This window comes from Fontimonas sp. FW305-C-3 (genome assembly GCF_058783185.1).
This window is the reverse complement of sequence record NZ_JBYSYK010000004.1, coordinates 516,375-627,759: the sequence shown is the minus strand read 5'-3', so window position 1 is coordinate 627,759 and position 111,385 is coordinate 516,375. Positions and strand designations below refer to the sequence as shown.

104 protein-coding genes, 2 tRNA genes, 3 rRNA genes and 1 riboswitch (1 of these 110 running past the window's edge) are annotated in these 111,385 nt (G+C 64.6%); of the genes, 34 read left to right on the top strand and 75 right to left on the bottom strand.

Going from position 1 to position 111,385, the window contains the following annotated elements:
- Positions 1-394, bottom strand: the 5' portion of a protein-coding gene (locus tag AC3WUF_RS18235; protein ID WP_492428234.1) for a hydrolase. It extends 599 nt beyond the left edge of the window; the window shows 394 of its 993 coding nt (coding positions 1-394); it begins with the start codon at positions 392-394; its stop codon lies beyond the left edge, outside the window.
- A gap of 83 nt (positions 395-477) precedes the next feature.
- Here AC3WUF_RS18235 and AC3WUF_RS18230 point away from each other — a divergent pair, with 83 nt between their 5' ends.
- On the top strand, positions 478-1,041 hold the full coding sequence (locus tag AC3WUF_RS18230; protein WP_492428232.1) for a glutathione peroxidase: 564 nt from the start codon (positions 478-480) through the stop codon (positions 1,039-1,041).
- Between the two features lie 75 nt (positions 1,042-1,116).
- On the opposite strand, the gene AC3WUF_RS18225 is transcribed toward AC3WUF_RS18230, so the two are convergent.
- Genes AC3WUF_RS18225 through AC3WUF_RS18210 form a run of 4 tightly spaced genes read right to left on the bottom strand, consistent with a single transcriptional unit; the run spans position 1,117 to position 5,430 of the window.
- On the bottom strand, positions 1,117-1,593 hold the full coding sequence (locus AC3WUF_RS18225; RefSeq protein ID WP_492428230.1) for an OsmC family protein: 477 nt from the start codon (positions 1,591-1,593) through the stop codon (positions 1,117-1,119).
- On the bottom strand, positions 1,590-2,570 hold the full coding sequence (gene dusB / locus AC3WUF_RS18220; protein ID WP_492428228.1) for a tRNA dihydrouridine synthase DusB: 981 nt from the start codon (positions 2,568-2,570) through the stop codon (positions 1,590-1,592). Before dusB ends, AC3WUF_RS18225 begins: the two co-directional genes overlap by 4 nt.
- A 55-nt stretch (positions 2,571-2,625) precedes the next feature.
- Positions 2,626-3,591 (bottom strand): MBL fold metallo-hydrolase, encoded by a 966-nt coding sequence (locus AC3WUF_RS18215; protein WP_492428226.1) that lies wholly within the window; start codon positions 3,589-3,591, stop codon positions 2,626-2,628.
- Between the two features lie 33 nt (positions 3,592-3,624).
- Complete coding sequence (locus AC3WUF_RS18210; RefSeq protein WP_492428224.1) at positions 3,625-5,430, bottom strand: acyl-CoA dehydrogenase; 1,806 nt, start codon at positions 5,428-5,430, stop codon at positions 3,625-3,627.
- 105 nt (positions 5,431-5,535) lie between these two features.
- Between AC3WUF_RS18210 and AC3WUF_RS18205 the strand changes: the two genes are divergently transcribed.
- Entirely contained in the window at positions 5,536-6,249 is a 714-nt protein-coding gene (locus tag AC3WUF_RS18205) for an alpha/beta hydrolase (RefSeq protein WP_492428222.1), read from the top strand.
- An 84-nt stretch (positions 6,250-6,333) separates the two neighbouring features.
- Here AC3WUF_RS18205 and rpoZ read toward each other — a convergent pair whose 3' ends face one another.
- From rpoZ to AC3WUF_RS18190, 3 genes are read right to left on the bottom strand one after another with little or no spacing between them, the layout of a single operon-like run.
- On the bottom strand, positions 6,334-6,597 hold the full coding sequence (rpoZ, locus tag AC3WUF_RS18200) for a DNA-directed RNA polymerase subunit omega (RefSeq protein ID WP_492428220.1): 264 nt from the start codon (positions 6,595-6,597) through the stop codon (positions 6,334-6,336).
- A 53-nt stretch (positions 6,598-6,650) separates the two neighbouring features.
- Positions 6,651-7,283 carry a guanylate kinase gene (gene gmk, locus AC3WUF_RS18195; RefSeq protein ID WP_492428218.1) on the bottom strand — a complete coding sequence of 211 codons (633 nt, stop codon included), beginning with the start codon at positions 7,281-7,283 and terminating at the stop codon, positions 6,651-6,653.
- A gap of 46 nt (positions 7,284-7,329) precedes the next feature.
- On the bottom strand, positions 7,330-8,229 hold the full coding sequence (locus tag AC3WUF_RS18190) for a LysR family transcriptional regulator (RefSeq protein ID WP_492428216.1): 900 nt from the start codon (positions 8,227-8,229) through the stop codon (positions 7,330-7,332).
- A gap of 93 nt (positions 8,230-8,322) precedes the next feature.
- On the opposite strand from AC3WUF_RS18190, the gene metE reads away from it, so the two are divergent.
- From metE to glyA, 3 genes are read left to right on the top strand one after another with little or no spacing between them, the layout of a single operon-like run.
- On the top strand, positions 8,323-10,587 hold the full coding sequence (gene metE / locus AC3WUF_RS18185; RefSeq protein ID WP_492428214.1) for a 5-methyltetrahydropteroyltriglutamate--homocysteine S-methyltransferase: 2,265 nt from the start codon (positions 8,323-8,325) through the stop codon (positions 10,585-10,587).
- A 1-nt stretch (position 10,588) separates the two neighbouring features.
- On the top strand, positions 10,589-10,768 hold the full coding sequence (locus tag AC3WUF_RS18180; protein ID WP_492428212.1) for a hypothetical protein: 180 nt from the start codon (positions 10,589-10,591) through the stop codon (positions 10,766-10,768).
- A 3-nt stretch (positions 10,769-10,771) separates the two neighbouring features.
- Positions 10,772-12,046 carry a serine hydroxymethyltransferase gene (gene glyA, locus AC3WUF_RS18175; RefSeq protein ID WP_492428210.1) on the top strand — a complete coding sequence of 425 codons (1,275 nt, stop codon included), beginning with the start codon at positions 10,772-10,774 and terminating at the stop codon, positions 12,044-12,046.
- Positions 12,047-12,064: 18 nt separating this feature from the next.
- On the opposite strand, the gene bfr (AC3WUF_RS18170) is transcribed toward glyA, so the two are convergent.
- The 10 genes from bfr (AC3WUF_RS18170) to AC3WUF_RS18125 form a co-directional block, all read right to left on the bottom strand.
- Complete coding sequence (bfr, locus tag AC3WUF_RS18170; protein ID WP_492428208.1) at positions 12,065-12,532, bottom strand: bacterioferritin; 468 nt, start codon at positions 12,530-12,532, stop codon at positions 12,065-12,067.
- 118 nt (positions 12,533-12,650) lie between these two features.
- Positions 12,651-13,676 (bottom strand): DUF72 domain-containing protein, encoded by a 1,026-nt coding sequence (locus tag AC3WUF_RS18165; RefSeq protein WP_492428206.1) that lies wholly within the window; start codon positions 13,674-13,676, stop codon positions 12,651-12,653.
- Positions 13,673-14,023: an SH3 domain-containing protein gene (locus tag AC3WUF_RS18160; RefSeq protein ID WP_492428204.1), complete on the bottom strand. Its 351-nt coding sequence runs from the start codon at positions 14,021-14,023 to the stop codon at positions 13,673-13,675. The genes AC3WUF_RS18165 and AC3WUF_RS18160 overlap by 4 nt, the downstream gene beginning before the upstream one ends.
- Before the next feature lie 2 nt (positions 14,024-14,025).
- On the bottom strand, positions 14,026-14,433 hold the full coding sequence (locus tag AC3WUF_RS18155; protein WP_492428202.1) for a GFA family protein: 408 nt from the start codon (positions 14,431-14,433) through the stop codon (positions 14,026-14,028).
- A gap of 1 nt (position 14,434) precedes the next feature.
- On the bottom strand, positions 14,435-16,081 hold the full coding sequence (locus AC3WUF_RS18150) for an MFS transporter (protein ID WP_492428200.1): 1,647 nt from the start codon (positions 16,079-16,081) through the stop codon (positions 14,435-14,437).
- 3 nt (positions 16,082-16,084) lie between these two features.
- On the bottom strand, positions 16,085-16,972 hold the full coding sequence (gene mmsB / locus AC3WUF_RS18145; protein ID WP_492428198.1) for a 3-hydroxyisobutyrate dehydrogenase: 888 nt from the start codon (positions 16,970-16,972) through the stop codon (positions 16,085-16,087).
- Between the two features lie 43 nt (positions 16,973-17,015).
- Positions 17,016-18,146, bottom strand: coding sequence for an enoyl-CoA hydratase/isomerase family protein (locus tag AC3WUF_RS18140; RefSeq protein WP_492428196.1), 1,131 nt, complete (start codon positions 18,144-18,146; stop codon positions 17,016-17,018).
- Positions 18,139-18,912, bottom strand: a complete 774-nt coding sequence (locus AC3WUF_RS18135) for an enoyl-CoA hydratase (protein ID WP_492428194.1) — start codon at positions 18,910-18,912, stop codon at positions 18,139-18,141. The genes AC3WUF_RS18140 and AC3WUF_RS18135 overlap by 8 nt, the downstream gene beginning before the upstream one ends.
- Positions 18,909-20,069, bottom strand: coding sequence for an acyl-CoA dehydrogenase family protein (locus tag AC3WUF_RS18130; RefSeq protein ID WP_492428192.1), 1,161 nt, complete (start codon positions 20,067-20,069; stop codon positions 18,909-18,911). The genes AC3WUF_RS18135 and AC3WUF_RS18130 overlap by 4 nt, the downstream gene beginning before the upstream one ends.
- Before the next feature lie 14 nt (positions 20,070-20,083).
- Entirely contained in the window at positions 20,084-21,604 is a 1,521-nt protein-coding gene (locus AC3WUF_RS18125; protein WP_492428190.1) for a CoA-acylating methylmalonate-semialdehyde dehydrogenase, read from the bottom strand.
- 232 nt (positions 21,605-21,836) lie between these two features.
- Between AC3WUF_RS18125 and AC3WUF_RS18120 the strand changes: the two genes are divergently transcribed.
- The gene (locus AC3WUF_RS18120; protein ID WP_492428188.1) at positions 21,837-23,201 is read left to right on the top strand and encodes a short-chain fatty acyl-CoA regulator family protein; all 1,365 of its coding nucleotides are present in this window, start codon (positions 21,837-21,839) and stop codon (positions 23,199-23,201) included.
- Between the two features lie 6 nt (positions 23,202-23,207).
- Here AC3WUF_RS18120 and AC3WUF_RS18115 read toward each other — a convergent pair whose 3' ends face one another.
- Together AC3WUF_RS18115 and AC3WUF_RS18110 are read right to left on the bottom strand one after the other, a co-directional pair.
- A complete protein-coding gene (locus tag AC3WUF_RS18115) occupies positions 23,208-24,074 on the bottom strand; it encodes a YicC/YloC family endoribonuclease (protein ID WP_492428186.1) in 867 nt (288 codons plus the stop codon).
- Positions 24,075-24,297: 223 nt separating this feature from the next.
- On the bottom strand, positions 24,298-24,480 hold the full coding sequence (locus tag AC3WUF_RS18110) for a hypothetical protein (protein ID WP_492428184.1): 183 nt from the start codon (positions 24,478-24,480) through the stop codon (positions 24,298-24,300).
- 152 nt (positions 24,481-24,632) lie between these two features.
- On the opposite strand from AC3WUF_RS18110, the gene AC3WUF_RS18105 reads away from it, so the two are divergent.
- A complete protein-coding gene (locus AC3WUF_RS18105; RefSeq protein ID WP_492428182.1) occupies positions 24,633-25,445 on the top strand; it encodes a glutaminyl-peptide cyclotransferase in 813 nt (270 codons plus the stop codon).
- A gap of 127 nt (positions 25,446-25,572) precedes the next feature.
- Positions 25,573-26,763, top strand: coding sequence for an acyl-CoA dehydrogenase family protein (locus AC3WUF_RS18100; RefSeq protein WP_492428180.1), 1,191 nt, complete (start codon positions 25,573-25,575; stop codon positions 26,761-26,763).
- A gap of 63 nt (positions 26,764-26,826) precedes the next feature.
- Here AC3WUF_RS18100 and AC3WUF_RS18095 read toward each other — a convergent pair whose 3' ends face one another.
- The 7 genes from AC3WUF_RS18095 to tyrS form a co-directional block, all read right to left on the bottom strand.
- A complete protein-coding gene (locus AC3WUF_RS18095; RefSeq protein ID WP_492428178.1) occupies positions 26,827-27,708 on the bottom strand; it encodes a DUF4382 domain-containing protein in 882 nt (293 codons plus the stop codon).
- 169 nt (positions 27,709-27,877) lie between these two features.
- Positions 27,878-27,992 (bottom strand): 5S ribosomal RNA (gene rrf / locus AC3WUF_RS18090).
- Positions 27,993-28,144: 152 nt separating this feature from the next.
- Positions 28,145-31,003, bottom strand: a 23S ribosomal RNA gene (locus AC3WUF_RS18085).
- 231 nt (positions 31,004-31,234) lie between these two features.
- Positions 31,235-31,310, bottom strand: a tRNA-Ala gene (locus AC3WUF_RS18080).
- Between the two features lie 34 nt (positions 31,311-31,344).
- Positions 31,345-31,421, bottom strand: a tRNA-Ile gene (locus AC3WUF_RS18075).
- Positions 31,422-31,539: 118 nt separating this feature from the next.
- Positions 31,540-33,069: ribosomal RNA gene (locus AC3WUF_RS18070) — 16S ribosomal RNA — on the bottom strand.
- Together the 16S, 23S and 5S rRNA genes with 2 tRNA genes alongside form the textbook arrangement of a ribosomal RNA operon.
- Positions 33,070-33,514: 445 nt before the next feature.
- On the bottom strand, positions 33,515-34,738 hold the full coding sequence (gene tyrS, locus AC3WUF_RS18065) for a tyrosine--tRNA ligase (protein ID WP_492428176.1): 1,224 nt from the start codon (positions 34,736-34,738) through the stop codon (positions 33,515-33,517).
- A gap of 414 nt (positions 34,739-35,152) precedes the next feature.
- On the opposite strand from tyrS, the gene AC3WUF_RS18060 reads away from it, so the two are divergent.
- On the top strand, positions 35,153-36,391 hold the full coding sequence (locus AC3WUF_RS18060; protein ID WP_492428174.1) for an OapA family protein: 1,239 nt from the start codon (positions 35,153-35,155) through the stop codon (positions 36,389-36,391).
- Positions 36,392-36,424: 33 nt separating this feature from the next.
- Positions 36,425-37,531 carry an anhydro-N-acetylmuramic acid kinase gene (locus AC3WUF_RS18055; RefSeq protein ID WP_492428172.1) on the top strand — a complete coding sequence of 369 codons (1,107 nt, stop codon included), beginning with the start codon at positions 36,425-36,427 and terminating at the stop codon, positions 37,529-37,531.
- An 18-nt stretch (positions 37,532-37,549) separates the two neighbouring features.
- Here AC3WUF_RS18055 and erpA read toward each other — a convergent pair whose 3' ends face one another.
- The 4 genes from erpA to argC are packed head-to-tail and all read right to left on the bottom strand — an operon-like array spanning position 37,550 to position 40,203.
- On the bottom strand, positions 37,550-37,897 hold the full coding sequence (gene erpA, locus AC3WUF_RS18050) for an iron-sulfur cluster insertion protein ErpA (protein ID WP_492428440.1): 348 nt from the start codon (positions 37,895-37,897) through the stop codon (positions 37,550-37,552).
- A 17-nt stretch (positions 37,898-37,914) separates the two neighbouring features.
- Positions 37,915-38,391 (bottom strand): bactofilin family protein, encoded by a 477-nt coding sequence (locus AC3WUF_RS18045; protein WP_492428170.1) that lies wholly within the window; start codon positions 38,389-38,391, stop codon positions 37,915-37,917.
- Positions 38,392-38,393: 2 nt separating this feature from the next.
- Entirely contained in the window at positions 38,394-39,149 is a 756-nt protein-coding gene (locus AC3WUF_RS18040; protein WP_492428168.1) for a DUF6776 family protein, read from the bottom strand.
- A 13-nt stretch (positions 39,150-39,162) separates the two neighbouring features.
- Positions 39,163-40,203, bottom strand: coding sequence for an N-acetyl-gamma-glutamyl-phosphate reductase (gene argC, locus AC3WUF_RS18035; RefSeq protein WP_492428166.1), 1,041 nt, complete (start codon positions 40,201-40,203; stop codon positions 39,163-39,165).
- A gap of 104 nt (positions 40,204-40,307) precedes the next feature.
- Between argC and hemJ the strand changes: the two genes are divergently transcribed.
- Positions 40,308-40,724 carry a protoporphyrinogen oxidase HemJ gene (gene hemJ, locus AC3WUF_RS18030; protein WP_492428164.1) on the top strand — a complete coding sequence of 139 codons (417 nt, stop codon included), beginning with the start codon at positions 40,308-40,310 and terminating at the stop codon, positions 40,722-40,724.
- A 73-nt stretch (positions 40,725-40,797) separates the two neighbouring features.
- On the opposite strand, the gene bfr (AC3WUF_RS18025) is transcribed toward hemJ, so the two are convergent.
- The 3 genes from bfr (AC3WUF_RS18025) to AC3WUF_RS18015 all read right to left on the bottom strand — a co-directional run bounded on the left by bfr (AC3WUF_RS18025) (position 40,798) and on the right by AC3WUF_RS18015 (position 42,269).
- Positions 40,798-41,280: a bacterioferritin gene (gene bfr / locus AC3WUF_RS18025; RefSeq protein ID WP_492428162.1), complete on the bottom strand. Its 483-nt coding sequence runs from the start codon at positions 41,278-41,280 to the stop codon at positions 40,798-40,800.
- A 149-nt stretch (positions 41,281-41,429) separates the two neighbouring features.
- Positions 41,430-41,660: a (2Fe-2S)-binding protein gene (locus AC3WUF_RS18020; RefSeq protein WP_492428160.1), complete on the bottom strand. Its 231-nt coding sequence runs from the start codon at positions 41,658-41,660 to the stop codon at positions 41,430-41,432.
- A 96-nt stretch (positions 41,661-41,756) separates the two neighbouring features.
- The gene (locus AC3WUF_RS18015; protein WP_492428158.1) at positions 41,757-42,269 is read right to left on the bottom strand and encodes an RNA pyrophosphohydrolase; all 513 of its coding nucleotides are present in this window, start codon (positions 42,267-42,269) and stop codon (positions 41,757-41,759) included.
- Positions 42,270-42,407: 138 nt separating this feature from the next.
- Here AC3WUF_RS18015 and AC3WUF_RS18010 point away from each other — a divergent pair, with 138 nt between their 5' ends.
- Positions 42,408-43,061, top strand: a complete 654-nt coding sequence (locus AC3WUF_RS18010; protein WP_492428156.1) for a histidinol-phosphatase — start codon at positions 42,408-42,410, stop codon at positions 43,059-43,061.
- On the opposite strand, the gene AC3WUF_RS18005 is transcribed toward AC3WUF_RS18010, so the two are convergent.
- On the bottom strand, positions 43,058-43,861 hold the full coding sequence (locus AC3WUF_RS18005; RefSeq protein ID WP_492428154.1) for an inositol monophosphatase family protein: 804 nt from the start codon (positions 43,859-43,861) through the stop codon (positions 43,058-43,060). The two genes, AC3WUF_RS18010 and AC3WUF_RS18005, sit on opposite strands and share 4 nt — an antisense overlap.
- A 124-nt stretch (positions 43,862-43,985) precedes the next feature.
- A riboswitch (cobalamin riboswitch) is annotated at positions 43,986-44,180 on the top strand.
- Positions 44,181-44,261: 81 nt separating this feature from the next.
- Between AC3WUF_RS18005 and AC3WUF_RS18000 the strand changes: the two genes are divergently transcribed.
- From AC3WUF_RS18000 to AC3WUF_RS17990, 3 genes are all read left to right on the top strand, one after another.
- On the top strand, positions 44,262-46,193 hold the full coding sequence (locus AC3WUF_RS18000) for a TonB-dependent receptor plug domain-containing protein (RefSeq protein ID WP_492428152.1): 1,932 nt from the start codon (positions 44,262-44,264) through the stop codon (positions 46,191-46,193).
- The gene (locus AC3WUF_RS17995) at positions 46,190-47,353 is read left to right on the top strand and encodes an SMP-30/gluconolactonase/LRE family protein (protein ID WP_492428150.1); all 1,164 of its coding nucleotides are present in this window, start codon (positions 46,190-46,192) and stop codon (positions 47,351-47,353) included. Before AC3WUF_RS18000 ends, AC3WUF_RS17995 begins: the two co-directional genes overlap by 4 nt.
- An 85-nt stretch (positions 47,354-47,438) precedes the next feature.
- Positions 47,439-47,990, top strand: a complete 552-nt coding sequence (locus tag AC3WUF_RS17990) for a cob(I)yrinic acid a,c-diamide adenosyltransferase (protein ID WP_492428148.1) — start codon at positions 47,439-47,441, stop codon at positions 47,988-47,990.
- On the opposite strand, the gene AC3WUF_RS17985 is transcribed toward AC3WUF_RS17990, so the two are convergent.
- The 3 genes from AC3WUF_RS17985 to ampD are packed head-to-tail and all read right to left on the bottom strand — an operon-like array spanning position 47,971 to position 50,325.
- Positions 47,971-48,816, bottom strand: coding sequence for a helical backbone metal receptor (locus AC3WUF_RS17985; RefSeq protein ID WP_492428146.1), 846 nt, complete (start codon positions 48,814-48,816; stop codon positions 47,971-47,973). The genes AC3WUF_RS17990 and AC3WUF_RS17985 overlap by 20 nt on opposite strands.
- A gap of 2 nt (positions 48,817-48,818) precedes the next feature.
- Positions 48,819-49,685 carry a regulatory signaling modulator protein AmpE gene (ampE, locus tag AC3WUF_RS17980; protein WP_492428144.1) on the bottom strand — a complete coding sequence of 289 codons (867 nt, stop codon included), beginning with the start codon at positions 49,683-49,685 and terminating at the stop codon, positions 48,819-48,821.
- 40 nt (positions 49,686-49,725) lie between these two features.
- Positions 49,726-50,325 carry a 1,6-anhydro-N-acetylmuramyl-L-alanine amidase AmpD gene (gene ampD, locus AC3WUF_RS17975; RefSeq protein WP_492428438.1) on the bottom strand — a complete coding sequence of 200 codons (600 nt, stop codon included), beginning with the start codon at positions 50,323-50,325 and terminating at the stop codon, positions 49,726-49,728.
- Positions 50,326-50,410: 85 nt separating this feature from the next.
- On the opposite strand from ampD, the gene AC3WUF_RS17970 reads away from it, so the two are divergent.
- Positions 50,411-53,173, top strand: coding sequence for a M16 family metallopeptidase (locus tag AC3WUF_RS17970; protein ID WP_492428142.1), 2,763 nt, complete (start codon positions 50,411-50,413; stop codon positions 53,171-53,173).
- 96 nt (positions 53,174-53,269) lie between these two features.
- Here the strand turns inward: AC3WUF_RS17970 and AC3WUF_RS17965 are convergent, their stop codons facing one another.
- Positions 53,270-53,560: a hypothetical protein gene (locus AC3WUF_RS17965; RefSeq protein WP_492428140.1), complete on the bottom strand. Its 291-nt coding sequence runs from the start codon at positions 53,558-53,560 to the stop codon at positions 53,270-53,272.
- A 91-nt stretch (positions 53,561-53,651) separates the two neighbouring features.
- On the opposite strand from AC3WUF_RS17965, the gene AC3WUF_RS17960 reads away from it, so the two are divergent.
- The 4 genes from AC3WUF_RS17960 to AC3WUF_RS17945 all read left to right on the top strand — a co-directional run bounded on the left by AC3WUF_RS17960 (position 53,652) and on the right by AC3WUF_RS17945 (position 56,645).
- Positions 53,652-53,954, top strand: coding sequence for a putative signal transducing protein (locus AC3WUF_RS17960; protein WP_492428138.1), 303 nt, complete (start codon positions 53,652-53,654; stop codon positions 53,952-53,954).
- Positions 53,955-53,963: 9 nt separating this feature from the next.
- On the top strand, positions 53,964-54,437 hold the full coding sequence (locus AC3WUF_RS17955) for a tRNA (cytidine(34)-2'-O)-methyltransferase (protein ID WP_492428136.1): 474 nt from the start codon (positions 53,964-53,966) through the stop codon (positions 54,435-54,437).
- Positions 54,438-54,520: 83 nt separating this feature from the next.
- On the top strand, positions 54,521-55,417 hold the full coding sequence (locus AC3WUF_RS17950; protein ID WP_492428134.1) for a hypothetical protein: 897 nt from the start codon (positions 54,521-54,523) through the stop codon (positions 55,415-55,417).
- 229 nt (positions 55,418-55,646) lie between these two features.
- Complete coding sequence (locus AC3WUF_RS17945; protein ID WP_492428132.1) at positions 55,647-56,645, top strand: hypothetical protein; 999 nt, start codon at positions 55,647-55,649, stop codon at positions 56,643-56,645.
- Between the two features lie 21 nt (positions 56,646-56,666).
- Here AC3WUF_RS17945 and AC3WUF_RS17940 read toward each other — a convergent pair whose 3' ends face one another.
- The 4 genes from AC3WUF_RS17940 to AC3WUF_RS17925 are packed head-to-tail and all read right to left on the bottom strand — an operon-like array spanning position 56,667 to position 58,899.
- Positions 56,667-57,668 (bottom strand): NAD(P)H-dependent glycerol-3-phosphate dehydrogenase, encoded by a 1,002-nt coding sequence (locus tag AC3WUF_RS17940; protein ID WP_492428130.1) that lies wholly within the window; start codon positions 57,666-57,668, stop codon positions 56,667-56,669.
- Between the two features lie 36 nt (positions 57,669-57,704).
- Entirely contained in the window at positions 57,705-58,205 is a 501-nt protein-coding gene (gene secB / locus AC3WUF_RS17935; RefSeq protein WP_492428128.1) for a protein-export chaperone SecB, read from the bottom strand.
- On the bottom strand, positions 58,202-58,477 hold the full coding sequence (grxC, locus tag AC3WUF_RS17930) for a glutaredoxin 3 (protein ID WP_492428126.1): 276 nt from the start codon (positions 58,475-58,477) through the stop codon (positions 58,202-58,204). The genes secB and grxC overlap by 4 nt, the downstream gene beginning before the upstream one ends.
- Positions 58,474-58,899 carry a rhodanese-like domain-containing protein gene (locus AC3WUF_RS17925; RefSeq protein WP_492428124.1) on the bottom strand — a complete coding sequence of 142 codons (426 nt, stop codon included), beginning with the start codon at positions 58,897-58,899 and terminating at the stop codon, positions 58,474-58,476. Before AC3WUF_RS17925 ends, grxC begins: the two co-directional genes overlap by 4 nt.
- Positions 58,900-58,977: 78 nt before the next feature.
- On the opposite strand from AC3WUF_RS17925, the gene AC3WUF_RS17920 reads away from it, so the two are divergent.
- The 3 genes from AC3WUF_RS17920 (at position 58,978) to AC3WUF_RS17910 (ending at position 62,535) form a co-directional block, all read left to right on the top strand.
- Positions 58,978-60,129: a murein hydrolase activator EnvC family protein gene (locus AC3WUF_RS17920; protein WP_492428122.1), complete on the top strand. Its 1,152-nt coding sequence runs from the start codon at positions 58,978-58,980 to the stop codon at positions 60,127-60,129.
- A 154-nt stretch (positions 60,130-60,283) separates the two neighbouring features.
- A complete protein-coding gene (locus AC3WUF_RS17915) occupies positions 60,284-61,639 on the top strand; it encodes a S41 family peptidase (RefSeq protein ID WP_492428120.1) in 1,356 nt (451 codons plus the stop codon).
- Between the two features lie 38 nt (positions 61,640-61,677).
- Positions 61,678-62,535, top strand: a complete 858-nt coding sequence (locus tag AC3WUF_RS17910) for a divergent polysaccharide deacetylase family protein (protein WP_492428119.1) — start codon at positions 61,678-61,680, stop codon at positions 62,533-62,535.
- On the opposite strand, the gene ubiB is transcribed toward AC3WUF_RS17910, so the two are convergent.
- The 10 genes from ubiB to dapF all read right to left on the bottom strand — a co-directional run bounded on the left by ubiB (position 62,513) and on the right by dapF (position 71,065).
- Positions 62,513-64,144 (bottom strand): ubiquinone biosynthesis regulatory protein kinase UbiB, encoded by a 1,632-nt coding sequence (ubiB, locus tag AC3WUF_RS17905; protein ID WP_492428117.1) that lies wholly within the window; start codon positions 64,142-64,144, stop codon positions 62,513-62,515. The genes AC3WUF_RS17910 and ubiB overlap by 23 nt on opposite strands.
- Positions 64,141-64,761: a ubiquinone biosynthesis accessory factor UbiJ gene (locus tag AC3WUF_RS17900; protein WP_492428115.1), complete on the bottom strand. Its 621-nt coding sequence runs from the start codon at positions 64,759-64,761 to the stop codon at positions 64,141-64,143. Before AC3WUF_RS17900 ends, ubiB begins: the two co-directional genes overlap by 4 nt.
- A complete protein-coding gene (gene ubiE, locus AC3WUF_RS17895; RefSeq protein ID WP_492428113.1) occupies positions 64,758-65,519 on the bottom strand; it encodes a bifunctional demethylmenaquinone methyltransferase/2-methoxy-6-polyprenyl-1,4-benzoquinol methylase UbiE in 762 nt (253 codons plus the stop codon). Before ubiE ends, AC3WUF_RS17900 begins: the two co-directional genes overlap by 4 nt.
- A 110-nt stretch (positions 65,520-65,629) precedes the next feature.
- Positions 65,630-66,049, bottom strand: a complete 420-nt coding sequence (locus AC3WUF_RS17890; protein ID WP_492428111.1) for a gamma-butyrobetaine hydroxylase family protein — start codon at positions 66,047-66,049, stop codon at positions 65,630-65,632.
- Positions 66,050-66,051: 2 nt separating this feature from the next.
- Positions 66,052-67,377, bottom strand: a complete 1,326-nt coding sequence (hslU, locus tag AC3WUF_RS17885; protein ID WP_492428436.1) for an ATP-dependent protease ATPase subunit HslU — start codon at positions 67,375-67,377, stop codon at positions 66,052-66,054.
- A 47-nt stretch (positions 67,378-67,424) separates the two neighbouring features.
- Positions 67,425-67,967 (bottom strand): ATP-dependent protease subunit HslV, encoded by a 543-nt coding sequence (gene hslV / locus AC3WUF_RS17880; RefSeq protein ID WP_492428109.1) that lies wholly within the window; start codon positions 67,965-67,967, stop codon positions 67,425-67,427.
- A gap of 147 nt (positions 67,968-68,114) precedes the next feature.
- The gene (locus tag AC3WUF_RS17875; RefSeq protein ID WP_492428107.1) at positions 68,115-68,444 is read right to left on the bottom strand and encodes a hypothetical protein; all 330 of its coding nucleotides are present in this window, start codon (positions 68,442-68,444) and stop codon (positions 68,115-68,117) included.
- Between the two features lie 124 nt (positions 68,445-68,568).
- Positions 68,569-69,516 carry a tyrosine recombinase XerC gene (locus tag AC3WUF_RS17870; protein WP_492428105.1) on the bottom strand — a complete coding sequence of 316 codons (948 nt, stop codon included), beginning with the start codon at positions 69,514-69,516 and terminating at the stop codon, positions 68,569-68,571.
- Positions 69,516-70,232, bottom strand: coding sequence for a DUF484 family protein (locus AC3WUF_RS17865; protein ID WP_492428103.1), 717 nt, complete (start codon positions 70,230-70,232; stop codon positions 69,516-69,518). The genes AC3WUF_RS17870 and AC3WUF_RS17865 overlap by 1 nt, the downstream gene beginning before the upstream one ends.
- Positions 70,220-71,065 carry a diaminopimelate epimerase gene (dapF, locus tag AC3WUF_RS17860; protein WP_492428101.1) on the bottom strand — a complete coding sequence of 282 codons (846 nt, stop codon included), beginning with the start codon at positions 71,063-71,065 and terminating at the stop codon, positions 70,220-70,222. Before dapF ends, AC3WUF_RS17865 begins: the two co-directional genes overlap by 13 nt.
- 101 nt (positions 71,066-71,166) lie before the next feature.
- Here dapF and AC3WUF_RS17855 point away from each other — a divergent pair, with 101 nt between their 5' ends.
- The 4 genes from AC3WUF_RS17855 to AC3WUF_RS17840 all read left to right on the top strand — a co-directional run bounded on the left by AC3WUF_RS17855 (position 71,167) and on the right by AC3WUF_RS17840 (position 73,591).
- Complete coding sequence (locus AC3WUF_RS17855) at positions 71,167-71,577, top strand: GFA family protein (RefSeq protein ID WP_492428099.1); 411 nt, start codon at positions 71,167-71,169, stop codon at positions 71,575-71,577.
- On the top strand, positions 71,574-71,984 hold the full coding sequence (locus AC3WUF_RS17850) for a VOC family protein (RefSeq protein WP_492428097.1): 411 nt from the start codon (positions 71,574-71,576) through the stop codon (positions 71,982-71,984). The genes AC3WUF_RS17855 and AC3WUF_RS17850 overlap by 4 nt, the downstream gene beginning before the upstream one ends.
- Positions 71,985-72,087: 103 nt before the next feature.
- On the top strand, positions 72,088-73,101 hold the full coding sequence (locus AC3WUF_RS17845; protein WP_492428095.1) for a ParM/StbA family protein: 1,014 nt from the start codon (positions 72,088-72,090) through the stop codon (positions 73,099-73,101).
- 73 nt (positions 73,102-73,174) lie between these two features.
- Complete coding sequence (locus AC3WUF_RS17840) at positions 73,175-73,591, top strand: VOC family protein (protein WP_492428093.1); 417 nt, start codon at positions 73,175-73,177, stop codon at positions 73,589-73,591.
- Positions 73,592-73,669: 78 nt separating this feature from the next.
- On the opposite strand, the gene AC3WUF_RS17835 is transcribed toward AC3WUF_RS17840, so the two are convergent.
- A complete protein-coding gene (locus tag AC3WUF_RS17835; protein ID WP_492428091.1) occupies positions 73,670-75,136 on the bottom strand; it encodes a WS/DGAT/MGAT family O-acyltransferase in 1,467 nt (488 codons plus the stop codon).
- Between the two features lie 199 nt (positions 75,137-75,335).
- Between AC3WUF_RS17835 and AC3WUF_RS17830 the strand changes: the two genes are divergently transcribed.
- Complete coding sequence (locus AC3WUF_RS17830) at positions 75,336-76,790, top strand: aldehyde dehydrogenase family protein (protein ID WP_492428089.1); 1,455 nt, start codon at positions 75,336-75,338, stop codon at positions 76,788-76,790.
- Positions 76,791-76,859: 69 nt separating this feature from the next.
- On the opposite strand, the gene AC3WUF_RS17825 is transcribed toward AC3WUF_RS17830, so the two are convergent.
- The 9 genes from AC3WUF_RS17825 to AC3WUF_RS17785 form a co-directional block, all read right to left on the bottom strand.
- Positions 76,860-77,510 carry an outer membrane beta-barrel protein gene (locus AC3WUF_RS17825; RefSeq protein ID WP_492428087.1) on the bottom strand — a complete coding sequence of 217 codons (651 nt, stop codon included), beginning with the start codon at positions 77,508-77,510 and terminating at the stop codon, positions 76,860-76,862.
- Positions 77,511-77,678: 168 nt separating this feature from the next.
- Positions 77,679-79,178 carry an aldehyde dehydrogenase family protein gene (locus tag AC3WUF_RS17820; RefSeq protein ID WP_492428085.1) on the bottom strand — a complete coding sequence of 500 codons (1,500 nt, stop codon included), beginning with the start codon at positions 79,176-79,178 and terminating at the stop codon, positions 77,679-77,681.
- A 9-nt stretch (positions 79,179-79,187) separates the two neighbouring features.
- Positions 79,188-80,051, bottom strand: a complete 864-nt coding sequence (locus AC3WUF_RS17815; protein WP_492428083.1) for an SDR family NAD(P)-dependent oxidoreductase — start codon at positions 80,049-80,051, stop codon at positions 79,188-79,190.
- Positions 80,052-80,117: 66 nt separating this feature from the next.
- Positions 80,118-81,488: a DUF1329 domain-containing protein gene (locus tag AC3WUF_RS17810; protein WP_492428081.1), complete on the bottom strand. Its 1,371-nt coding sequence runs from the start codon at positions 81,486-81,488 to the stop codon at positions 80,118-80,120.
- 184 nt (positions 81,489-81,672) lie between these two features.
- A complete protein-coding gene (locus AC3WUF_RS17805; protein ID WP_492428079.1) occupies positions 81,673-81,837 on the bottom strand; it encodes a rubredoxin in 165 nt (54 codons plus the stop codon).
- Positions 81,838-81,914: 77 nt separating this feature from the next.
- Positions 81,915-83,183, bottom strand: coding sequence for a cytochrome P450 (locus tag AC3WUF_RS17800; RefSeq protein ID WP_492428077.1), 1,269 nt, complete (start codon positions 83,181-83,183; stop codon positions 81,915-81,917).
- A gap of 145 nt (positions 83,184-83,328) precedes the next feature.
- Positions 83,329-84,057, bottom strand: coding sequence for a TetR/AcrR family transcriptional regulator (locus AC3WUF_RS17795; protein ID WP_492428075.1), 729 nt, complete (start codon positions 84,055-84,057; stop codon positions 83,329-83,331).
- A 33-nt stretch (positions 84,058-84,090) separates the two neighbouring features.
- On the bottom strand, positions 84,091-84,414 hold the full coding sequence (locus AC3WUF_RS17790; RefSeq protein ID WP_492428073.1) for a 2Fe-2S iron-sulfur cluster-binding protein: 324 nt from the start codon (positions 84,412-84,414) through the stop codon (positions 84,091-84,093).
- 63 nt (positions 84,415-84,477) lie between these two features.
- Complete coding sequence (locus tag AC3WUF_RS17785) at positions 84,478-85,488, bottom strand: aromatic ring-hydroxylating oxygenase subunit alpha (protein ID WP_492428071.1); 1,011 nt, start codon at positions 85,486-85,488, stop codon at positions 84,478-84,480.
- Between the two features lie 204 nt (positions 85,489-85,692).
- Between AC3WUF_RS17785 and AC3WUF_RS17780 the strand changes: the two genes are divergently transcribed.
- Positions 85,693-86,259: an NnrU family protein gene (locus AC3WUF_RS17780; protein ID WP_492428069.1), complete on the top strand. Its 567-nt coding sequence runs from the start codon at positions 85,693-85,695 to the stop codon at positions 86,257-86,259.
- 19 nt (positions 86,260-86,278) lie between these two features.
- Positions 86,279-87,160: a glycosyltransferase gene (locus AC3WUF_RS17775; RefSeq protein ID WP_492428067.1), complete on the top strand. Its 882-nt coding sequence runs from the start codon at positions 86,279-86,281 to the stop codon at positions 87,158-87,160.
- Here the strand turns inward: AC3WUF_RS17775 and AC3WUF_RS17770 are convergent.
- Genes AC3WUF_RS17770 through AC3WUF_RS17760 form a run of 3 tightly spaced genes read right to left on the bottom strand, consistent with a single transcriptional unit; the run spans position 87,142 to position 90,333 of the window.
- The gene (locus AC3WUF_RS17770; protein ID WP_492428065.1) at positions 87,142-88,542 is read right to left on the bottom strand and encodes an amidohydrolase family protein; all 1,401 of its coding nucleotides are present in this window, start codon (positions 88,540-88,542) and stop codon (positions 87,142-87,144) included. The genes AC3WUF_RS17775 and AC3WUF_RS17770 overlap by 19 nt on opposite strands.
- Positions 88,536-89,876: a CoA transferase gene (locus AC3WUF_RS17765; protein WP_492428063.1), complete on the bottom strand. Its 1,341-nt coding sequence runs from the start codon at positions 89,874-89,876 to the stop codon at positions 88,536-88,538. Before AC3WUF_RS17765 ends, AC3WUF_RS17770 begins: the two co-directional genes overlap by 7 nt.
- Before the next feature lie 4 nt (positions 89,877-89,880).
- Complete coding sequence (locus AC3WUF_RS17760) at positions 89,881-90,333, bottom strand: SRPBCC domain-containing protein (protein WP_492428061.1); 453 nt, start codon at positions 90,331-90,333, stop codon at positions 89,881-89,883.
- 66 nt (positions 90,334-90,399) lie between these two features.
- Between AC3WUF_RS17760 and AC3WUF_RS17755 the strand changes: the two genes are divergently transcribed.
- On the top strand, positions 90,400-91,389 hold the full coding sequence (locus tag AC3WUF_RS17755; RefSeq protein ID WP_492428059.1) for a quinone oxidoreductase family protein: 990 nt from the start codon (positions 90,400-90,402) through the stop codon (positions 91,387-91,389).
- A gap of 138 nt (positions 91,390-91,527) precedes the next feature.
- On the opposite strand, the gene AC3WUF_RS17750 is transcribed toward AC3WUF_RS17755, so the two are convergent.
- Genes AC3WUF_RS17750 through AC3WUF_RS17740 form a run of 3 tightly spaced genes read right to left on the bottom strand, consistent with a single transcriptional unit; the run spans position 91,528 to position 94,804 of the window.
- A complete protein-coding gene (locus AC3WUF_RS17750; protein WP_492428057.1) occupies positions 91,528-92,970 on the bottom strand; it encodes an alpha/beta hydrolase domain-containing protein in 1,443 nt (480 codons plus the stop codon).
- Positions 92,971-94,461 carry a class I adenylate-forming enzyme family protein gene (locus AC3WUF_RS17745; protein WP_492428055.1) on the bottom strand — a complete coding sequence of 497 codons (1,491 nt, stop codon included), beginning with the start codon at positions 94,459-94,461 and terminating at the stop codon, positions 92,971-92,973.
- Between the two features lie 28 nt (positions 94,462-94,489).
- Complete coding sequence (locus AC3WUF_RS17740; protein ID WP_492428053.1) at positions 94,490-94,804, bottom strand: hypothetical protein; 315 nt, start codon at positions 94,802-94,804, stop codon at positions 94,490-94,492.
- Between the two features lie 230 nt (positions 94,805-95,034).
- On the opposite strand from AC3WUF_RS17740, the gene AC3WUF_RS17735 reads away from it, so the two are divergent.
- The 3 genes from AC3WUF_RS17735 (at position 95,035) to AC3WUF_RS17725 (ending at position 100,923) form a co-directional block, all read left to right on the top strand.
- Positions 95,035-97,251, top strand: a complete 2,217-nt coding sequence (locus AC3WUF_RS17735) for a peptidase M19 (protein ID WP_492428051.1) — start codon at positions 95,035-95,037, stop codon at positions 97,249-97,251.
- Positions 97,252-97,361: 110 nt separating this feature from the next.
- Positions 97,362-98,816, top strand: coding sequence for a hypothetical protein (locus tag AC3WUF_RS17730; protein WP_492428049.1), 1,455 nt, complete (start codon positions 97,362-97,364; stop codon positions 98,814-98,816).
- Positions 98,817-98,874: 58 nt separating this feature from the next.
- Positions 98,875-100,923 (top strand): M13 family metallopeptidase, encoded by a 2,049-nt coding sequence (locus AC3WUF_RS17725; protein ID WP_492428047.1) that lies wholly within the window; start codon positions 98,875-98,877, stop codon positions 100,921-100,923.
- Positions 100,924-101,069: 146 nt separating this feature from the next.
- Here AC3WUF_RS17725 and AC3WUF_RS17720 read toward each other — a convergent pair whose 3' ends face one another.
- The 6 genes from AC3WUF_RS17720 to AC3WUF_RS17695 all read right to left on the bottom strand — a co-directional run bounded on the left by AC3WUF_RS17720 (position 101,070) and on the right by AC3WUF_RS17695 (position 111,144).
- The gene (locus tag AC3WUF_RS17720; protein ID WP_492428045.1) at positions 101,070-102,053 is read right to left on the bottom strand and encodes an alpha/beta hydrolase; all 984 of its coding nucleotides are present in this window, start codon (positions 102,051-102,053) and stop codon (positions 101,070-101,072) included.
- Positions 102,054-102,174: 121 nt separating this feature from the next.
- Positions 102,175-103,344, bottom strand: a complete 1,170-nt coding sequence (locus tag AC3WUF_RS17715) for a thiolase C-terminal domain-containing protein (protein ID WP_492428043.1) — start codon at positions 103,342-103,344, stop codon at positions 102,175-102,177.
- Position 103,345: 1 nt separating this feature from the next.
- Positions 103,346-103,786, bottom strand: a complete 441-nt coding sequence (locus AC3WUF_RS17710; RefSeq protein WP_492428041.1) for a Zn-ribbon domain-containing OB-fold protein — start codon at positions 103,784-103,786, stop codon at positions 103,346-103,348.
- Positions 103,787-103,901: 115 nt separating this feature from the next.
- Positions 103,902-106,031, bottom strand: a complete 2,130-nt coding sequence (locus AC3WUF_RS17705) for a TonB-dependent receptor family protein (protein WP_492428039.1) — start codon at positions 106,029-106,031, stop codon at positions 103,902-103,904.
- A gap of 96 nt (positions 106,032-106,127) precedes the next feature.
- Positions 106,128-108,263, bottom strand: a complete 2,136-nt coding sequence (locus tag AC3WUF_RS17700) for a PQQ-dependent dehydrogenase, methanol/ethanol family (protein WP_492428037.1) — start codon at positions 108,261-108,263, stop codon at positions 106,128-106,130.
- A gap of 112 nt (positions 108,264-108,375) precedes the next feature.
- Entirely contained in the window at positions 108,376-111,144 is a 2,769-nt protein-coding gene (locus tag AC3WUF_RS17695; protein WP_492428035.1) for a TonB-dependent receptor plug domain-containing protein, read from the bottom strand.
- Between the last annotated feature and the right edge of the window lie 241 nt (positions 111,145-111,385).

Sequence of the window (111,385 nt, the reverse complement as noted above, 5' to 3'; positions counted from 1 at the left end):
GCAGCTCATGCATCAGGTAGCGCAGGTCCGCGGTGTCGCCATGGTGATAGATGCGCGGCAGGCGGTTCGGCTCCGCGCCGCCGCCGCGCAGCTGCAGCATCACACAGCGCCAGCCGCGCACGCCCAGCTGCAAGGCGGTGCCGCGCAAATACTTCGACTCGAAGCCGCCGGTCAGGCCGTGCACCAGCACGGCGATGCGCTTGCCGGAGGTGGCCCCGCACCAGCCGAGGTCGACGAAATCGCCATCCGGCAGCTCGAGGCGCTCGATGCGGATGTCGAGCGGCGGCAGGGGGCGCAGCAGTGTCGGGACCACCGTCTGCGCATGCGGCCCGCGCAGCAGCGGATGCGGCACGAAACGCGAGGCGACGACGCGGCCATGGGCGGGGGAAGACATGCGCCGGATCATAACAATCGGCGCATCCGCCGAGCGCCGGCCGGCGTAAGCTACCTACCCCGGCCCCGGTACCGAGTACGACCATGAAATCTGCCCTTGCCCTGCTGCTCCTCGCTTTCGCCGGCAGTGCCGGCGCCAACTGCGCCAGCCCGCTGCTCGACACCAGTGCCAAGCGGCTTATCGGCCCCGAGGAGTCGCTGTGCCAGTACAGCGGCAAGGTCGTGCTGGTCGTCAACACCGCGAGCAAATGCGGCTTCACGCCGCAGTACGAAGGCCTCGAACAGCTGTGGAAGACCTACAAGGACAAGGGTCTTGTCGTGCTGGGCTTCCCGTCCGACCAGTTCATGAATCAGGAACCCGGCAGCGACGAGGAGATCGCCAAGTTCTGCAAGGTGAACTACGGCGTCAGCTTCCCGATGTACACGAAGTCGCAGGTCCGCGGCGACGATGCGATCCCGCTGTTCCGCAAGCTCATCGACCTCACCGATGAAAGCCCGATGTGGAACTTCCACAAGTACCTGATCATGCGCGACGGCAAGACCGCCGAAGCCTTCGGCACGCGCATGAAGCCGGAGAGCAAGGAGTTCCGCGACGCGATCGAGAAGGCGCTCGCCGCGCCGGCGCCGGATCAGAGCGCCAAGCTGTAGTACGGAAAGACCTCGTCATACATCAAGCCCAGCGCCTCGTGAAGGCGCTGGGCTTTTTTCGATCGGCGCCAGTCCCTACGCTGCCTGCGCGACCGTCACCGGACAGCGCACCGAGTTCGCGAGGAAGCAGTCGTGGTGCGAACGCTCATGCAGCGCGGCGATCTGCTGCGCATCCGGTGCGCGCTCGCCGCCCCAGCGGATCTGCGGGTCCAGCACGACCTTGAGCATGACGATCTGGCCGTGTTCGTTCGGCCCCATCGTGCCGATCGCCTTGTCGATGTACTGCTCGACGACGAAGCCCTGCTGCGCGGCGTACGACAGGAAGAACAGCATGTGGCAGGACGATAGCGAGGCGATAAAGGCCTCTTCGGGATCAACTGCTGCACTCACGGAATACGGCAGCGGCACGACCAGCGGCGAACTCGAGGCCGGAACCTCGACGCCACCGTCGAACTGCCAGCGATGGCCGCGCGAGTAGCGCTGATCGGTGAACTTCTCCGTCGCGCCGCGCTGCCAGCGGATTTCGGCGCTGTACTGGTGCTCGCCCTTCATGCGGCCTGCTCCGCGGCGATGCTGCTGAAATAGGCGTCGACGGCAGCGCGCTGAGCACTCACGTCCGTGACGCGGTTGATCGACTGCCAGAACGCGTCGGCGCCGTCGTTGCCCTGGCAATACCACTGGATGTGCTTGCGCGCGACGCGCACGCCGCGGCCTTCGCCGTAGAACGCATACAGCGCGTCGAGATGTTCGAGCAGCCAGCGGCGGATCTCGAAACGCGTCGGCGCTGGCAGCAGTTCGCCGGTCGCGAGGAAGTGGGTGATGTCGCGCAGCAACCACGGCTTGCCCTGCGCGGCGCGGCCGATCATCACCGCGTCGGCACCGGTGGCGCGCAGCACGGCCAGTGCCTTGTGCGGGCTGTCGATGTCGCCATTGGCGATGACCGGAATGCGAATGGACTGCTTGATCCGCGCGATCGTCTCGTACTCGGCGGCGCCGCCGTATTGCTCTTCACGCGTACGCCCATGCACCGCCAGCGCCTGGATGCCGCTGTCCTCGGCGATGTGCGCGATGCGTACGCCGTTGCGCTGCGCACGCGAGTAGCCGGTGCGAATCTTCAGCGTGACCGGAACATCGACGGCGCCAACGACCGCGGCGCAGATGCGCGCGACCAGCGCCTCGTCGCGCAGCAACGCCGAACCGGCATCGACACGGCAGACCTTCTTCGCCGGGCAGCCCATGTTGATGTCGATGATCTGCGCGCCGTGCTCGACGTTGAAGCGCGCTGCATTCGCCATCTGTTCGGGGTCGTAACCGGCAATCTGCACCGACACCGGCCCCAGCTCACCGGCATGGTCGCGCCGCAGCCGCGATTTCTCCGTGGCCCACAGCGTGGCGTCCGAGGTCGTCATCTCCGACACAGCGAGACCCGCGCCCATGCGCCGGCACAGCTGCCGGAACGGCCGGTCCGTCACGCCCGCCATGGGCGCGAGGATCACCGAGGGTTCGATGTTGTAGGGGCCGACCTGCATGACGCTATTGTCGCCGAGCGGCGGCTTGCCGGGAAATCCGGCAGGCCCGGCAGCTTCAGCCCGGCGCTGGGGGACTGAAGACCTGCTGCCCGACACCGAATTCCGGCAGCAGATTCATGACGCGACGATCGTGCGCCGGCAGGATCATCAGGTCCGGCATGGCTTTCTGCAGCAGGTGCAGGCGCACCAGCACGTCGCGCAGGCCGGCGGTGTCGGTATCGACCATGCGCCGCAGCAGCCAGGGGCGCTCCGCCGGCAGATCGATCCCTTCGTGCTGCCAGGCCAGATCGCCGATCAGGGCGTAGTGCTTGCCGTCCGGCGTGTGCACGAACGCGATCGTCGAGCCCGGCGTGTGACCGCCACCCGGCACGAGAACCACCGAGCCGTCGCCGTAGACATCGTGGCTGGCGGGGAAACCCCAATAGGCCGGGCCGTTGAACTCGTACTTCTGCACATTCAACGGCTGCGCGGCATCGAGCTCCGCCGCGAGCTGCGCGCCGACGTGGCCGCTGTGGATGAAGTCGAGTTCGGCCTGATTGATCCAGACCGGAATGTCGCGCAGGTCGGCGAGACCGGAGACATGATCCCAATGCGCGTGCGTCAGGATGATGCCCTTGATCGCGGCGTGGGAGATGCCGGCGGCGGCGAGCTGATCGGCCACCGGCTTCTCGCTGGTGATCTTCGATACGGACCGCATCAGCGCCGGGACGACGTGCAATTGCGATTCAACATCACGCGCGAAACCAGCATCGAACAGCAGCGTACCCCGCGGATGCTCGACGATGACGACGTCCATGCCGAACTCGCGCTTCTCCATCGGCCCGCCGCGGTAGGCAAACAGACCGTTCGACTCCATGCGCCCGGCGTGCATGACACTGAGCTTCATGCCGCTCGGCGGCTGCGGTTGCGGCGCGACGAAGGTTTCGTTGGCGGTGAGCGTTGCCGGCAAGGGCTGCGGCATGAATGTCCAGATCAATGCAGCGAGGCCGGCTAGCAGCAGGATCAGCAGCAGACGTTTCATTGTTGTCTCCCTGTTGTTATCAGAATGTCGTTATCAGAACGCGGCGGCCGGCATCGTCAGACAGGTGTCGTCCATGCGCTCGAGCAGTTCGGCGCAACGCTGCACGCGCGGCAGCTCATAGCGATTGAAGTATTGCGCCGCGCGCAGCTTGCCTGCGTAGAAGTCCGCGTCTGCGGCTGTCGCGTGGATCGATGCCGCCTGAGCACGCTGCGCCTGACGCAGCCACTGCCAGGCAACGACGGCGTGACCGAGCATTTCCAGGTAGGCATGCGCATTGGCGAGGAACAGGTCGATCTTGCCGCCGGCGGCAACCATGCCCAGCGCCTGCGTGGTCTGCATGATGCGATCGAGTGCGGCGCGCAGATCGCGCGCGAGTTCCTGCAGGCCGGTGTCCGCATTCGCGGCGGCGGTGTCGACGTCTGCCAGGATCCGCTTGAGCAGCAGGCGGAACGCCGCGCCGTTCTTCATCGTCACCTTGCGGCCGAGCAGATCCAGCGCCTGGATGCCGGCGGTACCTTCGTGAATCGGATTGAGCCGGTTGTCGCGATAGAAGCGCTCCAGCGGATAGTCGCGCGTGTAGCCGTAGCCGCCGAGCACCTGGATCGCCAGCTTGTTGGCTTCGAGGCAGAACTCCGACGGCCAGGACTTGGCGATCGGCGTCAGGATGTCGAGCAGCAGGCCCAGCTCCTCGCGCTCCCCGGCATCGCTCGCCATGCTCTGCGCATCGACCAGCTGCGCGCAGTACAGCCCCAGCGCCAGCGCGCCTTCGACGTAGGACTTCTGCTGCAGCAGCATGCGCCGCACATCGGTGTGTTCGATGATCATGACCTGCGGCGTGTCGGGCGACTTCGCCGAAGGCGGACGGCCCTGCGGACGGCCGCGCGCATAGTCGAGCGAGTACAGGTAACCGGTATAGCCGAGCATCGTCGCGCCGAGACCGACGCCGATGCGCGCCTCATTCATCATGTGAAACATGCAGGCCAGGCCGTTGTTCGCGGTGCCGACCAGCTCGCCGATGCATTCCTCGCCATCGCCGAAGGCCAGCGCGGTGTTGACCGTGCCGCGATAGCCCATCTTGTGGTTGAGGCCCATCAGGCGCACGCCGTTCTTCGCGCCGCGCCGGCCATCCGCCTCGACGGAAAAGCGCGGCACGATGAACAGGGAGATGCCCTTGGTGCCCGACGGCGCGCCTTCGATGCGCGCGAGCACGAGATGGACGATGTTGTCCGACAGCTCGTGCTCGCCGCCGGAGATCCACATCTTGCGGCCGCTGATCGCGTAACGGCCGTCGGCGCGCGGGACTGCCTTGGTCTTGATGTCGCCGAGCGACGAACCGGCATGCGGCTCGGACAGGCACATCGTGCCGAAGTAGCGGCCGGCCAGCATCGGCTGCATGTAGCGCGCCTGCTGCTCCGGCGTGCCGTGCACGCTGAGCAGGTTGGCCGCCGCCGCAGTCAGGAACGGATAACCGCTGGTGCCGACATTGGCGGCGGTGAAGATCGCCTGCACGGCCGCGGTGACGCTGTACGGCAACTGCATGCCGCCGTTGTCGATCGAGAAGGCGGCCGACAGGAAGCCGCCTTCGATGTAGGCATCCAGCGCCTGTTTCACTTCCGGCATCAGGTGCACGCGCTCGCCATCGAACGTGGGCTCGTTGGCGTCGAGGGCGGCGGCGTGCGGCTGGAACTGTTCTTCGGCCAGCGTCTGCGCCGCATCGATCACCGCGTCGAAGGTCGCGCGGTCGTGATGAGCGAAGCGCTCGTGCGCGGTCAGGCTCGTGACGTCGAGCAGCTCATAGAGCATGAAGTCGAGATCGCGGCGGTTGATCAGATGCGGCATGAACGGACTCGGGAATGCTGTTTTCGTGCGGCACCGTAGCCGCCGCCTGCACTCCCCGCAAGTCGCGCCATAATGGTCGCGGTTCCGTCCACCGGCAGGCCACCCATGAGCACCGAGTCCTCTGCAAGCATCACTGCCCCTCCCCTGCGTCTGCTCGCGCTGGAGCTGCGCGCCTGGGCAGAGCTGGGCGCCTCGCCATTGCGCCTGCCGCGCCTGCGCGCCGAACTGCCGCCGGGCGACGGACATGCCGTCCTCGTCGTTCCCGGCTTCGGTGCCGGCGACCTCGCGACCCAGCCATTGCGCGGATTGCTGCGCGACCTCGGCTATTCCGTCTACGGCTGGAATCTGGGTATCAACCTCGGCATGCGGGCGAACATCAAGCAGGCCCTCAACGAGCGTCTGGTCAAGTTGCATGCGCGGCATGACGGCCCGGTCAGCCTGATCGGCTGGAGCCTGGGTGGCGTCTTCGTCCGCGAGATGGCGCGCCACAAACCGGACCTCGTACGCCGGGTGTTCACGCTCGGCAGTCCGATCAACGAACGGCCGGATGCCAACAACATGATGGTCATGTTCCGCCTGATGAATGCCGGCAAGCCGGTCAATCTGGATCTCGACGGCTTCCGCCGCCGCATCACGCCGCCGCCTGTCCCCTGCACCGCCATCTACACGCGCAGTGACGGCATCGTCGCCTGGCCCTGCTGCCTGGAGCCGGAAACCGACCGTACCGACAACGTCGAAGTCAGCGGCAGCCACATGGGCATGCCGTTCAACCCGCAGGTGGCCCGCGCCATCGCCGAACGGCTCGCGCTGCCGGTCTGATTTCCGCGACCGTCGCCCAATAAAAAACCCGCCGGTCAGGCGGGTTTTTTATTGCAAGCCGGCAGGCCGGCTGGCTCATCAAACTCAGGCGTCGAAGGACGGATCCAGTGCTTCGAGCTCCATCTTCGGCTGCTGCACGGCCGGCAGATCGACTTCCTCAAGCACGGTACGACCAATGTGGCCTTCGGCGATTTCACGCAGCGAAAGCACGGTGGACTTGTGGTTGCCCCAAGGCAGATGCGCATCGGCACCGCGAGCCAGCTGGCGTGCACGCTTGGCGGCAACCAGGGTCAGATCGAACTGGTTCGGAATGCGGACGAGGCAGTCTTCTACGGTTACGCGGGCCATGGCTACACCACACAGAGCATCAAAATGGGCCGCGGAGTTTAGCGGCTTGAGGCTTATTTCGCCAGCAAAGCGTCGATCAGCGCCTGCTGTCGGGCTTTTTGCGCGGGTTTGCGGGCCCGGGCTGCACAAAAAATAGCCACCAGCTCGGCCAGCGCCTGGTCGAAGTGCTCGTTGACGACCAGATACTCGTACTCGTCGTAATGCGACATCTCGCTCTGCGCCTCGCGCATGCGGGCCTGGATCGTCGCATCATCGTCCTGGCTGCGGTCGCGCAGGCGCCGCTCCAGCTCGGTCAGCGACGGCGGCAGGATGAAGATCGACTCGGCCTGCGGCAGCTGCGCGCGGACCTGGCGCGCACCCTGCCAGTCGATGTCGAGAATGACGTCGATGCCGGCGGCCAGCAGCGTTTCGGTGCGCTCGCGGCCGGTGCCGTAACGGCGGCCGAAGACATGCGCGTGTTCGAGGAAGGCGCCGGCGCCGATCATCGCGACGAAGCGTGCCTCGTCGACAAAGTGATAGTGCGTGCCGTCCTGCTCACCGCTGCGCGGTGCGCGCGTCGTGTAGGACACCGAGATCGTGGCCGCGACGCCGCGCGACTGCAGCACCGGCAGCAGGGCCCGCGTCAGGCTGGTCTTGCCGCCGCCGCTGGGCGCCGAAACGATGAAGAGATTGCCGCTGGCGGTCACTGCGCTGGAGTCCTGATGCTGGCGATGCGCGGAAGTTTAGCCCGACTCAAGCTTTGTATTCGCGGATCTTGGCGACGAAATCCTGCATGTACGGCCGCTGCGCGAGGCTTTCGGGCATCGCCGCATACAGATCGCAGCGCAGGCCGCGCTTGCCGAGCGGCTTGGCGACGACATAGCCGCGCTTCAGGTATTCCGACACGCTCCAGGCCGGCAGCGCGGCGATGCCGCGGCCGCTGGCGACGAGCTGCAGGATCGCGACGGTCAGCTCGGCGTTGCGGCGGCGCGGCTTGATGCCGGCCGGCGCCAGGAAGTGGCGGACCACATCGAGCATGTCGTCGGCGACCGGATAGCTGATCAGCGTCTCGTCGATGAAATCCTTCGGCGTCAGCCAGGGCTTCGTGGCGAGCGGGTGGCTCGGCGCGAGGATCGCGACGTTCTCGTAATCGAACAGCGCTTCCAACGCGACACCGGCGCGCGCTAGTGGCCGATCGTGCAGTACGACGAAATCGGCGACGTCGTGATCGATCAGCCCCATCGGCTCGGTCTGGAAGCCGCCGACCAGATCCAGCTCGACATCCGGCCAGTGTTCGCGGAACGCGTCCATCGCCGGCATCAGCCAGTCGAAACAGGTGTGGCATTCGACGGCGACGCGCAGCTGCCCGCCGCCGCCGGACACCCAGTGCGCAACATCGCGCTCGGCCTGCGCGGCCGCTTCGCGCACCTGCCGCGCCAGCGCGAGCAGGCGCTGCCCCGGCTGGGTGAAGCGCAGCGGCTTGGTGCCGCGCTCGAACAGCGGCGCGCCGTAATGGTTCTCCAGCAGCTTGAGCTGGTGCGACAGCGCGGATTGGGTAACGAACACCCGCTCCGCGGCACGCGACACCGAGCCGGTCTCGGCCAGCGCGACGAGGGTGTGCAGATGGCGCATGTCCAGCGGCGATTGGGCCATGAATGAGATTCATCGATTTCGTGAATTAATCGAGATTGAATCATATCCAGACAGGTCCGACCATGGCCGCGTTCCCGTCATCCAAGAGCTGCCATGCCCACCACACACATCCTCGGCGTCCCGCGCATCGGCGCGCGCCGCGAACTCAAGACTGCCGTCGAAGCCCACTGGCAGAACCGGCTCACCGCCGCCGAGCTGCAACTGGTCGGCCGCGAGCTGCGCAAGCGTCACTGGCAGCAGCAGCGCGACGCCGGCCTCGATGTCGTCACCGTCGGCGACTTCGCGTTCTACGATCATCTGCACAATGCGACGGCGCTGTTCTCCGCGCAGCCGCCGCGGTTTGAACTGGGCGAGCGCTGCGACCTCGGCGGCTACTTCGCGATGGCGCGCGGCACCGCCGCGCAGCCGGCGCTGGCGATGAAGAAGTGGTTCGACACCAACTATCACTACCTCGTACCGGAAGTCTCCGCGCAGACGCGCTTCGCGTTAAATCGCGACTGGCTGTTTCCGGAGATCAGCGAAGCGCAGGCGCTCGACTATGCGGTCAAGGTCGTGCTGCCGGGACCGCTGACCTGGCTGTGGCTGGCCAGCGCGGCGGAGGGCTTCGACAAGCTCAGCCTGCTATCGCCATTGCTCAACGCCTATTACGCCGCGGTCGCTGAGCTGAAGCAGCGCGGCGTACGCTGGCTGCAGCTCGACGAGCCGATTCTCGCGCTCGACTTGCCGGACGACTGGGTCGCCGCCTACGCGACGGTCTATCGCGAGCTGGCGCCCGCCGCGCCGCCGATCCTGCTGACGACCTACTTCGGCAGCGTCGCGACGCACGCCCATTGGCTCAAGGCGCTGCCGGTCGCCGGCCTGCATCTGGACCTCGTGCGCGCACCGGAGCAGCTGCAGACCTTCCTCACTGATTGGCCAGAGGATAAGACGCTGTCGCTCGGCATCATCGACGGCCGCAACCTGTGGCGCAGCGATCTGACGCGCGTGCTCGAAACCCTGCATCCGGTCCATGCGGCCCTCGGCACGCGTCTATGGATTTCCGCCTCGTGCTCGCTGCTGCATGTGCCGACCGATCTCGCGTTCGAGGATGCGCTCGATCCGCAGATCAAGTCGTGGATGGCGTTCGCCGTGCAGAAGCTCGCGGAGCTGTCGCTGCTGCGCCGCGCGCTCGAACAGGGCGAGCAGGCGGTCTGGCGCGAGCTGCATGCCGCCGCGCAGGCGATCACACAGCGGCGCGGCGCGGCGAGCACCTGCCGACCGGAAGTGCGCGCGCGCGTTGCCGCGCTCAAGCCGGCCGACGGCGACCGCAAGGCGCCATTTGACCAGCGCATCCAGGCGCAGCAGGCGGCGCTGCAATTGCCGAAGCTGCCAACGACGACGATCGGCTCCTTCCCGCAGACCGCGGAGATTCGCGCGGCACGCGCGGCCTTCAAGGCCGGCAAGCTTGAAGAGACCGATTACATCGCCGCGATGAAGGCCGAGATCCGGCTCGCGGTCGACAAGCAGGAGGAACTCGGCATCGACGTGCTGGTTCACGGCGAGCCGGAACGCAACGACATGGTCGAGTACTTCGGCGAGCAGCTCAGCGGCTATGCCTTCACGCGCAACGGCTGGGTGCAGAGCTACGGCTCGCGCTGCGTGAAGCCGCCGATCATCTACGGCGATGTCTCGCGTCCGCAACCGATGACCGTCGAATGGTCGACGTACGCGCAGAGCCTGACGAGCAAGCCGATGAAGGGCATGCTCAGCGGCCCGCTGACGATGCTGTTCTGGAGCTTCGTGCGCGACGACCTGCCGAAGCGCGATGTCGCGCTGCAGCTCGCGCTGGCGCTGCGCGACGAAGTCGTCGATCTCGAAGCGGCTGGCATCAAGGTGATCCAGATCGACGAGCCGACGATCCGCGAAGGTCTGCCGCTGAAGAAAGCCGACTGGCCGGCGTATCTGGGCTGGGCGGTGCGTGCGTTCCGCATTACCGCCTCGGGCGTGCGCGACGAGACGCAGATTCATACGCACATGTGCTATTCCGAGTTCAACGACATCCTACCGGCGATTGCGGCGATGGACGCCGACGTCATCACGATCGAAACCTCGCGGGCACGCATGAAGCTGCTCGATGCCTTCGGCGACTTCAAGTATCCGAACGACATCGGCCCCGGCCTCTACGACATCCACTCGCCACGCGTGCCACCGCGCGAGGAGATGAACGACATGCTGGCTCGTGCGCTCAAGGTCGTGCCGGCCGAACGCCTGTGGGTCAATCCGGATTGCGGCCTCAAGACCCGCGCCTGGCCGGAAACCGAATCGGCCTTGCGGATCATGGTCGCCACCGCGCGTGAAGCGCGGGCGGCGTTGAGCTGACATGGGATTCGGCTTCGCCCGTCGGCGCCGCGACGAACTCGGCCCGGACTCCCACAGCAACTCAGCGCTGCCGGATGCCGATCCGCTCGCGCGCTTCGTCTATGCGCCCGCCGAAGCCGACGACACCGACGACTCGCACCAGCACGACGAATCCTGCACCTGCACCCTGCGCGGAGAATGAACCATGTACAGCCACGCCCCGAGACTTGCTGATTTCGATTCCGAACTCCAGAAGGCGATCAGCGCCGAGGAGCATCGCCAGGAAGCGCACATCGAGCTGATCGCGTCGGAGAACTACTGCAGCCCGGCGGTGATGGAAGCGCAGGGCTCGCAGCTGACCAACAAGTACGCCGAAGGCTATCCGGGCAAGCGTTACTACGGCGGCTGCGAGTACGTGGACATCGCCGAGCAACTGGCGATCGACCGCATCAAGCAGGTCTTCGACTGCGACTACGCCAACGTCCAGCCGCACTCCGGCGCGCAGGCCAATGCCGCGATCTTCCTCGCGCTGGTCAGCCCTGGCGACACCGTCATGGGCATGAACCTCGCCCAGGGCGGACACCTGACGCACGGCAATCCGGCGAACTTCTCCGGCAAGCAATACAAGATCGTGCCGTACGGCCTCGATACCGACACCGGCCTGATCAACTACGACGAGATGGAGCGGATTGCGCTCGAAACCAAGCCGAAGATGATCATCGGCGGCTTCTCGGCCTACAGCCGGGTCAAGGACTGGAAGCGCATGCGCGAGATCGCCGACAAGGTCGGTGCCTGGTTCTGGGTCGACATGGCGCACATCGCCGGCCTTGTCGCTGCCGGCGAGTACCCGAGCCCGCTGCCGCACGCCCAAGTCGTCACCTCCACGACGCACAAGACCCTGCGCGGACCGCGCGGCGGCATCATCCTGACCAAGGGCCAGCCGGAGGACTTCAACAAGAAGTTCCAGTCGGCGGTGTTCCCAGGCATCCAGGGCGGTCCGCTGATGCACGTCATCGCCGCCAAGGCGGTCGCCTTTAAGGAAGCGCTCGATCCGAGCTTCAAGGTCTACCAGAAGCAGGTCATCGCCAACGCACGAGCCATGGCCAAGGTCTTCCTCGACCGCGGCTACAAGGTTGTCTCGAACGGCACCGACAACCACCTGTTCCTGCTGGATCTGGTTGCCAAGAACGTCACCGGCAAGGATGCCGAAGCGGCGCTGGGCAAGGCGCACATCACGACCAACAAGAACTCGGTGCCGAACGATCCGAAGTCGCCGTTCGTGACCTCCGGCCTGCGCCTGGGCTCGCCGGCCAGCACAACCCGCGGCTTCAAGGAAGCGGAGATGGCGAAGATCGCCGGCTGGATCGCCGACATTGTCGATGCGATGAGCAGCGGCTCAGACGTCGACGCGGTCATCGCCAAGGTGCGCAGTGACGTCGAGAAGCTCTGTGCCGGCTTCCCGGTCTATGCCGCCGCGTGATGAACGCGGCGGCCTGGCTCAGGCCGCGCGCAGCTGCTGGTAGTTCTGCAGGCCCATCATCTTGATCAGGCTGAGCTGCTGCTCCAGCCAGTACGTGTGGTCGCTCTCGGTGTCGACCAGCTGCGCCAACAGCATGTCGCGGGTGACGTAATCGCGCTCGCGTTCGCAGAGTTCGATGCCGCCCTGCAGATTGCCGCGCACTTTGTACTCGGTGTCCAGATCCTTACGCAGCATCGACTCGACGTCGTCACCCGGCGTGAAGGCATCTGGACGCATGTCCGGTTCGCCGCCGAGGAACAGGATGCGCCGCAGCAGCGCGTCCGCATGCTGTGTCTCTTCCTGCATCTCGTGATCGAGGCGGGTGAACAGCGCTTTGAGGCCGATATCGTCGTAGCGGCGCGAGTGGATAAAATACTGATCGCGCGCAGCCAGCTCGCCGCGCAGCAACATCTTGAGGTAATCGATGACTGCTGCCTTGCCCTGCATGTTCCGTGTCCCGCTTTGAATGTGAGCGGCATTATGACGCCCGCCTTCGCAGCATGACGGAGTGCAAAAGCGAACGGTTCGCAGCCCCACTACGCAGGCATCGCACCCGGCATTTTCTCTACGGCCCGGCGAGGACCTCGGCCAGCGCAACGACCGACAACGGCGCCGAGCCTTCAGCCTTGTTGCCGAGCATGACGTAGGCCGGATAGCCGGCCCCGGTCGTGCCGGCTATCACGCGGGCCAACGTCGCGCGCGTCTGCGGATCGGGATCGACCAGCGCATTGAATTCGCCGTAGAGCCGTTTCGCATCCTCGTAACCATACGCGCCGTGCTTGCGATGCAGATTCCAGCGGCACACCAGCGGCCCCGGCCATAGCGCACGCAGGATCGGCAGCTGGTCTTCGATCGGCGGCATCTTCGCGTGCAGACCGAGGCAGTAGGTGGCGCCGGCGCTGTGCAAGGTGGCGGTGAATGCCGGCATCAGCCATTGCGGATCCCGCACCTCGACGGCCACGACGGCATCCGGCGCGAGCGGACGCAGCGCCGGCAAGGCCTGCAGCATCGCGCCGAGGCGTTGCATCAGCGCGGGCAGATCGCGCAGCAGGAGATCGGGCAGCGGGCTGAGCTGGAACACCAGCGCGCCGAGCTTGTGCCGCAAGCCGTCGAGCGCCGGCGTGGCGAAGGCCTGCACGGCGAGGCCGGGATCGAGGAAGTGCGGATTCATGTCGAGTCCGCGGCCGGACTCGTCGCGCAGCAGCGCATCGGCAACCAGGCCCGGCGCCTTGACGATGAAGCGGAAATCCTCGGGCACCTGCGCCGCGTAGGTCGCGTACTGATCGCTCGCGAGCGGCTGATAGAACGCGCGATCGAGACTCACGGCACGCAGCAGCGGATGCTGCGCATACGCGCGCAGCCCCTGTTTGGCGAGCTTCTGCGCGGAATATTCGCGCGCCCAGACGCTGCCGATCCAACCGGGATAGCTCCATGACGAGGTGCCGAGCCGCAGTGTCGGCGGCAACGCGGCGCGCAGATCGATCAGCCGCTGGTTCGCTGGTGCGGCGGCGTCGACGCCGCTGCTGCGGCCACGTGCCTTCACTGGAGGCGGCGCTTCGTCGCCGAACAGTGATCCGTTCGGCGGCGTCATCTCACGCTGATCACGGCCTTGACGTGGGATTCGGGCAGCCAGCCTTCGGCGCCTTCGGCCAGCCTGACCCGCAGCCAGCCATCGAGACGCTCCAGCACTTCGGCGCGGGTGCCGGCGGCAAGCGTCAGTTCAAGCGCCGAATAGTCCCGCAGCGCTGTCACGGCGCCCTGCGTCGCGGACAGGAAGCTCTGATGCACCCAGCCCTGCTTGCCGCGCGGACTGCAGCACCAGTACCAGCCGCGGAACTCCGGATCTTCCCTGCCGACCTCAATCGGCTCGCCAACGCGGAACTCGATCGGGTCGTCATATTGACCGCGATAGTCCTGCGTGACTTCGATGCGCGACATCGTCAGCCCGGAAACGTATCGAACCTCGGTGCCTGCGCCAAACCGTCTTCCCAGCCGGCCTTGCTGGCGACGAAGATGTGCGCCGTCGGCTTGATCGTCACCTCGCTCGTCAAGCTGCCGGCCGGCACCACGAGGCCACCGCTGGCGGCGCGCTGATACGGCAGCGCCGAACCGCAATTGACGCAGAAGGCCTTGCAGTGGCGGGTCGACGGCAGGTTGTAGAGGCGCGCCTTGTCCTCGCCCGACAACCAGATCAGCGTGGCGCTCGACGAAAACAGATTCGCCGCATGCGCCGAGCCGGTGCCCTTGCGGCAACGTTCGCAGTGGCACAGAAAGAACCCCTCGAAGTCACCGTCGACTTCGAACAGAACATCGCCACACAAACAGCCGCCGGTGCTTTTTGTACCCATATCAGGCTTCCTCGTCGATCTTCGTGTCGCGCGTTTCCGGCAGGAACAGCGTGCCGATCACGACGGTGGCGACCGAGAACGCCAGCGGATACCACAGGCCGGCGTAGCTGCTGCCGCTCGCGGCGACGAGCGCGAAGGCGGTCGGCGGCAACAGGCCGCCGATCCAGCCGTTGCCGGCGTGATAGGGAATCGACATCGCGGTGTAGCGGATGCGCGCCGGGAACAGCTCGACGAGCAGCGCGGCGACCGGCGCGTAGGTCATGACCGCGAGCACGCCGAGCACGATCAGCAGCAGCACGATCATCGGCTTGTTGATGCGCGCCGGATCGGCCTTGGCCGGGTAGCCGGCGGCGTCCAGAGCGGCCTGCACCTTGGCGTTGAACGCGGCGATCTGCGTCACCCGCTCCTTGGCATCGAGCGCCGAGCCGTCGAAGCTGTCGACCTGCACGTCGCCGATGCGTACGAAAGCACCGCTGCCGGGCGCGGCCTCGACGTTGCTGTAGTTGATGCTGTTGCGCGCGAGTGCGGCCTTGGCGATGTCGCAGGCGCTGGTGAACGAAGCCGCACCGACCGGATTGAACTGGAACGAACAGGTCGCCGGATCGGCGCTGACCAGCGCCGGGGCTTTCTCTCCAGCTTCGACCAGCGCCGGATTGGCGTAGTGCGCGACCGCCTTGAAGATCGGGAAGTACGCAAAGCAGGCGATCAGGCACCCGACGATGACCAGCGGCTTGCGGCCGATGCGGTCCGACAGGCGGCCGAACACGACATACAGCGGCGCGCAGATCGCCACCGCAATGCCGACCAACAGGTTTGCGGTCAGCGCGTCGACCTTCATCGCCTTGGTCAGGAAGAACAGCATGTAGAAGTTGGCGGTGTACCAGACCGTCGCCTGGCCGCCGATCACGCCGAACAGCGCGACGAGTCCGCGCTTCAGATGCCGCCATTCGCCATACGCCTCGCGCAGCGGCGCCTTCGACAGGCGGCCCTCGTTCTTCATGCGCTGGAACACCGGCGACTCATTGAGCGACAGGCGCACATAGATCGAGATCAGCAGCAGACCGGCGGACAGCAGGAACGGAATGCGCCAGCCCCACTCGGCGAATGCCGTCTCGCCCATCAGCCAGCGCGTCACCGCGATGACGACCAGCGACAACAGCAGGCCGAGCGCGGCCATGGTCTGAATCCAGCTCGTGTAGAAGCCGCGCTGGCCTTCCGGCGCGTGCTCGGCAACATAGATCGCGGCGCCGCCGTATTCGCCGCCGAGCGCCAGACCCTGCAGCAGGCGCAGCACGACGAGCAGGATCGGTGCAGCAATGCCGATACTCGCGTACGACGGCAGGCAGCCGACCAGCACGGTCGACAGACCCATGACGACGATCGTGATCAGGAAGGTGTACTTGCGGCCGCTGCGGTCGCCGAGGCGGCCGAACACCAGCGCGCCGAACGGCCGCGCCGCGAAGCCGACCGAGAAGGTCAGCAGCGCGAAGATGAACGCGGCGGTTTCATTGACGGCGGAGAAGAAGTGCTGGCTGGTGATTGCCGCCAGCGCGCCGTACAGGAAGAAGTCGTACCACTCGAACAGCGTTCCCAGCGATGACGCGACAATGATCTTTCGTTCTTCGCGCGTCATCGGCTGGTTCGCCATGCGTCATTCCTTCTTTCTGTAAAGATTCACGATGCTGGAGAAGTCCAGCGCCCCCGAGGCGCTACTGTGCATCGCGTAAAGATTCCGCGCCAGTTCCCCGAGCGGGATCGGGCTGCCGCTCGCCATCGACGCTTCGGCGGCAAGGCCGAGGTCCTTGAGCATCAGCGCGCTGCCGAAGCCGCCGCTGTAGCCGCGAGACGCCGGCACGTTGTCCATCACGCCCGGCCAGGGGTTGTACAGCTCCAGCGACCAGTTGCGACCCGAGCTCTTGGCCATCACGTCGGACAGCACCTTCGGATCGAGACCGTTCGCGACACCGAGTGCAAGCGCTTCGGCCGTACCCGCCATGTGGATCGCGAGCAGCATGTTGTTGGCGATCTTCACGACCTGGCCGGCGCCGACGTCGCCGCAGTGGAACAGGTTCTTGCCCATTTTTTCGAGGTAGGGCTTGGCGCGCTCGAAGTTCGCGGCGCTGCCGCCGACCATGAAGCTCAGCGTGCCGGCTGCCGCACCGGCGGTGCCGCCCGAGACCGGCGCATCGATGAACTCGATACCGCGGGCCTTGGCCGCGTCGTTGACCTTGCGCGAAGACGCCGGCGCAATCGTCGAGCAGTCGATCGCCAGAGTGCCCGGCTTGAGCGCCGCAATGAGGCCCGCGTCGCCGAGGTACACGCCTTCGACGTGCTTGCTCGCCGGCAGCATCGAGATCAGCAGATCGGCGCCTTCGCTCGCTGCGACCGGGCTCGTGGCGATCTTCGCGCCGGCGGCCTTCGCCGCTTCGAGCGCGGCGGGAACCAGATCGAAAACCTGCAGCGTGTGGCCGGCCTTGATCAGGTTCAGGGCCATCGGCCCGCCCATGTTGCCCAGGCCGATGAAGGCAATGGTGCTCATCAGATGCTCCTCGTATTGGTTGGCTCGCGCAGCGGCGCAAGCATTACAGATCGGCCAGCGGATGCGAACCCGTTGGCCACTGCGGCGCGACGAAATGCGCCGCGACATGTTCAGGCGTCACGTCGCTCAAGCTTGACGGCGACCACTTCGGCTGGCCGTCCTTGTCGATCAGCAGCGCACGCACGCCCTCGACGAAATCCGTATGCGCGCAGCACTGCAGCGCGACGATCAGCTCCATGCGGAAAACCTCGGCGAGGCTCATGTCCTTCGCCCGCTTCAGTAGCTCCCAGACCAGCGCGGCCGTCGTTGGTGAACCGGCGGTGAGCGATTTCGCGGCCTTGGCAAGCCAGGCGTCCTCACCCTTGTAACCGGTGATTGCGGCATGGACTTCAGCGAGCGTCGCACCCGCGGTCAGGCGCTCCAGTTCGCTGCGATGCGTTTCTAGATTCGACGGCGGCAGCACGGCGGCAGCCTGTGTACTGAAATCTTCCAACAGCTTTGTCAGCAACTGCGCGTTCGCTGCGCTGTCTGCAGTCCAGGCTACGGTCGCCAGCGCCGCGAAAATCGCATCACGGTCCGCCGCTTTTACGAAGTGATCGGCAAGACCGGCGAGCTTGAGGTCGTGGCCATTGATCGACGCGCCGCTGAGCGCGAGGAACAGGCCGTAGGCGCGCGGCATGCGGCTCAGGAAATAGCTGCCGCCAACGTCCGGGAACAGGCCGATCGTGATCTCCGGCATCGCGACGCGCGAAGTCTCGGTGACGACGCGATGGCTGGCGCCGGCCATCAGGCCGAGGCCGCCGCCCATGACGATGCCGCTGCCCCAGACCAGGAAGGGCTTGGGGAACTCATGAATGTCGTTGTCGAGCCGGTATTCGCGCGAGAAGAACTCGAGGTTCGGCGGATTGGGCAGCGCACCAGGATGCTCGCGCATCGCCTGATACAGGCTGCGGATGTCGCCACCCGCGCACAGGGCCTTCTCGCCGGCGCCGTGCAGCACGACCATCGCGATGCCCGGGTCGGCGGCCCACTTCCGCAGCGCCGGCTCGAGGATTTCGATCATCGGCAGGCTCAGCGAGTTGAGCGACTTCTCCGCATTGAGCTGGGCAAAAGCGATGCGCTGGCCGTTGGCAGCGGCCACCTCACGCAGCAGGACCACGGCGCTTTCAGACATTGCGCCACTCCGGCTTGCGCTTCTCGAGGAAGGCGGCCACGCCTTCAGCCTGATCTTTCGTATCGAACAGACGCAGGAACAGGTCGCGCTCCAGCGGCAGCGCTGCCTGCGCCGGGCCGCGCGCGGCATGGATCAGCGTCTTGCAGGCCGCGACGCTGCCCGGGCTCTGCTTCTCGACCTTCGCTGCCAGCGCAAGCGCCGCGTCGACAGCCTTGCCGGTTTCGACGACTTCCTCGACCAGGCCGATCCGCAGCGCGGTCTGCGCGTCGACGCGCTCGCCGCAGAGGATCATGCGTTTGGCCCAGGCGTCGCCGACCGCGCGTGTCAGCCACTGCGTACCGCCGGCGCAGGGCAACAGGCCCACAGCGCCTTCCGGCAGCGCCATCTGCGCATGCGCTTCGGCAATGCGGATGTCGCAGGCCAGCGCCACTTCCAGGCCACCGCCCATCGCATAGCCGTTGATCGCCGCGACGCTGACGCCGCGGAACGCCGCGAGCGTCTCGAACGCCTCGCCGAACGCGCGCGCCATGTCGGTGCCGGCGCGCTTGCCACCTTCGGCAAAGACCTTCAGGTCGGCACCGGCGCTGAAGAACTTCGCGCCCTGGCCGGTCAGCACCAGCGAGCGGACGCTGCTGTCGGCATCGAGGCGGCGCACCAGATCGCGCAGACCGTCGAGCGATTCCAGGGTCCAGACGTTCGCCGCCGGGTTGTCGATCGTGATCAGCGCCGTGCTGCCGCGCTGTTCGAGCTTGAGCAATGAAGTCATGTCAGGGGTTCCGTGCAGTTGGGGTCGAGCACCTGGCGCGAGATGATCACGCGCATGATCTCGTTCGTCCCCTCGAGGATCTGGTGGACGCGGACATCGCGTACCAGCCGTTCGAGCGGGTACTCCTTGATGTAGCCGTAGCCGCCGTGCAGCTGTAGTGCATCGTTGCAGACATTGAAGCCGATGTCGGTCGCCATGCGCTTGGCCATCGCGCAGAACAGCGTCGCCTTCGGGTCCTTGATGTCGAGCTTGCTGGCGGCGAGCCGCACCATCTGTCGCGCCGCGACGAGATCGGTCGCCATGTCCGCGAGCTTGAACTGCAGGCCCTGGAACTCAGCTAGCGCCTTGCCGAACTGCTTGCGCTCGCGCATGTAGCGCTGCGCGGCATCGATCGCGCCCTGTGCCGCACCGACCGAGCAGGTCGCGATGTTGATGCGGCCGCCGTCGATACCCTTCATGGCGATCTTGAAGCCTTCGCCCTCCTCGCCCAGGCGATGCGAGACCGGCACTTCGACGTTGTCGAAACTGATCGTGCGCGTCGGCTGGCTCTTCCAGCCCATCTTCTCTTCGTTCTTGCCGTAGTGGATGCCCGGCAGATTCGCCGGCACGGCGAAGGCGCTGATGCCCTTGGCGCCGGCTTCACCGCTGCGCGCCATGACGACGAGCATGTCCGTCGCACCGGCACCGGAGATGAAGGCCTTGGCCCCATTGAGCACGTAGACGTCGCCCTTGCGCTCGGCACGCGTGCGCAGCGACGCGGCATCGGAGCCGGCGCCGGGTTCGGTCAGGCAGTACGAAGCCAGTGCTTCACCGCTGGCGAGCTTCGGCACCCATTGCTGGGCAATCTCCGCCGTCGCCCAGCCGGCGACCATCCAGGTCGCCATGTTGTGGATGCTGATGAACGCGGCGGTCGAGGGATCGATGCGCGCCAGTTCTTCGACAATGATCGTCGTATCGAGACGCTTCAGCCCCATCCCGCCGAGCGCTTCCGGCGTATAGATGCCACAGAAGCCCATCTCGCCGGCGAGGCGGATCGCCTCGCGCGGGAAATGCGAGGTCTCGTCCCACTCCGCGGCATGCGGGGCGAACTCCTTCTCGGCGAAGTCGCGCGCCGCCTCGCGGAAGGCGCGCTGTTCGTCGGACAGCTCGAAATCCATCGCAGTCTCCGCGCTTAGCGGAGGCTGATGGTCGTGTTAACGCCGACGTGCAGCGTGTCGTCATCGAACCAGCGCTGCGTCACGGTCTTGGTCTGCGTGTAGAACGTGATGACCTGCTTGCCGTAAGGGCCGAGGTCGCCGAGCTTGGAACCGCGCGAGCCGGTGAACGAGAACAGCGGGACCGGCACTGGGATCGGCACGTTGATGCCGACCTGGCCGATGTCGATGTCTTCGTGGAACTTGCGCGCCGCGGCACCGGACTGGGTGAACACCGCAACGCCGTTGCCGTTCGGGTTGGCGTTGATGATCTCGATCGCCTCGTCGAGGCTCGCCGCGTTGACGATGACCAGTACCGGTCCGAAGATTTCCTGGTCGTAGATCACCATGCCCGGCTTCACGCCGGAGAAGATCGTCGGGCCGACGAAGTTGCCCTTGGCATAGTTGCCAGCCATCGCCGGCGCGCGGCCGTCGAGTTCAAGCTTGGCGCCTTCCTTGGTGCCCTGCTCGATCAGGCTCTCGATGCGCGACTTGGCAGCACAGGAGATGACCGGACCGATGTCAGTGCCGGCCTCGGAGCCGCCGTTGACCTTGAGCGTCTTCGCCTTGGCGACCAGTTCCGGAATCCACTTCTGGGCTTCACCGACGAGCACGGCGACCGAAGCGGCCATGCAGCGCTGACCCGCCGCACCAAATCCGGCGCCGACCAGGGCGTTGAGGCTCTGCTCCTTGTTGGCGTCCGGCAGCACGACGGCGTGGTTCTTCGCGCCCATCATGCACTGCGCGCGCTTGCCGGCCAGCGTTGCGCGCTGGTAGACGTGAGTACCGACCTTGGTCGAACCGACGAAGGACACGGCCTTGATGTCGGCGTGGTCGCAGATGCCGTTGACGATGTCCGGACCACCGTGGATGACGTTGAGCACGCCCTTCGGAATACCGGCCTGCAGCGCCAGCTCGACGAGGCGCATCGTCACCATCGGATCCTGCTCCGAGGGCTTGAGAACAAAGGTGTTGCCGGTCGCGATCGCCATCGGGAACATCCACAACGGGATCATCGCCGGGAAGTTGAACGGCGTGATGCCGGCGCAGACGCCGAGCGGCTGCAGGATCGTGAAGGTGTCGACACTGTTCGCGACGTTGGTCGCCAGCTCGCCCATCTGCAGCGTGCCGATGTTGGCGGCATGCTCGACGACTTCAAGGCCGCGGAACACATCGCCTTCGGCGTCCGGCAGCGTCTTGCCCTGTTCGGCGGTCAGGATCGCGGCGAGTTCCTTCATGTTCTCGCGGATCAGCTGCTGATACTTGAGGAAGATGCGCGCACGCGCACCGATCGGCGTCTTGCGCCAGGTCTTGAAGGCTTCCTTGGCGGAGGCCACTGCGGCGTTCAGTTCTTCGGCGGTCGCGAACGGCACGCGTGCCAGCACTTCCTGGGTCGCCGGGTTGACGACGTCGCGCCAGTCCTTGGTCTTCGAATCGATGAACTCGCCGTTGATCAGCAGCTTGACGGTCGGCACGGCGGACTGGGTTTGCGTGGTCATGTTGGATTCCAAATTCGTGGGGCCGAAAGTCTCGCGCTTTTGACGCCGCGCGACCTCTGCCGATTGCGTGAGAAACCGGCGCCAATGGGCCGGCACAGACCCCGGAAATCGGGGCTGGGGAGGCACATCAGGCAGTAATTAACATTATTTGCATATTCGGCCGCCATTTCAGCGCCTCCCTGGCGTATTCTTGCAAAATCGGCACGAGCTTGCTGTTAATTTTGCAAATTACATGCGCAAGGTCTTCATGGGGGTCCGGCTGCAGAGGCTGCGCGAGGAACGCGGCATCAGCCAGGTCGCGCTCGCCCGCACGCTCGGCATCTCGGCGAGCTATCTGAATCAGATCGAGCGCAACCAGCGGCCGCTGACGCTGGCGATCCTGTTACGCATCAATGAGCAGCTCGGCGTCGACGTGCAGCCGTTTGCCGACGACGAGGCGGCGCAGATGATTGCCGAGGTCCGCGACGCGCTGGTCGAAACCGGCGCCGACACCGTGTCGATCGCCGAGCTGCGCGCGCTGTCGACCAACATGCCGGGCGTTGCCCGTGCGGTGATCGAGATGCATCGGCGCAATCGCCTGCTGGCGGAGCGCGCCGACATGCTGGCGGCGCAGATGGGCAATGGCAATACGCAGATGCAGTCTTTCGCGCTGCCGCAGAACCACGACGAGGTTCGCGACTACCTGAATCGGCGGCACAACCACATCGCCGAACTCGACACGGCGGCCGAGGGCATCTTTCGCGAAAGCGCGCTGAGCATCGGCGACGCCGCGCCGCAACTCGCGCGCCGCCTCGCCGAGCGTCATCGCGTGCGTATCATTGCCAGCACCGACAGCGAGCTCGAGAAGGGACGCTTCGACCGCGCGACGCGGACTTTGCTGTTGCCCGACCACCTGCGCCCCGGCCAGCAGGCTTTCCAGATGGCGGTGCAGCTGGCGATGCTCGAATTGAGCGAAGAGCTGGATGCCCTGATCGACGCCGGCGGATTCGCCGGCACGGAATCGCAGCGACTCGCGCGCATCGGCCTCGCCAACTACTTCGCCGGCGCGCTGGTCATGCCGTATGGGGAATTTCTGCAGGCTGCGGAGACCATGTCCTACGACATCGAACGCCTCGCCAATCGCTTCGGCGTCGGCGCCGAAGCGGTGTGCCATCGCCTGTCGACCCTGCAGCGAGCGGAGTCGCCGGGGCTCCCATTCTTCTTCGTCCGCGTCGACCGCGCCGGCAATGTCTCGAAGCGCCATTCGGCCACCGACTTTCACTTCTCGCGCGTCGGCGGCACTTGCCCGCTGTGGATTGTCTACGAAGCCTTCAGCCAGCCCGACCGCGTGCTGACCCAGATCGCGAGCATGCCGGACGGTCGCAAGTACTTCTGGATTGCGCGGCAGGTCGTCAGCGGCGCGGTAGGTTACGGCCGGCCGCAAAAGACCTTCGCGGTCGGGCTCGGCTGCGACCTGCGCCATGCGCATCGACTGGTCTATTCGCGCGGACTCGACCTGCAGGGGCCGACTGCGGCGACGCCGATCGGCGTCGGCTGCAAGGTCTGCGAACGCCAGCAATGCGCGCAGCGCGCCTCGCCGTCGTTGCTGGAACGCTGACGCGCTCTATTCGATGTTCTGAACCTGTTCGCGCATCTGCTCGATGATGACCTTCAGGTCCACCGCGCAGCGGGTCATCTCGGCATCCTGGGATTTCGACGAGGTCGTGTTCGCCTCGCGATTCAGTTCCTGCATCAGGAAATCCAGGCGGCGGCCAACCGCATCGGCACGGCTGAAGGCCTGACGCACTTCCTTGACGTGGCTTTCAAGGCGAGACATCTCTTCTTCAATATCGAGACGCTGCGAGGCCAGGGCCACTTCCTGAGCGAGTCTCTGCGGCTCGACTTCGACGCCCAGATCCGCGCAGCGCGCGCGCATCCGGTCCAGCCACTGGTCGCGGACGAACGGATATCGCTGGCGCAGCTGAGCCACGAGGACCAGCATGCTGTCGCAGCGTTCGATCAGATACTGAGCGAGTCGTTCGCCTTCGCTGACCCGGAAGGCGGTGAACTCATCGAGCGCCTCATCGAACAGGCCGCGGGCCTGAGCCAATAGCGGCGCGAAGTCGGCGCGCTCTTCGCGCACAACCCCCGGAAAGGTCAGCAAGCGAACCGGCTCGGGCGCGGTGGTGGCGCCGAATTCGGTGTTGATCACGTCCAATGCATGGCGCAGCTGGCGGATGCGATTGAAGTCGAGCTCGATCTGGTCGTTGGCCGCCACCTCGCGCTGATAGCGCAGCGCGCATTCGACCTTGCCGCGCGACAGCTTGTTGCCGGCGACCGTCCGCAGCTCGCCTTCCAGGACGCGGAACTCTTCCGGCACCTTGAACTGGACGTCGAGGTACCGATGGTTGACCGACCTCAGCTCCCAGCTGATACGGCCGAACTCACCCGCGCGCTCCACGCGCGCATAACCGGTCATGCTTTTGATCATTGACGTCCTCCGAGGAGCGGCATTGTAGCGGGGCCGCCGCTGTGCTCGCATTGCGCGAGTACCGGAGAGAGACAGCCGCCGCACCAAGAAAAAACGCGGCTACTCGACAAGGTCGTGTAGCCGCGGCGCGAATGTAATGCGTTTGCTGTCGTCTGTTTGTAAAGCGGGCGGCTAGCTTCCGTTGCCGGAGTGCATTGCTGCCGCCCGTGCGGTGGCAGCCCGCTTACTTCTTCGCCGCGGCCTTGGCCTTCTTGACGACCTTCTTCGCAGCCTTCTTCGCCGGCTTCTTGGCGACCTTCTTCACGGCCTTCTTGGCAACCTTCTTCGCGACCTTCTTCACTGCCTTCTTGGCAGCCTTCTTCGCGGGTTTCTTCACAGCCTTCTTCGCAGCCTTCTTAGCAGCCATTACACATCCTCCTAAGGACAGTCGCGGAAAACTCCGCGTGGTCTGGAAACACAACCCGTATTTCCATGGTGTGATGTTTTACATATAAATAAAATTTAAATCAACGTCTTTGTCTTGACGCACAATCCGGACTCCGTTAGGCGACATCTCACATGCGTGCATTTCTGCTTTCATTGCTGTGTGTTTTTTCATGTGGCGCACATGCTGAGTATGTGTTGCGCGATAGTGCGCGAGAACATGATTTCTCCTACGTAAATCGTTTGAAGTGGAGCATCGTCGAGACGCGTGATCACGATGCAAAACGATTTACTCAAGGCCTCGCAATTCACGATCGAAGCATGTTTGAAAGCAGCGGTTTGTACGGCCGCTCGGCGTTGTTCGTCACCGACCTCCGGAGCGGTTCGGAGCGCCAAATTGCGCAACTTTTACCGACTTTTTTCGGCGAAGGGCTCGCTGTCTGGCGCGATCAACTCGTCATGCTGACCTGGCGCGAAGGCGTCGCGCACTACTTCGACCTGAGCGGCAAGCCGACGATGCAGCGTCGTTTCGATGGCGAAGGTTGGGGCATCACGAGTGATGGCGCGCGACTGATCATGAGCGATGGAAGTGCCGATCTCGTCATGCGCGAGCCACAAAGCTTCGCGGAAATTTCTCGTGTGACTGTTCGTGCGAGCGGCAAGCCGATCGCGCGGTTGAACGAACTCGAGTACGCGCGTGGCAGTGTGTTCGCGAACATCTGGCAGACCGACAACATCGTGCAGATCGATCCGCACAGCGGAGAGGTCATCGGGTGGTTGGATCTCGCCGAGCTCAAGCAGCGCTTCGACAAACCGGCGGGCTGGAACCCGGTTGATCATGTGCTCAACGGCATCGCCTACGATCCGACGGCCGATCGCTTTTACGTGACCGGCAAATGCTGGCCGAAGATGTTCGTGCTGAAAGTGGAGCCAGCCGCGGCTCCTTAGTAAGGAGTGAACGCTGCCGATGTCGGACGCTGTGCGGTAAGCGGACGTACCGTTCTCGCCGTAGCTCACCGAGCTTATTTGAGCGGTGATATAAATATGTTCTGCAATTGCCCTACCGAGCTTTGTAATGAACATTACCCACGAGCATCAAGAGCTGTACAAGACGGTCAAGAATTTCGTCGTCAATGAATTGAATCCGCATGTCGCGGAGTGGGAGGCTGCCGGGATCTGGCCCGCCCATGAAGTCCTCAAGAAGATGGGCTCGCTGGGTCTGCTCGGAATTTCCAAGCCCACCGAGTACGGCGGCATGGGCCTCGATTACTCGTATCAGGTGATGTTCGCGCAGGCCCTGGGCAACTGCACCTGCGGTGGCGTACCCATGGGCATCGGCGTGCAGACCGATATGGCGACGCCGGCGCTCGCCCGATTCGGCTCAAAGGAACTGCGCGCGGAGTACTTGGCCCCGGCGATCAGCGGCGACATGGTCGTGTCGATCGCGGTGTCCGAAGCCGGGGCGGGTTCCGATGTCGCCGGCGTGAAGACCTACGCGACCAAGGACGGCGACGACTACGTCATCAACGGCTCGAAGATGTGGATCACCAACGCGACCCAGTCGGACTGGGCCTGCATGTTGGTGAACACATCGGAAGGCAAGCCGCACGTGAACAAGTCGCTGATCATCGTGCCGATGGATGCCAAGGGCATCGATCGCAAGACCAAGCTCGACAAGCTCGGCATGCGCTCATCGGACACGGCGATGATCTTCCTGGACAACGTGCGTGTACCGCGCCGCAACCTGATCGGCCAGGAAGGCATGGGCTTCATGTATCAGATGATGCAGTTCCAGGAGGAGCGTCTGTTCGGCGCCGCTTCCGGCATCGACGGTTTGCTCAATCTGATCAACGAGACGATTGAGTACACGGGCCAGCGTCAGGCGTTCGGCCAGTCCATCCTCGACAATCAGTACGTTCACTTCCGCATCGCGGAACTGCGCACCGAAGTCGAGTCATTGAAAGCGCTTGTCTACTACACGACTCAGGAATATCTGAGCGGCAAGCACACGCCGGAACACGTCGCAATGCTGGCATCGATGTGCAAGCTGAAAATCGGCCGCGTCGGCCGCGAAGTGACCGATGCGCTGATGCAGTTCTGGGGTGGCCAGGGCTACATGTGGGAGAACAACGTTGCCCGCGCTTATCGCGATACACGCCTGGTGTCGATCGGCGGCGGTGCCGACGAAATCATGCTTGGCATCATCTGCAAGGCGATGGGCATTTTGCCGAGCAAGAAGAAGTTTGAGGCACGTAAGTCGGCTTAAATTCGGCGGCCTTCTTGAGGCTCGATGGCGATTGCCATCGAGCCTTTTTATTTTGCCTTCCGCCTAGTCGGGGATATCCTGCACCGTGGTCTCGCCTGCTTCGACTGATGCCTTGGTGATGGCCTCAAAATCCAGATCGTCACCGACCGTCGGATCCTCTTCATCTGCCTTGCACGTCAGAGCGAGGGTGTAGTTTCCGTCGTCCAGAAACTCCAACGAATAAACGAAGCCATCCCCGGCCGAATTACCGAAAACCCTTGCGGTGCTGACCGGACCCGCGCCGACTGCGTCGATATCGCTGGGCGTGGCGTTGCTTCCGATGAAGGCATAGATCGCCGGATCACAGTCGTTGGGAATCAGCGCGGGCGCCACGTTGCCGCTGATCGCCCCGACTTCATCGTCCTTCACTAGACGTAGGCTCGGGTGCAGTTCGTAGAGTGAGAAGCTTTTCCGGCGCAGCGACCTACGCAACTCAAACTGCAACGTCAGCGCGGTTATCTCCCCGTCCTCAATCTCGAAGTCGACGGGCAGCGTCAGCTTGGACTGCTGGCCGTCGGGGATAAACAGGTTCGCGACGCCACCGTCTCGATAGCGAATATACGAGCGGTCATCATCTTCGTCGCTGTCGATCGTGAGCTCGACTGATTCGTACTGCGCGCTCGGTAAGCTCGTATTAGCAATCAACGGTGCAGTGTCGCCGCGGGTGAACTCAAGCAGATCAATCTGCTCCACGGGATCGAAATCAACGGTCTCGCGCTCGCCATCCGCTGAAACGAACACCACCTTGCTGACTGCGATGACGACCTGATCAAAGCGATTGGCGGGATCCTCGACAGCATCCGTGGCTGAGATCGAAAACCCGATATCCCCACGGCCTTCAAACAGCTCGCAGCCGGACACGGCGAAGGCCGTCAGCAAGACGGACAAAAGCTTCATTTTGGACATCGCACGCTCCCTGTGCTGATCTTCGGCGTCGGCCGATATTGGAAGCGCGCAGTATCGTGCGGACAATTGCCGACGGCAACATTCGCGAAGGAAATCCCACAATCGATCTGACAAATCGCAGGCAATAAAAAACCCCGAAGCATCAAGCTTCGGGGTTTCGTATTTAAGACCCTGGCAGTGTCCTACTTTCGCATAGCAGCTGCCACACTATCATCGGCGCTGAGTCGTTTCACTTCCGTGTTCGGGATGGGAACGGGTGGTTCCAACTCGCCATTGCCGCCAGGGAAACTGGCTGGTAACCCGTGCCATTGCTGACGCGTGTCACCGAATTTGGTTTGTAGTTGAACACTAGTCAGACATATTCAATGCCTGGTACTTAACGACTTCATTTCATTGCTCGGTCTCGCAAGACATTGCGAGAACGCTTGAGCGTTATATGGTCAAGTCGCACGGGCAATTAGTACGCGTTAGCTACAACCATTACTGGTCTTCCACATCGCGCCTATCAACCTTGTAGTCTACAAGGGCCCTTCAGGAGGCTTAAGCCTCGTGAGATCTCATCTTAAGGTAGGCTTCCCGCTTAGATGCTTTCAGCGGTTATCCCGTCCGTATATAGCTACCCAGCGATGCCACTGGCGTGACAACTGGAACACCAGAGATACGTTCCACCCGGTCCTCTCGTACTAAGGTGAACTCCCTTCAAATCTCAAACGCCCACGGCAGATAGGGACCGAACTGTCTCACGACGTTCTGAACCCAGCTCGCGTACCACTTTAATCGGCGAACAGCCGAACCCTTGGGACCGACTACAGCCCCAGGATGTGATGAGCCGACATCGAGGTGCCAAACACTGCCGTCGATATGGACTCTTGGGCAGTATCAGCCTGTTATCCCCGGAGTACCTTTTATCCGTTGAGCGATGGCCCTTCCATACAGAACCACCGGATCACTTAGACCTACTTTCGTACCTGCTCGACTTGTTTGTCTCGCAGTCAAGCTAGCTTATGCCTATGCACTCTAGAGCGCGATTTCCGACCGCGCTGAGCTAACCTTCGCACTCCTCCGTTACTCTTTGGGAGGAGACCGCCCCAGTCAAACTACCCGCCATACAATGTCCCTGTCCCGGATGACGGGACGAGGTTAGAACTCCGAGTTTATCAGGGTGGTATTTCAAGGACGCCTCCACACAAGCTAGCGCCTGCGCTTCAAAGGCTCCCACCTATCCTACACAGACAAACTCAAAATCCACTGTAAAGTTATAGTAAAGGTTCACGGGGTCTTTCCGTCTTGCCGCGGGAACACTGCATCGTCACAGCGATTTCAATTTCACTGAGCCTCTGATGGAGACAGTGGGGCTATCGTTACACCATTCGTGCAGGTCGGAACTTACCCGACAAGGAATTTCGCTACCTTAGGACCGTTATAGTTACGGCCGCCGTTTACTGGGGCTTCGATCAAGAGCTTCGCTTACGCTAACCCCATCAATTAACCTTCCAGCACCGGGCAGGTGTCAGACCCTATACGTCCACTTTCGTGTTTGCAGAGTCCTGTGTTTTTGATAAACAGTCGCAACCCCCTCTTCACTGCGGCCCGCTTGCGCGGGCGTGCCTTCTCCCGAAGTTACGGCACTATTTTGCCGAGTTCCTTCATCAGAGTTGTCTCAAACGCCTGAGGATACTCTCCTCGCCCACCTGTGTCGGTTTGGGGTACGGATCACACATGCCTGAAGCTTAGAGACTTTTCTTGGAAGCTGGGTATCAGGTACTTCGCTGCCGAAGCAGCTCGTCATCACCTTTCAGAATTGATCTCCCGGATTTGCCTAAGAGACCTTCCTAGGGGCTTAAACCTCCATCCAATAGGAGGCCACCCTAACCTTCTCCGTCATCCCATCGCAGCATGTGTAAGTACTGGAATATTAACCAGTTTGCCATCGACTACGCCTCTCGGCCTCGCCTTAGGACCCGACTCACCCAGCGCCGATTACCGTTGCGCTGGAAACCTTGGGCTTACGGCGAACGGGTTTTTCACCCGTATTGTCGTTACTCATGTCAGCATTCGCACTTCCGATACCTCCAGCAAACCTTACAGTTCACCTTCGCAGGCTTACGGAACGCTCCTCTACCGCGCACACCTAAGTGTGCACCCACAGCTTCGGTACATCGCTTGAGCCCCGTTACATCTTCCGCGCGGGCCGACTCGACCAGTGAGCTATTACGCTTTCTTTAAATGATGGCTGCTTCTAAGCCAACATCCTGGCTGTCTTAGCCTTCCCACATCGTTCACCACTTAGCGATGATTTGGGGACCTTAGCTGGTGGTCAGGGCTGTTTCCCTTTTCACGACGAAATTTAGCTCCCGCCGTGTGTCTCCCGTGATTGCACTTGTAGGTATTCGGAGTTTGCAACAGTTGGGTAGGAACTTGTGCTCCCCCCAGACCGTAACAGTGCTCTACCCCCTACAGTGATACACGAGGCGCTACCTAAATAGCTTTCGAGGAGAACCAGCTATCACCCGCCTTGATTAGCCTTTCACTCCTATCCACAACTCATCTCCGTCTTTTTCAACAGACGTGAGTTCGGGCCTCCATTGTGTGTTACCACAACTTCACCCTGGTCATGGATAGATCGACGGGTTTCGGGTCTACAGCCTGCAACTAATCGCCCTATTCAGACTCGGTTTCCCTACGCCTCCCCTATACGGTTAGGCTTGCTACAGACTAGTAAGTCGCTGACCCATTATACAAAAGGTACGCCATCACAGAACAAGTCTGCTCTGACTGCTTGTACGCATCCGGTTTCAGGTTCTATTTCACTCCCCTCGCCGGGGTTCTTTTCGCCTTTCCCTCACGGTACTGGTTCACTATCGGTCGGCAACGAGTATTTAGCCTTGGAGGATGGTCCCCCCATATTCAGACAAGGTTTCACGTGCCTCGCCTTACTCGATTTCATTCCCTACGTCCTTTCGCATACGGGGCTATCACCCACTATGGCGAAACTTTCCAGAATCTTTTGCTAGAACGTAAGAAACTTAAGGGCTACTCCGCGTTCGCTCGCCACTACTTGCGGAATCTCGGTTGATTTCTTTTCCTCCGGGTACTTAGATGTTTCAGTTCCCCGGGTTCGCTTCCGCAGCCTATGTATTCAGCTACGGATAACCCTTGCGGGCTGGGTTGCCCCATTCGGAAATTCACGGATCAAAGCTTGTTTGCCAGCTCCCCGTGACTTATCGCAGGCTACAACGTCCTTCATCGCCTGTTGCCGCCAAGGCATCCACCAGATGCGCTTGATCACTTGACCATATAACCTCAAACATTCTCTCGAATGATCTCGGCTACATTTTCTTGCAACCTCATAACAATTTAAATCGCCGTTAAGCACCGCAGGCATTGAGTGTGAAAGACTTTTACGTCAATCACTATGTCTTACAGTGTTCAACTACAAACCTAATTTTTAAAGAACAGTTTTTTTGAACCACTTGCGTGGACTCAAGGAAATTCGCTTCTTACAGCGAACTTCATTGAGTCAACATGGTGGAGCCAGTCGGGATCGAACCGACGACCCTCTGCTTGCAAAGCAGATGCTCTCCCAGCTGAGCTATGGCCCCGGAATATTCCCGATTCGGTGTCTGCGGTAGATGGTGGTGGGTCTGGGTGGATTTGAACCACCGACCCCACGCTTATCAAGCGTGTGCTCTAACCAACTGAGCTACAGACCCCCAGGCTGAACATCACGCTAAACCTGTATCGGGCGAGTGCGCAGAACTTCTGCGACTCCGACTGTTTTATGCAAGTAATTTGTGTTGGATGCTCCCAGCGCGCTTTGAAGCGTTCTGTAAAGGAGGTGATCCAGCCGCAGGTTCCCCTACGGCTACCTTGTTACGACTTCACCCCAGTCATCGGCCACACCGTGGTAAGCGCCCCCCTTGCGGTTAGACTACCTACTTCTGGTGCAACAGACTTCCATGGTGTGACGGGCGGTGTGTACAAGGCCCGGGAACGTATTCACCGCCGCAAATGCTGATCGGCGATTACTAGCGATTCCGACTTCATGGAGTCGAGTTGCAGACTCCAATCCGGACTAAGATCGGCTTTATGGGATTAGCTCCCCCTCGCGGGTTGGCAACCCTCTGTACCGACCATTGTAGTACGTGTGTAGCCCTGGCCATAAGGGCCATGATGACTTGACGTCATCCCCACCTTCCTCCGGTTTGTCACCGGCGGTCCCCTTAGAGTGCTCAACTGAATGGGGGCAACTAAGGGCAAGGGTTGCGCTCGTTGCGGGACTTAACCCAACATCTCACGACACGAGCTGACGACAGCCATGCAGCACCTGTGTCTAGATTCCCTTGCGGGCACTCCCACATCTCTGCAGGATTTCTAGCATGTCAAGGCCAGGTAAGGTTCTTCGCGTTGCATCGAATTAAACCACATACTCCACCGCTTGTGCGGGCCCCCGTCAATTCCTTTGAGTTTCAACCTTGCGGCCGTACTCCCCAGGCGGGGTACTTATCGCGTTAGCTACGACACCGACACGCAGAGCATGCCGACGTCAAGTACCCATCGTTTACGGCGTGGACTACCAGGGTATCTAATCCTGTTTGATCCCCACGCTTTCGTGTCTCAGTGTCAGTACAGGCCCAGGCGGCTGCCTTCGCCATTGGTGTTCCTTCCGATATCTACGCATTTCACCGCTACACCGGAAATTCCACCGCCCTCTACCGTACTCTAGTCACTCAGTCTCGGAAGCAATTCCCAGGTTGAGCCCGGGGATTTCACAACCGACTTGAGTAACCACCTACACACGCTTTACGCCCAGTAAATCCGATTAACGCTTGCACCCTCTGTATTACCGCGGCTGCTGGCACAGAGTTAGCCGGTGCTTATTCTGCTGGTACCGTCAAGACTCAAGATGTTAGCTTGAATTTTTTCTTTCCAGCCTAAAGTGCTTTACAACCCGAAGGCCTTCTTCACACACGCGGCATTGCTGGATCAGGCTTTCGCCCATTGTCCAATATTCCCCACTGCTGCCTCCCGTAGGAGTCCGGACCGTGTCTCAGTTCCGGTGTGGCTGATCGTCCTCTCAGACCAGCTACTGATCGTTGCCTTGGTGGGCCATTACCCCGCCAACTAGCTAATCAGACATAGGCTCCTCTCAGAGTGCAAGGCCTTGCGGTCCCCTGCTTTGGTCTCTCGACATCATGCGGTATTACTCCAAGTTTCCCTGGGCTATCCCCCGCTCTGAGGCAGATTCCTATGTATTCCTCACCCGTCCGCCACTAGATGTATTGCTACACCTCGTTCGACTTGCATGTGTTAGGCATGCCGCCAGCGTTCAATCTGAGCCAGGATCAAACTCTCCACTTTAAAAGCGAATTGCTAGATCCATATCTGTCGAGGCATGGCTAAATGCGTTCGACATTGAAGAGTTATCTTCGAAGCTCAATGTGACTTGGCTACGTTGATGCTCTTGGTGTTACGTGGCTTCGCCACGCTACCGGGAGCACCCACACAAATTACTTGCTGTCTTTTTAATGATCTGGCTGTTTCGGTTTCGACTTTTTCGTCGTTGCCGTGCAGCGGGGAGGCGAATAATAGGGCTTTTTCAGACTGCGTCAACGATCATTTTGGTCGAATATATGATGTTGTTGTTTTTGAACGAATTGTTGTTTGAACTTCACTGTTGCACTGCCCGAAACCGCGCTCAAACCGATTGTTTTGTGATCATTTTTTGACGATTCAGTGACCAGGGCGCGCAAGCCCGTCCCAAAACCCCCTCGAATCCGGCTCGATCGAGAGGTGCGGGGCCGGATCAGGCACTCGCTGCAGTCAAAGTGACTCGTGCATAGCGACGAGTGCCGACCTGCAGCAGGTAGCTGGCCCCGGGCGCCAGTACATGTGCGCGATCTTCGACGCGCTGCTGATCAACCCGCACCGCACGCTGATCCACCATGCGGATACCTTCGGCATTGCTGGCAACCAGGCCCGCCTCCTTAAGCACGCGCGCGATGGGCAGCCCCGCTGACGGCGCTGCGACAGTGAGTTCTGGGATGTTGTCGGGCAGCGCGCCCTGCGAGAACTGCGCAATGAACTCACGCTGCGCTGCCTCGCCGGCATCCTTGCCGTGGAAGCGCGCAACGATCTCCTGCGCCAGCTCGAACTTGACGTCTCGCGGATTGGCGCCTTGTGTCATGCGCTCACGCAGCGCGCCGATCTCTGCCAAGGGGCGGAACGAGAGCAGTTCGAAGTAGCGCCACATCAGCGTGTCGGAGATCGACATGACCTTGCCGAACATTTCCTTCGCAGGATCGTTGACGCCGATGTAGTTGCCAAGGCTCTTCGACATCTTCTGCACGCCGTCGAGCCCTTCCAGGATCGGCAAGGTCATGATGCATTGAGGCGTCTGGCCGTAGGCCTGCTGCAGATGGCGCCCCACCAGCAGATTGAATTTCTGGTCGGTGCCGCCAAGCTCGACATCGGACTTGAGGGCTACGGAGTCGTAGCCCTGCAGCAAGGGATAGAGAAATTCGTGAATCGCAATCGGCTGGCCGGCGGCGTAGCGCTTGGTGAAGTCGTCGCGCTCGAGCATGCGAGCCACGGTGTGCTGGGCAGCCACGCGAATGATGCCTTCGGTGCCCAGCGGATCCAGCCAGTGGCTGTTGAACGCGATCGTGGTCCGATCCGGATCCAGAATCTTGAAGACCTGTTCCTTATATGTCTCGGCATTTGCCTCGACCTGCTCACGGGTCAGCGGTTTGCGGGTTTCGTTCTTGCCCGTGGGGTCACCGATCATCCCGGTGAAGTCACCGATTAGGAAGATTGCCTCATGGCCTGCTTCCTGGAATGCCCGCAGCTTGTTCAGCAACAGGGTGTGCCCGAGGTGGAGATCCTTGGCGGTCGGATCGAAGCCGGCCTTGATTCGCAGGGGGGTGCCCTTGCTCCGGGCCGCCAGCACACGCCGCTGAAACTCTTCTTTGGGAAGGACTTCTTCGGTGCCGCGCTCGAGCTCGGCGAGTTCAGTGCTCATGGGGTTCATAGGTGCTGTTGAGGGGGATCGGGGTGTCGTCAGGGCCGCTAGAGTCGATCAAGGCCAGTCCAGCCGCAAGCGGAGGCGGCCTTGCAGACCGCAAGATGGCACGGCCTTTGTAGAGAAAATGCTTGCCAAGGCGTGGCGTTGTGTGTTTCCTTACGCGTCACTAGAGCGTTAAACCATAACAACGACAACGCCAGGGTGCGGACCGTGCGGTAAGTGCGCGGCCTTAGGTCGTTCTTCGGGTCAACGATGAAACTGGATTATAGCCCTGCCGTTCCGGCTCCCCGCCGTACGGCCCGCCGTACGCTTGTTATTGCGACCACCTGTGCGGTGTTTCTGACGGCCGTCGCCACGCGCGAAGGTATCGCCAACCGCAAAAGTCTCGCTCCTCCGGGCCTGCCGCCCGAGCTGACGAGCGTGCTAGACGAAGCAAACGGCAACGAATTCTCGGAAGAAGTGCAGGCCGCCTTGGCCGATCCGCTTGCGGTGCCGCCGGCCAGCGAATGGCAGACCGTCACCGTCACGCGCGGGCAGACGCTCTCCGACATCTTCGAGCAGAACGGCCTCGGCTTCTCCGAAGCGATGGCGGTCGTCCGCCTCGGCAAGGACGCTGCCCGGCTCAAGTCGCTGCGCACCGGCGACAAGCTGCTGATCAAGAAGACGCCTGACGACAAGCTCGAGGAACTGAGCTTCGAGCTCGACGAGACCAGCACACTCAACGTGCGCCGCAATGCCGAAGATGGCTTTGACGGCACGATCGTCGCTGCCGAAATCGAGCGCCGCCCGACCCAGGTTTCCGCCGTCGTCGAGAACTCGCTGTTCCTCGATGGCCAGCGCGCTGGCCTGTCGAGCCGACTGCTGATGGATATGGCGCAGATGTTCGGTTACGACATCGACTTCGCGCTTGACCTGCGTCGTGGCGATCGCTTCGCCGTCGTCTATGACGTGCTCTACAAGAACGGCGAGAAGCTGCGCGATGGCGACATCGTCGCCGCCGAGTTCGTCAACCGCGGCAAGAGCTTCCGCGCCATCCGCTACACGGATACCGACGGCAAGGTCGCCTACTACACGCCGGAAGGCGAGTCGCTGCGCAAGGCCTTCATGCGCACACCGGTCGACTTCGTCCGCATCAGCTCGGGCTTCAACCTCAAGCGTCGCCATCCGATCTTGAACACGATCCGCGCCCACAAGGGCGTCGACTACGCAGCATCGACCGGCACGCCGATCAAGGCCACCGGCGACGGCAATGTCGAATTCATCGGCAACAAGAGCGGCTATGGCCGCGTCATCATCCTCAAGCACGGCTCGCAGTACACGACGCTCTACGCTCACATGTCGCGCTACCGCGAAGGCCTCAAGGTCGGTGCTCGCGTCCGTCAGGGCCAGGTGATCGGCTACGTCGGCGCAACCGGTCTGGCGACCGCACCGCATCTTCATTACGAATTCCGCAGCAACGGCGTGCACAAGAACCCGCTCTCGGTGCTGCTGCCGCGCTCCAACCCGCTCAGCAAGGCTCAGCTGGCTGCCTGGCGCGTCGAGACCGCTGGCGTTCTTGCCCAGCTCGACACGCTCGGCCAAGCGCAGGTCGCCCAGGCCCAGGCCGTGACCGACGACGCCGGCAGCGACGACGACGCTTCCGCCGGCGCCAGCCCGTAAAGCACGCCGCAAACGCATCACGGTTGATCCGCCATGTCCGGGCTGAGCATCGGGCTGATGTCCGGTACCAGCATGGACGCGATCGATGCGGCGCTATGCCGGATCGAGCATGGCCGCGTGACTGCCGTTCTTGCGGTGTTCCAGCAGCACTACCCGGATGCCCTTCGTCAGCGCCTTCTGGAGCTGCAGCGCAATCCCAAAGCCCCGCTGAGCCTGCACGAGTACGCTGAACTCGACCACGGCGTCGCAGAGAGCTTCGCGCTCGCAGCGCTCGGCGTGATTGCCGAAGCCAAGCTCGAATCCGGCGCGATCCAAGTCATCGGCTCGCACGGTCAAACGGTTTTCCACGACCCGCAGCGCGTCGTCAACAGCCTGCAACTGGGCGATCCGAGCTGGATCGCAGCGCGCTGCGGCGTACCCGTCGTCGCCGACTTCAGACGTGCGGATATCGCCCTGGGCGGGCAAGGCGCCCCGCTGGTGCCTGCCTATCACGCCGCCTGCTTCGCGCATCTCGCGCCCTGCAGCGTGCTCAACATCGGTGGAATCGCGAATCTGACGCTCCTCGATGGCGCAGATTCGGTGCTCGGATTCGATACCGGCCCGGGAAACGGCCTGATGGACGAGTGGATCGGCAGTCACCACGGGGAGAGCTATGACGAGGACGGGCGATGGGCCGCTGCCGGCCAGGTCGTTCCGGAATTGCTTCAGGCCTGCCTGGACGAGCCATTTTTCGATCAGGCTCCCCCCAAGAGCACCGGCCGCGATCTGTTCAATCTGAACTGGCTGCGCCGTCGCTTTCCGAATCTAGATGCGCTGGCTTCCGCGGATGTCCAAAGCAGCCTCTGCGAGCTCACAGCGCGCTCGATTGCGACCCAGCTATCCCAACAGGCACCGACGCATCGCCGCTTAGTGGTGTGCGGCGGCGGAGCCCGCAATCGGGAACTGATGTCGCGCCTGCAGGCCCTGCTACCGGAAGTGAAGGTAGAGACCACCGATGCGCACGGCATCGACAGCGCGACCGTCGAGGCGGCCGCTTTTGCCTGGCTGGCCTGGCAGCGCCTGGATGGGCTGAATGGCAGCATCGCCGGCGTGACCGGCGCCAGCCGCGCGGCGCGGCTGGGGGGCATCTACCAGCCCTGAGCGGGCTGGCGTACCGCTCTAGACCGAGAACGAGTTGCCGCAGCCGCAGCTGGTCGTCGCGTTCGGATTGCGAATCACGAACTGCGCGCCTTCGATGCTTTCCTTGTAGTCGATCTCGGCGCCCTGCAGGTACTGCAGGCTCATCGGATCGACCAGCAACGTCACGCCGCTGCGCGATACCTGGGTGTCGTCTTCTTCGGCCAGCTTTTCGAACTTGAACCCGTACTGGAAGCCGGAGCAGCCGCCGCCGGTGACGAACACGCGCAGCATCTGCGCCGGGTCTTCTTCGTCCTGCAGCAGCTCGTAGACCTTGTCCGCGGCCGCCGCGGTGAAGATCACCGACTGTTCCATCACTTCTTCAGCCATTGTTGCGCTCACTTCCGTCAAACCCCTGCAACCCCTTTGACCCGGCGTGCTTCGCTGAGTTCATCGGCCTGACTGCTGCCGGTCGAGGTGGAATTGCCGATTGCCTCGGCTGCGCTGGTGCCGACGTCGTGGACCAGCTGGCCGTTGACCTGGGCACCGCTTTCCATCTCGATGATGCGGTAGTAGACATTGCCAGTGACCCGCGCCTTCGCCGCAATCGCAATCTTCTGCGAGGCGTGAACGTCGCCGATCACCGTGCCGTTCAGCACTACATTGGGGACGCGAACGTCGCCTTCAACCATGCCGTTCTCGCTGACCGACAGCGCCGAAGCCTTGTCGGCCGAAGCAATGACCTTGCCCTTGATCTTGCCGTCGACGTGCAGGCCGCCGGTGAAACGAATGTCGCCGAGGATTTCCGTCTGGCGCCCGATCAGCGTGTCGACACCGACGTTCGCCGGTGCGCCGCCCGCTTTACCGCTATTGCCTCCAAACATGCTCAGCCTCCTTGTTGAGTCAGAACCCGGCTCCAGTCGAAGGACTCTTCGACCTTGGCCGCTGCGGCACCCCCAGGCACCAGCGTGACGACGATACGTGTCGGGGTAAACCCCGCCGGCAGTTTGATATCGCCGGAAAATTCCTCGAAATACTTCAGCGCGAACTGGTAATCGCTGGCGGCCTCGCCGACTGCCACGGCTTTCCACGGCAGCCTCTTTTCGACACCACTGGTTTCCCCGACCAGTTCCAGCTCCGCGTGCCCTTCAACCCGTTTTTCGTGGCGGACGGATTGAATCAGCACCAGCTCGAAGTGAAAGCTCGCGGCATCGGCACCCGGGGCGAGTTTGAACTCGTAAACCCGCACGCCGGCCCGCGACTGTTCGGGAGCCACGATACCACGGTAAAACGCCAGCTGTTCCCTCAAATCCGAGGCTTCCGCCTGCAGCTGGCCCAGCGAGCTGCGGACCGCTTCGCAGGCCTGGCTGTCGATGTCCTGGGAGCGCTGTTCGTAGACCGTCTGCTCCTGCATGCGCTTGACCTCCTCGCGGGCCGCCCGCAGGTCCCGCGCCAGCCCGCGCCGCTCCTCCCGGAGCTGCTCGACCTCCAGCTGGGCGCGCTCGAAATCACTGACCGTGGCCGCCCGGGTGAAGCTGTACAGCCCCCAGGCACCGATCGCCAGTGCGCAGCCCGCCCCTCCGATCAGCGCCAGCTTGTACCAGGCCGGCCGGCTGCGGGTGATGACGATCTTGTGCTGCACGGGGCGATTCCGCTCAGGGCGCGACAGGCACGGCGTTCAGCGCCGTCGCCTCGTCGAAACCGAACATCAGATTCAGGTTCTGCACCGCCTGGCCGGATGCGCCCTTGACCAGGTTATCGATGACGCTGAGCACGATGACCTGGCGGCTGTCCGGCGACTTGTGTACGGCAATCCGGCACAGGTTGGAGGCGCGCACGCCGCGGGTCTCCGGATGATCTCCGGCCGGCGCCACGTCAACGAAGCGCTCCTTCGCGTAGCGCTGCTCGAACAGGGTTTGCAGGGTCTGCGCATCGATCTTCGGGTCGCGCAGGCGCGCGTACAGCGTCGAATGGATGCCGCGGATCAGCGGCAGCAGGTGCGGCACGAACGTGACGCCCACCGGCGCCGCGGTCATCAGCTGCAGACCCTGCGCGATCTCCGGCCAGTGCCGATGACCGGGCACGCCGTAAGCTTTGAAGGAATCACCCGCCTCGCATAGCAACGAACCGATCTTGGCCTCGCGGCCGGCGCCGCTGACGCCCGACTTGCAGTCGGCAATCAGCGTGTCGGGGTCGATCAGCCCGGCCTCCAGCAACGGCAGGTACCCAAGCTGTACCGACGTCGGATAGCAGCCGGGATTGGCGACAACGCGCGCCTTCCGGATCTGCTCGCGATGAATCTCCGGCAGGCCGTAGACCGCTTCGGCCAGCAGATCCGGGCAGCTGTGGTCCAGCGCATACCAGCGTTTGAAGGTCGCGACGTCCTTGAGACGGAAGTCGGCCGACAGATCGATCACCCGCACGCCGGCCGCCACCAGCTCCGGCGCCATCTGCATCGCGGTGCCGTGCGGAGTCGCGAAAAACACCGCGTCGCACTGCTTCAGGCGTTCGACGTCCGGCGCCTCGAACTGCAGCTCGCAGTGCCCGCGCAGATGGGGAAACAGGGCATCTGCGCGCAGGCCGGCCTCTTTGCGCGAGGTCAGTGCCGTCACCTGGACGTGCGGGTGCTGCGCCAGCAAGCGCAACAGCTCGGCACCCGTGTAACCGGTGCCGCCTACGATGCCTACCTTGATCATGTCTCGGGTTCTTCGGTAGCCCGCTTGCGCGGGCCGGGGCGCAATTCTAAACGAGAGCGCTGCTCTACACTGTTACTCCGTCAGCCCGAACACGCCAACCGAACATGCTCTGGATCAAGGCCCTGCACATCATTTTCGTCATCAGCTGGATGGCCGGCACGCTGTACCTGCCGCGTCTGTTCGTCTATCACGTCGACGTCCGCGACGATGCGGGCCAGCAGCGCTTCTGCCTGATGGAACGCCGCCTGTACGGCCTGACGACGATCGCCATGCTCGGCACCTGGGTCTTCGGCATCTGGCTGATCATGCTCACGCCGGGCTTCATGCAGATGGGCTGGCTGCACGCCAAGCTGACGCTGGTGCTGGCATTGTCCGGTTACCACGGCTGGATGAAGGGCCGGCTGCGCGCCTTCGCCGAGCAGCGCAACGACAAGAGCGCGCGTTATTTCCGCATCGCCAACGAGGTGCCGGCGCTGGGAATGGTCGCCATCGTCATCCTCGTCGTCGTCAAACCGTTCTAGCGCACCAACAAAAACGCCCCGCGATGCGGGGCGTCGGCGGGCTCATCAGACCCGGTGCCGCGAATCAGTTCAATCAGGCGCCGGCGAGCTCGCCGGTGGCCGATTGGATGTAGTTCTGCAGGCCCATCCGTTCGATCAGGCCGAGCTGCTCCTCGATCCAGTCGATGTGCTCTTCTTCGCTCTTCTGGATCTTCAACAGCAAATCGCGAGTCACGTAGTCGCGCACGGTTTCGCAGTGGGCGATTGCGGCCTGATACATCGGATGCGCTTCCTTCTCCAGCTTGAGGTCGCACTCGAGCAGCTCTTTGACGTCTTCGCCGATGTAGAGCTTGCCGAGATCCTGCAGGTTGGGCAGGCCCTCGAGAAACAGCACACGCGAAATCAGCGCATCGGCATGCTTCATCTCGTCGATCGACTCTTCGTACTCGTGCTTGCCGAGGCGCTTCATGCCCCAGTTGTTGAGCATGCGTGCATGCAGAAAGTACTGGTTGATCGCCGTCAGTTCGTTTTTGATGGCCAGATTGAGGAACTCAATGACCTTGGCATCACCGCGCATGACCCGCTCCGTTGTGTTTACGGGGCCGAGTATAGGGATCGCAAAAAAGTCATGACGAAAACACGACAAGAGTACAAATGCGTCGGGTTCTCAGTTCGCGTTGCGCATCGGTTCAATGCGCAGCCAGCAGTTGTATCCGCTGGGAAACCTCAGCCCATCGCCGGCTGGGCGAAACCCGGCATGGCCGGATTGCAGACCGACGCGGCCGGCTGAGCCGACAGTTCCGTCTGCAGGAATTCACGTGCCGCAGGCACGCATTTACCGCAACAGGTACCGAGGCCGGTCGTCCGCGTCAGATCGCGCAGAGAGACCACGCCATCCTGCTGGATCGCGCGCCGCGCCATCCGTTCGGAGACCGCTTTGCAAACGCATAGATACATGCGGCGATTACAATGGCAATGAGAATAATTGTCAATAGTAATGCTATTGGCGAGCCGTCGGCGCCTCTAAGCCTTTGATATCGCTTAGTGCGGTAATCAGGCGGCGACGGCGTTACGGCGGATCGGCTCGCGCGGTTCAATGCCGAGCAGCGGGGCCAGTTCGTTGAGCGCCCGCCGGTAGACGTCGCGCTTGAACTCGACGACTTCATCGAGCGGCTGCCAGTAATCGACCCAGCGCCAGCCGTCGAATTCCGGCGTCGGCGACTCGTCGAAATGCACCGCGGCGTCCGGCGCGACCAGGCGCAAGGCAAACCACTTCTGCTTCTGACCGATACACATGCGCCCGCGCGTGCGGCGCATGTAGCGGCTCGGCAACCGGTAGCGCAGCCAACCGGCGGTGACGCCGATCACCTGGACTTGCTCAGGGAGCAGACCAAGCTCTTCGTGCAGTTCCCGAAACAACGCGTCGCGCGGCGATTCGCCACGCTTGATGCCGCCCTGCGGGAATTGCCAGGCGTCCTGTTCAATGCGCTTTGCCCACAGCAGGCGCCCGTCAGTGCCGCTGACGACGATCCCGACATTGGGTCGAAATCCATCCAGATCAATCACTTCAGACAACCGAAGCAAGGTATTGATTAGATTCTATCCATACCCTGCATCGGCGCGCCAGCGGGAACGTCGGGAATCAGCTGATATTCTTCGCGGCCCGAAAGGATCCACCGCTTCACAAAATGCCGCCAAACGCTCATGCGCCTAGCCGTTTTTGATCTCGACAACACCCTGCTGGCTGGCGATAGCGACCACCTCTGGGGCCAGTGGCTGGTCCGCAACGGCGCCGTTGATCCGCAGTACTACGCGCGCGAGAACGACCGCTTCTACCGGGAATACCAGGAAGGCACGCTCAATATTCACGACTACGCGGCCTTCATGCTGCAGCCGATAGTCGAAAAGGGTTTAGGGCCGATGCTGGCGCTGCGTGAGCGCTTCGTCAGCGAGTGTATTTCGGACATCGTCGCCCCGGGCAGCCGCCAGCTGCTGGATCAGCACCGCACTGCCGGCGATGTCCTGCTGATCACGACGGCGACGAACCGCTTCGTCGTCGAACCGATCGCGCAGATGCTTGGCGTCGAGCACCTGATCGCGACCGATCCTGAAATCGTTGATGGGCAATACACCGGCCGCATCGCCGGCACGCCGAACTTCCAGCGCGGCAAGGTCGATCGCCTGCAGACCTGGCTCAGCGCCAACGCCTACGACGGTGGCGGCATGACCTGCTACAGCGACTCGCACAACGACGTGCCGCTGCTGGAAATGGGCGACAGCGCCGTCGCGGTCGATCCCGATCCGCGCCTGCTCGCGCTTGCGCAAGCGCGCGGCTGGCGCGTGATCAGTCTTCGCTAAGCCGGCAGCGCGAGCCCGGCAAACAGCGGATGCAGGCGGCCGTTGGTCGCCAGCACCGTGCGCGTATCCAGCGTCAACTCGCGACCGTTGAGATCGGTGAATTGACCGCCCGCTTCGCGCACGATCACCGCGAGCGCGGCAATGTCGAGAATATTCACGTCGGACTCGACGACGGCATCGAGCGTGCCGCCCGCCAGATAGTGGTAGTGCAGAAAATCGCCGTAGCCGCGAATGCGCTGCAGCTGCGGAATGATGCGGCCCAGTTCGGCCCACTGCGGTGCGCGCGCCAGCGTTGCCAGATTGCCGGTCGACAGGGTCGTCTGCTTCAGCTGATCGAAGCTCGAAACGCGCAGACGCTCGAAGGCATCCAGCGGCGTTTCTAGCAGGCCGCGCCAGCTGCCGTAGCCGCGCTCGGCCCAGACCAGTTCGCCCTGCCCCTCGTTCCAGCACGGCGCGCATGACACGCCGAGCACCAGCTCACCCTTGAGCATCAGCGCGATCTGCACCGAGAAGATCGGATAGCCGCGCACGAATGCCTTGGTGCCGTCGATCGGATCGACCAGCCACAGCGCCTCGCTGTCGGCGTGATCGTTGCCGGTTTCCTCGCCGTAAAAACCGTAGCCCGGAAAGCGCTCGCTGAGCAGCTGCTTGATCGCGCGTTCCGCGGCGACATCGACTTCCGTCACCGGCGTCGCGTCGGACTTGATCGTCACCTCGAAGTTGCCGCGATAGGCCTTGCGGATGATGACGGCGGCGGCGCGGGCCGCTTCGATCGCGGCACTCAACTGCGGACTGGCCATTGCAACGTTTCCGGTGACGGCGCGGGCGCGCCTTGCTGTGAAGGGGTCGCATGATAAGGCAATCGACCTGCGGCGCAGAACGATGGCCGGCGGCTGCGGGTATGCCAGCCCGATTGCCGCTACACTAAGCGCAGTACACGCAGGTGTCCCATGGCGGTCCGCCATGGGGTGAAACGGGAAGCCGGTGAAAGACCGGCGCTGCCCCCGCAACGGTAACTGGTTCGCTTCCGCACACAGCCACTGTCGGCTTCATCACGACGGGAAGGCGCGGAAGGCACAAGCCAGGAGTCCGGAGACCGGCCTGCGTTGTTTTGCGTGACGTGGTCGCGGAGGGCGAACCAGCGGGCGGCTCGAGCCATCACCCGACCACGGTTGTCTGTTCCATTTTCGGGATACTTCCGTGCGCCACCGGCTGCCTGCGGTTTTTGCGTTGCCCTGCCTGCTGCTCGGCGCCCTCATGGCGCCCGTGACGCTGTGCGCGCAGGAAGATGCGGATCCGGCGACGCCGCTCGATCCTGTCGTCGTCAGCGGCACGCGTGCCGCGATCGAAGGCAGCGCTGTCGTTTTGCGCGTGCCGGTCGATCCGCTGACCGCAACCGACCTCGCCGAATTGCTAGCGGCCCTGCCCGGCGTTCAGGTGAGAAGCGCGGGCGGTCTGGGCAGCTACAGCGAAGCGAGCCTGCGCGGCAGCAGCGGTCGGCAGGTGCGTTTGCTGCTCGATGGCCTACCACTGGATGTCGGCGGCGGCGAAGCGACTTCGTTGTCGCTAATCAGCCCATTGCTGCTTGAGCAGGTCGACATCTATCAAGGTCGCGTTCCGGTCAGCCTCGCCAGCGGCGCTGCTGGCAGCATCAACCTGCGCACTCGTCGCACGCTCGCGGAACCGCTGGTTGCCACGCTTGGGTTTGGAACGCTCAGCGAGCGGCAGCTCGGCCTGGGCGCGCAGCTCAGCGAAGGACTGCAGCTGCTGGCCGGTCACCAGAAGGCCGACAACGACTTCCGCTTCGTCAATCCGTTCAAGCCCTTCGATCCCAACGATCCGGACCGCAGCGATCGGGAACCGCGCCGCAACGCCGCGACGGAGCAGAGCTACGGTCTGCTGCGTTATCGCGGCCCCCTGGTGTTTTCATTGCATGGCGTTCGCGACGAGCAGGAACTGCCGACGCGCCTCAACCGCCCCGGCTCGCAAACCTCGCTGGAGACGCGCTCTCTGGGGGCAACGATCGCCACACCGGAGGACGCAGAATGGCGGCTCTCGCTCAGCCACCGGCGAACCGACGAACGCTATCTCGACCCCGCCAGCGAACTCGGCCCCGGCAGCGCGCAGGACATAGAGCAGCGCGCCAACGCGACGCAATTCGACGTCGGCAAGCAGATGGGTCCCCTGTTCGATCAGCTCCGCGTCGAGCATCAGGAATTCAGCTCGCGCGATGCACTCGGCGATACGGGCGGCCCGGCGGCGCGCCGGCTCTCCATCGGCAACGGCGTTGAAGCCTCCTGGGGCGAACGCTGGCTGCTGGAATCGAGCCTGCACACCGCATGGTCTCAGGACGAGTTCGGCGAAGCCGCCAACGGAGAATGGCGCATCGAACCCGCACTCGGCTTGTCCCACGCTGCTGGGTCGTGCCTCGCCTCAGGCAATCTCGGGCAACGCAAGCGCCTGCCGACGTTCTTCGAGCGCTACGGAGACCGCGGCCTGTTCCGCGGCAATCCCGCCCTCGAACCCGAGCGCGCAACCTATGCGGATGCCGGATTGCGCTGCGCAAATACAGGTCCGCTCAAGCAAGCATCGCTGATCCTGTTCGCACAGGATCTGCGCGATGCCATCAGCCCCACGTACACGGCGCAGGGCGTCGGCCGCTCGATCAATACCGAGAAGGCGGAAATCTTCGGCGTCGAGCTGGCCAGCAGCGGCAGCAGCATCGATTGGGCTTGGTCGCTGTCCGGCACCTGGCAGCACACCGCGGACCGCAGCGATATCCGCGCAACACGCGGCAACGCGTTGCCGGGCCGCTTCGAGAATCAGCTCAATGCCCATCTTGAACGCCGCGTTCTGGGCCTGACGCTGGCCTACGACTTCCGCTTCGAATCCGGCCAGTTCTACGACAGCGCCAGCCTGTTGCCGGCCGACGTGATGCGCCGCCACGACCTCTCGATTCGCGGCGCGATTCGCCGCCTCGGCTGGTCGCTGCGGTGGATCAATGTCGGCGACGACAACTTCGAGCAGTTCAACGGCTTTCCAACCCCGGGCGAACGCGTTCGGTTTTCCATCACCTGGCCCGAGCAATCGCGCGCGGCCGCATCCCCAGAAAAAACAAGGAGCGAATCATGAAGAGAATCGTGCTGTCCCTGCTGGCACTGACACTGGCGGCCTGTAGCGACGACAACAAGGGCTCCAGCGCCAACTTCGAGGACGTCGCGGTCATTGCCGCCCGCACGCCCGACTACACGGCCGGCGCGATCTCTCTGGTCGCCACCGACGAGCCGTACACGGCGCAGAACAATCTCAACCCGACGATCTCCGACATCGTCGTGCGCAGCGGCGGCGATCATTACTTCGTGCTCGAGCGCTTCGGTACCGATCGCATCTCGCGTTACGAGGCGGGCGCTCCGGGCACGCCGACGTACCGGTACTCGACGCAGGACGCCGCGGATACGGCAAGCAGCAACCCCGCCGACCTGATCATCGCGAGCCCGACCAAGGCTTACTTGCTGCGCTACGGCTCCAGCAAGCTGTGGATCGTCAATCCGTCCGCAACATCCGAAGCGGCGTTCAAGACTGGCGAGATCGATCTGTCGGCTTACGATCGCTTCGATGGTATTCCCGAAATGACGGCCGGCATCATCCGCGACGGCCGCCTTTACGTTGCGATGCAGCGGCTCGAGAACTTCAGCGCCGTGAAAGATGCCTTCGTTGCGGTGATTGATGTGGCAACGGACACCGAGATCACCGCTGGCACTGCCGTCCTGGTCAAGGGCGTCAGACTGCCGGTGCGCAACCCGACGAGGCTCGAGGCGGCATCGAACGGCGACATTCTCGTCGTCGCAACCGGTGGGTATGACGACAGCTTCAATCCGGTCTACGACGGCGGCATTGCGCGCATCGACGAAGAAACTTTCGCGACCTCGGTCATCGTCGATGACGGCAGCGCCGGCGCTGCGCCGTTCGGCCAGATCACCGACATGGCAATTGCCGCTGACGACCGCGGCTATTTTGTCGGCAGCACGGGCTTCTTCGGCTCGCAGACCGTCTACCGCTTCAACCCTGCTGGCGGCGCTGCGCCAGTGGCGGTCGATGATCTGAGTGAAGGAAAGTACGGAACGCTGGCCGTCTCTCCGGAAGGCCAGCTGTTCGTCGGCCTCGAGGATGACGAAGCGCCCGGCGTGACGATCCTCGGCTTCACAGGCGGGACCGAAACCGTTCTTTCGGAGCGGGTCGACACGGCGCTGACGCCGATCAACATCGACTTCGTCACGGTCGAACAGCCGTAAGTCGCGCGCGCCGGCTCTGCGGAGCAGTGGACGCAGAGCCGGCGCGATCGCACAGTGCGCGCACAGACATTCGAGAGATTTCAGCATGGGCCACCGACTGAGCAAGATCACCACCCGCACCGGCGACGACGGCACGACGGGCCTCGCGAACGGCGAGCGCCTGCGCAAGACCGACGTTCGATTCGAGGCGATGGGCGATCTGGATGAGCTCAACTGCCAGATCGGCGTCGTGCTCGCTCAGCAGCCCTTGCCGCGCTTTGCCGAACCGCTGAAGGCGATCCAGCATCGGCTGTTCGACATGGGCGGCGAGCTGGCGATTCCCGGCCATGTCGCCATCGACGATGCCCAGCTTGCTGTACTTGACGCGCTGATCGAACAGTTCAACGCCGACCTGCCGCCGCTGAAGGAATTCGTCCTGCCCGGCGGCAGCGCGCTGGCGGCGCAGATGCATCTGGCACGCGCGATCTGTCGTCGCGCCGAGCGCAGTGTCTGGCGCGTTGCAGACGCTGCGGCAAGCAACGCCGCGCACAACGCCGCATCGCTGCGCTACCTGAATCGCCTGTCGGATCTGCTGTTCGTGTTCGCACGCCACTGCGCCCGCGCACAGGGCGCGGAGGTCACCTGGCAGCGCTGCTGACCAGCGGCCTCAGGCGATCCAGTCCTTCGCAGACTTCGGCAATGCCGCGCAGCACGCTGGGCGCCTGACGCGTCAAGGTGTTGCCGTCTACGGCCAGACGGAACCGCGCATCCGCCGGAACAAGGCCCGGCAGCCTCGACCAGTACGCGGCGATGGCTTCGATCCCGTCCTGCCGGCTGTAGACGACAGCCTGCGGCCGCACTGCAAGCACGGCTTCGGTACTGACGGCTGCGGCCAGTGTCGGCAATCCGGCGAATACGTTGTCGGCACCGCAGAGATTCAGCACTTCGCTGATCGGGCTGTCGCGATTGACGCTGAACGCCGGTGAAGTCTCGATCTGATAGAACACCCGCAGCCTTGAGCGGCTGCGATAGGTCTGCTGCAGTGCATGCAGATCCTTGAGATAGGCCTGCGCGGCGCGCTCACCGCCATCACCTGCAGCCGTGACGCTGCCGACCTGCCGCAATGCTTGGGCGACATCTTCAAGCTTGCGAACCTGTACCGTCTCGACCTTCACCCCAAGCCCACGCAGGCGTTCGATCAGCTGCGTCGGCGTGCCACCCGACCATGCGAACACCAGAGTCGGACGCAGGGCGAGCAGCGCTTCGAGATTCACATTGAAGGCATTGCCGATCTGTACCGGCTTCGACGCCAACCCATCTACATCGCTGTGCTCGGCAACACCGACCAGCGCCTCGCAGCGACCGACCGCGCAGACCAGTTCCGCCAGATGCGGTGCCAGCGTGACGATGCGCTGCGGCGATTGCGCAAGCGCCGGCATGGCGAACATCGCCAGCAGACCAACGAGAACCCGCCGCCAGCTCAAGATCAAAGCAGCGTGCCGGTCGCGAACAGGGCGAAGCCCGCCAGCATGATCAGCAACGCGCGCCATTGCATGTTGAGAACCTCGGACAGCATGGCCTCCAGCGAAGCCGGCACCACTGGCGAGCCGTCCGGCTCTTCGGTGCCGAGCGAAGCCGTCGGCACTTCCGCGAGCACCGCCCAGGTCTGCATCTGCCAATCGAGCTCGGCGTCATGCCGCAAGCGGCGCCAGGCCTGCAGCGCGTCGTCGAGGCTGCCGGCGAGTCCGAATACCAGCGCCGTGGCTCGGGCAGGCAGAAACGCCAGCACGCCGTGCAGCAGATCGGCCGCCTTCAGCGCGGCGGAATCTGCCGCCGTTTCGCCCAGGTAGCGCGGCAGCCGGCTCGCCATCCGGTAGGCCACCGCCCCGGCGGGGCCGACGGCGAAGTACCACAGCAGCGTGCCGAACAGTTTTTCGTGCGACTGGATGAACAGCGCACCGGCCAACGAGCGGTGACTCTCGCCTGGATTCGGTCCGCGCTGCAGCGCGCGTTCCATCTGCACGACGCGCGGCTGATCGCCTTCGCTGCGTGCCCGCAGCAGATCGTGAACCTCTTCGGCGAGATCGCGTGGGCCCAGACACAGCAACAGCACGGCGGCCGACAGGGTCAGCGCCATGATCGGACTCTCGACCTGCTCCAGCCCCCACCAGATGGCGAACACCGGCACCGCGATCACCAACACCGGCAAGGCCGCCGAGCGCCAGATTGCGGCGGGCGAGAGCGCACGCAAGGCACGCATCGCTGCGACGAAAAGCACCGGGCGCCCCCAACCGGGAAGTTGCCCGAGCAGGCGCTCGAGGCCCAGTGCCAACAGGATTCCGATCAGCGTCATGCCGCCACTTTAGCTCAAGGCGCCAAGCCGCCACCGGCGCTCATCGACGAGCGGCGCTCAGCGCTTGCCGAAATGCGGTCCAATCGAAGAACGGACCCGGATCGGTCTTGCGCCCCGGCGCGATATCGCTGTGGCCGACGACGCGCTGCTCGGTGATCTGCGGGTATTTCGCCAGCAGCTGAGCGGCAATGCGCACCAGCCGCGCGTACTGGCCGGCGGTGTACGCTTGCTCGTCGGTCCCTTCGAGCTCGATGCCGATCGAGAAATCGTTGCAGCGGCTGCGGCCGTCGAAGCTCGATACACCGGCGTGCCAGGCGCGCTCGGCAAAGCCGACGTACTGCGTCGCCACGCCGCGGCGGCTGATGCAGATGTGCGCGGATACGCGCAGGTCGGCAATCCCGGCAAAGTACGGATGCGCCGCCGGATCCAGCCGGTTCGTGAAGAGCGCGTCGATCCAGGGCCCGCCGAAACGGCCCGGCGGCAGGGAGATTCCGTGAATGACCAACAGGCTGATATCGTTGGCATCCGGGCGCGCGTCACAGTTGGGTGACTTCACCCGGCGCACGCGGCGCAGCCATCCTGCAGAATCGATGGCCGACTCCGACGATGGCACGGAACCTTTGCCGGTCTTGCGCGTCATCTTGGTCATAGCCGCAGAAACCCTCGAATAAGATTCTTTGTTCAAGTCCGCACCAGGCCGCCACGGCCGCTGGAGAGACAACATCATGAAGCACGGTCGCCTAGCCGTCATCGCCACACTCGCGTTTGCGCTGCCTTTCATTGCCGCGCAAAGCGCGAACGCAGCCAAGTCCGAGTTCCCCGACATGCGCATCAGCTACGAGCGCCATGTCCTGTCCAACGGATTGACGCTGCTGATCCACGAGGACCACAAGGCGCCGGTGGTGGCGGTCAATATCTGGTACCACGTGGGCAGCAAGGATGAGCGCCCGGGCCGCACCGGCTTCGCGCACCTGTTCGAGCACCTGATGTTCAACGGTTCGGAGAACTACAACGACGAGTTCTTCCGTCCGCTGGAACCGGCCGGGGCCACCAAGATGAACGGCACGACCTGGTACGACCGGACCAACTACTTCCAGAACGTACCGACCAGCGCGCTGGACCTGACGCTATGGCTGGAATCGGACCGCATGGGCCATCTGCTCGGCGCGATCGACCAGAAACGCCTCGACGAGCAACGCGAAGTCGTCCTCAACGAAAAGCGCCAGGGCGAGAACGAGCCCTATGGCAAGGTCGACGAGCTGATCGCGTCGGCCACCTATCCGGTCGGCCACCCTTACTCCTGGACGACCATCGGCGCCGAAGAAGATCTCAAGGCGGCATCGCTTGAGGACGTCAAAGCCTGGTTCCAGGAGCACTACGGCGCCGCCAATGCGGTGCTGGTCATTGCCGGTGACGTCAAGGCCGACGAGATCAAGGCCAAGGTCGAACATTACTTCGGCGACATTCCCGCCGGTCCGGTGCAAAAGCATGCCGGCGCCTGGGTCGCCAAGATGAACGGCGAGAAGCGCGCGACGATGCAGGATCGCGTACCGCAGCCGCGTCTGTTCAAGGTCTGGAACGTGCCCGGCTTCTGCGACGCAGACGCCAACCTGCTCGGCATGGCCGCGGCCGTGCTCGCCAGCGGCAAGAACAGCCGCCTCTACGAGCGTCTGGTCTATCGCGATCAGATCGCCACCGCGGTCGATGCCGGCATGGGGCCGTTCGAGATCGCCTCGCAATTCACGATCGACGCGATGGCCAAACCCGACGGCGACATCGCCAAGGTCGAGAAGGCGATCGATGAAGAAGTCGCACGCTTCCTCAAGGACGGCCCGACGGCGGCCGAACTCGAGCGGGTGCGCACCAAGACTTTCGCGTCGGCCGTACGCGGCCTTGAGCGCATCGACGGCTTTGATGGCAAGTCGTCATCGCTGGCGCAGTATCAGGTGTACTGCGGCACGCCGGATCGCTACACCGAGGAACTCGACGAGATCCGCGACGCGACGCCCAAGCAGGTGCGCGACGTCGCGCGCCGCTGGCTGTCCGATGGCGTCTTCGCGCTGACGGTCGAGCCCTTCCCCGAGTACACGCCATCCAGCGGTGGCGCGGATCGCACGAAGCTGCCGAAACTAGGCGAAGCGCCGGCACTCACCTTGCCGCCGTTGCAGCGTGCCACGCTGCCGAACGGACTGAAGCTGGTGCTGGCCGAAAGCCACGCCGCGCCGGTCGTGCAGATGAGCCTGATTGCCGACGCCGGCTTCGCCGCCGACGCCACGGTCAAGGCCGGTACCGCCAGGTTGGCGATGAACATGCTCGACGAGGGCGCCGGCAAGATGGATGCGCTGGCAATCGCCGCTCGCGCCGAGGAGCTCGGGGCGCAGATCAGCGCCGGCTCCACGCTCGACAGCTCGATCGTCGGCCTCAATGCGCTGAAGGCCAAGCTCGCTGAAAGCCTCGACCTGTACACGGACATCCTGCTGCGTCCGACCTTCCCGCCGGCGGAGCTGGAACGCCTGCGCGCTTTGCAGCTTGCCGCGATCGCGCAAGAAAAGGCGCAGCCGTACGGCATCGCGTCGCGCCTGTATCCGCGCATGATCTATGGCGAAGGCCATGCCTACGCCAATCCGCGCAGCGGCACCGGGACCGAAGAGAGCGTCGCGTCCATCAGCATCGACGACCTCAAGGCCTACTACAAGACCTGGCTGCGACCCGACAGCGCGACGCTGCTGATCGTCGGCGATACGACCCTGGCCGAGATCAAACCGCTGATCGAAGCACGCCTCGGCGGCTGGGTCGCGCCCGCGGAACCGGTACCGACCAAGCAGCTCGCAACCGTGGAGCTGCCGGACAGTCCGCGCATCTTCCTGATCAACAAGACCGGCGCCGAACAGACATTGCTGCTCGGTGCGCATCTGGCGCCGCCGCTGTCCGACCCGGACGATCTGGCGATGAAGCTCGGCAACACCGCGCTCGGCGGCAACTTCGTGTCGCGCCTCAACATGAACCTGCGCGAAGACAAGCACTGGAGCTACGGCGCATTCAGCACGCTCGGTGGCGCCAAGGCACAGCGGCCGTTCGTCACGTACGCGCCGGTGCAGACCGACAAGACGGTCGAAGCCCTGCGCGAGATGCGCAAGGAACTCGATGGCGTCCTCGGCAAGTCTCCGCTGAAGGCCGACGAAGTCGACTTTGCGCGCGACAGCCTCGTGCGCTCGCTGCCGGGCGACAACGAGACGGCGAGCGAGATCGCGGGTTCCTACGGCACGGTGCTGATCAACGGCCTGGCCGACAGCTATTGGAACGACTACGTGCAGAAGGCCAACGCACTGAAGCCCGCCGAGATCAACGCTGCGCTCAAGCGTCTGATCCATCCGGAGGCAATGACCTGGATCGTCGTCGGCGATCTCGCCAAGATCGAACAGCCGATCCGCAATCTGAAAATGGCCGACGTCGCCGTGCTGGATGCCGACGGCAAGGTGCTTCGCTAGGGACGCGGGACCCTACTCGCGCCCAGTGAACCGGGCCCAACAAAAAACCCGCTGCCGGATCGCTCTGGCAGCGGGTTTTTCAATTCCGGATTCAGATCATTCCATCTCGCCCAGCGGGCGGGTGAAGGTGTAGGCCAGCGGCGCCTTGACCAGCTGGCTCGCCGGATCGCTCGGCGACTCGCCGGCCAGCACCGCAAACGGCAGTTGCACGATGAACAGGCCAATGCCCACCACGCTGGCAACCAGCCCCAGCGGCCGCACAATGATCAGATCAACCGCCATCGCGCCCGCGGAAGGTGCTTCGTCGTCCACGCCGCTCTGCGCCATCGCGCTCGTCGCCACCAGCGAGAACGCCGCAGCGGCTGCAATCAGCTTCAGTCCATTCATCAGATTCCCCGCCATTTTGCGTTCGTGGACAGCAGCTTAGGCAAGCCCCCTTAGACTGTCAATGAAGTCTGGCAGCACCCTACAATGCCCTATGGACACGCTTTATTCCGCAGCCGACCCGATCGAAGCTGAAATCCTGCGCTCGTATCTGCAGTCGCACGGCATCGATGTGGACGTCTTTGGCTCCCCGCTCTGGGGCGGCCGCGGCGAACTGCCGTCCGACGCCTACCCGCGGCTGGTTCTGCAGGATTCGCGCGACCACGACCGCGCCAAGGCCCTGCTCCAGCAGTACGAGCGACGTCGCCACGCCCATGGCCACTGGCCCTGCGGCTGCGGCGAAAGCTCGCCGGTAACCTTCGAATCCTGCTGGTCCTGCGGGACCGATCGCCCTTAGCCGAGTCCGATGTTCCACGTCGCCCTCTATCAACCGGAAATTCCGCCGAACACCGGCAACGTCATTCGCCTGTGCGCCAATACCGGCGCGCATCTGCACCTGATCCATCCGCTCGGCTTCGACCTGAGCGACGCGAACCTGCGCCGCGCCGGACTCGACTATCACGACATGGCCAACGTCCACGAGCACTCGAGCTACGCCGCGCTGCTTGAAACCCTGCCCGGCTCGCGCGTCCTCGCCTTCAGTACCCGCGGCCGCGTGCGCTACGACACGGTCGGCTATCGACCCGACGACATCCTGCTGTTCGGTTGCGAAACGCGCGGACTGCCAGATGACGTGATCCAGGCCTTACCAGCGTCGCAACGACTCTGCCTTCCGATGCGCGCCGGCAGTCGCAGCGTCAACCTGTCGAATACGGTTGCCGTCGCGGTTTTCGAGGCCTGGCGGCAGGCGGGTTTTGCCGGAAGCACCGCGCCGGCATAACATCCGGCGGACACTTAGCCGTCAGAGCATCGGGGAACCCCGCCATGTCCATCCGTCATCCCCTTTCCGCCGTCTTGTTTTGCTTGCCGATCCTCGCAGCGTGCGGCGGTGGTGGCGACGGCGGCCTGGACACGCCGACCCCGCTGAGCAGCAAGGCCGACGTGGCGCGCGAACTGGGCAATCTGGTCGACTTCGTTTCGCTGGGCGACACCGCCGGTGCGGCGAAATCTTCGCGTGGAACCCTCCATCGCATCCAGCAGCCCGGCAAGGCAGCGATCGACTGCGACAGCGGCAGTGCGGATGAACAGACCGGCACTGCGCAACGCGATTTCGCGTTGTTCGACGTCTCCCGCAGCGTCGATTTCTCGATCGTGTCGTCGAACAACTGCCGGATCGAAGGCGACGACCAGAACGATACGGTCACGTTCGACGGCGATACCGAAGAAGGGAATTCAGCGACCGGGGTCGACGGTGTCCGCTACGAATATCAGATCCAGGGCAGCAACGGCATTCCGGCCAGCCTGCGCTTCGAGACACCGGGCACCAATGAGTTCTTCGAACTCTCCGGACTCGGCGTGATTGAAACCGCCCTGAGTTCCGGACGGACAGAAACGCGTGCGCTGGTGGACATCGAATCCAGCGACTACAGCGGCTACTCGTCAACCGTGCAGATCGGCCAGAACGGCGAACCGCTGACCATCGTCGTCGCCGGCACGCGCGTGACGGTCGACGGCGCCTACCAGTACATCAGCACTGAATGCCCAGGCGGCTCCATCCGCGTCGCCACCCCGAGTGCGCTGACCTTCGGCGCCAACTTCTACCCCAACGGCGGCGAACTGCGCCTGACCTCCGGCGACCGCACGGCCACCGTGCGAATCAACCTCGACGGCAGCGCGACCGTGCAGTTGCCCGACGGCAGCACCGAAACGCTGAGCAGCAGCGAAGCGCGCAGCATCTTCGACAACGGCAGCGGCTGCTGAACCGGAGTTCGCCTGCAGCGCAAACAGCAACAGGAAAGTTACGCTGTCGATAACTTGTTATCGGTATACGGCCACGATAATTTTCTTTCCTCGAATAGCTAAGCACCTCGGATCACCCAGATCCTCTCGCTTCAAGAGCCTTGGTGGCTTCGATGTCTAAGTTTTGGCCAACGGCATCGCACAGGCATGTCGTCTGCGGATGAACCAGCCCCTGCGAGGAGAACACTCGATGAACAGATTCAGTCTGGCCGCGCTCGCAGCAGTCGCCGCAATCTCAGGATGCGGCAACGATGGCAGTAGCAATGACGGCAGCAACACTTTCATCGTTGATCCGCCAACCAGTCCGGTACCCCTCGAGACCAAAGAGGATGTATTGCGTGAGATGGACAATTTGGGTGGATTCACTGCGCTCTTTAGCTTTTCGGAAAGCACAACGCCGCAAAAGAACTCCCGCATGAAATGGGATTCGAATCAGGCCGTACCGGTCCGCGATCACGCAAAGGAAGAAGGGGCCGTTTGCCAGGAAGGCGGTACGTTTCGAGTCGCCTCCGACTCCGCCACGAAACGCTTCGAATTTCTTGATCTCACTCGGGCAGTCACAATCTCGATCAGCCGAGCCGAAGATTGCACCGACAAGATCAGCGACAACATCGTCACCATCGACAATAGCGTCTTCGAATCCTGGGTTTCGCAAGATGACGATGGAACGACCTACTTGCGTGGGCAGCGCGGCCGAGCGGATGATCCGGATTCCCGCCGCTTCGAAACCAGAGATGCATCTGGGGCGGTCGTTTACTTTTCTATGAACACGACATATTCCGTGTCGGAAACTCGACTGACGGATTCGGTGCTAGTCAAATACACCCATGCCCTGTCGAGAAACGAAACCAGTCAGAGCGAGCTTCTGGAATATGTTGTCGGCGGCAGCAACGAACCGATCATCGAGACTTACGAGAACAATCGATATGCGGTTGAGGGAACCTATCGCTACACGAGTGGCCATTGCGCGGGCGGGCTCGTTTCAGTGGAAACTCTCGAAGGGATCTCCCGCGACCGAGAGTCTTTCGGATTCACTGGTGGATCGGTGCGGCTGACTTCGGGCAGTGCGCAAGCGACGATAACAATCAACCCGGATAGCAGCGCGACAATCCAGTTTCCGGATAGTCGCATCGAAGCTCTTTCGGCTGAGGAAATGCGCAGAGTTTCAAGCTCCGCCCCGGCCTGCTGACGCGGCGCAACCAGGCAATGGCTACGCCGTCTCCGCCTTCGCCGGTCGCGTTGCCAGGGCGCGCACCGCTTCAACCGCACTCATGCGGCCATCAAGCACGGCTGCGAGCGCGCTGGTGATCGGCATCTCCACGCCCAGCTTCGCCGCGAGGCGAAGCACTTCCGGCGCCGCGCGCACGCCTTCGACAACCTGACGGATTTCGGTCGTCGCATCGGCCACCGATTTGCCCTGCGCCAGCAGTAGGCCGAGCCGGCGGTTGCGTGATTGATTGTCGGTGCAGGTCAGCACCAGATCGCCCATGCCGGACAGACCCATCAGGGTTTCCGCGCGGCCGCCGAGGGCTTCGGCGAGGCGCATGATTTCGGCGAGGCCGCGGGTGATCAGTGCGGCGCGGGTGTTGGCGCCGAGCTGCAGACCGTCGGCGATGCCGACGCCGATCGCCATGACGTTCTTCGCCGCACCGCCGATCTCGACACCGGGCAGATCGTCGCTCCAGTAGGCGCGGAACCCGCCGCCATGCAGGCGCTGGACGATCTTCTCGGCGAAGGCCTGATTATTCGAGGCGATGGTCACCGCGGTCGGCAGGCCGATGCCGAGTTCCTTGGCAAAGGTCGGGCCCGACAGCACCGCCATCGGATAAGCACTCGACAGCGCCTGGTCGACGACTTCGTGAATCAGCAGACCCGTGCCCGGCTGCAAGCCCTTGCAGGCGACGACGACGCCCTGGCCCGCGCGCAGCATCGGCGCCAGGGTTTCGAGCATGCCGCCAAGCGTGTGCGACGGCGTTGCGATCAACAGGTCTTCCGCGGCTGCGATCAGCGCGGCGAGATCGGCGGTCGCGGTCAGCGCAAGCGGAAAGCTGCAGGCCGGCAGGTATTGCTCATTCTCGCGCGCTGCCTGCATGGCGTTGAGACGTTCGGCGTCGCGACCCCACAGCAGTGTTGGTGCACGACGGCCGAGATGAATCGCCAAAGCCGTGCCGAACGATCCGGCGCCGATGACGCCGATTTCACAGTGCGGCAATTCGCCTCCGGCTGAGGTCGTCACGGCGCGCGGCGCTCAGTGCTTGGCCGCTGCAGCCTGCTGCTCGCGCGTCTTGTTGATGTGATCGACGTAGAGCGCTTCGAAGTTGATCGGCTGCAGCAGCAGCTGCGGGAAGCCGCCGCGCTGAACCAGATCGGCAATCGTTTCACGCGCGAACGGGAAGATCAGGCCCGGGCAGTAGCCGGCGAGAATCGCCTGGCGGTCTTCGTTCGACGTGAATCCGCGAACGGCAAACAGGCCGGCCTGATGGGTTTCGGCGAGAAACGCAACGTCGTTGCCCAGCTTGGCGGTCACGGTGACGGCGAGCACGACGTGGAAGATGTCGTTCTCCATGCCTTTGACTTCGGTGTTGACCTGAACGTCGATCTGCGGCTGCCACTGGCGGGAAAACACTTCCGGCGCGAGCGGCACTTCCAGCGAGGCGTCCTTGACGTAGATCTTCTGCAGCAGCACCTGACGCTGCGGTGCAGCCGCGGTGCCTGCCGCAGCTTCCGGTTGGGTGTTGTCGTTGCTCATGATTTATTGGTTTGAGGTGGATCGTTCAAAAGGGGATCGAGGTTGCCCGATGCGTTCAGGGCATACAGGTCGTCGCAACCGCCGACATGCACATCGCCGACAAAAATCTGCGGCACGGTACGGCGGCCGGTGATGCGGACCATCTCTTCTCTGAGCGCGGGATTCTTGTCGACCTCGAGCTCGTCAAACTTCACGCCCTTGGATGACAGCAGGCGTTTGGCCATGGTGCAGAACGGGCAGTAGCCAGCACTGTACAGGCGCACCGCTTTCATTTTGTCGTGACCGGCATGTTGGCGGTGATCCAGGCATTGAGGCCGCCGCGCAGCGGATAGGCCTCGCTGAATCCCTGCGTGCGCAGCTTCTCGGCGGCCGCGACGGACGACGAGCCGAGCGCGCAGTAGATCAGCAGCGGCCGCGTCTTGTCCTTCGCGAGCTGGCCGACATGCTCGTCGAGCTTGGCCAGCGGCGTGTTGCGCGCATTGAGCAGATGGCCTTTCTTGAAGTCCGCCGGCGTGCGCACATCGAGCACGATCGGATCCTTGTCGTTGATCAGGCGGATCGCCTCGGGCACCGTCAGGCGCTTGCCGCCGGTGAGGTTGCCATGCACTTCGTTGGCGATCAGCAGCACGATGACGACACCGAGTGCGGCGAACAGGCCGGTGTGTGCGCCGAAGAAAGTAATCAGTTGATCCATTGACTTGTACGTCGATCCATTACGCGCATCGAGCCGCCAAGTGCAGCTCGCAGGGCAAATTCCGGCTAGCATTATCGCATGAACCGTCTGAAGCTCCTCATCATCCTGCTGGCCTGGGCGCCTGTCGGCGCAGCGCTGGCCGCCCCCGCCGGGGTCCAGGACAAGGAGCAGAAGCTGGCCGAGCTGCGGGCGCGGATCGACGACGTCGCCAAGACCATCGAGGCCGACCTCAGCGAGCGCGACGCCCTCGCCGGCAAACTGCAAGAAACCGAGCGCCGCGCCGCGGCGATCAAGAAACAGATCAAGGCCCTCTCCAAGCAGGAAAACGAACAGCGCGCACGCATCCGCGATGGCGAAAGCGCGCTTGCGGCCTCGCAGAAGGATCTGGCGCGCCTGCACAGCGGCCTGGGCAAGCAGCTGCGCGCCGCTTACGTCATCGGTCGCCAAGGACAGACCCAGCTGCTGCTGAACCAGTCCGACGTCAACAAGGTCGGCCGCGTGCTGGTCTATTACGACTACCTGCAGCGCGCCCAGACCACCGCAATTTCCGGCATCCATACCCGGGTTGCCGCGCTCGAGGCCGCCGCAGAGAAAGTCCAGGCCGAGATCGCCCGCCTGGCCGAACTCAAGGTCGAGCAGCAAAAAGCCCTTGACGACCTGGATGGATCCCGCAAGGAGCGTGCCGAAGCCCTGACCGAACTGCGCCAGCGCATCACCAACAGCAAGAGCGAGCTCGCCCGCCTGAAGGAAGACGAGCGCTCGATCGGCGATCTGATCAAGAATCTGCAGCGCAAGCTGACCGACCTGCCGCCCGACGCCAAGTTCAGCGACCAGCCGTTCGGCAAGCTGCGCGGCAAGCTGCCTTGGCCCGCGCGCGGCAAGCTGATCTCCGCGTACGGCGATCCCAAGCCCGGCGGCAAGCTGACCTGGAAAGGCCACTGGATCAGCGCCGGCGAAGGCGACCCGATCCGCGCCGTGGCGCGCGGCCGCGCGGTCTACGTCGGCTGGATGCATCGCTACGGCCTGATCGTGCTGATCGAACACGAAGGCGGCTACTACAGCCTCTACGGCCATGCCGAATCGGCGGCCGTCGCGGTCGGCGACGACATCAGCGCCGGCGAGACGATCGCCAAGGCCGGCAGCACCGGCGGCCACGAGCAACCCGGGGTCTACTTCGAGCTGCGCAAGGGCACCGAACCGATCAACCCGGCCAGCTGGTTGGCCAAATAATCAGCAAAATTCCGTCTCGCCCCGCATCCCACGGAACCCGCGCCACGGCACAGAGTCCTACCCTTGCCGCGCCCGGCTTGTTATCGTGCCTTGTCGCGCTCCCGAGCTGCGCCCTGGCTGCCCCGCATTTCCCGATTGGACCTTGAAACTCCCCATGCCTCTCACTCATCGCGTTCCGCTGGCCCTCGCGGCTGGTGTTCTCATTGGCGCTTCGGTCAGCCTCACCTCCGGCGTGCTCGCCGACAAGCCGGCGCCCGAAAGCTCCTTGCCGGTGCGCGATCTGCAGACCTTTGTGGAGATTCTCAATCGGGTCAAAACCGATTACGTCGAGCCGGTCGACGACAAGACCCTGCTCGAGAACGCCGTGCGCGGCATGTTGTCCGGGCTCGATCCGCACTCGTCCTTCCTCGACAAGGAAGAGTTCAAGGACATGAACATCGCCACCACCGGCAAGTTCGGCGGTCTGGGCATTGAAGTGCAGATGCAGGACGGCTTCGTCAAAGTCGTCTCGCCGATCGACGACACGCCCGCCGCCAAGGCCGGCGTCATGGCCGGCGATCTGATCATCAAAATCGACGACACGCCGGTGAAGGGCCTGACCCTCAGCGACGCGGTCGACAAGATGCGCGGCGATCCGGGCACCAAGATCGAAATCACCCTGGTCCGCGAAGGCGAGCCGGCTCCCAAGGTACTCAAGCTCGAACGCGCCGTGATCAAGGTCGCCAGCGTGCGCGGCCGCCTGCTCGAGCCGGGCATCGGTTACCTGCGCATCTCCAGCTTCACGACCGCCACCGGGCCGGCTCTGGTTAAGGAACTCGAACGCCTGCAGAGCGAATCCAAGGGCAAGTTCAAAGGCCTGGTGCTCGACCTGCGCAACAACCCGGGCGGCGTGCTCGATGCCGCGGTGCGCGTCAGCGACAGCTTCCTCGAGAAGGGCACGATCGTCAGCATCCGCGGCCGCGACGGCGCGGGCAGCCGCGAATTCGACGCAACCTCGGGCGACATCCTCGAAGGCAAGCCGATGGTCGTCATGATCAACGCCGGCTCCGCCTCGGCCTCGGAAATCGTCGCCGGAGCGCTGCAGGATCAGCACCGCGCGGTGCTGGTCGGCAGCCGCAGCTTCGGCAAGGGTTCGGTGCAGACCATCCTGCCGCTGTCGAACGACGGCGCGATCAAGATCACCACGGCGCGCTACTACACGCCGAGCGGCCGTTCGATCCAGGCCGAAGGCATCGAGCCGGATATCGCGATCCGTCCGCTGCGCATCGCGACCAACGAAGACGGCAAGGAAGAGGATCTGTTCGAGCCGATTTCGGAAGCCGATCTGGCCAAGAGTCTCGCCAACGAGAACGGCGACGCCGCGCACAAGGACGAGCTGATCAAGAAGCGTGCCGAAGCCGAGAAGATCGCCAAGGAAGCCAACGAGCTGGCGAAGAACGATTACGCGCTCTATGAAGCGGCCAACCTGCTCAAGGGCATGGTCATCTTGAAAGCGGCGGCCAGTAACTGACGATGTGGCGCCAGCTCTCGGGGGGAGTGCTGGCGCTGATGATGACCACCACCGCCGCAGTCGCGGCGGAGGTGGCCACCACGGCGACCATGGTGCCGATCAGCATCGTCATCGACGATCTCGGCGATCGACTGCAGGAAGGGGAAGCCGTCGTCGCGCTACCGGCAGCCATCGCCTGCGCCTTTCTGCCGGAGTCGCCGCACACGCGACATCTGGCAACGCAGGCGCACCGCAGCGGCAAGGAAATCCTGCTGCATCTGCCGATGGAACCGGTTGGCGGCCATGGCCACCCGCTGGCGATTTCGTCGCAGCTACCGGTGGCGAGCCGCAACAGCCAGCTCCAGCGTTACCTGGCCTCGGTGCCCTATGTCAGCGGCGTCAACAACCACCAGGGCAGCCTGACCACCTCCAGCCGCGGCACGATGCATTGGCTGATGCGTGAGCTGTCGGCGCACGGCATCCGCTTCTTCGTCGACAGCATGACCAGCGGCAGCAGCGTCGCCTATCCGATGGCGCGCGCTTACGGAATTCCGGCAACGCGGCGCAAGGTTTTTCTCGACCACGAGCGCGGTGTCGAGATTTCGCGCGGGCAGTTCATGAAACTGGTGCGCATGGCGCATCAGACCGGCGGCGCGCTGGCGATCGGCCATCCGTATCCGGAAACCCTGCAGGTATTGCGCGAGATGCTGCCGAAGCTGGCTTCGCTCGGTGTCGAGCTGGTCACACCGTCGCAGCTGATCCGTCGCACCGAGCAGCGCCTGCTGATCCAGCCGGTCAGCCTGCGTCTGGCAACTTCACTGGCACCTGCGGCAATGCCCGCGGCTGCGGAACCTGCGGCGGCTCAGTCGTCGACGCCGCGGCCGCCGGCCGCGCTCAACGTTTCGACAGTGAACTGAAACCCAGCGCGACAGCACCGGCGGCGAGCGCCAGGCTCAGCACCGGCGCACCGCCCACGCTCCAACCCTTGCCGGCCACATAGACCAGCGCCGCGCAGAACGCGAGCGCTGCGGCAGCCGTCATGCGCAGCTGCCGCTGCGCATTGACTCGCATCTCCTCGCGCAGCACGGCCAGATCGCGGCGATTGACCGCACCGCCTTTTTCACCCTGCGCGGCCTGGCGCAGCAGATGCTGCGCGAGCTGCGGCAGCGCGTCTGCCATGGTCGGAAGATTCGCGCGCATGCGCTCCAGCGCCGCGGCCGGGCTCAGGCGCCGCTTCATCCAGTCTTCCATGATCGGCTTGGCGGTCTTCCACAGATCGAGATCCGGATTGAGCTGGCGCCCCAGGCCCTCGATCTGCAACAAGGTCTTCTGCAGCAACACCAGCTGCGGCTGCACCTGGTAGTTGAAGCGTCGCGCGATCTGGAACAGGCGCACGAGGAAGAAACCGAAGGAAATCTCCCGCAGCGGACGCTGGAAGATCGGCTCGCAGACCGTGCGGATCGCCGCCTCGAATTCCTCGACGCGGGTGTCTGCCGGAATCCACTCGCTCTCCACATGCAGCTCGGCAATGCGCCGGTAGTCGCGATGGAAGAAAGCGTAGAAGTTCTCGGCGAGATAGCGCTGATCGGACGGCGTCAGCTGGCCGACGATGCCGAAATCCACCGCCATGTAGCTCGGCCTCAAAGGATTGCTGGCATCCACGAAGATGTTGCCGGGATGCATGTCGGCGTGGAAGAAATTGTCGCGGAAGGTCTGCTGGAAAAAGATCTCGACGCCGCGTTCGGACAGCACTTCGAAGTCCACGCCCAGCTCGCGCAGATGTCCCAGCTCGCGGATCGAGATGCCGCGGATGCGCTCCATGACCAGCACGCGCGTGCGCGTGAAGTCCCAGTACACCAGCGGGTGATAGATCAGTTCCGAACCGAGCCAGTTGCGGCGCAGCAGCGCGCAGTTGGCACCCTCGCGCATCAGATCCAGTTCGTCGAGCAGCACCTTCTCGTACTCGGCAACGACCTCGCGCGGACGCAGGCGGCGCGCAACCGCGGAGAAGCGCTCGGCCAGCGCGGCGAGCGTGTGCAGCAGTTCGATGTCGCCCTGCATGACCGCCTCGACGCCAGGGCGCAGCACCTTGACGACGACCTCGAGCCCCGGCGTACCGTCCTCCGCCGGCAGCAGCCGCGCGGTGTGCACCTGCGCGACCGATGCGGACGCCAGCGGCACCGGATCGAATTCGCTGAACATGGCTGCGATCGGCCGTTCCAGTTCCTGCTCGATGATCGCCTGCGCGACGGCGCCGTCGAACGGCGCCACCTGATCCTGCAGCTTTGTCAGCTCCAGCGCGATGTCCGGCGGCACCAGATCAGGCCGCGTCGACAGGGCCTGGCCGAACTTGACGAACACCGGCCCGAGATCCTGCAACGCCAGGCGCAGACGCTCGCCGCGCGGGCGCGGATCACTGCCGGCTTTCTTCGGGTCTAAAAACTCGCGCAGCCCGTAACGATTGACGACGCCGCGAATCTGCCAGACGCGACGCAGACGCGACAGGCTCAGATGATTGGCACTCATGCCTGCACCTGCCGTTCCAGACGCTGCAGGCGCACTTCGAAGCGCGCCACGTCGTCACGCAGGCGGTCGACCGATTCGGCCCATTCCTCGGCGTCGACGCCACGCGCGAGATCGCGGGTTTCTTCGCGCAGGTATTCGGCGGAATCCAGGCCCAACGTGCTGACCGTGCGCTGGCCCCAGCTCAGCAGTCCGCGCAGACCTTGCGTCAGACGATGCCCGGCCGCGTCGCCGACGATCCTTGCGGCAAACTCTTCCGGATCGAAGCCGATGCGCGCGAGCAGACGATTGAAGCGCAGCAGCAGCTCGACATCGCCATCGACCTGCAATCCCTGCGGCACGCCGGTATCGCCGCCGCTCTGGGCGACGGTCCAGGCCAGCTTCATCAGATTGCTCATGCGTCCGCTGACGCGGACTTCGGCCGCGCGATCGCACTCGGGCGCAACGCGCACGCCGCCGCCGTGAAACTCGATGAAGAACGACCAGTCCGGCGCCTGCGTGCGCAGCTCGATGACGCGCGGACTCAGCTGCGCGCATTCCTTGAGCGCGCTGTCTTCCAGCGCGAGGAAACGATTCAGCGCGACCTCGACCGCGCCGCACAGCAACGCCGGTGCACTCACAGACGGAACCCGCGATGCACGGCAACGATGCCGCCGGTGAGGTTGTAGACCTGCACGCGCGACAGCCCGGCGTTCTCCATCATGCCCTTGAGCGTGGCCTGGTCCGGATGCATGCGGATCGACTCCGCGAGGTAGCGGTACGACTCCTCATCGTTCGCGACCAAGCGGCCCATCAGCGGCAGCAGCTTGAAGGAGTATTGGTCGTAGACCTTGGACAGCGGCTCGAACAGCGGCTTGGAGAATTCCAGCACCAGCAGGCGCCCACCGGGCTTGAGGCAGCGCGTCATCGAACGCAGCGCGGCGTCCTTGTCGGTGACATTGCGCAGACCGAAACCGATCGTGATGCAGTCGAACGTGCCTTCGGCGAACGGCAGCTTCTCGGCATTGGCCTGCGCGAGTGGCACGCCGATGACGCCCTTGTCGAGCAGACGGCTGCGGCCTTCGCCGAGCATTGCCGCGTTGATGTCGGACAACACCGCCAGACCGTTCGGACCGACTGCGCGGGCGAACTCGCGGGTCAGGTCGCCGGTGCCGCCAGCCACGTCGAGCACACGCTCGCCGCTGCGCACGCCGGCCAGATCGATGACGAAGCGCTTCCACAGTCGATGGATGCCCATCGACATCAGGTCGTTCATGACGTCGTAGTTGCGCGCCACCGAGGTGAACACGCCGGCCACGCGCTTCTGCTTCTCCCCGACCGGCACCTGCTGGTAGCCGAAATGGGTCGTGCCGGGTTGGTCTGGTTTCTGCTCGGACATGGGATCGCCAGCGGTTGAGACGATCATTGTAGCCCGGGTGCAACCCGAGATTTGCGCTGCTGCGAGCCCTTAATCCCCGGGTTTCACCCGGGCTACGTACGTTGCCGGGCTCAATGCGTGCCTGGAGTCCACTTCTTCGGCGCCGGCGGCAGCGCGCTGAGCTTGGTGATCGTGCTGTCGCGGGTCATGCCGTGTTCTTCGAGGCGGCTCAGATAACGCGTCCACTGGGGCTCGTACTTTTCGCCCAGTTCGCGGAACACGTCCCAGGAGTACAGGCCGGTGTCGTGGCCGTCGTCGAAGACCAGGCGTACCGCATAACGGCCCACCGGGACGATCTGCGTGATGTTGACCTCGCGCTTGCCGCCGACCAGCGTCGGCTCCAGCTGGCCATGGCCGCGCACTTCGGCACTGGGCGAGAACACCCGCAGGTACTCGCAGCTCAGTTCATAGCGAGTGCCGTCGGCCCAGCCGAGCTCAAGCAGGCGGGACTTGCGGTGCAGATGGATCGAGGTCGGTGCGGCGTGGTTCATCGTTACAGGATATAGCGGCTGAGGTCGTCGTCGCCGGCCAGCGCCGACAATTTCTTGTTGACGTACTCGGCATCGATGCTCAGCGTCGTGCCGGAACGGTCCGGCGCGTCAAAGGCAACGTCCTCCATCAGCCGCTCCATGACCGTATGCAGCCGCCGCGCGCCGATGTTCTCGGTGCGCTCGTTGACCTGCCAGGCGATCTCGGCGATGCGCTTGAGGCCGTCATCGGCAAACGAAACCTCGACCTGCTCGGTCTGCATCAGCGCGCGATACTGTTCGGTCAGCGAGTAGTTCGGTTCGCTGAGGATGCGCAGGAAGTCGTCGGCCTTCAACGCGTCGAGTTCGACGCGGATCGGCAGGCGACCCTGCAGCTCCGGGATCAGGTCGGACGGCTTGGCCAGATGGAAGGCGCCGGACGCAATGAACAGCACATGATCTGTCTTGACCGTGCCGTACTTGGTGCTGACCGTACAGCCTTCGATCAGCGGCAGCAGGTCGCGCTGAACGCCTTCGCGCGAGACATCCGCGCCGGCGTATTCGCCGCGCTTGCAGACCTTGTCGAGCTCATCGATGAAGACGATGCCGTTTTCCTCGGCATTGCGCAGCGCTTCGGTGCGGATCGCATCCTCGTCGACCAGCTTGGCGGCTTCCTCGTCGGTCAGCTGGTTCAGCGCATCGCGAATCTTGAGCTTGCGGGTCTTGGCCTGACCCTGCCCCATGTTGGCGAACATGCTCTGCAGCTGCTGGGTCATTTCTTCCATGCCCGGCGGCCCCATCAGCTCCATCTTGGCGTTCGGCTGCGCCAGCTTGAGCTCGATTTCCTTGTCGTCGAGCTTGCCCTCGCGCAGCTGCTTGCGGAACACCTGCCGCGCGGCGCCGGTCTCGCTCTGACGCTGGGTGCTGGCTTCGCCGAAATCCTTCGGCGGCGGCAACAGCACATCGAGCACGCGCTCCTCGGCGGCCAGTTCGGCGCGGCTGCGCACCGTGCGCGTCGCCTGCTCGCGGGTGAGCTTGACCGAGACCTCGATCAGGTCGCGGATGATGGTGTCGACGTCCTTGCCGACATAGCCGACCTCGGTGAACTTGGTCGCTTCGACCTTGACGAACGGCGCGTTGGCAAGCTTCGCCAGACGTCGCGCGATCTCGGTCTTGCCGACGCCGGTCGGGCCGATCATCAGGATGTTCTTCGGATGGATCTCGGTGCGGATCTGGCCGTCGATCTGCATGCGGCGCCAGCGATTGCGCAGCGCGATCGCGACCGCGCGCTTGGCGGCGGCCTGACCGACGATGTGGCGATCGAGCTCGCCGACGATTTCACGCGGCGTCATCGTGACCTTGGACTGCTCGGCATTGCTTGGGCTTGCGGTGCTCATGCTCAGAATTCGATCGTTTCCAGCGTCAGGCTGTGATTGGTGTAGATGCAGATGTCGGCGGCGATGTGCAGCGACTTCTCGGCAATCGTCCGCGCGTCCATGTCGGTGTTCTCGACCAGCGCGCGAGCCGCGGCCTGCGCGAACGAGCCGCCGGAGCCGATCGCCAGCACGCCGTGCGCCTCGGGCTCCATGACATCGCCATTGCCGGTGACCATCAACGACGCTTCGCGGTCGGCGACCAGCAGCAATGCCTCGAGCCGGCGCAGATAGCGATCGGTGCGCCAGTCCTTGGCCATTTCGACCGCGGCGCGCACCAGCTGACCGCCATGCTTTTCGAGCTTGCCTTCAAACCGCTCGAACAGCGTAAACGCATCCGCCGTGCCGCCGGCAAAGCCGGCGATGACCTTGTCGTTGTAGAGCCGGCGCACCTTGCGCGCGTTGCCCTTGATGCGGGTCTTGTCGAGGGAGACCTGGCCGTCGCCGCACATCGCGACCTGATTGCCGCGCCGCACGCACAGGATTGTCGTGCCGTCGAATTGCTTCATGGGGTGCCTTTTCCTTGCTGAGGAGGGCGGCGCCTGGGCACCGCTACTGCTGTCTCAGGTGGGGCCTTGGGCGCGCCAATTCAAGCCGATCGGCCACAAAAAAGGACGCCCGAGGCGCCCTTTTCCGGACCCGCCAGGCAGCGGGATTTACGGGGTGCCGGTCTCGGCCGGTGCCGGGGCCGCCGGGCTGGCGCAATGCGCCTTGGGCTCGGCATTGCAGTCGCAGATCGGGGTCTGGCCGTCGGTGCACTGGATCGTCGCGACGACGCCGTCGCCGCAGTCCTGGGTGCAGATCTCGGGAATGGCCGCGCTGTCGGCGGCCGCTTCGACCGACGAGGGCACCGGCGCCGCGGTCGGTGCGGCCATGTCGGAAGGCACGCTGGTGCTGGAGTCTTCCGGAGCGGGCCGGTTGCAGGCCGTCAGCCCCAGGCTCAGCACCAAAACCGCGGCCAGGGCCGGCTTGATTGCGGCGGCCATCAAACGATTCGTCAAAACACACTCCGGGGAAAACACTGTAGCGCCCGCCCGTTTCGGGCGGCGGTCGCGATATTACTGGTTGCTCAACATAAATGCGCTAGTAAGTTTCTTGCACAACGCAAGCTCAGCCCTCTTCCCGCCGCTTGGCCCGCGGATGCGCCTCGTCATAAACCGCGGCCAGTCGCTTCCAGTCGAGATGGGTGTAGATCTGCGTCGTCGACAGATGGGCATGGCCCAGCAATTCCTGTACCGCGCGCAGATCGCCGCTGGACTCCAGCACGTGGGTCGCGAACGAATGGCGCAGCCGGTGCGGATGCAGATGCACGCCCAGGCCGACGCGCTGCGCCCATTCCTTGAGCCGGCTGCCGATCGTCCCGCGCGACAGGCGGCCGCCGCGGGTCGAAACGAACAGCGCCGGCTCGTCAGCCGCAGCGTAGTCGCCGCGCTGCGCCAGCCAGCGGTCCAGTGCGGCCCGCGCCGGGGCGCCGATCATGACGATGCGCTGCTTGCGGCCCTTGCCGGTGATCGTGATCTCGCTCTGCCCGCCGCTGACATCGGCGGCATCGAGGCCCTGCAGTTCGGCAAGTCGCAGGCCGGTCGAGTAGAACAGCTCGACCATGCACTGGTCGCGCGACATCAGGCCGTCTTCCGGCGGCTGGTTCAGCGCCGCATTGAGCACGTCGGCGCCGATGACGCCCGGCAGCTTGCGCCGCAGCTTGGGCGCCCGCACGGTCTGCGCCGGATTGGCGACGACCCGGTCCTCGCGCAGCTGGTGCTTGAAGAATCCGCGCAAGGTCGACAGGTAGCGCTGCAGGCTGGCCGGCTGACTGCCGGCGCGGTTCCGCGAGGCGACGAAGCCGCGCACCGTATGCAGATCGATCTGGTTCAGCGCGCTGATGCGGGCTTGCGCGCAATAGCGGCCAAACGTGCCCAGATCGCGCCGCGTGGCGTCGCAGGTATTCGGCGAGTAACGCTTGTGATGGCGCAGCAGCTCGACGTACTCGTCGATCAGCGGCGGCAGGAAGGCCGGCGGTTCCGGCTCCGCTGCGGCCGCTGCCGGGGCCTTCCTCATCAGATGCGGGCGCGTACCGCGGCCGCGACCATATCCGCCGTCAGCTCGAGGAACAGCTTGCCCTGCCGGGGCTGGAAACGCTCCGCGTCGCTGCTGCCCAGCGCCAGCATGCCGAGGCTGCGCTCCTTCTCCAGCGGCACGATCGCCACCGACAGCACCGGCTTTTCCTGCTTGGGAAACAGCAGCAGCGTCTTGTCTTCAGCCATCGGCCCGCACTCGATCAGGCGGGTGCGGAAGAAGTTCTCGAAGCCACGGGCAATCTTGCCGTCCGGCTCGACTGAAACGACCCCCGGGATGTCGTGGCGCTTGAACTGCGCCGCCGAGACGCCGATGAAGACTTCCTCGATGCCGAAATCCTCGCGCATGCATTTGGCGAGGCCGGCCGCCACCGCCGCCAGCGACGGCGCGCGGATCAGCGTACGCGCCAGCTTGAGGACGTTCTCGGCACGGTGTTCGTTCTCGCGGGCGGTCTCGATCAGCCGCTCGAGCCGGCTTTCCAGGCGCTGGTTCTTGGCCCGCAGCAGGTCGACCTGCTTTTCGATCAGCGAGACCGCCGAACCGGCCTTGTGGCGCAGTTCGATCGCATCGAGCAGCTCCGGGTGGCGGGTCAGAAAATCCGGCGAATGGCGCAGATAGGCCACGACCTCGCGCTCATTGAGCTTGGGCGCCGGCAATTCATCCTTCGCGTCATCCTTGGTCGCGGTCAGTTCGGCCACTCGATTTCCCCAGTAAATACACTAACCGCAGGCCCGGTCATCAATACCGGCGCACCCGCCCCCTGCCACTCGATGCTCAGCATCCCGCCGCGCATCTCGATGTCCACCCGCTGGCCGAACAGTCCCTGCAGCTGGCCGACAACGGCCGCCGCGCACGCGCCGCTGCCGCAGGCCAGGGTCTCGCCGACCCCGCGCTCGTAAACGCGCAGCCGCGCGCGATCCGCGGCGAGCACCTGCAGGAAGCCGACATTGACGCTCTGCGGAAACGCCGGATGCGCCTGCAGCGCCCGGCCGAGGCGCTCGACCGGCGCGGTGTCGACATCGTCGACCCGCAGCACGGCATGCGGATTGCCCATGTTGGCGACGCCGAACTCGACGGTTTCGCCGCCTTCCAGCGTCAGCGCATAAGCCGTGGCGGTGCCCGCCTGCGCAGGCATAAACGGGATTTCCGCCGCGGCCAGCCGCGGCGCGCCCATGTTGACGGTGTAACGCTCGCCGCCGACATGGCGCAGCTCGAGCACCGAGGTCGAGGTGCGCACGCGGATGCTGTCCTTGTCCGACAGGCCGTTCTCGCGCACGTAACGCGCCAGCGCCCGCGAACCGTTGCCGCACTGGCCGGATTCCGAGCCGTCGGCATTGAAGATGCGGTAGTTGAAATCGACATCCGGCGCCGAGGCCGGCTCGATCACCAGGACCTGGTCGCAACCGACGCCAAACCGGCGGTCGGCCAGCCGCCCGAGCAGTGCCGGCGTCGGCCGGAACGGCTCGCGGGTGGCATCGATGACGACGAAATCATTGCCGGCGCCGTGCATCTTGGTGAATCGCAGAGTCATGCCGGAATTGTAATCGCATCGCTTGCGCCAAATGGCCCGGAACCGCACGATAGATGCACGATTTTGCGGGAAATCCCGCAAACGGCGGGGGTCAGCACGAGATGGACGGCGTCACCCAAAAGATTCGCCACACCGGCGGCTGTCACTGCGGCCGGGTCCGCTTCGAGGTCCAGGCGCCGGCTCGGCTGCGGGTCCAGCGCTGCAACTGCTCGATGTGCCAGCTGACCGGCTTTGAACACCTGATCGTCCCGGCAGCGGATTTCCAGCTGATCCAGGGCGCCGAAAGCCTCAGCGACTACCGCTTCAACACCGGCGTCGCCCGCCACCTGTTCTGCTCGGTCTGCGGCATCAAGTCCTACTACGTGCCGCGCTCGAACCCGGACGGTTTCTCGGTCAACCTGCGCTGCCTCGACCGCTCGACGGTCGTCGGCGTCGAGTACGAGGATTTCGACGGCCAGAACTGGGAACAGCATGGCGCCGCCCTGGCCCATCTGTCGCAGGCTTCGGTATGAGTGCCTGGTATCCGGTCATCACGACAAGCGCGCTGAACGATTGCGAGCGTTTTTATGTCGCCGCCTTCGATGCCAAGGTCATGTTCCGCAATCCCTGGTACCTGCATCTGGGCTTCATGCAGCACGAGCTGGGCTTCATCCAGCACAACCCGGATGGCCAGCTGCCGGTATTCCCGCACACGACGCAGACCCGCGGCCTGAGCCTCGTGGTCGAGGTCGATGACGTCAACGCCTGGCATGCCGAACTGCAGCGGCGCAATATTCCGCCACTCGGGCCGATCCGCCCGTACAACCAGGGCGAGCCGTCGCTGACGCTGGTCGATCCGGCCGGCACCGTGCTCAATCTGGTCGAGCGCCGCAACGTCCAGCAGCTCGATCCGGCCGCCACGCTGGATGGCTTCTTCTAGCCGCGCGCTTTGTTTTTTGCGGGCGCATGCTGGAAACTTGCGCCGACTCAGGCCAAGTCGGCACTGACGCAGGCAATCACTGGCACTCAGAGGGGAGACCACCGTGAAGGTGCTCGGCACGGATATCGGCTTCGGTTACACCAAGGCCACGGATGGCAAGCAGTTTCAGGTCTTCAAGTCGGTCGTCGGCGAAGCCAACGAAGCGCAGTTCGGCGAAAGCCTGCTGCCGGGCGTGCCGCAGTTCCCGCGCCACATCAGCATCGGCAACCAGTCCTACTTCGTCGGTGAACTCGCCGAGCAGCAGTCGCGCGGCCGCGGATTCACGCTGGACCAAAGCCAGTTCATGACGCAGTACGCCAAGACGCTCGCGCTTGCCGCGCTGACGCCCTTCGTCGAAAGCGGCGATCCGGTGCGTCTGGTCACCGGCCTGCCGGTCAATTTCTTCCGCAAGTACAAGGACCCACTGGCGACATTGCTGCAGGGCCGCCACACGATCACCGTCGTCAAGCCGGGCACCGTCGAGCGCGAGGAGAAAGTCATCAACATCGACCGCGTGCGCGTCATCCCGCAGCCGTTCGGTTCGATGTTCAACCTGATGCTCAACGACATCGGCAAGCCGGCGAGCCAGCGCTTCATCAGCGAGAAGATCGGCATCATCGACGTCGGCTTCCGCACCGCCGACTACACGATCAGCGACAAGACGCGCTATTCGGAACGCGGCAGCCAGTCCTCGGATTCCGGCATCGCGGTCGCCTATAACGCGATCGCCAACCTGCTGCAGGAAAAGAGCGGCGTCGCCATCGAGCTGTATCGCCTCTATGAAGGCGTATCCAAGGGCACGATCAAGATCAAGGGCAAGCGCTACGACCTGACCGGCTTCGTCCAGCAGGCCTTCCAGCAGCTCGCGACGCGCGTCGCCCAGGAAGTGAACCGCCTGTGGGCCGACGACTGGGATCTCGACGCCATCGTCATCAGCGGTGGCGGCGGCGCGGCGCTGGCGCCGTTCCTCATCCCGCTGCTCGAAGGCGAAGTGCTGCCGATGCCGGCCGATGTCGACGCGCGCCTGAACAACGTCCAGGGCTACTGGAAGTACGGCCTGCATCTCTGGGGCTCCTGAAACCCAGAGGATCAGGCTGCAGACAGCTTGCAGCGGGAAACTTCATGCCTTCCGCTTCGAGGATGCAGAAGCCATGAAACCACGCATCACCCTGATCACCCTCGCCGTCGACGATCTCGAACGCGCGTTGCGGTTTTACCGCGATGGACTGGGCCTGCCGACGCCTGGCATCGTCGGCACCGAATTCGAGCACGGCGCGGTCGTTTTCATCGAACTGAGCGGTGGATTGAAGCTCGCCCTGTGGCCGCGCGCGAGTCTGGCGCATGACAGCGGCGTGAAAATTCCCACCGCGGGCGCGATCTCGCTGGCCCACAACGTGCGCTCACGCGCCGAAGTCGATGAAGTCATGGCGCAGGCCCGCGCGGCCGGTGCGCGCATCGCCAAGCCGGCCGCTGAAACCTTCTACGGCGGCTATGCCGGCTACTTCCAGGATCCCGACCAGCACCTCTGGGAAGTGGCCTGGAATCCCGCGATCCTGCCGGCGGATTGAACAAGCCGTAGCCCGGATGCAATCCGGGGCTTTTGGCTCGGGGGCGCGCAGATCCCGGATTGCATCCGGGCTACGAAACTATGCGCGCTTGCGCTTGCCGGCTGCTTTCTTCGCTGCCTTCTTTGCCGGCACCGCTGCCGGCACGCGCGGCTTGGCGATGCCGAGCAGCTCTTCGAGTTCTTCCAGCGCCTCGCCGGTGTGTACCGCCATGCGCTGCACGCTGGGCAGCGCGTCGCGGCAACCGGTGAAGCCGATATTGAACTGGCCGGCGTAGCTGACCGAGGTGATGTTGAGCGCCTGACCGTGCATCAGCAACGACACCGGATAGATCTGCTCCATGCGCGCGCCATTGAAGTACAGCGTGCGGTCCGGCCCCGGCACATTGGAGATCGTCACGTTGAACATCGGCTTGAGCCTGCCGCCGAGTCCGGCGATCAGCTGCAGGATGAACGGCGCCATGTAGATCATCGTGTAGCTGTCGATGCCGGCCTTGGGCAGCGCCTGCAGATGTTCCTTGGCGATCTGCGTCGACTCGCGGATCGCACGCAGGCGCTGCAGCGGATCGCCGAGGTGCGTATTGAGGTTGGCGATGATGAAGCTGATTGCGTTGCCGGCATTCTGATCGTCGGCCGGGCGCACCGAGACCGGCACGCCGGCGGTCAGCGGCTTGTCCGGCAGCGCGTTGATCTCGACCAGGTAGCGGCGCAGCGCCGAAGCGCAGAGTCCGAGAAACACATCGTTGATGCTGACATCGGCGGCCTTCGCCACCGCACGCACGCGCTCGAGGCTGTAGTGCTGCGTCGCAAAGCGACGCTGCGCCGAGACCTTGGCGTTGAGCGCCGAACGCGGGCCACTGAACGGCATGCCTTCCGCCGGATCGGTCGAGCGCACCGAGTTGCGCAGGACATGCCCCAGGGCCTTGGCCACCGTCGGCGCAATCTCGAACTGCGCACGCGCCGCTTCGGCCAGCACCTGCATTTGCTCCCTGGGCGTCTTGGCTCCCTTGCCGCTGCCCAGGCGCCCGGCACCCGAACCCACGGCCCACGGCGGCGACAGCGACATGCTCTTGGGATCGGCCGACAGCATGCGTTGCAGCATGCGCATGCCGCCGACGCCATCGACCAGCGAGTGATGCATCTTCAAGTACAGCGCGAAGCGGTTGTGTTCCAGGCCTTCGATGACATGCATCTCCCACAGCGGCCGGTTGAAATCCAGCGGGTGCGAATGCAGGCGCGACACCAGGATGCCCAGCTCGCGTTCGCCGCCGGGCGCCGGCAGCGCGGAGTGGCGCAGGTGGTAATCGAGATCGATCTTGTAGTCCTCGACCCAGGCCGGCACGAAGGCTTTGGCCTTGGGCGAGTGCAGCTTCAGGTTGAACGGCGAAGCGAAGGTCTGCACCGAGCGCATCTGCGCAACGAGCGAACGCAGGAAGCCTTCCGGCGCGTCATCCGGGATCGAGAAAATGGCCATGCATGCGACCTGCATCGGCGTGTCGACCGTATCGACATACAGCCAGGCGGCATCCATCGGTTTCAGGCGCTTCATGGTTTTCCTCAATCGCAATTTATAAGTTCTTGTTTGGGCAGCATGAAACCACAGGCGGCCCCTTCTGCCAATGCGATGAGGGCGGAAAGGCCCTACCCATAGGCATTCGTGACGGGTGTGTCACATTTAACGCCCCCGGCCTATACTCCGGAGCTCAGATAGACAGGGCACGCCGCCCGAATATTCAGGAGAGCTGAACATGAACACCGCCGTTTCTTATCTGCCCGGCGCGGCGCCTGCGGCCAACTCCATCACCGCCGACATCCGGCGCGTGTTCGATCTGCAGCGCGAAACCGCGCTGCGCCTGCGTACGTCCACGGCGAAAGAGCGCATCGCCAAGATCCAGAAGCTGCACGACGTCGTGATGGCCTACCGCGAGCAGATCTACGAAGCGGCGTACAAGGATTTCAAGAAGCCGCCGGCGGAAGTCGATCTGGCCGAGATCCTGCCCGTCATCGGCGAAGCCAAGCACGCGATGCGCAAGCTGAAGAAGTGGATGAAGCCGGCCGGCGTGATGCCGACCTCGCTGACCATCGGCCTGAAGTCCTGGGTGCAGTTCGAACCGAAGGGCCGCTGCCTGATCGTTTCGCCGTGGAACTACAACGTCAACCTGTGCTTCTCGCCGCTGGTGTCCTGCATCGCCGCCGGCAACACCGCGATCCTCAAGCCGTCGGAAATGACGCCGCACTTGTCCGCGCTGATGGCGCGCATGATCAAGGAGATCTTCCCGGCCGATGAAGTCGCGCTGTTCGAAGGCGACGTCGAAGTCTCCACCGCGCTGCTCGCGCTGCCGTTCGATCACATCTTCTTCACCGGCTCGCCGGCTGTCGGCAAGGTCGTGATGGCCGCCGCCGCCAAGCACCTGACCAGCGTCACGCTCGAACTCGGCGGCAAGTCGCCGACGATCATCGACGAGACCGCCGATCTCAAGCTCGCCGCGCAGACCCTGCTGTGGGGCAAGTACACCAACAACGGCCAGACCTGCATCGCGCCGGACTACGTCTACGTCCACGCCAGCGTCAAGGATGCGTTCGTCAAGGAATGCGTGGCCGTCATCGAGTCCAACTACGGCAAGACCGCCGCGGAACAGATGGGCTCACCGTATCTGGCGCGCGTCGTCAATCAGCGCCACACCAAGCGCATCAACGCGCTGCTGACCGACGCCCGCGACCGCGGCGCACGCATCCTCTGCGGCGGCGAAGCCAACGAGAACGAGTGCTTCATCCAGCCGACGCTGCTCGACAACATCCCGGCCGACGCCAAGATCCAGAGCGAAGAAATCTTCGGACCGCTGCTGCCGGTCATGGCCTACACCGATCTCGATGCGGTGATCAATGCGATCAACGCCGAACAGAAGCCGCTCGCGCTCTACATCTGGAGCAAGAACGAAGCAAACATCGAGAAGGCGCTCAAGCGCACCAGCGCCGGCGGCACCTGCATCAATCACTGTGTCGTCCAGTATGTGCACGGCAACCTGCCGTTCGGCGGCGTCAACAACTCCGGCATCGGCAGCGCGCATGGCCACTACGGCTTCCGCGCGTTCTCGCACGAGCGCGCGGTGGTCCGCACCCGCTTCATGATGGCGCGGCTGCTGTTCCCGCCGTACACGAACTTCAAGAGCAAGCTCGTCAACATCATGTTGAAGACGCAGTAAGCAACGGGTTCAACAACGCAAAAAGGCCACCTTTCCGGTGGCCTTTTTGTTGACGGCAGCGCTGGTTCCTCAGAACACCAGGCGCACGCCGGTCCTGAAGTCCGCCAACTCGAAGTCGCCGTCGCCATCGTCGAGTTCCAGCTGCGTACCGCGGTAGTCGGCAAACACGCCGAACATGTCGGTGAACTGGAAGCCGGCCCCGACGAGATACTCATAACCCGAGGTGCCGTCGAGATTGATGTAGCCGATGCTCGCGGTGAGGCTCAGCGCATCGCCGATGTGGCCCAGCGCGCCGGCGTGGATGCCGTAGCCGTTGTAGTCCTCGTCGATCTCATCGTCGCCGTCGTCGTCGTCACCGAGATCGACGCCGATGTACTCGGCCTTGATGAAGACCGGCTGCGATTCCGACACGAAGAAACCGCCGCCGATGCGATAGGTGTTCAGATCGTCCTTCAGAATTCCGGTGTCGTCGTCTTCGTCGAAGTCGATCGCCTGGTATTCGCCGTGAATGAAGAACATCGGCGAGACCTGGAACTGGCCCTTGATGCCGTAGCCGTCGCCGTTATCGTCGTAGTCGAGCGGCAATACGGTATCCGGCTCAATCTTCAGATCGCTCCGCGGGATGTAGTAGGCGTCGAGGTGGGACTGATGCCCGGCGGCAAAAGCGCCGAGGGGTGCTGCGAGCGCCAAGGCGGCGCCGAGGGTGGCCAGGGTGCGCATGTTCTCTCCGGTGTCATGTGGGTCGCCGCTACGGACCGCTAGCCTCGCTGCGATGCCGCATCGTCGCGACGGCTCGACGAACCCCAGCTGAACGCGGCATGCCGGCTTGCGGCAGCCACAAAAAAAGGCCACCGGATCGGTGGCCTTTCGGTCCTCGCCAGCGGCGGGCTACTTCTTCTTGAAGACGCTGGTGACCTTGGCCATGCCGTGGAACAGGTTGACGACCGCATCCGGCATCGTGAACTTCATGCCGAGGAACTGCGTGATCATCTTCTTGTACGCCGGCGTGTACGGCGGGAAGTTGACGTACGGATCGCCGGCCGGATAACGGTCTTCGACGACCGCGCGCGCATTGGAGCATTCGAGGAACGTGAAGCGTCCGCCCAGGCGGCCCTGGCCGCTGGCGTTGACGCCGCCGAACGGCAGGTGCGGGTTGGTGCCGGACTGGATCAGGTTGTGGTTGACGACCGTGCTGCCGGAGGTCGTGCGCGCGAGATACCAATCGATCGCCTCGCGGTCCTTGGCGAAGATGTACGAGCCCAGCGGCTTGGTGCGGCGGCGGATCGTCGCGATCGCGTCCTCGCGATTCTTGAACGGCACGATGCAGATGATCGGGCCGAACACTTCCTCGCTCATGATGAGCATGTCTTCGCTGACGTTCGACAGGATCGTCGGCGCGATGAACAGGTCGTCGGCATCGGTCTGACCGCCGGATTCGACCACCGCGCCCTTGGCGACCGCATCGTCGAGCAGGCGCTTGATGCGATCGAAGTGGCGGCGATTGACGATGCGCGGCAGATCGCCCGACTTCTGGTAACCCTTGCCGTCCGCGTTGTACATCTCGACCATCGCCTTGCCGAGTTCCGCGATGAACGGCTTGGCAACGCGCTCGTCGACCAGCGCGTAGTCCGGCGCGAGGCAGACCTGGCCGGCATTCGCGACGCGGCCCCAGGCGATCTTGCGGCCGGCGTCCGGGATGTTGGCGCTGGCGTCGACGATGACCGGATTCTTGCCGCCCATTTCCAGGGTCACGGAGGCGAAATGCTCGGCCGCCGCGCGCAGCACGATACGGCCGACGCCGTGGCCGCCGATGTAGAAGATGTGGTTGAACGGAAGCTTGAGCAGGTCCGTCGCCACTTCGGCGGCGCCCTGGAACACCGCGAACTCATCGTCCTGGAAAACCTTGGCGACGATGTCCGCGATGACCTGTGCCGAATGCGGCGCCAGCTCCGACGGCTTGAGAACGAACGGGCAGCCTGCGGCGATCGCACCGTAGGCGAGGATGAAGGCTTCGGCGATCGGCGCGTTCCAGGTCGACAGGTGCAGCACGATGCCCTTGGGCTCGTAGCGCACGTAGCATTCCTTGCCGATCGTCATCAGCGTGCCCTGCAGCGGCTGATCCGCCATCCAGCTCGCGAGGTTCTTGACGATGAAATCGCCTTCGCCCTTGAGCATCAGCAGCTGCGCGTCGATGTCGGTCTCGTTGACGCGCAGTTCCTTGTACCCGGCTTCGACGATCGCCGGGCGTGCGGCGAGGATCGCGGCCAGCAGACGGCGAATCTTGTCGGCACGCTGCTCGGCGTTCGTCAGCGCCAGTTCGCGCGACTTCAGCAACCAGCGATCGAACTGCGGCTGCAGCGGATTGAATTCCTTGAGTTGAGCGTTCATCGAATCGTCCTATCGCTTGTAGGCGGGAATCTTGAAGGTCTTGCGGATCACGGTTTCCAGCTGGCCGTCCGACAGCAGGCGGCGCATCACGCCCATCGGTTTGACGTCGCTGCCGAGCAGCTCCATCGGCGCCCACTTTTTCTTGTCGAGGATGGCCAAGGTACCGGCGAGCGCCTGCTCCGGCGTGTTGCCGGTTTTCTCGAGCATGTCCGGCAGCACCTTGCACATGACATTGCGCAGCGGCTCGTAGACCTTGCGCATCGTCTCCGGCTGCTTGCTCCAGCTGTCTTCGGTGTTCTTGTGCGAGTTGGCCGACATGCCGGTCAGCACGCCACCCGGAATGATCGACGTGACCTGCATGCCGAGCGGTGCCAGTTCGTGGCGCAGGGTCAGCGTCATGCCGTGGATCGCGTGCTTGGTCATGTTGTAGCTGCCGGCGCCGATCGGATTGGCGATGATCGCACCGGAACTGTAGTTGGCGATGCGCGATCCCGGAGCGTTCTTGCGCAGTAGCGGCAGGAAGCTCTGGATCACCCGCAGCTGGCCGAACATGTTGATGTTGAACAGACGCTCGGCCTGCTGTAGATCGACACCTTCCAGCACGCCGACCGCGACATTGGCGACGCCGGCGACGTTCATCAGCAGATCGAGACCTTCGCCGTTCAACGCCTCGGTGACGACGCGCGCGCTGTTACGGACCGATTCGGTATTCGAGACATCCTGATCGACGACCAGCAGCTTGCCGCCGCTGACCAGATCCGTCGGCGCGCCCGGCAGCACGCCGGCGAACACCCGCCAGCCACGCTCCAGCAGAGCCTTGGTCAGCAGGTTGGCCTGACCGACATTCGCCCCGGTAATGAATGCATTTTTCACAGCGACCCACCCCTAAAAAGTACGGGGCGGCAAAGCCGCCCCGTTTGTTCCAACTCGAAGAGTTTTTTAATGTCCGCCGCGGGCCGCGGCCTGCGGGCTGAACATCGCCGGCGTCAGCGGCGTGTTGATGCGCCACCAGTCTTCGCCGCGCTCGTTGACCAGATAACCGGCTTCATACGCCTTGGCGGTCAGATCGTGATAGATCGAAGCGCCGCGGTGGAAGGTGGCCGATTCCTGCGAGTAGAAGTAGTTGACGAAGGCCACGCGCCACAGCTCGCCGCGGGCGTCGTAGTTGTCGGCCCACAGCGCCATCCAGGTGTCCTCGTCGGCGTACAGGCGGCGCTTGGAGTAGATGTGGCGCATGCCGTCCTTCAGATAACCCTCGACGATCCAGACGCGGTGCAGCTCATAGCGCACGTAGTCGGGATTGATCGTGTTCGGCTTGATCAGATCCTTGTACTTGAGCGCCGGGTCGTTGACCTTGAAGTTGTGGTAAGGCACCAGGATTTCCTTCTTGCCGACCAGCTTCCAGGTGTAGCGTTCCGGCGAGCCGTTGAAGACATAGTCGTCGTCGACCGTGCGCAGACCGGCCGGCGGCACCGGGTAGTCACAGCAGACTTCCGGCGCCTGGCGGACGCGGCGGATGCCCGGCTGGTACTGCCAGGACTGCGTGGCGTCCTTGCTGAAGTTGTTCGGCTGGTAGCCGACCGCGACGAAGCCCTTGTCGCGTTCCGGCAGCAGGTAGCCGGTGTAGAAGTAGGCGTTTTTCGGTTCGGTGAACGAGCCGCGCTTGTTCGGATCATTGCCCGGGTTGAGGGTCATGAACTTGTTGCGGCCCCAGGCGATGCTGCCGTTCGAATAGACGTCGGCAATATCGCAGACCGCCTTTTCGGTATGGGCGCGATGCGGATTGATGATGTTCCAGATCGCTTCCGAGCCGCTCTGCGGGAACGGATACGGAATCGCGCCGCTGATGCCGGTGGTACCCAGGCCGTTGTCGACGACTTCGGCGGTCACCGCATTCTTCTTGACCGTGTCGCAGACCCAGTCGCGATAACCGAAGTCGCGATGCGTCGGATACACGTTCATCTTGTACGAGCTCGGATACAGCTTGAGCAGGGCCTTCTGGCCTTCGGTCAGCTTGTCCGCATGCTCGGCCATGTTCTGCGCGGTGACGGTGTACAGCGGCTTTTCGTCCGCGTACGGGCCGGGTTCATAACCGAACTTCTTGGTCATGCCGGGCCATTCGCCAACCCACTTGCCCGAATACTCGGGAATGCCGGTTGCAGTGCCGGCGCGCTCGGCGCCCATGCACGTCAGCTTCGGGCCATCGAGCTCGGCGGCCTTCTCGGCGGAAACCTTGGCGACCGCTGCCTGCATCGGCAGGGCAATGCCGCCGACCAGTGCCGCTGTAGCCATGAATACTTTGAACGTCATCTTGCTCTCCTCGTAGTTCTCGCAATTTCTGCTCGCCGTTGCCGTCGCAGTGCCGTCTCACCCCGTATTGGCGATGACCGGAACCATCGTGCGCGCTCGCGGCGCCCTTCCCCGGACAATTACCCCATGGTAATCCCGGGCCGGTCGGGCGCCTCACCCAAAACGACTAGCCGGAAATGTTCCTTCAGTCGTTGTGTACCTCGAAGGATTCCTTCGGAGACCCGCATTCCGGGCAGGTCCAGTCGTCCGGCAGATCGGCAAACGCCGTCCCTGCCGCAATGCCCTGATCCGGCATGCCGGCGGCTTCGTCGTAGATGAAACCGCAAATGACGCAGATCCACTTTTTCATGCTGTTCGCTTGGATGGTGACGGAAGAAATACGCCGCGGCGGCTGGCTCGCCGCTGAAGCGCGATGGGAAGCCGGCTTCAGGCCGCCTTGCGGGCGGCTTCGACGCCAGTGCGGATGACCAGACGGTTGATGCGCCGGGCGTTGTGGTGGGTCCATTCGAAATCGACGCGGCCGTCGCCGTCCGCAAGCGTGGCGTTCGGGAACCGCTGCATGAACTCCTTGAGCATCAGGCTGCCCTGCACGCGCACCAGATAGGTGCCGATGCAGAAATGCGCGCCGGCGCCGAACACCAGATTGCCGTCGAGCCTGCGCGTGATGTCGAGCCGGGTCGGATCCGGCCATTTCACCGGGTCATGCCAGGCGGCCTGGATGTTGACGCCGATGGCCTGGCCCTTCTTGATCGTCTGGCCGGCGAACTCGATATCGTCGGTCGCGAAGCGGAAGAACGGCATCTTGCCGAACGAGCCGCAACGCAGGCACTCGATGATCGCGTTCTCCATCAGCTCCGGCTGCTGCTGCAGCAAGCGGTACTGATCCGGGTTGCTCAGCAGCTGCTGCAACACGAAGGTGTGCAGATCGGTCGCCGTGTCGGAACCCGCCGTGATCAGCGCGAAGACCACCGACAGGATCTCGTAATCGTCGAGCGACGAGCCGTTGTCGCTGGCACCGACCAGACGGCCGAGGAAGTCCTCCCCGGGGTCCGGCAGCGCGCGGCGCTTGGCGATCTCGTCGCGGAAATACTTGAAGCCCGGCAACGTCGCCTGGGTCGAGGCCTCGCGCTCCTTGGCGCTGAGGTTGATGCGGGTCGACTTGATGACGTTGACCGCGAAGTCGTGGAAGAAGTCCTCGGTATTCGTCGGCACACCGATCATGCGCGCGATGGAACGCACCGGAATCTTGCTCGCCAGCGCGTCGTAGGCATCGAACTCTTCGGCGTCGCCGATCGCCTCGAAGCAGTCGGCAACCAGATCGCGAATCTTGGCGTCGATCTTGCTCATCACCGGCCGCGAGAACGCCGGCAGCGTCAGCTTGCGCAGGCGCAGGTGTTCGAGGTTGGTGACGGCGAAGAAGCCTTTCTCGAACGCGAAGTCGAAATCGTTCTTCTGGTCTTCGGGCTTGGGCGGCGGTGCCAGCTCCCAGGCACGGAAGTTCGGCGTGAAGCGATTGTCCTTGAGGATCTGGTCGCACAGCGCATGCGTGCTGACCAGCCACATCTGCAGATCCTTGTGCCAGGCGATCGGGTAATCGCGCATCAGGGTCTGCCAGACCGGATCGGGGTTGCGGATGAAATCCTTCGAGTAAGGATTGAAGACCTGGGCGTTGATCTCGACGCGGGCTGCAGTCATGAGTGGCTCCTCGTTTGAGTGGCTGCTCTACAACTCTATTCCGTCATTCCCGCGAAAGCGGGAATCCAGGGCGGAAAGCGCTGCGGTGTATTCCCTGGATTCCCGCTTTCGCAGGAATGACAGGTCAATTGATTCCGTCCCGACCTTAAAGATTCTTCAACACCGCCGGCAGTACTTCCTTACGCTCCACCGCAATGCCGGTCAGCATCCCGCGCAGCGCGAGGCGCCAGCCATCGGGGTTGATGTGCAGGTAATCGTCGAGCGCGGCACGCAGGTGCGGCAGCTCACTCTCGTCGCGCTGGTTGAAGGCCAGGCGCATCTTCGCCTGCAGCGGTTTGCCGTCGGCGCTGGCGGCGACCACGGCCATCGCGCCGGCGGCGGCGCCGATCGCGAGCATGGCGATGGCGTGATGCAGCTGGATGCTGTCCTTGGCAGTGAAGCCATGCGGCGCCAGCGCCGCGATGAACTGCTCGAGGAAATCGACCTCGACGTCGGGACCGAGGCGGCCCTTGATCAACTCGTAGAACAGCTGAGGCTCGCGCGAGAAGGAATCGAACAGGCTTTCGGCATAACCGATCGCCACTTCCGCCCAGTGCACGCTGACACCGGATTCCGGCTCCGGCAGGCGGCGACGCAGGGCAACGCGGAACGCCGCGAGGCGCACCAGTTCATCGCGGTTGCTGACGTGACGATACAGCGTCGCCACCGCGACACCGAGCTTGTCGGCAACTTGCTTGAGGGTGACGCCATCGAGACCAATGTCGATCGCGGCATCGATGATCGCCTGCGCGTTGACGCGCGGCGGGCGGCCGACGCGGGCCACCTTGAGAGGACCTTCGACATCCTGATCCAGAGCTTGCAGGTTTACGCTCATGCGGTCATTCCTCGCTCCCGGATCGCATCGCCATCACACCGGCGGCGCAATCTCGACCGTCAAACCTTCGATCGCGTCGCTGACCGGAATCTGGCACGAGAGTCGCGACGTGGGACGGACCTCGACCAGCTCGGCGATCGCATCGAGCATCATGCGTTCGTCCTCGCTGACCGGCGGCAACTTGTCGGTCCAGGACGGATCGACATACACATGGCAGGTACCGCAGGACATCATGCCGCCGCAGGTGCCGTCGATGCCGGTACCGGCATCGCGCAGTGCATCCATCAGCTGGCTGCCGGTCGTTGCCTCCAGATCCTTCGAGGCGCCGTCACGGCCGCATACGCGAACCACTGCCATCCTTGACTCCGTTCGGGAGGCTCGCCCGTCGTCCGATGACGACGGGCGGCCGGCCCTGTTCTTTTAGATCTTCTTCGAGTCTTCGTGACCCGGATAGAACTGCTTGAACCACTTGCGGAACTGCAGCACCGGGCCGTCGCCGTCACACAGCAGCGGGTTCGGGCGGTACTTCTTGTTGTTCCAGACGATGAAGTCGACGCTCTCGAAGCCGGCGCTCTCTTCGCCTTCCGCCGCACCGATCATGTGATCGATGACCTTCTTCGACGCCGCCAGCTCCGGCGAACCGGCCGGATGGTCGACGTGGCGGAACGACATGTTCATCTGCGTCTTGTCTTTGCCGATCGGCACCGAATACGAAATCATCGTCGCGGTGATGCCATGCTGGTTGAAGCGCATGACGTTCAGGCCCGGGCCGTACGACGTACCCTGGATGTAGCCCTGACCGATGTCGAGCTTCATGACCGGGCCTTCGTAGGTCGTCTGGACCGGCGGGATGATCGGCGAGCCGTGCAGGAACTTCAGGTGCGCGACGTCAGGGCCGTTCTCGGCGATCTCCTGGATGCAGGTGTCGGCGGTCCACGAACCACGGCGAGTGCCGACATAGCCGGTCGCATCCTCGATCTCCGGGATGTACGGCAGCTCGAAGCTTGGCGGCTCGCACTGCGGGTGATACCAGGCCCACATCATTCCGTACTTCTCGACCATCGGCAGCGCGCGCAGGATCGCCTGCTTCTTGGCGATCGGCGGCATCAGCTTGGCGTAGGGAATGCTCTTGCACCAGCCGGCGGTGTCGTACTCCCAGTGGTGGAACGGGCAGCGCAGGTGCTCGCCGCAAACCTTGCCGCCGTGGCCCATGTGCGCGCCGAGGTGCGGGCAGTAGGGATCCGTCATGCCCGGCTTGCCGGACTCGGTGCGGAACAGCACCCACTCCTGGTCGAAGACGAAGACATTGCGCATCTCGCCAGCCTTCAGCGTCTCGGAATAGTCGATGAAGAACCAGCCGACCGGAATCGGGAACGGGCAGCGTTCCAGGGTCTGGGATTCCAGCAGCTGCTTGAGATCAATCGTACCCATTGTGGCTAGCCCTCCTCGGCTTGCGAAACGAGCGCCGCGGCACAGGGCCCTATGCCCCAGCTTTGGCGGAATGGCGACATGGTGCTAGTCCGGACCCGGACTGTCCTACTCCATTTAGGTGATGGGCATTCACAAATTAAAACCCAGGTCATCGGCAGCCGTTATGCTGCGCGCTGGAGCCGGTCAAATCATCAGGGGAATCAAATGATTTTGCTTAGCCTGGGCGTGTTTCTGTGGGCTGCGACCCATCTTTTCGTATCGATCGGCCGCGAGGCGCGCGCCGGCGTCGTCGGCAAGATCGGCCTTGGCCCTTACAAGGGCTTGTTTTCATTGACACTGGTCGCCGCGCTCGTGCTGATCGTCTGGGGCTGGAAAACCAGCCTGCCGACCGCGCTGTGGCTGCCGCCGGCCGGCATGCGCCACGCGACGATGACACTGATGCCCTTCGCCGTGATCCTGTTCATCAGCGCGCGCATGCCGACCGACATCAAACGCCTCATCCGCCACCCGCAGCTGACCGGCGTCAAGCTGTGGGCCGTCGCGCATCTGCTGTCCAATGGCGAAACCCGCTCGGTGATCCTGTTCGGCGGCCTGCTGGCCTGGGCCGTTCTGGAAGTGATCTTCATCAACCGCCGCGACGGCGCCTGGGTCAAGCCGGCGCCGGTCGGCGGCCTGAAAACGACGATCGGCGCGCTGATCGGCCTGCTCGTCACCGGCCTGCTGCTGTGGGGCCATCCCTGGTTCACCGGCATGCCGGTCATGGCGCGCTAAGGCTTCATCCCCTGCACTCATGCACACGTTCAAGCACTACCTGATCACCCGCTTCAATCTCAGCGAAGCGGCCTGGCCGCAAGACCGCGGCCGCCCGCCGCCGGTGCTCAGCGACGAGTGGATGAGCAACCGCATCGAGTTGTTCCGCGAGTACTGCCTGGCCTCGGTCCTTGCGCAGACGCAGAAGAACTTCCAGTGGCTGATCTACATGGACATCAGCACCGCGGACGTTTTCCGCGAGCGCATCCAGGCGCTGGTCGGTGCGCATGCGTTCATCCGCATCGAGTACATCAACGGCATGCCGTCCTTCCTGAGCGCGATCCGCGAGCACATCAAGGCGGACGCGCAGGGCTGCACGCACGTGATCACCTCGCGTGTCGACAACGACGACCTGCTGCATCGCGACTTCATCGCGGCGGTGCAGGCCCAGTTCAGTGGCCAGAAATTCCAGGCCGTCGACTTCACCGCGGGCTACGCGCTGCAGATCAAGCCGCAGGTGCGCATCGGCAAGAACGAGCACCTGTCGAATCCGTTCATCAGCCTGATCGAGGCCAACGAGCAGCCGCAGGTCGTGTTCTCGAAGGCGCATGCGCACTGGATCAAGACCAACGACCGCAGCCGCTACGTCATCGCGAACGATCCGCGGCGCCTGTGGATCATGGTGATCCACGCCGAGAACAAGGCCAATCACTTCACCGGCTACGGCAATGTCGACTGGAATGTCGTCGGACCTGAGTTCATGCCGTCCGCGACGCTGCGTCAGTGGTTCGCCGAACGGCTGGTGCCGGTTTCGCAATGGCCCTGGCAGAACCTGCGCAGCTGGTGGCACGTCAAATCGGCCACTGCGGCGAAGCTGCTGAAGCGCAAGCTGGGACGCTACCGCTACCGCGCCGCCGCGTAGGCGACGCGTCCCGCCGCGAGCGTCATGCGCACGCGCTCGGCGGACAGCTCATCGAGCCGTGCCGGCGTGCCGTGCGTCAGCAGACACAGGTCGGCTGGCGCGCCGACCGCAACGCGGCGTGGCGCCGCGGCCGGATCGGCCAGCGGCGCGAGAAAGCCCTGCAGCGCTTCTGCCGGCTGCAAGGATTCCTCCACTGACACCGGCATGCCCGAGGGCGTGTGCCGCGCCACCGCGGCGCGCATCGCCGCCCAGGGATCCGGCTCGCCGAACGGCGCATCGGTGCTCAGCGCCAGCGGCACGCCGGCGTCGACGAAACCGCGCAGGAGATACAGCCACGGCCGATCGTCGGCGGCGACATCGCGCAGATAGGCGTCGCCGCGTTCGGCGATGAAGTTCGGCTGCGTCACGACGATGAGCTTGAGCGCGGCAATCTCCGCGACCAGTTCCGGCGGCGCAATCGACGCATGCTCGATGCGATCGCCGCGCTGCGGGCCAGCCTCGCGCAGCGCCGACAGCGCGAACGTCAGGTCGGTGCGCGTGACGCAGTGGAAAGCGACCGCGCGACTGTGCTCATGACTGCGGCGGATTGCGGCGACCAGCGTGTCGAACTCGGGCAGTTCGTGCTCGTGCAGATGGAATTTGTGCTCGCCGGGCTGCACGCGCGGCCAGCGCGAGTCGTCGCCATCCAGCGAGGCCGCGCCCATCGCGCGAACGGTCTGCAGCAGTTCACCGCGGGCCTGTGCGTCGGCAAAGCCCTGCAACGCCGCACGGTCGTTGTGATGTGTCGTGTCGGTGACGCCGGTGACGCCGTAACTGGCCAACAGCCGGCTCGCGTCGTGCAGCGACGGCGGCGCCTGCCGCGTGCGCGCACGCAGCCAGTCGTCGGCATCGTAGAGCCGGCCGGTCCAACGCCCGGCCTTGCGCTCCAGCGGCGCGTCCGGCGACGGCGCGATTGCGTCGAGTGCCGCGGAATTCAGCAGCCACAGCCGGCCGCTGCGCTGCTGGATGCGCAGCGGCCGGTCCGGCACGACCGCGTCGAGCCAGTCGCGATCGATGTCGCCGGCGAGCGACTCGTAATAGCCGATGCCGCGCAGCCAGGTGCCCGGGACAAGCCGCGCATGGGCGGCACGCAGCGTCGCGACGAGCGAGGCTTCGTCGTTGCAGTACGGCGGCCCGCAGCGCACTGACGCGAGCGATGCCGCCAGTGCACGCAGATGAATGTGGTGGTCGTGCAGCCCCGGCAACAGCGCGCCGCCGCGTGCGTCGACGATCGCCTCGTCAGGTGCCGCCGACAGCGCCGCACCGATCTCGGCAACGCGGCCGTCGCGGATGCGGACATCGGCGCGGATGCGGCCGTCGAGTTCCGCGTCGCGAATCAGCATGCAATGCCCAATTCGGCCAGCACCTCTTGCGTGTCCGCCCCGAGCACCGCTGCGCTCGCCGTCGGCAGGCGCGCAGCGGGTGCGCGTACGCCTGCGGCTTGCGCGAGCGCCGTCCATTCCGCGTGGCGTGCCCGCCAGCCGGCGAGATCGAGCGGCGCTTCGTAACCGATCACGTGGCGCAGCACATCGACGAGCGCGAGCGCCATCATCCGGCTGCCGCCCATCCGCCAGCTGGCCCAGGCCGCGAGCGCGGCGTGAATGCCAGTGAGCGGATCGGCAATCGCATCGCCAACGAACAACGCACGGCCGCTGGTCTTCTCCAGCAACCAGCTCAGGCCGGCGTTGACGCCAGCATCGTCACCGTAGGCCAGCCAGTTCGCCTGCGGCTCATCACGGCCATAGCCGGTGAGGCTGATCCAGGTCAGTCCGCTGCGCTCGCGCAGCAGCGCGTCGGCGTCAACGCCCATCTGCTGCAAGGCTCGCGGACGGGACGCCTCGACGACGATGTCGGCACGCCGGATCAGCGCCAGCAGCTGCGCGCGGCCCTGCGCCGAAGTCAGATCGAGCGCGACGCTGCGCTTGCCGGCGTTGAGCAGGTCGTAGAACTCGGCAACGCCGCGCCGCGCGCCGTCCGGTCGCGTCGTGCTCTCCACCTTGATCACCCGCGCGCCACAGCGCTGCAGCAAGTGTCCGCACAGCGGGCCGGCCCACAGTGAAGAGAGATCAACGACGAGCGGCGCCGACGAACGAGGGACGATCGATGAGGCGAGCGGATCCGGGCCACTCAACTGGAACCACGGCGTGTACCGCGACGAAGGCGGCACAACCGGACAGATCGGCAAGCCAAGCAGACGACCGCGCTCGACGCTGTCGTGCATCGACGCACCTGCGAGCAGCGCGGCCAGCTCATCGTCGTCAGCGACCGCATCGACCTCGAACAAGGCCGGCAGCAACGCGCGATCGTCGTCGCGAGCAAGGTTGAGCGCAACCGCGCCGTCCTTCGCTGCATGGATGCGGCACGCTCCGCCTGGAGAAATCGCCCCGCTGCGCCGCAAACCGCTCAAGGCCGCACGCTCGGTCAGCAGATCGCTGCCGCGCAGACCATCAAGTGCGTGTTGAGGAGCCAGCGAGGCGAGCGCCGCGAGCACACCGTCGGCAGCGAGACCGAGCGGCGCCGGACACAGCAGCGGCGGGCCATCGGCCTCGCCGGTCAACGCCATCAGGCCGCTGCGCGACCAGTTCAGTGCCGGATGCTCGTCAGGCGCGTGCAGCGGCTGCGCCGGCGTGGCACGCAGCCCGTCCAGCAGCGACTGCGCGTAGCCGGCGGCATTCATGTGCTTACTTCTTGGGCTGCCTCTGCGCCCAGAGCTTTTCCGCGCGCGCCTTGACGGCGTCGGTCATGCCGGAGAAGCCGGCTTCAAGCTTGGAGCGGAACAGAGCGAGCACGATGTGGCGCATCCAGCCCTTGAGGAAGAAGTACGAGCGGTAGCGCGAACGCACCGGGGTCAGCGCTTCGATGTCGTGCGAGCGGAAGCTCGACAGCGTGCCCGGCACCGGCTTCATCTGGTACGCGAAACGGCGGCCTTCGTCGAACTCCAGCATCCACTCGCGCTGCTGCTGCGGCTTGGCCATCAGCTTGACGGTCATGTCGATCGGATCGCCCGGCTGGAGCGTCGATTCGCACTTGAGGCAGAACGGATTCCATTCCGGATAGCGCTTCAGATCGCTGATGACTTCCCAGACGATGCTGGCCGGCGCGTTGATCTCGACGGTCTTTTCGATGACGAACATGGACAGGTTCCGGACGTGTTGCGGATGATGCGCGGAATAGTATTCGACTTTGCCAGGAGTATCCGCATGAATCTGCCGTCCGAAACCCACGCGATTGTCTTCGACAAGGCCGGCGGCCCGGAGGTGCTGCGCTGGCAGGCGGTGCCGCTCAAGCCGCCGGCACCCGGCGAGGTCACGATCGAGAACAAGGCCTGCGGCCTGAACTACATCGACACCTATCACCGCAGCGGCCTGTATCCGGTGAATCTGCCGTCGGGGATCGGCCTGGAAGGCGCGGGCGTGGTCCGCGCGCTCGGCGAAGGGGTGACATCGCTCCAGATCGGCGACCGCATCGCCTACTGCACCGGGCCGCTCGGCGCGTACGCGCAGTGGCGCAACCTGCCGGCCGACAAGGCGGTGCGGGTTCCGGACGCGATCAACGATGTCACCGCCGCGTCGATGATGCTGCAGGGCATGACCGCCGAATACCTGATCCGCCGCACCTACGAGGTGAAGGCCGGCGACTGGGTGCTGTTTCATGCTGCGGCCGGCGGCGTCGGCTCGATCGCCGTGCAGTGGCTGAAGCATCTCGGCGCGAAAGTGATCGGCACCGCGGGCGGCGCGGAGAAATGCGCGACGGTGAAAGCGCTCGGCGCCGATCACGCGATCGACTATCGCAGCGAGGACTGGGTCAAGCGGGTCAAGGACATCACCGCTGGCAAGGGCGTGCAGGTCGTCTACGACGGCGTCGGCAAGGACACTTTCCTGGCGTCGATGGACTGCCTGCGGCCGCGCGGCTTTCTCGTTACCTATGGCAATGCGTCGGGACCGGTGCCGGCGATCGAACCGTTGATCCTGTCGCAGAAGGGTTCGATCTACCTGACGCGGCCGACGTTGTTCGCCTACACCGGCACGCGCGCCGAGCTGGAGCTGTCGGCGCAGGCGGTGATGGATGTGGTGGCGAAAGGGATCGTGAAGATCGCGGTCAATCATCGCTATCCGTTGGCGGAGGCGGCGCAGGCGCATCGGGATCTGGAGGCGCGCAAGACGACGGGGTCTGTGGTGTTGATGCCTTGAGGTGAAGAGCTGAAGTTCCCTCTCCCCGCCTGCGGGGAGAGGGCTAGGGTGAGGGGCGGGCTGAGACCGCGCGCTTCTTTTCCGACAGGCCCCTCACCCCAACCCTCTCCCCTCGTTGAGGGGAGAGGGAGTAAGAGTTCAGTCGCAGCTCCGCGCCCCCGCCTCACTCCAGCGATTCGCCGCACCCTCGACCCGCTGCATCAGATCGACCGCCTCCGGCTCCAGCATGAAGCCGTCCGCCACCGACGCCGCCGTCGCCGCCTTCATCCGGCAGTAGTAATCGGCATGCGTCGGATAGCGCTGCTGCAGCTTCGCGGCGCCGAACGGAATCGTGATGCCACCGAGATCACAGACATCGGAGCGATAGCTGGCGACCGGCTCGGTCATCGGCGGCAGGCGAATCCCGCCCAGCGCATTGCCATCCTCGTCGCGCGCCAGTTTTCCTGACTCGTCGAACTGGAAGCGCTCGCCCTGCGGCGGTTCTTCACCGCTGCGCAGCCAGCGATCGAGATAGTGGATCGCCGCCATCACGGAATAGCGCAGCGGAAACTGCGTGCCTTCGACGATGCAGACGTACTGGCCCGGATCGAAATGCTCGCCGTAGTTGCCAGCGTAGCCATGAAATTCGGCATCGGCGGCGCCGGCACGCTGCAGGTGCGCGACCGCACGCAACGATTGTGCAAGCACCTGGTGCGTGCCGATCCAGAAATCCTGATGCGCAGCGCCGGCGATTTCCCACAGCCGGTAGTTGCGCGTGATGTTCGGCGCGTCAGGACTGGCCTCGCGCTCGCTGAGCAGCTGGATCGTCGGCACGACCGGGTCAGCCGGATACTGCTTCTCGCCGCTGCCGTCGGCGTGGACGAGGAACGCGTCGATGACGCGTGCCTGCGGCTGCACCTCGATCAGGTAATCGCGCAGCCGCGTGCCCGACTGCGACTGTCCGACGGCGATCACGCGCCGCACCGGCAGGCCGCCCATCGGATCGACCTCGGGTGGTTTCTTGAACGCCTGCGCGATCTGCGAAAACATCTCGAACGCGTAGTCGTCGCCCGGATGATCGAGCGCGGCGTAGCGCACCGGGTCCCAGGCCTTCGGTGTCAGCAGCGGCAGACAGCAGACGCCGGCGGACTGCGCGCTGACATGAACGTAGGCGTAGCCGTCGCGCTCAAGCAGCTCATGCGCTTCGAGCGTGTCGACTGCGTTCTCGAACTGCGCGGTGACGTTGACCCAGTCGAGCACGACGGTACCGTTGAAGCGCGCCGCATCGGCAGGCCGGCGGACGATGATGCGCGTCGTATACGGCGCAGCCTGCGCCGGATCGCTGTGATTCTTCGCGGTGCCAGAGATGAAGAACTCTTCCTCGACGTAGCCGAGGTCGCTGAGCTTGTACCAGCTGTCCCACAAGGGATGACCGTAGAGGCCGGCATCGCCGATCGGTCCGCTGACGGTGGGTACTGGCACGGTGCTGGCACCACCGGCGCCGCCACCGCCACTGTTCGTCGGTTCGTCGTCGCTGCCGCAGGCGGCGATGCAGGCCGCGGCGAGCATCAGCAATGCGCGCGCGGCCTGCGGGGAGCGCACTTACACAAACTCCTGCCGGATCACACGCCGCAGCACCTTGCCGGTTTCGTTGTACGGCAGCGCGTCCTTGAAGACGATGCGCTGCGGCACGCGCGAGGAGCGCAGCTTGGCCTTGACCAGTTCCTGCAGTTCGGCAATCGCGGCATTGGCGCCGCTCTTGAGCACGATCGCAGCGGCAACCGCTTCGCCCCACTGCTCGTCCGGCATCGCGACGCAGGCGCAATCGGCGACCGCCGGATGCGCGAGCAGCACTTCCTCGATCTCGCCCGGCGAGATGTTCTCGCCGCCGCGGACGATGACGTCGTCGGCACGGCCGTCGAGGAACAGATAACCCTCGGCATCGAGGAAGCCGCGATCCTTGGTCGGGAACCAGCCGTCGGCATCGAGCTGCGAACCCAGCGACAGGTACTCGCCCGACACCTGCGGCCCGCGCACGAACACCAGACCGGCTTCTTCGGAGCCCAGTACGGTGCCGGACTCGTCACGGATTTCGATCTCGACCGCAGCCGGCTTGCCGACCGAGCCGAGGCGGCGGCGCACCGCCGGATCGCTGCTGGCCGCGGCGGCGCGGTGATCGTCCGGCCCGAGCACGGCGACCGTCGAGCTGGTTTCCGTCAGCCCGTAGGCGTTCGTGAAGTCGACGCTCGGGAACAGCTGCATCGCCTTCTCGATCGTCGTCAGCGGCATCTTGCCGCCGCCGTAGGCGAGCGCGCGCAGCGCCGGCAGATTTGGTGCTTCGTCGTTCGCCGCCAGATGATCGACGACGCGCTGCAGCATCGTCGGCACGAGGAAGGCGTTGCTGACCGATTCGCTGCGCACTGCGTTGAGCCACGCGGCGGCGTCAAAGTTCTCGAGCTGCACCATGCGCCGGCAGGCGTAGGTCGAGCTCAGCACCGCCGAGATGCCGGCGATGTGGTACGGCGGCACGGTGACGACGATCGCGTCGTTCTCGTCGGCCGACGCAAACTCGACCGTGCCCATGATGTAGGACATCAGGTTCTCGTGGCGCAGGATCGCCGCCTTCGGCTTGCCGGTCGTGCCGCTGGTAAACAGCTGCACGGCAATTGCGCGCGGGTCCTCTTCCGGCACCGGCGGCTCGCGCTCCTGCAGCTCCAGCGCCTCGAACACCGTCGTGTCGATCAGCTTGAGCCCATCGTTCGGCTCGATCAGGCTGCGGTACTCGGGACCGACGATCACAAAGGCCGGCGTCACGCGCGCGAGCAGCTCGTTGATCTCGGGCTTGGTCAGGCGATAGTTGAGCGGCACATACGGCACGCCGGCATAGGCGGCCGCGAAGATCGCGATCGGCGCCGCCGGACCCGTCACGTCAAGCATCGCGACGTACTGCGCGCCGCTTTCCTTGATGTGCGCGGCGGCGGCCTGGGCGGCAGCGCGCATCGTCGCGTAGTCCCAGCGCTCGTCGGCGTTGACCACGCCAATGCGGTCGCCGAAGGCCTCGGCGGCCATGTCGAGAATGGTCGAGATGTTCATCGCTTATCGAGTCGCTGAAGCCGGGTGATCAGTCGGAGGACGGCAGCTGCTTGGCCTGCTTGACCTCGAGCGCGGTGCCGTTGACCGCGAGCGAGCCCTTGCCACCCTTGGTGCACAGCAGTTCGATCGATTCGTCGGCATTGACGTAGCGCTTGCCGATCAGCGTGCCGGCGGCCTGCGCCTCGTCCAGCGCCAGACCGGCCGGCGCGGTGGCCGTGCCACCGACCATCTCGGCGCCGCCGCAGCGCAGATCGAAATCACCGGCCGGGGCCTTGACGACCATCACCTGCGTATCACACACCGCGCTCTTGAAGCGCGAGCCGGCCTTGAGTGCCAGTCCCATGGGTTTCTCCAACGTTCCGAAATTCTTGAGGGTCGCCAGTATGCCGCCCAGCGGCGTACGGGCATGGTGGCGACTCTAGGCCAGCCCGGCGCATGTTGCCCCGTCCACTTGTAGGAGGGCAGGCCCACTGCGCTGTGGGTCAAAGCTACCCGTCGCCCCCGGCAAGACCCCGGGAGATAATGGCGCGAGCCGGACTTTCGATCCGGCCGATCAGAACGAGCGAGGAGACCATGAGAATCACGACAGCCTGCGGCCTGCTGGCCGCGATGGGCGTTGCCGGCCTGCTGGCCGGCTGCGGATCGAGCAGCGCCGTCAACGGCGGCAGCAACCCCACACCGACCCCGGCGCCCACCAGCGCGGCGGTCGTGTCGCGCTACGACATGGCCAATCGCTGCTTTGCGATCAAGGCCGGCAGCGCGTACATCGCGCGCAGCGGCGACGGCTATGCCGCAAATACCGACAGCGCCGCCGGCGCCGAGCCGTTCTTCATGAAGCCGGCCGGCCTCGGCCGCTATCTGTTCTACAGCCGCGACGCGCGCCTGATGACCGGCAGCGGCAGCAGCGTGACCGCCGAAGCAACGCCGCAGGACGGCGCCGACTGGACCGTCGACGGCGACCAGAACGCCTTCACCGCAACCGCGCTCGGTTCGCCGCTGTCGGTCGGCACTGACGGTACGCTGGCGCTCGGCGGCAACGCAGCCCTGCTCAGCTTCGAGAGCGCGTCCGGCTGCACCGAATACCCGGAGATGCCGATCGGCATCGGCAAGACCTATCGCGGCCCCGCGGTCGGCCAGCCGGTGATCGGATTTGCCGAGGTGCATTCGCACATGGGCATGGGCTCCGACATGTCGGATGGCACCGGCGACCGCGGGCCGTCGGCCGGCGGCGTGCTCTACGGCCAGGCGATCAACCGCTTCGGCGCGCCGGTCGCGCTCGACAACTGCATCGCGATGCACGGTCCGGAGGGCATCCTCAGCGCCGAGAACATCATCCTCGATACCGATCCGACGCAGACCCACGACACGGTCGGCTGGCCGTCGTTCATCGACTGGCCGAAGCGCGATTCGCAGCTGCACCAGCAGATGTACTACCGCTGGGTCGAGCGCGCCTACCGCGCCGGCCTGCGCACGATGACGATCCACGGCACGACGATCGAGGCGCTGTGCAACATCGCCAAGCTGACCGTCGGCGACAAGACCGCGGACTGCGTCGACATGGGCGTCGGCACCAAGCAGGTCGAATACCTGTACGACATCGAGAAGTACGTCGATGCGCAGGAAGGCGGCCCCGGCAAGGGCTGGTTCCGCATCGTCAAGGATCCGGCGCAGGCGCGCAGCGTGATCGCCGACGGCAAGCTCGCGGTGATTCCGGGCCTGGAGTTCTCCAACCTGTTCCACTGCCGCGTGCAGTTCAATCCGCTCGGCGAGACCAGCGACTGCACCCGCGAGGACATCGACCGCGAGATCGACGAGGCCTGGGAGCTCGGCATCCGCCAGGTGTTCCCGTACCACGACGTCGACAGCGCGCTCGGCGGCACCGGCATCTTCAGCTCGATCCTCAACTACGTCGGCTTCACCGACACACGCGGCTTCTGGAAGACCTATCCCTGCGAAGACGGCGGCGAAGGCCCGACTTATTTCTACGAGGCCGGCGCGGTGATGGAAACCGCGGCGCTGACCGAATTCAGCGATCCGATCACGCAGGCGATCACCGATTTCACCAGCGCCGGCGGCTTGCTGCCGGTCTACGGCCCGGGCCGCCAGTGCAATGCGCGCACCGTGACCGACCTCGGCAAGTACGCGATCGACAAAATCATGAAGAAGGGCTTCATCCTCGACATCGACCACGCCGAGATCAAGAGCAAGCAGTACATGCTCGACGAAGGCGCGAAGACCACGCCGGATTACCCGATGATCTCCGGCCACGGCGGCCACGGCGGCATCAGCAATGCGCAGGCGGTGCAGATCGTCCAGCAGGGCGGCATCATTTTCCCGTCGCTGCCCAACGGCAAGAACTACGTCGGCTTCCTCGAGAAGCTCAAGCCGATCTGGGAAATGAGCGGCACGGACCGCCCGCTGTCGATCGGTTACGGCGCCGACTCCAACGGCCTGCACAACCTGCCGACCCCGCGCGGCGCCGACAGCGAACCGATCCAGTATCCGTTCACGCTGTTCCAGGGCGAAGGCTGGGGTCCGCAGTTCGCGGCGGCCGGCATCGAGCCGGTCACCGTCGAGATGCTGAGCATCCCCGGCGGCAAGACCTGGAACATGGACGAGGAAGGCATGGCGCACTACGGCCTGACCGCGGATATCGTCGAGGAAATCCGCATCGAGGGCGGCGTCGAGGCGACAGATGCGTTCTTCAACTCGGCCGAGACCTTCCTGCAGCTGTGGGAACAGACCGAGCGGGCGTCGGTGTCGGCGCGGACCTTGCCGTCGCCGCCGTGATGCCGGCCCGCAACCTTCCGTAGGCTGGGATGAAGCGGAAGCGAATCCCAGCTGGCGGCGGCACTGCGCTGGGATTCGCTGCGCTCCATCCCAGCCTACGGCGGTATCGCTTGATCGGCACAGGTGCGCTGCTGCTTGGCCTGCCGCTCAGCGCCGCAGCCCATGGCTTCGGCCGCCTGTACAACCTGCCGGTGCCGTTCTGGCTCTACGCCTGGACGGCATCGGCAGCGCTGCTGCTGTCGTTCCTGATCGCCGCGTGGTTTGCGACCTCGCCGGCGCCTGCGGTCAGCACGTCGATCGCATCAGGCAGCGATCCCGGCCTGCGCTGGCTGCGCCGCCTGCGCGTGCCCTTGCAGATCTTCAGCGTCGCGCTGCTCGTGCTGTGCATCGTCAGCGGGCTGATCGGCAACCGCGATCCGCAGCGCAACTTCAACATGACGTTCTTCTGGGTGCACTTCGTGCTCGGCGTCAGTTATCTCAGCGCGCTGTTCGGCAACTTCTACGCCGCGCTCGGCCCGCAGCGCGCGCTCGCCGAGTGGATCGGCAAGCTCTGGCGCGGCTACGCTGACGGACGCGTCCGCTATCCGCAGCAACTCGGCGACACGCCGGCGCTGCTGATCTATCTCACGTTCATCGGCTTCGAGCTGTTCGGCAACAGCAAGCCCCACTCATTGTCGGTCGCAATGCTCGGCTACACGCTGCTGTCGCTGTGCGGCGTCTGGCTCGTCGGCCTGCGTTCCTGGTTCCAGCACTGCGATGCGTTCAGCGTGTTCCTGCGTCTGCTCGCACTGATCGCACCGATCGACTACCGGCCGGCGGATCGTGTCGGCGCCCACGGCACGCTGCGCTGGCGCATGCCGTTCAGCGGCCTGCTCACCGAGCGCCCGCAGCAGCTCAGCACCGTGCTGTTCATCCTCGCGATGCTGTCGACGACCGCATTCGACGGCCTGCGCGCGACGCAGAGCTGGGTGTTCTGGTTCTGGAGCGACCCGAGCGGCCTCGTCACCGCCGCGCTGGGCGGCAAGCCGTACAGCCAGCTCGCGCATGCGCTCGACGTCTACCGGATCTGGGAAAGTGCGTGGCTGCTTGCGTCATCACTGCTGTACTTCGCGTTCTACTGCAGCCTGCTGTGGCTCGGCGGGCAGCTCGCCGGCAGCCGCCGCAGCACGCGCGAGCTGGCGCTGGACTTCGCCTGCACGCTGCTGCCGATCGCGCTGGTCTACAACCTCACGCACTACTCGACGCTGATCCTGACCCAGGGCCTGAAGATCGTCAGCCTCGCGTCAGACCCGTTCGGCTGGAACTGGAACCTGTTCGGCACCGCCTGGAAACTGCGCGCGCCGATTCTGCCGGACATGGGCTGGGTCTGGCACAGCCAGGTCGGCCTGATCCTCGCCGGCCATCTGCTCAGCATCTGGCTGGCCCACCGCGTCGCGCTGCGCGTGTTCGACACGCCGCGCCAGGCGCTGCTCAGCCAGCTGCCGATGCTGGCGATCATGATGGCCTTCACCGTGTCCGGCTTGTGGATCATCGCCCAGCCGCTGACTGCCGAACTGATGCGCTGAAGCGCCGAGGCGGCAAAATCCGGGAGTAGACTGCGCCATCGTTCTGCCGGAGTTCCCGATGCGCCCGTTCCGGATCGCCGCCCTCGCCGCGTCGCTGTCGCTAATCCTCGGCCATGCCGCCGCGCAGACCGACACGCCGCTGACCGCGCTGCCGTACACGCCGAGCCTCGATCTCGCCGCGATGGATCAGACCGCGAACGCCTGCGAGGACTTCTACCAGTACGCCTGCGGCGGCTGGATGCAGCGCAATCCGATACCGGCCGACGAGAACGGCTGGAGCGTCTACGGCAAGCTCTACGCGGAGAACCAGCGCTACCTGTGGGGCCTGCTCGACGCGATGAGCCGCGACAGCGCCGCGAGTGGCGACCGCCGCAAGCTCGGCGATTACTTCGCCGCCTGCATGGACGAAGCGGCGATCGAAGCGCGCGGCGTCGAGCCGCTGCTCGACCTGCTGAATCGCATCGCTGCGCTCGAATCCACTGCTCAAATCCCGGCCCTGCTCGCCGAGCTGCACCTCGCCACTGATGGCGACGACTTCCTGTTCGCGTTCGGCGCGAGCCAGGATCTCGACGACGCGACGCGGATGATCGCCGCAATCGACCGCGGCGGCCTCGGCCTGCCGGATCGCGCGGACTACTTCGATACCGATGCCAAGTCGATCGGCGTGCGCGCCGCCTATCGCGACCATGTGCAGCGCATGCTCGGCCTGCTCGGCGGCGCGGAGGCGGCGGCGGGGCGCAATGCCGACCGCGTCCTGCAGCTCGAAACGCGCCTGGCGGCGGCGCAGCTGACCGTCGTCGAACGCCGCGATCCTTACCAGCTCAAGCACAAGCTCGGTCTCAAAGCACTCCAGCAGCTGACGCCGCATTTCGACTGGGCGGCGTACCTGAAGGCACTCAGCCGTCCGCAGCTCGCGGAGTTCAATGTCGCCGAGCCGGCGTACTTGCGCGCGCTCGATGGCCTGCTCGCCGACACGCCGCTGGCCGACTGGAAGGCCTACCTGCGCTGGCATCTCGTCAACGACCGCGCCGCGCTGCTGCCCAAGGCCTTCGTCGACGCCGACTTCGCGTTCTACCGCCAGACGCTGCGCGGCGCGCAGCAGCTCTCGCCGCGCTGGAAGCGCTGTGTCGACCTGACCGATACCCAGCTCGGCGAAGCGCTCGGCCGCGAGTTCGTCGAACGCAATTTCAGCCCGGAACTCAAAGCAAGCACGCAGAAGATGGCCCAGCAGATCAGCGAGGCGATGCGCGCGGAGATCGGCCAGCTCGATTGGATGAGCGCGCCGACCAAGAAGAAGGCCATCGAGAAGCTCGACACGGCCGTCAACAAGATCGGCTATCCGGACCGCTGGCGCGACTACGGCGCGCTGGCGATCGAGCGCGACGACTTCGCCGGCAACGCCGTGCGCGGCCACGTCTTCGAGAGCCGCCGGCAGCTCGACAAGATCGGCAAGCCGGTCGATCGCGGCGAATGGGGCATGACGCCGCCGACCGTTAACGCCTACTACGACCCGCAGATGAACGACATCAACTTCCCGGCCGGCGTGCTGCAGCCGCCGCTGTACGACGCGCGCATGGACGCCGCGCCGAACTACGGCAACACCGGCGCAACGATCGGCCACGAGCTGACGCATGGCTTCGACGACGAGGGCCGCCAGTTCGACGCGCGCGGCAATCTGCGCGACTGGTGGGGCAAGAAGGACGGCGCCGCATTCGAGCAGCGCGCACAATGCGTCATCGATCAATACGCGCAGTACACGGTGATCGACGACATCAAGATCAACAGCGAACTGACCGCCGGCGAAGACATCGCCGACCTCGGCGGCCTCGTGCTCGCCTGGATCGCCTGGCAAGCCGAGACGATGAACCAGCGCCTCGCGCCGGTCGATGGCCTGACGCCATCACAGCGCTTCTTCGTCGGCTATGCGCAATGGGCCTGCGAGAACGAACGGCCGGAAAACCAGCGCCTGCGTGCACGCACCAACCCGCATTCGCCGGGGCGCTATCGCGTCAATGGATTGATGCCGAACATGCCTGAGTTTGCGGCGGCGTTCAGCTGCAAGGCGGGGCAGGCGATGGTGAAGGAGAAGCCTTGCAAGGTGTGGTGAGGTAGAGGTCCGCTGCGGTCTCTCGATACACCGCGCTGCGCGCGGCACTCGAGACGAACGGGCCTTTAGGTTTGCGGCGGATTCAACAAAACTCCGTTCGTCTCGAGTGCCTGCGAAGCAGGCGTATCGAGAGACCGGCACTAACCTCAGCCCAGCACCGTCTCCGCCCACAGCGCCAAGCGATCGAACAGCGCCGTGCGGGCCGGAAACAGAAAATGACTGTGCCCGGTCTCCGGCAGGATCTGCAGCGTCACGTCGAAGCTCGCCGGGAACGCCGCCGGCACCTGATGCGTCGGCCCGACCATGTCGCGTTCGCCGATGCCGAGGAACACCGGGCAGCGGATCGTCGCCGCCTCCATGCCGACATTGTTCGGCAGCATCGACAGCACCGCCGGCACCGGCAGCACGCAGTCGGTCGCGCGCTTGAGTGCGGCAACGCCGCGCGGATCGGCCTTGCGGCTGCCGAATAGGTCGGCGTTGCCGCCGTTGCCCGCACCGCCGTTTCCGCCGCCGCGGTGGATCACCGGATACGGTTTGCCGAACATCTTGCGCGCGGCATCGACCAGTTGCGGTCGCGCCGCGACCGGATCGCCGAGTTCCTTGAGCGCTGGCGGCAGGTACTCCGGCAGGCCGCGCGTCGAGAAGCCGAGGACGACGATCGCTTCGTGCTGTGACGCGGCGTGCTGCTGCAGCACGGTCAGCATCGCGCCCATCGAGTGACCGACGCCGATGCTGCGCAGCCCCGGCACGGCCGGCACGTCGGCACGCAGCTCGCCATTGCGCAGTTGCGTCAGCAGCTGCGTCGTCGCGTTCGCATTGGCCTGAACCAGCACTTCGGCGGTCAGCTGCCAGCCGTCCTGCGGCTTCGTGCTGTCGCCGAGGCCGAGATGATCGAGCGCGGCGACGATGAAGCCACGCGCGCATAGCTGCGCGGCGAACGAGAAGCTGTCGTCGCCATCGTCAGGCTGCAAATCGTAGTAGTGGCGGTTCATGTTGCCGCCGGGCAGGCACACCAGCAGCGCCGGCGCCGCGAGCGGCTCGGCCGGCAGCCAGACGCTCGCGGCGACCTGCACGCAGGTTTCGCCAGAGAGCGCGATACCAGCATCTAACTTGAGATGGATAGGGTCCATGCCGCGCTCTGAAAATCCAAACCGTCATTCCCGCGAAAGCGGGAATCCAGGGCGGAGAGCGCACGCCTTCTAACCCTGGATGCCCGCCTTCGCGGGCATGACGGCAAATAGAAAAGCTTCCTTACGCCTTGCCGATCACCGCACCGGCCATGCCCGACGACAGCAGCACATGGTTCACTGGCTTGCCGACCTGATTCACCGACGTCCCACGCACTTGGCGCACGCCCTCGGCCATGCTGTTCATGCCATGGATGTACGCTTCGCCGGCGAGACCGCCATGCGTGTTGGTCGGGATCGCGCCGTCGATCGCCATGCCGCCGGCCTTGACGAACGCCGCCGCTTCGCCCGGCTTGCAGAAACCGAAGGCTTCAAGCTGCAGCAGCACGTGCGGGCTGAAGGCGTCATAGAGCATCGCCGCCTGCATGTCCGACGGCGCGAGGCCGGTCATGTCCCACAAGCGCTTGGCGACACCCTTGGCCTCGGGCATCACGGTCATGTCGTCGTGGTGGAAGTTGGCGATGACTTCAACATTGAACGGAATCGACTGGCAGGCACCGAGAATCTGCACCGGCGGCTGCTTGAGATCGCGCGCGCGCTCAAGGCTGGTGACGAGGAAGGCCACGCCGCCGTCGCTTTCCTGGCAGCAGTCGAGCAAACGCAGCACCGGCTCCATGATCCACTTGGAGTTCTGGTGATCCTCGACGGTGATCGGCTTGTTGTAGAACCAGGCGTTCGGATTGGTCGCCGCGTACTTGCGCTGCTGCACGCAGACGTGCGCCAGATCGGCGTTGCTCAGGCCGTACTTCCACATATAGCGCTGCGCCTGCAGCGCGCCCCAGCTGGCCGGCGTCATCGCGCCGAACGGGATGTTCCACAGCAGCGTGCCGGTGCCGTGGCCGCCGCTGTAGCCCTGCATGTTGTTCGGGTTCTGGCCAAAGCGATACTGCGAGCGCTCGTTCATCGCGCGCCAGATCAGCACGTTCTTGCAGACGCCGGCATTGACCAGTGCCATCGCCTGGAAGATCGTCGCCGCCGCGGCAGCGCCGCCGCCGGGGATGCGCGTCGTGTACGCCAGATCACGCACGCCGAGGCAGCGCGCGAGTGTAATCTCATCGCTGTTGTCGATCGTGAACGTGATCATGCCGTCGATGTCGCGCGGATCGACGCCGGCATCCTGACAGGCCGCCAGCGAGCATTCGGCCGCCAGCTGCAGTTCGGTACGGCCGGATTCCTTGGAGAATTCGGTGGCGCCAATGCCGGCAATGGCTGCTTCTACAAATTTGCGCGCCATGTTATTGGCCCCTCGCCTTGAACACAGGCACCTTGTGGTTGTTCATCGTCGGCTCGAACGTCACTTCGACCGCCATGTCCTGCTTCATGTCTTCGATCTTGACGCCGACGACGTTGGACACGAAGCGCGTGCCCTCCTGCAGCTCGATCACTGCCACGATCGGCGCCTCGCGGAAGCCGAATGGCGGCGGATGACGCGGCACGGTCCAGGAGTGCACGGTGCCGTAGCCGGACAGCTTCACGTACTCGCGCTTGAGGCTGTGGCAATACGGGCACATCGGCCGCGGCGGGAAGCGGAACTTGCCGCAGTCGCTGCACTTCTCGCCGATGAATTCCTCGCGGTCCGCCGCCTCCCAGAACTCCTTGGCGTCAGGGGTGACGATGGGCGCGATGCGCGTGGGCTTGGGCGCGGCTGCCGGCGTGCTACCGGATTCTGCGGTCATGGCTGTGGTCCGTTCGGGCTATGGCCCAAGATAGCCGCGGCCGCCGGCCAGTGGCCTGACTCATTTGGGTGAGTCAGGCTCAGCAACGGGTTCATCCGGGCAACGGCGCCGCAGCTCAGCCGCCGTAGTTCAGCTCGAAACCGCCGAACACGCCGGCGCCGGCACCCGGCTCGAAGTATCGGCCATTGCTCTCGTTGACGATCACCGAGCCGGCGTACTCGCGATCGAACAGGTTTTCGCCGCGCAGGTACGCGCGCCAGCGGCCCCAGCTCGCCGGCTGGCTGTAGATCAGCCGTGCGCCGGTGACGGCATACGACGGCGCGGCATCGCTGTTGACGTCGTCGACCGCGACGTCGTCGACATAGCGCAGATCGACGAGCGCCGAGAAGCCGGCCTTTGCATGCCGGCGCCAGCCGAACTCGGCATACAGGCTGCGCTGGGCGACGCCCGGCAGGCGGTTGTCCTCGTCGACCGTCACGGTCTGGCCGCGGCTGCTGTAGCTGAAGGCCTTGCGGAAGCGCGCGTCGAGATAGTCGGCCGCGAGATAGGCGCTCCAGTCCGCAGCCAGCGCCCAGTCCAGCGAGGCCTCGACGCCGCGCCGCGCGGTGCCGCCCGGTGCATTCTGGAAGCTGGTGCGGCCGCCGCTGTTGGTCGCCGGCACGATCTCGTCCTCGGTGCGCGTGTCGTAGACCGCGAGCGTCGCGAGGCCGCGCGCGCCGAGCTGCTGCTTCACGCCCAGCTCGACCGTCTCGCTGCGCGCCGCGTCGAGCGCGAAGTTCAGGCCGCTGCTGCCGTCGCTGCGGTACGACAGCTCATTGACCGTCGGCGTCTCGAAGCCCTGGCCCCAGCTCGCGTAGACGCGCCCGGCATCGGCGTAGCGGAACTGCGCCGACAGCGCCGGCGTCGTGCGCGAGAAATCGCGGCTGCCGCTGTCGTCGGGATTGCCGTCGGCGATGTAGTTGTCGTCGGACTCGAATTCCAGATCGCTGTGGCGCAGCGCGCCGACCAGCAGCCACTGCGGCGACGGCGTCCATTCGACGAGCGCGACCTGGTCGAAACCGCTGACCCGGTTGTCCTCGTCGCGGCGCAGCGCACCGCGCACACCGACCTGCTCACCGACAAAGTTCTCATAGCCGCGACGGTCCTCATCGGTCTGCTGTGCCTGCAGGCCGAGGCTCAGCGTCCAGTCGGTCAGCGACACGACGTAGCGCAGCTCCGCACCGTAGCCTTCGCGACCGAGATCGACGACACCGCCGCCATTGCCCGGCTGCGACTGCTGCGTCGCAACCGGAATCGACAGGAACTGCTCGACGTCGCGCGTCGTGCCGTATAGCACCGATTCGATCCGCGACGCGGCGCTCAGCGGCTGGCTGTAACGCAGACCGAGCGTGCGCTCCTCAAGGCTCTTGCGCGTGTTGAATTCGATCGCCGCCGGGTCGGTCTGCTGCGGATCGGCATCGAACTGCTCGCGCGTCAGGCCCAGCGGGTCTTGCGCGTCCGGCTGGGACAGACTGGCCAGCAGCAGCTGCACGCGGCCTTCGCTGCCGACACTCGCGTCGAGCTGGCCGGCGAACTGGGTGCGCTCGGCCTCGCTCTGCGGGCGCGTACCATCGGTCTGCCAGTGCGAAACCTCGGCGCGATAGCCGAGGCGATCCGCGGCGATATCACCGCCGGCGCTGAGGCTGGTGCGCCAGGTGTCGTCGCTGCCGTAGCCAAACTGGGCGCGCAGCTGCGTCGTGTCGGGTGTGCGCTGGCTCCACGCCGAGATCACGCCGCCCGAGGCGTTGCCGTAGGCGTAAGCCAGCGGCCCGCGCAGGATCTCGACGCGGTCGAGCGAAGAAATCAGGAAGCTCGATGACGCGCCCTGGCCGTCCGGCGCGCTGACCGGAATGCCGTCGAGCCGCAGCTGCAATCCGCGCACGCCGAAGGTCGAGCGCGTGCCGAAGCCGCGGCTCTGGATCTGCAGGTCCTGCGCATCGTTGTTGCGCTCGCGCACCGCCAGGCCGGGGACGCGCACGAGGCTCTCGGCGAGCGACAGCTGCGGCTGGCCTTCGCCGAGCGTCTGCGCATCGACGACGGCGACCGCCGCCGGCATATCGAGCTCGCTGCGCGCCTGCAGCGTGCCGCTGACGATGACGGTCGGCAGGCTGACCGGCGCGGCGGCGTCCTCGGCGAGCGCCGGCAACGCCGCGCTCGACAACAGGACGGCAACCGCGACGCGGGATGGCTTCAGGGACTGGCGCATGGATGTCGAGAGCTCTTGCGAAAGAACAACGTTAGCAACGCTAGCCGAAATCCGCCCCACCCCGCTTGCCTGCGCCTGCAGCGCGTCTGTCTTGTCTCAGTCCATCCAGCCGCGCTTGATCAGCTCCATCTTGATCATCAGCCAGATGAAGTTGCCGATCGTCTTGATCTGCTCCCAGACCGAAGGCTGATAGCGCGCCCGCTCGCGCAGGTAGTGGCGCATCGACTCCAGCTGTTCGTCCGTGTACTCCGTGAACGGCGGCATGCCGCGCGCCTGCAGCGCGCCGCCCTGGACGATTGCCTTGAACGCGGCGGCGGACAGCGGCACCTGCGAGGCGCGCAGGTCCGGCGCGTAGCCGCCGGCGACCGCGCCGACGCCGTGGCAGATCGAGCAGGTGTTGCCGTACAGCAGCTTGCCCTTCGCAGACAGCGCGGGATCGACGACAAAGGCCGGATCGTCGACCGGCACGACCTTGGCGCCCGGCGGCGGCGTGACCGGCAGCTTGGCGTCGCCGCCGAGCTTGAAGGTCAGCATGCGGCGCGGATACTCGCGGCCGACCCAGCCGTGCTGCGCGGACAGCGAACCGAGCAACGCCGGCGCGCCGCCCCAGCCGGCGAGCACGGTGACGTACTGCTCGCCGTCGACGCTGTAGGTCATCGGCGGCGCCTGCGTGCCGACGCCCATGTCGTAGCTCCACAGCTCGGCGCCGCTCGATGCATCGGTGGCGACAAACTTGCCATCGGCGCGGCCCTGGAACACCAGGCCGCCGTGCGTGGCGATGACGCCGCCGGCCGTCGCACCCGGCGTCGGGTTTTCCCAGGCCTTTGATTGCGTCAGCGGATTCCAGGCCAGCAGCGAGGTCTTGCCGGCTTCCTTCGGCACGTCGTCGAAGAAACCGGCGAGGCCCATGACGTCGCCGTCGACCATCTTCCACTGGCGCGGCTTGCGGCCTTCATCGTTGTAGTAGCCGGCCATCTCGCGCGCCGGGATGTAGACCAGGCCGGTGTCCGGGCTGTACGCCATCGGATGCCAGTTGTGGGTGCCGCCGGAGCCGGGCCAGGTCAGCGCCTCGCCGTTCTCGTAGCGCGCGCCGCGCACTTCGACCGGCCGGCCGGTGGCCAGATCGACCTTCTCGGCCCAGGTGACCTTGCCGATCTTCTCGGCCGAGATCAGCTTGCCGTTCTCGCGATCGAGCACGTAGAAGAAACCGTTCTTCGGTGCGTGCATCAGCACCTTGCGCTTGGCGCCTCCGATGTCGACATCGGCAAGCACCATGTCCATCGTCGAGTTGAAGTCCCAGGTCTCGCCCGGCGTGGTCTGGTAGTGCCACAGGTATTCGCCGGTCGTCGCATCGAGCGCGACGACCGAGCACAGGTAGAGATTGTCGCCGCCGTCCGGCGAGCGCAGCTTGTTGTTCCAGGGCGAGCCGTTGCCGGTGCCGAGGTAGATGCGATTGAACTCGGCGTCGTAGGTCATCGCGTTCCAGACCGTGCCGCCGCCGCCGAACTCCCACCAGTTGCCGCTCCAGGTCTTCGCGGCGGCTTCCATCGCCGGGTTCTCGAAGCCGTCGGCCGGATTGCCCGGCACGACCCACCAGCGCCACAGCTGCGCGCCGGTCTCGGCGTCGTAGGTCGTCACGTAACCGCGCACGTGGCCGAAGTCCGCGCCGCCATGGCCGATGATGACCTTGCCGTCGAACACGCGCGGCGCGCCGGTAATGTAGCGGTTGTCACCCGGCTCGGTCGTCTGCGTCTCCCAGACCAGCGCGCCGGTCTTGGCGTCGAGCGCGAACAATCGGCCGTCCTGCACGCCGGCGTAGACCTTGCCCTTGTAATACGCCAGGCCGCGCGAACCCCAGGCCATGCGCATCTTGCGCGCGGCAACTTTCGGGTCGTAGTTCCACAGGATCGATCCGGTGCGCGCGTCGATCGCGTAAACGTGGCTGTAGCCGACCGCGGTGTAGATCACGCCGTCGACCGCGAGCGGCTGGCTCGACACGTTCCACACCGAATCGAAATCCAGCGTCCAGGCCAGGCCGAGCTTGCCGACGGTCTGCGTGTTGATCTGGTCCAGCGGACTGAAGCGCTGCTCGTCGAAGGTGCGGCCCCAGGCGGCCCAGTTGCTGCCGTCGGCCGGCTCACGCAGCGCGGCATCGTCGATCGTCGTTGCCGCATGGGCGGTCGTGACCGCCAGCAGTGCGGACAACCACAAGGCGCGGAGTTGGAATCGCATCGGTGCCCCCAAAAGGTAGAAAGCCGCGCAGCGCGCGGCCCAATACCCCATTGTCGGCAAAAACCCTGGTCTCCAGCCATCCACCGAACGCAGTAGACGGCGCGCCGGAAGCTCAGAAGTTCTGCACGACGCGCAGATACAGCATCCGCTGGTCGGCGTCGTGCAGGGCATAGAAGATCCCCGGCACCGAGGCGCTGCGGGCGTAGTCGCTGACCTGCGGTTTTTCGTCGAACAGGTTGCGCGCGCCCAACGCCAGGTTCTGCCCCCAGGGCGTGTCGACGCCGAACTGCAGGTCGACCGTGCGGTAGTCGCCGAATTGGTTGTTGCAGGCTTCGGCGCCGCTGCGCCGATCCGGCGCATCGCAGTCGGTCACTGCACCGATGTAGTGGAGTCCCAGCGCCGAGCTGTAGCGGCCCTCCGCCCAGGACAGGCTGGCGTCGGCACGCAGCTTCGGAGAGATCTCGAAGCCGCTGTTGAGCGTATCCAGCCGCTCGATCAGCGGCGCGCCCGGCGCGTCCTGGCGCCGGTACGTCAGCACGCGCGACAGGTTCGCTGCCAGCGTGAAGCGGCCGAGACGGGTGTGCTCGTGGCGCAGGTCGAAGCCGGCATCGATGCCGTCAGTCTCCAGCCGGGTCGCGTTGATCGCCGGTGCATACGCGAACAGCAGGCTGTTGCCGGCGCCGCGGACGATGAAGCCCTCGCTGCGCGCATCGCAGCGACGGCCCTGCTCGTCACAGCGCAGCTCGTTGTCGAACACCGCCTGCGGCGTCAGCCGCGTCACCGCGTCCTTGATGTCGATCGCGTAGTAGTCGAGCGTCAGCGTCAACCGCTCGCTCGCGCTCCAGACCAGCCCCAACGTCTGCTGGTGCGATTGCTCGGCGCCCAACGCCGGGTTGCTGTCCTGTACCGTCGAGCGCACATCGGTCGCGCAGGCGACCGGATCCTCGGGCCGGTCGCGACAGGCGATGCGGTCGATCACCAGCGCGGTGATGTCGCCCGGCGAGCCGTACATCGCGCTCAGGTCCGGCGCGCGGAAGCCGCTGCCGATACCGCCGCGCAGCAGCAGACTGTCCCAGGGGCGGTAGCCCACCGACAGCTTTTCGCTGAGATTGCTGCCGACGTCACTGTAACCGTCGAAGCGCAACGCGAGGTCGAGCTCGACGCGGCGGTCGAAGAACGTCGTCCCGGATTCGATGAACGCCGCCCGGTATGCACGCCGGCCCTGCGCTGAACCGCCTTTCGCGCCGAGCACGTTCGATGGCCGGAACCCGCTGATCGCGCCCGTGCTGTCGAAGAACACCACCTGCGCCGACTGCGCATCGCTGGCCGCGGCCAAGTCGTCGTTGCGGACCTCGAAGCCGAACACCGTGCCGATCTGCCTTGATGCGATTTGCAGATCGACATTCATCCGGCCGTCGATGCTGCCGGAGCGGAAACGGTTGTCGCGCGTCGTCGTGTAGCGGAACTCATCGGCGGCACGCGGGTCCGGCGCAAACGGATTGAAGCGGCCGGCGTCGACCGCGGCCTGCAGTCCACTGGCGAGCGCGTAGTTGGTGCCGACATCGTTCTGGCGATAGTCGTTGTAGCCGGCCGCGAGCTCCCAGTCGTTGACGAGCGGCAGATCGAAGCGCCCGCGCACACCGACCAGGAACTGGTTGGCCTGATCTTCGACGCGGTTTTCGCGCGGCCCGAGCACGGTGGCGCGGTAATTCAGCACCAGCGTGGAGCCGGGGTTCGGGTTGTTGGGATTGTCCGGGTCGATGCGAATGCCCTGGTTGCCGTTCGCGTCGGGACTGTCGACGCCATCGACCAGGCTGTCGACCGTCGTCGCGGCCATGCGCCCGAAGCTCTCGGCACTGACCATCGTCGCGCGCGCGAAGGCACTCGTCGTCGCCGTCAGCTGGCGGCGGCCGCCGAGCGTCAGGCTCTGCCGCTGCAACGCAGCGGTCAGCGCCGCGACCGCACCACCCCGGTAGCGACACGCGCCGTTGACGACCGTCGATTGCGGAAACTGCGAATCGCTGCCGAAGCCGGTCGTCGGGCAGTCGTCGAACGGCCGGAAGTTGCGCGGCCTGCCGCTGGCATCGGGATTCGACGGCTGCGGCACGACCTGACCGTCCGCATCGTACTGATAGATCGTGCCCGGATAGCCGCGCGAGCTGCTGATCTCGCCGACCACATCGCGGTCGCGGCTGTAGACGATGTCCTTGTCGTAGTAGTCGAGCGCGAAATACAGCTCGCTGGCGCTGTCGGACAGGCCGCCACTCAACACCGCGCTGCCGGCGTCGCCGCCGCGTGCACTGGGCCGGTCGATCTGGCCACCGAGCTGCAGACCACTGTAGCCCCGGCGCGTGATGATATTGACGACGCCGCCGATCGCGTCCGAGCCGTAGATCGCCGACGCGCCATCGCGCAGCAGTTCGATGCGCTCGACGATGGCCAGCGGAATGATGTTGAGATTCTGCGTCGCCCCGCCGAATCCACCCGGGTCGGCCGGCATGCGCCGGCCGTCGATCAGCACCAGCGTTCGCCCCGCGCCCAGGCCGCGCAGGCTAAGTTGCGCGCCACCCTGCCCGGAGCCGGTGCCCGATGTCGGCGTGTACGAACCGAAGCTGTTGAACACTGTGTCGCGTAGATAGTCCGCGACGCTGATCTCGCCGGACTGCTCGATCTGCGCGCGGGCGATCATCGTCACTGGCAGCGGCCCTTCGGACTGCGCGCGCTTGAGCCGCGAGCCGGTGACTTCGACCGTGGGCAGCTGCGTCACGGCCGGCGATTCCGCGTCCTCCGCCGCGCCAACACCCGTAGAGATCGACAGCATGCAAACCATCGCCACCCGGCGCGGCACGGCGCGGAGCAGCCAGTTACAGATCGGCGGCATCGGAACTCCCTTGATATCTTTTTTAGTGCACTGCGGTCCTGTGCCGCATGGATCGATGGTAATCGAGCGGCCGTCGCACCAGTCCTCTGTGCGCAGATCGACTTACTGGGACCCGGGATATCCCATAGGCACAGTCGACATCGATCGCAGCGCTGCGCGCGACGACATGCAATCGCGTCGCGACAGGCCTACCATCGAACGCATAACGACTACATCGTCGCTGCGACGGAAGGGAGATCCG

What these genes read in the sequence shown, in the direction of transcription:
- grxC (WP_492428126.1), bottom strand. Translation starts at nt 58,477, where the DNA reads ATGAAAGCGGTGCGCCTGTACAGTGCTGGCTACTGCCCGTTCTGCACC.
- AC3WUF_RS17855 (WP_492428099.1), top strand. Translation starts at nt 71,167, where the DNA reads ATGGACGGCGTCACCCAAAAGATTCGCCACACCGGCGGCTGTCACTGC.
- AC3WUF_RS17960 (WP_492428138.1), top strand. Translation starts at nt 53,652, where the DNA reads ATGGACACGCTTTATTCCGCAGCCGACCCGATCGAAGCTGAAATCCTG.
- AC3WUF_RS18115 (WP_492428186.1), bottom strand. Translation starts at nt 24,074, where the DNA reads ATGATCAAAAGCATGACCGGTTATGCGCGCGTGGAGCGCGCGGGTGAG.
- AC3WUF_RS18100 (WP_492428180.1), top strand. Translation starts at nt 25,573, where the DNA reads ATGAACATTACCCACGAGCATCAAGAGCTGTACAAGACGGTCAAGAAT.
- AC3WUF_RS18135 (WP_492428194.1), bottom strand. Translation starts at nt 18,912, where the DNA reads ATGACTTCATTGCTCAAGCTCGAACAGCGCGGCAGCACGGCGCTGATC.
- AC3WUF_RS17995 (WP_492428150.1), top strand. Translation starts at nt 46,190, where the DNA reads ATGAAGAGAATCGTGCTGTCCCTGCTGGCACTGACACTGGCGGCCTGT.
- AC3WUF_RS17810 (WP_492428081.1), bottom strand. Translation starts at nt 81,488, where the DNA reads ATGACGTTCAAAGTATTCATGGCTACAGCGGCACTGGTCGGCGGCATT.
- AC3WUF_RS18205 (WP_492428222.1), top strand. Translation starts at nt 5,536, where the DNA reads ATGAGCACCGAGTCCTCTGCAAGCATCACTGCCCCTCCCCTGCGTCTG.
- AC3WUF_RS18055 (WP_492428172.1), top strand. Translation starts at nt 36,425, where the DNA reads ATGTCCGGGCTGAGCATCGGGCTGATGTCCGGTACCAGCATGGACGCG.
- ampD (WP_492428438.1), bottom strand. Translation starts at nt 50,325, where the DNA reads ATGACGCGCAAGACCGGCAAAGGTTCCGTGCCATCGTCGGAGTCGGCC.
- metE (WP_492428214.1), top strand. Translation starts at nt 8,323, where the DNA reads ATGCCCACCACACACATCCTCGGCGTCCCGCGCATCGGCGCGCGCCGC.
- AC3WUF_RS18120 (WP_492428188.1), top strand. Translation starts at nt 21,837, where the DNA reads ATGCGCAAGGTCTTCATGGGGGTCCGGCTGCAGAGGCTGCGCGAGGAA.
- tyrS (WP_492428176.1), bottom strand. Translation starts at nt 34,738, where the DNA reads ATGAACCCCATGAGCACTGAACTCGCCGAGCTCGAGCGCGGCACCGAA.
- AC3WUF_RS18010 (WP_492428156.1), top strand. Translation starts at nt 42,408, where the DNA reads ATGCGCCTAGCCGTTTTTGATCTCGACAACACCCTGCTGGCTGGCGAT.
- AC3WUF_RS18020 (WP_492428160.1), bottom strand. Translation starts at nt 41,660, where the DNA reads ATGTATCTATGCGTTTGCAAAGCGGTCTCCGAACGGATGGCGCGGCGC.
- AC3WUF_RS17720 (WP_492428045.1), bottom strand. Translation starts at nt 102,053, where the DNA reads ATGGACCCTATCCATCTCAAGTTAGATGCTGGTATCGCGCTCTCTGGC.
- AC3WUF_RS18215 (WP_492428226.1), bottom strand. Translation starts at nt 3,591, where the DNA reads ATGAAACGTCTGCTGCTGATCCTGCTGCTAGCCGGCCTCGCTGCATTG.
- mmsB (WP_492428198.1), bottom strand. Translation starts at nt 16,972, where the DNA reads ATGAGCACCATTGCCTTCATCGGCCTGGGCAACATGGGCGGGCCGATG.
- ubiB (WP_492428117.1), bottom strand. Translation starts at nt 64,144, where the DNA reads ATGAGTGCCAATCATCTGAGCCTGTCGCGTCTGCGTCGCGTCTGGCAG.
- AC3WUF_RS17785 (WP_492428071.1), bottom strand. Translation starts at nt 85,488, where the DNA reads ATGGGTACGATTGATCTCAAGCAGCTGCTGGAATCCCAGACCCTGGAA.
- AC3WUF_RS17825 (WP_492428087.1), bottom strand. Translation starts at nt 77,510, where the DNA reads ATGCGCACCCTGGCCACCCTCGGCGCCGCCTTGGCGCTCGCAGCACCC.
- AC3WUF_RS17805 (WP_492428079.1), bottom strand. Translation starts at nt 81,837, where the DNA reads ATGAAAAAGTGGATCTGCGTCATTTGCGGTTTCATCTACGACGAAGCC.
- ubiE (WP_492428113.1), bottom strand. Translation starts at nt 65,519, where the DNA reads ATGTCCGAGCAGAAACCAGACCAACCCGGCACGACCCATTTCGGCTAC.
- AC3WUF_RS17795 (WP_492428075.1), bottom strand. Translation starts at nt 84,057, where the DNA reads ATGAGCGTAAACCTGCAAGCTCTGGATCAGGATGTCGAAGGTCCTCTC.
- hemJ (WP_492428164.1), top strand. Translation starts at nt 40,308, where the DNA reads ATGCTCTGGATCAAGGCCCTGCACATCATTTTCGTCATCAGCTGGATG.
- AC3WUF_RS17800 (WP_492428077.1), bottom strand. Translation starts at nt 83,183, where the DNA reads ATGACTGCAGCCCGCGTCGAGATCAACGCCCAGGTCTTCAATCCTTAC.
- AC3WUF_RS17760 (WP_492428061.1), bottom strand. Translation starts at nt 90,333, where the DNA reads ATGTTCGTCATCGAAAAGACCGTCGAGATCAACGCGCCGGCCAGCATC.
- AC3WUF_RS18130 (WP_492428192.1), bottom strand. Translation starts at nt 20,069, where the DNA reads ATGGATTTCGAGCTGTCCGACGAACAGCGCGCCTTCCGCGAGGCGGCG.
- AC3WUF_RS18105 (WP_492428182.1), top strand. Translation starts at nt 24,633, where the DNA reads ATGCGTGCATTTCTGCTTTCATTGCTGTGTGTTTTTTCATGTGGCGCA.
- AC3WUF_RS17820 (WP_492428085.1), bottom strand. Translation starts at nt 79,178, where the DNA reads ATGAACGCTCAACTCAAGGAATTCAATCCGCTGCAGCCGCAGTTCGAT.
- AC3WUF_RS17910 (WP_492428119.1), top strand. Translation starts at nt 61,678, where the DNA reads ATGATGACCACCACCGCCGCAGTCGCGGCGGAGGTGGCCACCACGGCG.
- AC3WUF_RS17705 (WP_492428039.1), bottom strand. Translation starts at nt 106,031, where the DNA reads ATGCGCCAGTCCCTGAAGCCATCCCGCGTCGCGGTTGCCGTCCTGTTG.
- AC3WUF_RS17850 (WP_492428097.1), top strand. Translation starts at nt 71,574, where the DNA reads ATGAGTGCCTGGTATCCGGTCATCACGACAAGCGCGCTGAACGATTGC.
- AC3WUF_RS17990 (WP_492428148.1), top strand. Translation starts at nt 47,439, where the DNA reads ATGGGCCACCGACTGAGCAAGATCACCACCCGCACCGGCGACGACGGC.
- AC3WUF_RS18165 (WP_492428206.1), bottom strand. Translation starts at nt 13,676, where the DNA reads ATGACGCCGCCGAACGGATCACTGTTCGGCGACGAAGCGCCGCCTCCA.
- AC3WUF_RS17945 (WP_492428132.1), top strand. Translation starts at nt 55,647, where the DNA reads ATGAACAGATTCAGTCTGGCCGCGCTCGCAGCAGTCGCCGCAATCTCA.
- AC3WUF_RS18180 (WP_492428212.1), top strand. Translation starts at nt 10,589, where the DNA reads ATGGGATTCGGCTTCGCCCGTCGGCGCCGCGACGAACTCGGCCCGGAC.
- AC3WUF_RS17765 (WP_492428063.1), bottom strand. Translation starts at nt 89,876, where the DNA reads ATGAATGCCGCCGGCTACGCGCAGTCGCTGCTGGACGGGCTGCGTGCC.
- AC3WUF_RS17920 (WP_492428122.1), top strand. Translation starts at nt 58,978, where the DNA reads ATGAACCGTCTGAAGCTCCTCATCATCCTGCTGGCCTGGGCGCCTGTC.
- AC3WUF_RS17740 (WP_492428053.1), bottom strand. Translation starts at nt 94,804, where the DNA reads ATGGGACTGGCACTCAAGGCCGGCTCGCGCTTCAAGAGCGCGGTGTGT.
- AC3WUF_RS17780 (WP_492428069.1), top strand. Translation starts at nt 85,693, where the DNA reads ATGATTTTGCTTAGCCTGGGCGTGTTTCTGTGGGCTGCGACCCATCTT.
- dapF (WP_492428101.1), bottom strand. Translation starts at nt 71,065, where the DNA reads ATGACTCTGCGATTCACCAAGATGCACGGCGCCGGCAATGATTTCGTC.
- AC3WUF_RS17915 (WP_492428120.1), top strand. Translation starts at nt 60,284, where the DNA reads ATGCCTCTCACTCATCGCGTTCCGCTGGCCCTCGCGGCTGGTGTTCTC.
- AC3WUF_RS17770 (WP_492428065.1), bottom strand. Translation starts at nt 88,542, where the DNA reads ATGCTGATTCGCGACGCGGAACTCGACGGCCGCATCCGCGCCGATGTC.
- AC3WUF_RS17700 (WP_492428037.1), bottom strand. Translation starts at nt 108,263, where the DNA reads ATGCGATTCCAACTCCGCGCCTTGTGGTTGTCCGCACTGCTGGCGGTC.
- AC3WUF_RS18160 (WP_492428204.1), bottom strand. Translation starts at nt 14,023, where the DNA reads ATGTCGCGCATCGAAGTCACGCAGGACTATCGCGGTCAATATGACGAC.
- erpA (WP_492428440.1), bottom strand. Translation starts at nt 37,897, where the DNA reads ATGGCTGAAGAAGTGATGGAACAGTCGGTGATCTTCACCGCGGCGGCC.
- AC3WUF_RS17955 (WP_492428136.1), top strand. Translation starts at nt 53,964, where the DNA reads ATGTTCCACGTCGCCCTCTATCAACCGGAAATTCCGCCGAACACCGGC.
- AC3WUF_RS18190 (WP_492428216.1), bottom strand. Translation starts at nt 8,229, where the DNA reads ATGGCCCAATCGCCGCTGGACATGCGCCATCTGCACACCCTCGTCGCG.
- glyA (WP_492428210.1), top strand. Translation starts at nt 10,772, where the DNA reads ATGTACAGCCACGCCCCGAGACTTGCTGATTTCGATTCCGAACTCCAG.
- hslU (WP_492428436.1), bottom strand. Translation starts at nt 67,377, where the DNA reads ATGACGCCGCGTGAAATCGTCGGCGAGCTCGATCGCCACATCGTCGGT.
- AC3WUF_RS17725 (WP_492428047.1), top strand. Translation starts at nt 98,875, where the DNA reads ATGCGCCCGTTCCGGATCGCCGCCCTCGCCGCGTCGCTGTCGCTAATC.
- rpoZ (WP_492428220.1), bottom strand. Translation starts at nt 6,597, where the DNA reads ATGGCCCGCGTAACCGTAGAAGACTGCCTCGTCCGCATTCCGAACCAG.
- AC3WUF_RS17970 (WP_492428142.1), top strand. Translation starts at nt 50,411, where the DNA reads ATGAAGCACGGTCGCCTAGCCGTCATCGCCACACTCGCGTTTGCGCTG.
- AC3WUF_RS17965 (WP_492428140.1), bottom strand. Translation starts at nt 53,560, where the DNA reads ATGAATGGACTGAAGCTGATTGCAGCCGCTGCGGCGTTCTCGCTGGTG.
- argC (WP_492428166.1), bottom strand. Translation starts at nt 40,203, where the DNA reads ATGATCAAGGTAGGCATCGTAGGCGGCACCGGTTACACGGGTGCCGAG.
- AC3WUF_RS17925 (WP_492428124.1), bottom strand. Translation starts at nt 58,899, where the DNA reads ATGGATCAACTGATTACTTTCTTCGGCGCACACACCGGCCTGTTCGCC.
- AC3WUF_RS18150 (WP_492428200.1), bottom strand. Translation starts at nt 16,081, where the DNA reads ATGGCGAACCAGCCGATGACGCGCGAAGAACGAAAGATCATTGTCGCG.
- bfr (WP_492428162.1), bottom strand. Translation starts at nt 41,280, where the DNA reads ATGCGCGGTGATGCCAAGGTCATTGAGTTCCTCAATCTGGCCATCAAA.
- AC3WUF_RS18155 (WP_492428202.1), bottom strand. Translation starts at nt 14,433, where the DNA reads ATGGGTACAAAAAGCACCGGCGGCTGTTTGTGTGGCGATGTTCTGTTC.
- AC3WUF_RS18230 (WP_492428232.1), top strand. Translation starts at nt 478, where the DNA reads ATGAAATCTGCCCTTGCCCTGCTGCTCCTCGCTTTCGCCGGCAGTGCC.
- AC3WUF_RS17830 (WP_492428089.1), top strand. Translation starts at nt 75,336, where the DNA reads ATGAACACCGCCGTTTCTTATCTGCCCGGCGCGGCGCCTGCGGCCAAC.
- AC3WUF_RS18095 (WP_492428178.1), bottom strand. Translation starts at nt 27,708, where the DNA reads ATGTCCAAAATGAAGCTTTTGTCCGTCTTGCTGACGGCCTTCGCCGTG.
- AC3WUF_RS18125 (WP_492428190.1), bottom strand. Translation starts at nt 21,604, where the DNA reads ATGACCACGCAAACCCAGTCCGCCGTGCCGACCGTCAAGCTGCTGATC.
- AC3WUF_RS17695 (WP_492428035.1), bottom strand. Translation starts at nt 111,144, where the DNA reads ATGCCGCCGATCTGTAACTGGCTGCTCCGCGCCGTGCCGCGCCGGGTG.
- AC3WUF_RS17790 (WP_492428073.1), bottom strand. Translation starts at nt 84,414, where the DNA reads ATGGCAGTGGTTCGCGTATGCGGCCGTGACGGCGCCTCGAAGGATCTG.
- AC3WUF_RS17710 (WP_492428041.1), bottom strand. Translation starts at nt 103,786, where the DNA reads ATGACCGCAGAATCCGGTAGCACGCCGGCAGCCGCGCCCAAGCCCACG.
- AC3WUF_RS17840 (WP_492428093.1), top strand. Translation starts at nt 73,175, where the DNA reads ATGAAACCACGCATCACCCTGATCACCCTCGCCGTCGACGATCTCGAA.
- AC3WUF_RS17835 (WP_492428091.1), bottom strand. Translation starts at nt 75,136, where the DNA reads ATGAAGCGCCTGAAACCGATGGATGCCGCCTGGCTGTATGTCGATACG.
- AC3WUF_RS17870 (WP_492428105.1), bottom strand. Translation starts at nt 69,516, where the DNA reads ATGAGGAAGGCCCCGGCAGCGGCCGCAGCGGAGCCGGAACCGCCGGCC.
- hslV (WP_492428109.1), bottom strand. Translation starts at nt 67,967, where the DNA reads ATGAAGCAATTCGACGGCACGACAATCCTGTGCGTGCGGCGCGGCAAT.
- AC3WUF_RS17745 (WP_492428055.1), bottom strand. Translation starts at nt 94,461, where the DNA reads ATGAACATCTCGACCATTCTCGACATGGCCGCCGAGGCCTTCGGCGAC.
- secB (WP_492428128.1), bottom strand. Translation starts at nt 58,205, where the DNA reads ATGAGCAACGACAACACCCAACCGGAAGCTGCGGCAGGCACCGCGGCT.
- dusB (WP_492428228.1), bottom strand. Translation starts at nt 2,570, where the DNA reads ATGCAGGTCGGCCCCTACAACATCGAACCCTCGGTGATCCTCGCGCCC.
- AC3WUF_RS17875 (WP_492428107.1), bottom strand. Translation starts at nt 68,444, where the DNA reads ATGGCCGCCGCAATCAAGCCGGCCCTGGCCGCGGTTTTGGTGCTGAGC.
- AC3WUF_RS17890 (WP_492428111.1), bottom strand. Translation starts at nt 66,049, where the DNA reads ATGAACCACGCCGCACCGACCTCGATCCATCTGCACCGCAAGTCCCGC.
- AC3WUF_RS17775 (WP_492428067.1), top strand. Translation starts at nt 86,279, where the DNA reads ATGCACACGTTCAAGCACTACCTGATCACCCGCTTCAATCTCAGCGAA.
- AC3WUF_RS18005 (WP_492428154.1), bottom strand. Translation starts at nt 43,861, where the DNA reads ATGGCCAGTCCGCAGTTGAGTGCCGCGATCGAAGCGGCCCGCGCCGCC.
- AC3WUF_RS18110 (WP_492428184.1), bottom strand. Translation starts at nt 24,480, where the DNA reads ATGGCTGCTAAGAAGGCTGCGAAGAAGGCTGTGAAGAAACCCGCGAAG.
- AC3WUF_RS18225 (WP_492428230.1), bottom strand. Translation starts at nt 1,593, where the DNA reads ATGAAGGGCGAGCACCAGTACAGCGCCGAAATCCGCTGGCAGCGCGGC.
- AC3WUF_RS17755 (WP_492428059.1), top strand. Translation starts at nt 90,400, where the DNA reads ATGAATCTGCCGTCCGAAACCCACGCGATTGTCTTCGACAAGGCCGGC.
- bfr (WP_492428208.1), bottom strand. Translation starts at nt 12,532, where the DNA reads ATGCAGGGCAAGGCAGCAGTCATCGATTACCTCAAGATGTTGCTGCGC.
- AC3WUF_RS17735 (WP_492428051.1), top strand. Translation starts at nt 95,035, where the DNA reads ATGAGAATCACGACAGCCTGCGGCCTGCTGGCCGCGATGGGCGTTGCC.
- AC3WUF_RS18045 (WP_492428170.1), bottom strand. Translation starts at nt 38,391, where the DNA reads ATGTTTGGAGGCAATAGCGGTAAAGCGGGCGGCGCACCGGCGAACGTC.
- AC3WUF_RS17715 (WP_492428043.1), bottom strand. Translation starts at nt 103,344, where the DNA reads ATGGCGCGCAAATTTGTAGAAGCAGCCATTGCCGGCATTGGCGCCACC.
- ampE (WP_492428144.1), bottom strand. Translation starts at nt 49,685, where the DNA reads ATGACGCTGATCGGAATCCTGTTGGCACTGGGCCTCGAGCGCCTGCTC.
- AC3WUF_RS18140 (WP_492428196.1), bottom strand. Translation starts at nt 18,146, where the DNA reads ATGTCTGAAAGCGCCGTGGTCCTGCTGCGTGAGGTGGCCGCTGCCAAC.
- AC3WUF_RS18210 (WP_492428224.1), bottom strand. Translation starts at nt 5,430, where the DNA reads ATGCCGCATCTGATCAACCGCCGCGATCTCGACTTCATGCTCTATGAG.